The organism is Arthrobacter sp. HS15c (genome assembly GCF_040812005.1).
Lineage (GTDB): Bacteria > Actinomycetota > Actinomycetes > Actinomycetales > Micrococcaceae > Arthrobacter.
This window is the reverse complement of the sequence record NZ_JBFOHM010000011.1, coordinates 56037-171379: the sequence shown is the minus strand read 5'-3', so window position 1 is coordinate 171379 and position 115343 is coordinate 56037. Positions and strand designations below refer to the sequence as shown.

Below are 115343 nucleotides of genomic sequence, written 5' to 3'. Positions count from 1 at the left end.
GGATTCGGCTGGCTCGACAACAACGGCGCCGTGTTCACCGACAAGCCGACCCACCTCTGGATAACCGCGCGGATGGTCCACAGTTTCGCCGTCGCTGCCCTGATGGGCCGGCCAGGCGCTGCGACACTCGTCGACCACGGCATCGCTGCGCTCAACGGAGTCTTCCACGATGATGAGTTCGGCGGTTGGTATTCCGAGGTGGACGGGAACGGACCGGTCAACGACACCAAGTCCGGCTACCAGCACTCGTTCGTGCTCCTCGCTGCTGCCAGCGCTGTTGCGGCCAAACGCCCGGGCGCCAGGGAATTGCTCGACGAGGCGCTGCGAATCGCTGACACGAGGTTCTGGGACCACGACGCCGGCATGTGCTTCGACTCGTGGAACCGGGAATTCACGGAAACCGAAGCCTACCGTGGCGGGAACGCGAGCATGCACTCCGTCGAGGCGTACCTCATCGTCGCCGATGTGACCGGGGAGAACCGCTGGCTTGAACGGGCCCTCCATATCGCCGAGGTGCTCATCCACGACTTTGCGCGCAACAACAACTACCGGGTATTCGAGCACTTCGACCCCGAGTGGAACCCCATGCCGGAGTACAACACCGATGACCGGGCCAGCCAGTTCCGCGCGTACGGCGGAACCCCGGGCCACTGGGTTGAGTGGGCACGCCTGCTCCTGCACGTCCGCGCCGGGCTCGAAGCCCGCGGCATGGAGGTCCCGGCGTGGCTGCTGGAGGACTCGCGGGGCCTGTTCGACGCCGCCATCCGCGACGCCTGGGAGCCGGACGGTCATCCGGGATTTGTCTACACCGTCGACTGGGAAGGCAAGCCAGTAGTCACCACCCGCATCCGCTGGGTTCCCGCCGAGGCAATCGGCGGCGCGGCGGCCCTCTACATCGCCACCGGCGAGCAGAAGTACGCGGACTGGTACGAGCGGATCTGGGACCACGCCCGCGACTGGTTCATCGACTACGAGCACGGGTCCTGGAAGCAGGAACTCGACGAAAACGGCAATGTCACCTCGACCGTATGGTCCGGCAAGGCAGACATCTACCACCTCTGGCACTGCCTGGTGGTCCCGCGCCTTCCGCTGGCACCCGGGCTTGCTCCGGCAGTCGCGGCGGGCCTGCTGGACGCACGGCTTGCTGCGGCCAGGTAGACGGGAACCTGCGGTCCGCTTGGGTACTGCTCAAAGCCGCTAATTTAACACCCTGCAACCCTTGATAGGTGACCATATGGTCACCTATTCTGGGTTGTATGGACGCCGTCTTCAAGGCACTCTCCGACCCCACCCGCAGGGACCTGCTCGATGAGCTCTTCCGCGAGGACGGGCAATCGCTGGGTGCCCTTGAGTCCCGCTTTGAGATGTCCCGTTTCGGGATCGCCAAGCACCTCAGGCTGCTGGAAGAAGCCGGATTGGTGGTGACCCGCCGTCGGGGCCGCCAGAAACTGCACTTCCTGAATCCGGTGCCCATCCGTCTCATCCACGACCGCTGGGTGAGCAAATATGCCGAACCATGGGCCGCTGCGCTCAGCGACCTCAAATCCAGATTGGAAAGTCCCATGGAAAAAATCTTCGAAATCTACATCAAGACCACCCCGGAACGGCTCTGGGAAGCCATCACCACCAGCGAGATCCGGAGCAAATACCAGTTCGGGAACACCATCGAGTCGGACTGGACCCCGGGCGGCCGCTTCGAAATGCGCAACGTCAAGGCCGACGAGCCGCTGGGCGAAGGCGAGAACAAGGAGGTGGACCCGCCCCGGAAGCTCGTCCAGACCATGCGTGCCCTCTGGGGCGAGGACGTCAAGGCCGAGGGCTGGTCCACCATCACCTGGGAAATCGAACCGGTGGGCGATTCCTGCCACCTCACCGTCACGCACAGCGACCTCCGCGAAGGCGCCAACGACCAGCTGTACGGCGGCTGGCCGATGATCCTCTCCGGCCTCAAGACCTGGCTCGAGACCGGCGAGAAACTCACCACACCGGGTTCGCTGATGTACACCTGACGCCCACCCCTGATGCTGGGATATTTCCCCGCCGAGGCATAGCCTGAAAGCACCCGGCAACTCCGCGCGACACCTTCGCGGGCAGGACCACCACCGGGCGTCAGGAGGCGGAGGCGATGGCTTCCATGGAGGGAACCGTGGCGCTGGTGACAGGCGCGGCGGGCGGCCTGGGAAACGCCGTCGCGGCCGGCCTCGCCCGCGAAGGGGCGCTGGTTGTGGTGGTGGGGCGGTCCGAAGCCCGGGCGGAACAGGCGATGCAGGGCATCCGCGCACTTGTTCCGGGCGCTCAACTTGAGCCGCTGGCCTGTGACCTCTCAGTCCAGGCATCGGTCCGTTCTACGGCCGCTGACTTCCTGGCCCGACATGACCGGCTCGACGTCCTCGTCAACGCGGCGGGCGTGTTCCGCAAGGACCGCCACGTCACCGCCGACGGCCTCGAACTGACCTTCGCCACCAACGTGGTGGCCTACTTCCTGCTGACCAACCTGCTGCTTGATGCGCTCAGGCGCGGCGCCGTAGCTGGACGGGGCAGCACCGGAACTGCGAACGGGCCGGCCGCTGGGCTGCAGACGTCCCGCATCGTGAACATCGCGTCCAGATACGGCAACACCAAGCTCAACTTCGACGATCTCCAGACGGCGAACGGCAGTTACAGCTACCTTCGCTCAACGCCGCCCACCATGCTGGCCCGGGTCCTGCTCACCCAGGAGTTCGCGGAGCGACTGCGCGGCTCCGGCGTGGTGGCGAACGCCGTCCACCCCGGGCTCGTCAAGGACACCGCGCTGCTGACGGACGTGGGCGGTCCATTCCGCTGGGTCACAAACACGTTCGGCGCCCCGGCCGAGAAGGCGGCCGACACACCGCTCTGGCTCGCCACCGCGGACGAAACAGCGGACGTCTCCGGAAAGCTCTGGACGAAGCGCAAGGAACTTCCGACGCCGGGCATGGGCTCGGACCCGGAAGCGCGCCAGAGGCTCTGGGACGCGTGCGCGCGCCTGGCCGGACTGCCAAAGTGACAGGAACCCTCGGGCACTGTGTCAGCCCGGGGTGAGGACGCAGAACTCGTTGCCTTCCGGGTCGGCGAGGCACACCCATGGCACTTCGCCCTGGCCGACGTCGGCGTCAGTGGCGCCCAGAGTCCGCAACCGGGCCACCTCGGCCTCTTGGTCGTCACCGGGATACGGCATCAGGTCCAGATGGACACGGTTCCACACGGTCTCCGGGCCGGTGGTACGAAGCAGCTCCAGATACGGCCCCACGCCCTTGGCCGAACGCAGCCTCGCATGGTCGTCGTTCACCTCGTGCAGGGTCCAGTCCGTAGCCTCGCCCCAGAACCGGGCCATGGCCCGCGGATCCGCGCAGTTGACCACCACCGTGGCGATCGGCCCGGTGTCGCGGTAGATCTCCCGGGGCTCAAGGACGCAGAACACGTTGCCTTCCGGGTCGGCCAGGACCGTCCAGGGCACATCGCCCTGGCCCACATCTGCGGGCGTCGCGCCGAGCTCCAACAGGCGCGCGACCAGCTCCGCATGATGGGCCGCAGACGTGGTGGCGAGATCGAGGTGCGCGCGGTACTTAACCGTCTCGGGATCCGGTACGGTGACGACATCGACGCAGACGGCGGCAGGGTCCGGCCAGGTGAAGCCGATGGGCTCAACGTTGGTCACACCGGGCCCCTCGCTGGAAACACCCCAGCCAAGCGTCTCCGCCCAGAACCGGCCGAGGGCTGAGTCATCCCTAGCCTTGAAATTCACCTGAACAAGTCGCAGCGCCATAACGCACGACCCTATCCCAGGTCGTATGCGATCCGGGAGCACACCCCAAGGATTGGTCTGCCCGGCCGCTGACGGCGCCAGCACGGCGATCAAGCCTGGCCGCGCTGCGCGCCCGACCGGTCCGCCGTCGGGGTCGCCGTGCCAGACTGTGCGCATGACTTTCGCGAATGTGGGAACCCTTGAAGTGAAGCCGGGGCGCCGGGATGACGTTGTTGCGGTCCTGGTGAAAGCCAACCCGGAACTCCGGGACGCGGGCTGCCTGCTGTATGAGGTCGGTGTCAACGACGAGTCGCCGGACACGGTCTATGTGTGCGAACTCTGGGAGTCGCAGGAGGCCCACCGCGGATCCCTGCAACTGGCCAGCGTCCGTGCCGCCATCCAGGAAGCCATGCCCCTGCTCACAGGAGTCATGGGCGGGAACCGGTTCATGGTGGCCGGATCACCGTTGCGCGGCTGACTCAGGCAGCAAAGCGGCGATGCCCGAGTTGGGGCATCGCCGCTTGGTGCCGAATTATTCTGACCCGGCCTGGTTGACCCTAGCCGAGCAGGGTGGTGATCAGCCTGAATGACGACGCGACGATGGCGACGAGCCCGACGGCGGCAAACAGGTTATGCCACCAGCGGTTGCGGAGGTCCCCCATGACGGAACGCTTGTTGGCCATCATGACGATCAGGATGCCGAGCAGCGGTGCGATAAGGACCGTGAGGGACTGGGCGATGACGATCAAGCCTACTGGCGAGGACTGGAACGAAAGGGTGATGACCAGGCCGAAGGCAAGAATCAGGCCGGTGACGATCCGGGCCGCGATGGACCCCGCCTTGGCGCCGCGGCCGAGGGCGTCGGAGAGCATGGTGCCCCCGGCGGTGGCGTTGGCGATCATGGAGGAGAACGCCGCCCCGGAGAGGCCAAGGGCAAAGAGCATGGACCCGACAGGACCTGCCAGGGGCGTGAAGACGGAGGCGAGGGCATTGATGGTTCCTGCCTCGGCTCCCGTCTTGCCCAGGACCGAAGCGGCCACCATGATGACCAGGGCTGTCATGATGCCGGGGGCAACGATGCCGGGGATGGTGTCAACCAGCGTGATGTCCCGGTAGTCGGCGCGCGTACGGCCGTTTTCCTTGATGCCGTAGGAGGTGTAGAAAGCGGCGTTGATGGAGAAGTTGGTACCCACCAGTGCCACGATCAGTATCTCGCTCCCCGGAGGCAGCTGCGGGACCATCCCTTCCATCGCCTGGTACCAGTCAGGCTTGGCTACGACGGTGCTGGCAATGAACGCGATTCCCATCAGGACGACGATGGCCAGGAGTGCCTTCTCCACGATCCCGTATACGTTTTTGAAAGCCAGGACAATGGCCACCGCCGCCGTGCAGACAACAGTCCAGAGCACCGGCGAACCGCCGAATACCAGGGAAAGTCCCAGTCCGGAGCCCACGGCATTGCCCACCGAGAACATCAGGGTGATGCCGAAGACGCCGAAGCCGGCGAGGATGCCAACCCATTTGCCGAGGTGTTCCTTGATTGAGGTGATCAGCGACGTTGGGGTGGCGATGCCGAGCCGGACACTCATGTCCGTGAAGAAGATCATGAGGACGGTGGACACGGCGATGACCCAGACCAGTGTGTAGTCGAACCGGCTGCCGGCCTGAACGGCGGTGGTGAGGTTGCCTGGCCCAAACTGCCAGGCGCCCACCACGAACGCCGGCCCCATCAGTGCCAGGTATCCAAGGAAAGACCGGCGTTTGGCAGGTGGGTTGGAAAGTGAAGTGCTTTCGGGGCTGACCATCTGACCTCGTTGTTCGTCCAGGGTGTGGATGGTCCTATTCTGCTCTCGCATGGCGAGTCCTCCTTCTCCAGCTCCGATGCTGGGGGTCGTCGTTGACCAGGTTGGAGATCAAAGTTGGGGGCCGGGATGGCGGGCCAGTGCCCGCCATCCCGGGGGATCCTGGGATCGGGTCAGCCAGATCGGCCGGCCGGATCAGGCAGAAACGGTGACGCTGCCGAGGTTGGCGGACTGGAGGGCCAGGGCGATTTCCGCGCCGGCGCCCTCTGCGAGCGGCAGCAGCGGCGGCCGGACGGTGGCGTGGTCCAGGATGCCGCGGGCCACGAGGCCTTCCTTGAGGGCGACTGTGCCTTCCATGTGCGATCCGCGGTGGTAGACGTTTTTGGTGACCGGCAGCAGGCGGTCGTGGATCGCGCGGGCGGCCGCGTAGTCCTTCGCCTTGCCGGCGGCGATCAGTTCCACCAGGGGCTCGGGTGCGAGTCCGCCGTAGCCAACCAGTGCGCCGTCAACGTCGAACATGGTGTGCAGCAGGTACTCATCGTGGCAGGTCAGGATCTGCAGGTCGGGGTAGGTTGCCCGCAGGACGGGGATTTCAGTGTCCCAGCGCTTCATGTTGCGGACGCCGTTCTTGGTGGCGAAGACGCCCTCCTGGCCGGCGATTTCCAGCTGGGTCTCCAGGTCGTAGGTTGCCTTGGTGGCGTCCGGGTACTGGAACAGGATCAGCGGCAGGCCGGACGTTTCGTAGATTTCCTTGTAGCGCGTCTGGGGTGCGCCTTTCTGGTAGCCGAAGCGGAGCCAGCCGTGGGACGGGTAGACCAGGCCGGCCTCGGCGCCGGCCTCGACTGCACGCTTGGCTTCGAGGGCAGCGACAGTGTTGCCCTCGCCGGTGATGCCGGCGATGATCGGGATCTCGCCGTTGACGGCGTTCTTGAATTCGCGGATAACCAGGGCCTGCTCGTCCTGCGTCAGGAAGGTGCCTTCGCCGGCGTGGCCCAGGACAACCAGGCCCTTGACGCCTTCAACGCTGGCGAGCCAGCCGCCCAAGCGGTGGATCGCGTCGACGTCGACGCTTCCGTCGCGGTTGAACGGCGTTACGGGAGCGGGAACCAGCCCGCGGAGATCGATGGTCATGAGAGCTTCCTCTGTCTTGTTGGTCGTCTGTTCCGTCAGTGTTTCTTCTCGTGGTGAGAACGTTTGCGGGAACGTTTTCATTGTGCGGCGTGTTCCAGCTACCGTCAAGGGCCAGTTGTGAAAGACGGAGGAAATAGAGTGTCTCCTAGGACAATCGCGAAGAGGAGACCCCACATGGAACCGGTCGCACCAGGCACCACCGTTACGCTGCGGGATGTTGCCGCTGCCAGCGGGGTGAGCCTGTCCACCGCCAGCCGGGCCCTGGACGAACGGGGCACGGCTTCTCGCTCCGCAGCGGCGGAGCACGTGCGGAAGGTGGCAGAGGAACTTGGCTACCGCCGCAACTCCTTCGCGTCGAGCCTGCGCCGTGGCGAGACCCGGACCCTCGGCGTGCTGGTCCCGCGCCTCAGCGACACCGTGATGGCGCTGATGTTTGAAGAACTGGAGCGCGCGGCCTCGGACCGCGGCTACTTCGCCATGGTTGCCACCAGCGGTGACGACCCACACGACGAGCGCCGCGCCGCGGAGACGCTGCTGGACCGCAACGTTGACGGACTGATCCTTGCCACGGCCCGGCTCGACGACGAGCTGCCCAAATTGCTGCGGCAGCGGAAGGTGGCACACGCGCTGGTGCTGCGTACCGACGGCGTGAGCCCGTCAGCGCTCGGCGACGACGAAGTGGGCGGCTACTTGGCCACGCGCCACCTCATCGATCTTGGGCACCGCGATATCGCGGTGGTCACCGGTCCGTCCTTCACCTCCACCGGAACGGCCCGCCTCGCCGGCGCGCGGCGGGCGATGGCGGAGGCCGGCATCACGCCGCGGCAAGAGTGGCTGCTGGCGGCCGGCTACGGAATAGAAAACGGGTTCGCGGCCGGGGAAACCCTGCTGGGCGGCGACGGCCCGCGCCCCACCGCCATTTTCGCCGCCAACGACAACCTCGCCATGGGCGTCATCGCGGCCGCGCACCGGTGCCAGGCCATCGTGGGACGGGACCTCGCACTGGTGGGTTACAACGACATTCCCCTCTCGTCCCGGCTCGCCACTCCCCTGTCCTCCGTGCGGGTGCCGCTGGACCAGGTTGCCGGCAACGCGATCGACCTCATCGTGAATCCCGGCAAGGAACCACAGATCCGCAAGTCCATGCCCACGCTGATTCCACGCGAATCGAGCGGGTCCCCGCAGCACCGCAAGGATTAGACCGCCCGCTGCCGCCACAGCAGGGTCACGCCGAATGCCACGGCGCTCAGCACCAGCATGGCAAGCACCATGAGTCCCCAGCTGGCCTGGTCCACCCCGCCGCCGGCGAATACGCCGATGAGAACTGTGGCGGTAATGGCGCCCACGTAGCGGCAGGTCTGGTAGATCCCGGCTGCCACACCGCGCTCCTGCGGCCTGACGGAGAGAAACATGCCCTGGTTGGACGCGATCCCCACCGTCCCGTACGGGATGCCCATCAGGGTGGTGAGCGCCAGGACCAGCGGAATGGCCAGGGATCCGGTCAGCAGCCACATCAGCGCGGCCACCAGGGTGAGAAGCACGACGCCGGCAATCAGCACGCGCCGGACGCCGAATTTGCCCATGGCCCGGACAGCCCACGGCGTGGCCAGCACGGACGTCGCGGCCAGCGGCAGCATCAGCAGCCCCACCAGTGCGGGGTCATAGCCGCCGGCTTCCTGCAGCAGCTGCGGCAGGCCGAAAAACACAAAGTAGTACACGCTGCTGAACACGGCGAACCCCAGGTAGATCAGCATCAGCGGCCGGTTCCGGCCGAGCAGCCGCAGGTCCAGGAACGGCGGGTTGAAGCGGAGTTCACGCCACACAAACAGCGCCGCGATGGCCGTACCGGCGCCGAGCATCCACCAGCGGTACCCCGGGGCTACGTCCAGCAGCGCCATCATGACCAGCAGGAGCGAACCGACGAAGCCGGTAATACCGGGAATGTCCGAATCCTTGACGAGCTGGGCCAGGCTCCCGCGCTCGCGGACGCCGTCCGCCGGGGCCACCTTCCGCACGATGAAGAGGGCGGCGAGCGCAAGCGGGACGTTGACCAGGAACAATGCCTCCCAGCCCACCTGGCCCACCAGCAGGCCGCCGGCTACGGGCCCCACCGCCGCGGCGGAGGTGTTTGCCATCTGGATCCGGCCGAGCGGCCGCGAGGATTCCGTGCCGGCCCGCTGGGAGATTGCCCCGATCATCACCACCGCGCTGGGGTAAGCCGTGGCGGTACCCAGTGCCATCACGGCACGGGCAACGCAGAGCAGCGCAAAATTGGGCGAGAACGGAGCGAGCGCGCACGTGACAGCCACGGTGCCCATGCCCAGCATGAACATCCGCCGTGGCCCGAACCGGTCCGCCAGCCTGCCCATCAAGGGCTGCCCGGCGGCGGAGGCGAGGTAGAAGGATGTGATCACCCAAGTGACCGTGGCGACGTCGAGCCCGAAGTCCGCGCGCAGGACCACCAGTGCGACGGCGATCATGGAGGAGTTCAGCGGGTTCAGCGCGGTGCCGAGGCTAAGGCCTGCCACCGCCAGACCGGTCCGGGGTTTGTTGCTCACGGAAACAGTCTGGCGTAAAGGTCTTTCAATCTGCGATTTTTGTGACCGGGGCCGCGGCGAGGACTAGTATGTGCTCAACTGAGACTCCTGGGGGCAGCAGTGGAACCGATCACGGTCGATGGCGGCAAAGGCACGGTAGACCTTGAGGATGACAGGTACATCCACCTGGTCTGGAACCGCAGTGTCCGGATCGAGGAAGTGGACGCGCACGCGGCGATGTCAGCCGTAAACGTTGTCGCCGACGGCAGTGAGTATCCGATGCTGGTCGATATGGCCACCACCGAGTCTGTGAGCCGCCAGGCCCGGGCCGTTTTCTCCATTCCGTGCGCCGCGTCACGGATCGCCCTGCTGGGCTCAAGCCCGGTTGACCGCGTCCTCGCCAACTTCTTCCTCAGCCTGCACGTCCCGCCCTGCCCCACCCGCTTCTTCACGTCCCGGGACGACGCCATGACCTGGCTGCTGGAAACGCAAGCTACATAGGCTGGGACGTACTGACTTGGCTGCGGACCCTACGCCCGGGCGCGCGGCGCCAGTGCGTCGTTCAGGAAGTCCAGGTGCGCCGGAGCAATGGAGGCGGTATCGCCGGCATACTCAGGGTTTTTGGTGATGTATTTCTTGATGAACGGGCACACCGGCACAATCCGGAAGCCAGCGTCGACGGTCTCGTCAAGCGCTACGGCAGCGAGCTTGCCCGCAAGGCCCTGCCCGCCGTATTCCTCATTGATCACCGTGTGGTAGAAAATCCGCTGCGGCGACGTGCCGCCGTCGTAATCCTTGTACACCGCCTTGCCGATCACATTGCCGGCCACCAGCACTTCAAAACGCTCGCGGTCAGGGTTGTGGCGGATGGTGACGTCATTCATCGAAGATCTCCTCGGTTCGGCTTCTGGTACAGCCTAACCTCGGAACCCCTGGTCTTGTTTCGTCGACGGCTAGCAGGCCAGGTTCAGCGCCTCCACGGCCGCCTGGGCCATTTCGAGCGATTGCGGATCCCCGAAACCAACCAGATCCGGCCTGGGCGCACGGGCCACCGCCATGGCGATCTGCCGGGATCCGTCGGCGCTGATCAACGCAAGCGCAGCGTAGCCCCGCACTACGCCGACATTGCCGAAGTAGTCGTTGTTTGAGCACGAGTCGTACTGCCTGACAACACCGAGGCCGTATTGTTCAAACTTCGGGTGGTGCATCTCTTCCACGCTTTGGCGGGTCAGCAGGCCGCCCTTCTGCAGGACAGCGAAAAAGGCGTTGAGTTCGGGGACGGTGGAAACCATCCCCGTGTCGGGTGACTCCATGTGGAAAGGACTGAGCGTGTTGTCCTCCAAAACCCTCGTTTCAGACTGGGTGTAGCCGTGGACCATCCGCTGCGGGCCCGGCTCATCCCCCGTCATCAGGGTGTCCTGCAGCGCCAGGGGCATCACCGTGTCGTCGTGAATGACCGCACCCAGGTCCTTCCCCCGCAGCTTCTCCACGAGCAGGGCCAGCGCCGAATAATTGGTGGCGGAGTAGCTGAACAGGCTGCCCGAACCACCGGTCCATCGGACCGTGGCAGCTGCAGCCAGCCGCTCTTCATGGCTCATTCGTTGGTCCCCTGCCTTGCCCATCGTCTGAAGGGCGTCCCAGTAGTCGGGCATCCCGGACCGGTGACTGAGGAGGCTGCGAATGGTGATGGGCCCGGGCGGCTTGATGATGCTTTCGAAGTCCGGCAGGTACTTCTGGATGGGGTCATCCAGCCGGACTTTGCCTTCCTCCACCAGCTTCATGACCGACACCGCCACCATTGACATGGTGATGTCTCCAACATGTGTCTGGTCGGTCAGCTGCACCGTTTCATTGGTGTCGAGGTTCCGGACCCCCTCGGCCGAGGCCCAGTCCCCCACCCGGGACTTGATCTGGATGATGACGGCGGTCGCTCCCCCGGCGCGCAGGTCCGCGCTGTACTTTTCCAGCACGGCGGCGAAGGCCGGTACCGCCCGTTCCGAAGTGGTGGCCGTGGGCGCCTGGGCCGTCTGCGATTGCTGGTCGGGCGGGTCCGGGGCGCTGGTGCAGCCAGCGAGCGAGGCCACCAGCACAGCAGCAGCGAGAGCGGCCGCGAGGCGGAAGGCGCTGAAACCATCAACGGCTGCCTGCATCCCATGTCCCTTCAAGGGGGCCGGTCAGCAACTGGACTCCCGAGAGACCGCCAGCCGCACCGGCACCTCCGATATTCCTCAAGGCCGGAGGGGGTGTCAAGGACCAGCGGCAGCCCGGTGACTTAGGCCGCCGGCCCTTGTAGTGTCGTGGGCACGGGGCAACGAGTCCCTGCCGCCTGACACCAGCGGACCAGCAACCAAGGAGAGAAGATGGCCGTCAACGACGACGAAGCACAGATCCTGGACCAGTGGACCCAGCGGCTGACACAGGCGCTGCAGATCCTGGACCTGGAGGTGGACCAGGATCTGCTCCTTGACCTGGCACGGAAGTCCGCCGGCTCGGTAATCCATGCCGCGGCCCCGGTGACCACGTTCCTCGTGGGCTACGCAGCGGGGCTTGCGGCCGGCAACGGCAGTGCCGGGTCCAAGGACGCGTCCGCTGCAGCAGTTGCCCAGGCGGCCGACGTCGCGTCCCGGCTGTGCGATGACGGGCACGACGGCGGCCCGGCAGCTACGGGGTGGGCCGACACCGCGCAATAGGGACGCCGGGGTCTCCACCAGCGGTTCTGGCCGGCAGCAGGCGGGCTACCCCGCAGCCGTCGGCTCCTCGACGAACGCCAAAACCGGCTCCAGCCGAACGATCACGGCCTTGGACACGGGCGTCTGGCTGCCCTCGGCCACGCTGTCCAGAGGCACCAGAACGTTGGCTTCGGGATAGTAAGCCGCCGCACAGCCGCGGGCCGTGGGGTAGGACACCAGCCGGAAGTTCCGCAGCACCCGTTCCACGTTGTCCGCGTACACGCCGTGGACATCAACGTGCTGCCCGTCGGCCAGGCCCAGTTCCGCCAGGTCCTCGGGGCTGACGAACACCACGTCGCGGCCCTTCCTGATGCCCCGGTAGCGGTCGTTGTGCCCGTAGATGGTGGTGTTGAACTGGTCGTGCGAGCGCATGCTCTGCAGGATCAGCGTCCCGGCGGGCCGCTCCACGTGCTCCAGCTCGTTGACCGTCAGTATCGCTTTGCCAGTGGGCGTGCTGAAGGTCCGCGAATCCCGCGGGCCGTTCGGCAGCACAAAGCCGCCGTCCTGCCGGATCTTCCGGTTGTAGTCCTCGCAACCCGCCACAACGTGGGAGATGTGCTCACGGACCAGGTCGTAGTCCTTTTCGAAACCCGCCCAGTCGGCGTGGACCGAGTCCCCCAGCACGTGCTGCGCCAGCCTGCTGACGATGGCCACTTCGGAGAGCAGCCCGGGCGCTACCGGATCCACCGTCCCGTGTGAAGCGTGCACGGCGCAGACGGTGTCCTCCACCGAAACGAACTGCGGTCCGGTTTCCTGGACGTCGATCTCGGTGCGGCCCAGGGTGGGCAGGATCAGCGCTTCGGCGCCGGTTACTGTGTGCGAGCGGTTGAGCTTGGTGGAAATCTGCACCGAAAGCGCCGTGTTCTCCATCGCCGCGAAGGCCGCGTGGGTGTCTGAAATGGCTCCCACGAAGTTGCCGCCGAGGCCCACAAAAACCGAGATGCCGCCGTCGCGCATTTGCCGGACGGTTTCCACCGCATCCACGCCGTGCTCACGGGGCGGATCGAAGCTGAATTCCTTGCCCAGCGAGTCCAGGAAGGCCGGCGGCATCTGCTCCCAGATGCCCATGGTCCGGTCGCCCTGGACGTTGCTGTGGCCGCGGATGGGCGAGGCGCCGGCGCCGGGCTTGCCGATGTTGCCGCGAAGCAGCAACAGGTTGATGATCTCCTTGATGGTGGCCACGCCCTTTTTGTGCTGGGTGATGCCCATGGCCCAGGTGATGATCACCTTCTCGGCCCGCAGGTACCGGTCGGCGAGCTCGTCGATCTCCTCGACCCGCAGACCGGTGGCCTCCAGGACGGCGGCTTCATCCAGGCCCGCCAGATGCGCTTTCAGTTCCTCCAGCCCCTCGCAGTGCTCCTCGAGGAAGGCGCGGTCCAGGACAGTTCCCGGCGCCGCAGCCTCGGCGTCAAGCACCCGCTTGGAAACAGCCTGCAGGAGGGCCATGTCGCCGCCGATCCGTACCTGCATAAACTGGTCCGCCAGGTCGGTGCCGCGGCCGATGATCCCCTTGACCGTCTGCGGGTTCTTGTAGCGCATCAGCCCGGCCTCCGGCAGCGGATTCACCGCCACAATACTGGCGCCCGCCTCCTTGGCCTCCTCCAGCGCGGTCAGCATCCGGGGGTGGTTGGTGCCCGGGTTCTGGCCCATGATGATGATCAGGTCCGCCTTGGCGAAGTCATCGTAGGAGATGGTGGCCTTGCCGATCCCGATGGTCTGCCCCATCGCCCAGCCCGAGGATTCGTGGCACATGTTGGAACAGTCCGGCAGGTTGTTGGTCCCATACGCGCGGACGAACAGCTGGTAGAGGAACGCGGCCTCGTTGGAGGTCCGGCCGCTGGTGTAGAACGTGGCCTGGTCCGGGCTCGCGAGTCCCTTGAGCTTGTCCGCGGCGATGGTGAAGGCCTGCTCCCAGCTCACGGGGCGGTAGTGGTCCTCCCCCGCCGGCTTGTACACGGGTTCGGTGAGGCGCCCCTGCATCCCCAGCCAGTATTCGGAACGTTCGCGCAGCTCGCTGACCGGGTGTTCGGCCCAGAACCCGGAACCGATCACCACCGGCGTGGCTTCCCACGTGACCGCCTTGGCACCGTTTTCGCAGAACTCGAAGGTCTTGCGGTGGCCGGGGTCCGGCCACGCGCAGCTCATGCAGTCGAAGCCGTCTTTCTGGTTCAGCGCCAGCAGCGTTTTCCCCGCCCTGCCGACGCCCATGTGCTTCAGGGCCGGCTGCATGGAGTGGTAAACACCGGGGACGCCCGCCGCCCATGTCTTGGGATGGCCGCTGACCTCGATCCCGGACTCGTCGGCCTCTTCCACTTTCGGGTTCTTGCGCGTCACGATGCATTCTCCTTGTTCCTGCGGAGACCGGCAACGCGCCGACTTCATCGGCGGACCGGTCACTTTCCACAGTTGTTCAGGGGGCGGGGTAAGTCAAGGAGCCCACCTGCCCCGCGGTGCGGTTCACCGCGTACGACGGCGGCACGTCCGGTCGCGCGGCCGTCGCACCTGCCGCGGCAGCCGGTTTAGGTAGGCTGGAGGAGACTCCGACGAAAGGCCCCCAACGTGGAAGTTTCCTCCATTGTCTGGACCCTGACCATCGCGGGAATTGTTGGCTTGCTGGCCTTCGATTTCTTCTTCCATGTACGGAAAGCCCACACGCCGTCGCTGAAGGAGTCGGCCATCTGGTCCTCCATCTACGTGGGAATCGCGCTCCTCTTTGGACTTGGCGTGCTGATGCTCGGCGGCAGCACCATGGGCACCGAATACTTCGCGGGATACGTCACCGAGAAGGCACTGTCCGTGGACAACCTCTTCGTCTTCCTCATCATCATGGCCAGCTTCCGGGTGCCCCGGGCAGACCAGCAGAAGGTGCTGCTGTTCGGCATCGTCTTCTCGCTCATTGCCCGCACGGCCTTCATCTTCCTCGGCGCTGCCCTGATCAACAGCTTCGCCTGGGTGTTCTACATCTTCGGCCTGATCCTGCTGATCACCGCGGGCAACCTGCTCAAGCCAGACAACCACGACGAAGAATCCGAAGGCCTGGTGGTCCGGCTCGCCAAGAAGTTCCTGCCGGCGTCGGAACACTACGACGGCGACAAACTCTTCACCATGGAGAACGGCAAACGCGTCCTCACCCCGATGCTCCTGGTCATGGTGGCCATCGGCGGCACGGACATCCTCTTCGCGCTGGACTCCATCCCCGCAATCTTTGGCCTGACCCAGAACGTGTACATCGTGTTCACGGCCACGGCGTTCTCCCTGATGGGCCTGCGCCAGCTGTTCTTCCTCATCGACGGCCTGCTGGACCGCCTGATCTTCCTCTCTTACGGGCTCGCAGCGATCCTGGGCTTCATCGGTGTGAAGCTCATCCTGCACGCCCTGCACGAGAACAACCTGCCGTTCGTCAACGACGGCCAGCATGTCAACGTGGTGGAAGTCAGCACCGGGGTATCCCTCACCGTCATCCTGGGTGTCCTGGTTGTCACCGTCCTGGCGTCCATCTTCAGCCCCAAGGGCAAGGCGAAGAACGCGGTGTCCGGCGCCAAGCGCCACGCCACCGACTACCTGGACCTCAACTACGAGACGGACATGGCGGAACGGGACAAGATCTTCGCCCGGATGGTCCGGGAGGAGGACCAGATCCGCAAGCTTCCCGAGAAGTACAAGCGGCTCATCCGCAACGAGACCGAGTTCCTGCAGCTGCTCCGCAGCGCCCATGCCGAGCACGACAAGGCCCAGGTGCGGGCGGCGGAGGGATAACGCCGGGGCTATTGTCAGCCCCTCTTGCTAGATTCAAACCAAGGCCAGGGGAACCGTCCTCCGGCCAAGGCCAGTCAATGGGGAGGCCCCCGTGTTCCTGCTCGATCCTGCCAGCGATGGTCCCGGCCGTGGTGCGGCGCCGGACCTGGTGTTCTCTGCCAGCGACCTCGTGGCCGCCAGCGAGTGTGAGTACCGCACGCTCCGGATCCTGGATGAGAAGCTGGGCCGCTCGCCCAAGGCCGAGTTCCCCGACGACGAGATGCAGCGCCGCGCCGGCGCCCTGGGCGACAAGCACGAGGCCAAGGTCCTGGCTGGCCTGATCGCACAGTACGGCGGGTGGGACGCCAGCCGCGGCGCCGGCGTGTTCACGATCGAGCGGGGCCAGAACGTCCGGGCAGACCTGGTGGCCAAGCAGGCCGAAACGGAACTCGCGCTCCGGGCCGGGGCGGACGTGGTGTTCCAGGCAACCTTCTTCGACGGCGAGTTCCTGGGCTACGCCGACTTCATCGTCAACGAGGCCGCCGGCACCGGCAACCCGGGACGCTACGAAGTATGGGACACCAAGCTCGCCCGGCACGCGAAGGTGGGCGCCCTCCTGCAGCTTGCCGCCTACGGCGACCAGCTCATCGGCATGGGCCTGGAACCTTCGCCCCGGGTCACGCTGGTGCTGGGCGCAGTGGTCGACGGCGACTACGTCCGCAGCCACCACTCCCTGCCGGACCTGCTGCCGGTTTTCCGCGAACGCCGCGACCACTTCCGCGCCCTGACCGCGGCGCACCGGGAGGGCGGTTCCGCGGTGCAGTGGCTGCAGCCCGGCATCAGCTGCTGCGGGCGGTGCAATTATTGTGCCGAACAGGTCCAGTCCCACCGCGACCTCCTGATGGTCGGCGGGATGTCCACCCTCCGCCGGAAGAAACTCATTGCCGACGGCGTCACCACCATCGACGCCCTGGCCGACCTTCCACCGGACCAGGCCACCGGTTCGCTGGCCAGGCTCCGCGACCAGGCCCGGATGCAGCTGGGCCGCGACACTCCGGACGGATCACGGACCTTCACCAAGGACGGCGAAGACCACACCGTCACGTTCAAGGTGCTGCCCCAGAACGCACTCCGCAGCATCCCCGCGCCCAGTCCCGGCGACATCTTCTTCGACTTCGAAGGCGACCCGCTCTGGCAGGACCCGGCCACCAGCCAGTGGGGACTGGAATACCTGTTCGGCGTGATCGAGGCTCCGGATGCTGCCGCCCTGGCGGCCGGCAAGCCGGTGTTCCGTCCGTTCTGGGCGCATTCCCGTTCCGGGGAACGGCAGGCCTTCCTGGACTTCCTCGCCTATGTCGAAGAACGCCGCTCCCGGTACCCCGACATGCACGTCTACCACTACGCTGCCTACGAAAAGTCGGCGCTCCGGAACCTGTCGGTGACGCACCTGGCGGGCGAGGACACCGTGGACAACTGGCTCCGCGAAGGGGTGCTCGTGGACCTCTACGCCACGGCCCGCCACTCGCTGCGGATCTCCGAACCGTCCTACTCCATCAAGAAGCTCGAGCCGCTCTACATGGGTGACAACCTCCGCTCCGGCGATGTGAAGGACGCCGGGGCCTCGGTGGTGGCCTATGCCGCCTATTGCGCAGCCCGCGACGACGGAGACGGCGCGAAGGCCGCAGAGGTCCTGGCCTCAATTTCCGACTACAACGAGTACGACTGCCTTTCCACCCTCCGCCTCCGCGACTGGCTGTTAGGGCTCCGTGGTGCCGGTAGCGGCTCACTGAGCCAGGACGGCGGCCGTGACGAAGGAGCGCACGACGCCAGCGCCCAGGTGCCGCTGTGGCCTGGCGTCCCGTCCAACACGCCGGAGGCGGAACCAACGCCGGAGGAGCTCAAGCTGCGCGAGTACCTGGCGGGCCTGCCGGACACCCGGCCGTGGACCGCCGACGAGCGTGCCATCGCCATGGTGGCCGCCGCCACCGGCTACCACCGCCGTGAACGGAAGCAGTTCTGGTGGGAGCACTTCGACCGCACCGAGTCCGAGATCGACCACTGGTCGGACCACCGCAATGTGTTTGTGGTGGACTCCGCCGAGGTGGTCACGGACTGGGTGCTGGCCAAACCCACGGTCCGGATGCGCACCCGGGTCCTGCGGCTCAGCGGAACCATGAGTGAAGGCTCTGACTTCAAGCCCGGGAGCACCTGGTGCCGGCTCTACGATTCGCCCGTGCCCGACGGCCTGGAGGATGCGCAGGGAAACCTGCTGGCGCGCGGCTTTAGCTTCGGCACCCTGGTCACCGCCGTTGAGGACCACCCGGACACTCCGGGCAAGACCATCATCACCATTGAGGAAAAGGAGACCGGAAAGGTCCCCGCGTACCCGCACTTCCCGGTGGCGCTGACTGAGGACCAGCCGGTCCGCACGGCCAGCATCGAGGCCGCCCTTGCCGAACTGGCCCAGTCCGTGGGGGCATCCGTGCCCCGCTTGCCCGAGCACCCGGGCGTGGACATCCTCCGCAAGGCTCCGCCGCGGTTCCGTTCACTGTCCGGTCCTGCCGCCGTCGGAAAGGACAGCTCCGGCGCGGCCGACTACGTCACGGCCATCACCACGTCCCTGCTGGACCTTGACCGTTCCTACCTCGCTGTCCAGGGACCTCCGGGCACCGGCAAGACCTACGTCGGCTCCCATGTGATTGCCCGGCTGATCGCGGAGGGCTGGAAGATCGGCGTCGTGGGCCAGTCCCACGCCGTGGTGGAGAACATGCTGTGCACCGCCATTGAAACCGCTGGGGTTGATCCGGACCGGGTGGCCAAGAAGCTGTCCACCCCGCACCAGGTTCTGTGGCAGCGCACCTCCGACGACGACGTCGCCGCGTTGCTGGGCTCCCGCGGCGGCTGCCTCGTGGGCGGCACGGCCTGGACCATGACCGGCAAGTCGGTTCCTGCCGGGTCCCTGGACCTGCTGGTCATCGACGAGGCCGGGCAGTTCTCGCTGGCCAACACCCTGGCCGTGGCACGTTCAGCCAAACGCCTCCTGCTCCTGGGCGACCCGCAGCAGCTGCCGCAGGTCACCCAGGGCGCCCACCCGGAACCCGTGGACGAGTCAGCCCTGGGCTGGCTCGCCGCCGGGCACGCCACGTTGCCCGCGGAGCTGGGCTATTTCCTGGCGGACAGCTGGCGGATGCACCCGGAACTGTGCCGTGCGGTGTCCGTCCTGAGTTACGACGGCAAGCTCGAATCGGCGCCGGCGGCCTCCCTTCGTAGCCTGGCCGAGCTGCCTCCGGGAGTGGAAACGGTGTTCGTTGACCACACCGGCAACACCACGGCCTCCGCAGAAGAAGCGGCCGAAGTGGTCAGGCAGGCCCGGCGGCACATCGGGCTGAAGTGGATTGCCGGCGGCGACAAGCCCGCGCGGCCCCTGACGGCCGAGGACGTCCTGGTGGTAGCCGCCTATAACGCCCAGGTCCAGCTGATCCGCCACGCCCTCGCCCAGGCAGGGCTTGACGGCGTGCGCGTGGGGACCGTGGACAAGTTCCAAGGCCAGGAGGCACCCGTGGTGGTGGTGTCCATGGCCTGTTCGGCTGTTGCCGAGGCTCCGCGCGGCGCGGAATTCCTGCTGAATCGGAACAGAATCAACGTCGCGGTGTCCCGCGGCCAATGGCGGGCAGTGATTGTCCGCTCCCCCGAACTCACCAGCTACATGCCGCGGAAACCCGAAGTGCTGGAGCAACTCGGCGCGTTCATCGGCCTCAGCCCGCGGAACTGATCATCTGCCCCGCGGGCATTCCGAAGGCCACTGTCAGCGGGCCCTGAAGCCGCGGAAGGCACCCTCGGCCGCGGAGAGGGTGTCTTCAACCCGTTCCACCCGGCCGGGGGTGTTGTCCGATTTCAGCCAGTCCAGCAGCTCCTGGATCCGGTGTTGCGGCCCTTCGGCAATCACTGACACGGAACCGTCGTCGAGGTTTTTCACCAGCCCCGTCAGGCCCAGTTCCTCGGCCTTGCCCATCGTCCAGAACCGGAACCCGACGCCCTGCACCACGCCGAAGACCCGCGCGGAAAGCCGGATGTCGCCCTCGTCCTGCCCTGCTGAGCCCGGTCCGGCTGAGCCTTGCCCTGACGGGTCCGGTCCTGCGGTGTGCCGTCCTGCCGGAGGTGCCATGACGTCAGGACTGCTTGACCAGCGCAGCTTCGATGTTGATCTTGACCTTGTCGCTGACCAGCAGTCCGCCGGCTTCCAGCGCCGCGTTCCAGGTCAGGCCGAACTCCTTGCGGCTGATCTCGGCTTCCGCGGAGAAGCCCGCGCGGGTGGCCCCGAACGGGTCAACGGCAACCCCCGTGAATTCAACTTCGAGTTCGATGGGTTTGGTAATGCCGCGGATGGTGAGGTCGCCGGTGAGGGTGTAGTCCTCGCCGTCGCCTTCAATTGAGGTGGCGCGAAAGGTCATCTCGGGGAAGGTTTCCACGTCGAAGAAATCCGGGCCCTTGACGTGCCCGTCCCGGTTGGCGTCGCCGGAATCGAAGCTGGCTGTCTTCACGGTGGCGTGCAGCGAGGCCTCGGCCAGCGATTCGCCGATCCGGGCCTCGGCACTGGCATCCGTGAAGCGGCCGCGTACCTTGCTGATGCCCGCGTGGCGGACCGTGAAGCCGATCTCGCTGTGGGACATGTCCAGCGTCCAGACGCCCGGCGTGATTCCTGAGGGAAGAGTCATTTTCCGCATCTCCTAAATGGGTGGAAACCGGTCACAGCGACCAAACCCCACAGTGCGTCACTCTGCAGTTTTTGTCCAGATAGAGGCGGCCAACCCGTCCCGGCGCGGCCCCTATCTGGACAAAAACTCCTCTGGCGGAATCAGTTGATGGTGATGTCCCGCGTGCGGTGGTCGTAGCGGATGGTGACAGCGCCGCCGTCGTGGTGCAGTTCGTGGTTGGGGCCATCGAAGGTGCCAAACGCACCGTAGTTCTCTTCCCAGGAACGGTTCAGCGCGATCTTGAACGTGTAGTAGCCGGCAGGCAGTTCCGCGCTGATCTTCCACTGCTGGGCGACAAAATCAAACGCCATCTGGGCTTCGTCGTACTGCGGAGCCCAGTTCTCGGGGGCGCCCAGGAGCGTGTTGAAGTCGCCTGCAACTGCCACTGCTTCGGGCTGGGGGAAGGTCTCCACGTCCGGTCCCTCAAGCGACGCCGCGACGGAGGCCTCAGACTTCGTCTTCGGGGCAGCCTTACGCGAGCGGACGGCCTTTACAACCGGTTCCACGGCCTCTTCGATGATCTTGGCGGCCTTGCCAACGGCCTCGGCGGCCTTCTTGGCAGGTGCCTTCTTCGCGGGAGCCTTCTTGGCGGGGGCCTTCGCCACGACTTCGTCCGCAGCCTCGGCGTTCTTGACCACTGCGGACTTCCGCGTGGTCCTGGCAGCGGCGACCTTGGCGGGAGCGGCAACCGGTGCAACCGGAACCGGGGTGTCGGCCGGCACGGGGGTTCCGGCGTCGAGCGCGGCGGCAAAAGCGTCGGCATCGGCGAAGGCAACCGTGGCGCGCATCCCGTCCTCGGTGATGGTCCACCCGGAACGGCCCTTGACCAGCCAGCCGGCCTTGACCAGCTTGGCCGTGGCGGAGGTGAGGGTCTTGTGGCCGCGCGGAATCCCGCCGCTGAGCAGCTCGGCCTCGTGCGGGCTGAACGGCACGCGGACGGTGGCCTCAGCGAGCACGCCTCCTGCGTTCAACGCATTACCGGTCCACGTGCCTTCCGTCAGGACATCCAGCACGGATTTGAGTCGAAGGTTGGTGTTGTCTGCGGTGGACTTGGCCATAATTCCCCTTTATAAAGCGATCGGTCTCTAGGCATCTTGCCAACAGCCTGTTAAATCGCACGACTTGAATTGGTTAACTCTGCGTGTCGTGACCGACTATGACGCGAGTTACACCGGAAGTGAGGCGGCAGTCTCGGGTTTGGGGCTGTTTACTCAACCCCGGGGCGCTGAAACGGGCTCCGCCGGTCCCTGCCCGCACACGCTAGCGGCACAAGTGTAGCCGCAGGCTGCGCCGTTGCCTCACAGTGCTACGGGACTAGCCGCGGTTCAGCTCGTCCACCAGCTCGGCTTTCCGCTCTTCGGACGCGAACGACGAGTGGATGGAGTTGGCCGCGAGCCGGGCCCGGTCAAACTCGGAAAGCCCAAAGGCGGCCTCCAGCTGGGCGAAGTTGTCGTCAACGTAGCCGCCGAAGTACGCCGGATCGTCAGAGTTCACTGAGACGTTGAGCCCGGCGGCGAGCATGGCCGGCAGCGGGTGGTCCGCCAGGGTGTCCACGGCGCGGAGCCGGACGTTGGACAGCGGGCAGATGGTCAGCGGAATACGGTCTGCCACGAGCCGCTCCACCAGGTCGGGGTCCTCCATGCAGCGGATGCCGTGGTCGATCCGCTCCACGCCCAGGACGTCCAGCGCCTCGATGATGTACGACGCCGGTCCCTCCTCGCCCGCGTGGGCGGTCAGCCGCAGGCCGGCTTCGCGGGCCTTGGCAAACAGGCGTTCAAACTTCGATGGCGGGTTGCCCACCTCGGCCGAGTCCAGGCCGATAGCACCGATCGGGGCGTTCATGGCCAGCAGTCCGTCCAGGACCTCCAGCGCAGACTCCTCCGACAGATCCCGCAGGAACGCGGCAATAAGCATGGTGGAGATGCCGAAGTCCTTCACGGACGTCGCCAAGGCAGATGCCACTCCGTTGACGCAGGTTTCCAGGCTGATGCCGCGGGACAGGTGCGCCTGCGGGTCCATCATGATCTCCGCATGCCGGACACCGGCGGCGGCGGCCCGGGCAAGGTACGCCCGGGTCATGTCCGCGAAGTCCTGTTCGGTCTGGAGCACGGCCATGTTGGCGTAGTACAGGTCCAGGAAGGACTGCAGGTCGGTGAACTCGTACAGTCCGCGGAGCTCGTCAAGGCCCGAGTAAGGGAGGGTGATGCCGTTGCGTTCGGCCAGTTCGAAGATCAGCTCCGGCTGCAGGGTCCCCTCGATGTGCAGGTGCAGTTCGGCGACGGGGAGGATCCTGACCGCCGTTTCGGCCTCGGGAGCTTCTGCTTCTGAAGGTTCCGTCCCGGGAAGATCCGTCTGGGGAAGATCCGCCTCGGGAAGTTCCGTCTCGGGAAGTTCCGTCTCGGGAAGCGGATCGGCGGCAGTGTCCCGGTAATTGTCCATCGGGTCAGGATATCGCCCGCCGGCCGGTTCACGGCTAGAGTCGGATCAATGCGGAACCCTAAGCAGGCTGACGATCATTCCCTTCCCACTCCCGGCCACCTGGCGGACGGCTTTGTCCGCGTCCGGGGTGCGCGGGAGAACAACCTGCGGAACGTGGACGTGGATGTGCCGCGCGACTCGATCGTGGCGTTCACTGGCGTCTCTGGCTCGGGCAAATCCTCGCTCGCCTTCGGCACCATCTACGCCGAAGCCCAGCGCCGCTACTTTGAATCCGTCGCCCCGTACGCGCGCCGCCTCATCCAGCAGGGCCACAATCCCAAGGTGGAGATGATCTCCGGGCTGCCGCCCGCCGTCGCGCTTCAACAGCGCCGCGGCGCACCCAGCAGCCGTTCCACGGTTGGCACGGTGACCACGCTGTCCAACTCGCTCCGGATGCTGTTTTCCCGGGCGGGCACCTACCCGGCCGGTGCCGAGCAACTGGACTCGGACGCGTTTTCGCCGAACACCGCGGCCGGCGCCTGCCCCGAATGCCACGGCCTGGGCGTCGCGCACACCGTCAGCGAGGAATCCCTGGTCCCGGACCCCACCCTCACCATCCGGGAAGGTGCCATCGCGGCGTGGCCGGGTGCCTGGCAGGGCAAGAACCTCCGCGACATCCTCAGCCACCTGGGCTACGACGTCGACGTACCTTGGCGGAAGCTGCCCCGGAAGCAGCGGGACTGGATCCTGTTCACGGAGGAGCAGCCCGTCGTCGAAGTCACGCCCGAACGCGACCGTGTGGCCAAGCCGTACAAGGGCCGCTTCTGGAGCGCCAAAAGCTACGTCCTGCACACCCTGGCGGACTCCCAGAGTGCGGCCATGCGCGAGCGTGTCCTGGCGTTTATGGAGTCCGGTCCGTGTCCACGCTGCGGCGGCACGGGGCTCCGGCCCGAAGCCCTCGACGTGACCTTCGCCGGCCGGACCATCGCCGACCTCAACGCCGCGCCGATGGTGAAGCTGGCCGAGATCATCCGCCCCACCGCCGGGCTGAAGGAAGCCGGCACCGCGTCACGCCGGCAGTCCTCCGGCGAGGACAACGAGGTGGCTGTGGCCATCACCGCGGACCTCCTGCACCGCATCACCGTGCTGCTGGATCTGGGGCTGGGATACCTGGCGCTGGGCCGCGCCACGCCTACGCTCTCCCCCGGCGAGATGCAGCGGCTGAGGATCGCCACCCAGCTCCGCTCCGGGCTGTTCGGCGTGATCTATGTGCTGGACGAGCCGTCCGCGGGCCTCCATCCGGCCGACGCCGAGCCGCTCCTGGCGGTACTGGACCAGCTCAAGGCCTCCGGCAACTCGGTGTTTGTGGTGGAGCACAACATGGACGTGGTCCGCCGAGCCGACTGGCTGGTGGACGTGGGTCCGCGCGCCGGGGAGGGCGGCGGCGAGGTGCTCTACAGCGGCCCGGTTGCCGGGCTCGCGGCCATTGAGGAGTCGGTGACCCGCCCGTTCCTGTTCGACGGCGGCTCCGGCAGTGGGTCCGACGGCCCTTCCGGAGGCAGCACGTCCGACGGCGGCAACGCGCCACAGCCGGGCACCTCACCGCGTGCGGGCGGTGCCCGTGAGCCCGATGGCTGGCTGAAGCTAGCCGGCATCAGCCGGCACAACCTCAAGGACCTTGACGCCCAGTTCCCGCTTGGCGTTTTGACGGCAGTCACCGGAGTCTCCGGCTCGGGCAAGTCCACCCTGGTCAGCCATGTCCTTGGCGAAGTCGTGGGCTCCGGCCTGAAGACCCACCAGGCACCGCAGCCGGCGGACCCTGACGAGGCGGGCCCGGCTACGCCCCTCTCCGTGGGACCGGTCAACGGCGCAGACCGGATCGACAGGCTGGTCACGGTGGACCAAAAGCCCATCGGCCGCACACCGCGCTCCAACCTGGCCACCTATACGGGGCTCTTCGATGCCGTCCGCAAGGAATTCGCCGCCACGGAGCAGGCCCGGGCTCGCGGTTTCGGCGCCGGGAGGTTCTCCTTCAACGTCGCCGGCGGCCGCTGTGAAACCTGCCAGGGCGAGGGCTTCGTGGCCGTGGAACTGCTCTTCCTCCCGGGCAGCTACGGCCCGTGCCCTGAGTGCGGCGGTTCCCGGTACAACCCCGAAACCCTGGAGGTCACCTATCGCGGCAAGAACGTGGCCGAGGTGCTGCGCCTGACGGTGGACGCGGCCGCCGGGTTCCTGGCCGATATTCCCGCCGCTGCCCGCAGCCTGAAGAGCCTCCGGGACGTGGGCCTGGGCTACCTTCGGCTCGGCCAGCCCGCCACGGAGCTTTCCGGCGGCGAGGCCCAGCGCATCAAGCTGGCCACCGAGCTGCAGCGTGCCCAGCGCGGCCACACCCTCTACCTGCTGGACGAGCCCACCACCGGGCTCCACCCCGCCGACGTCCAACTGCTCATGGCCCAGCTCCATGGCCTGGTGGACAGCGGCAACACCGTGGTGGTGGTGGAACACGAGATGGCCGTGGTGGCCGCCGCGGACTGGGTGATTGACCTGGGGCCCTCAGGCGGGGACGCGGGCGGCCGGATCGTCGCCACCGGAACCGCGGCCGACGTCGCGCGTTCACCGCACAGCCGCACCGCGCCTTACCTGGCGGCGGCACTTCCCCAGCCGGCCACCAGCCAACGCCCAGAAATCATCTCGGTTTGATAACGGACCCGTGATGTCCTAGCGTGAAATACAAGCCCGTAATTCGGGCGACATGAATGCCCGGTGCTGCCTCCACCAGAACTGCCCGGCCGGCAGACACCGAACATGACCTCTAATCGTCAGGGGCGGGCAGTGGCGCGACGACCTCCGGGGACGGATCGAGCGCAGGTGGCCTTCAGGAGCATCACCACATGAAAAACACCACCTTCCGTACTGCCGCACGCCGCGGAGCCACCATCGCCGCCGTCTCAGCGGCAGGGCTTGCGCTATCCGCAACCGCCGCCAGCGCAGCCACCAGCACCTCAACCTGGGACGCCCTGGCGCAGTGTGAGAGCGGCGGCAACTGGTCCACCAACACCGGCAACGGCTACACGGGCGGCCTGCAGTTCAGCGACAGCACATGGGCTGCCTACGGCGGCACCGGCTCCGCAGCCAACGCCACCCGCGAACAGCAGATCGCCGTGGCGGAACAGGTCCAGGCCGCCCAGGGCTGGGGTGCCTGGCCATCCTGCGCGTCCCAGCTTGGCCTGAGCGGCGGGGGCGGCGCGACGGCGGTTGCTCCCCAAAGCGTCCCGGTCGAGAGTGTGCCGGTCCAGAGCGCGCCGACCGTCCAGGCTCCAGCCGTCCAGGCCCCGACGGATGCTGCGGCCGCTTCACAGCATGCCGCGCCCGTTGCCCTGAGTGGCGAGACCTACACGCTTGAGGCGGGCGACACCCTCAGCACGGCCGCCGAAAAACTTGGCCTCGCTGGCGGCTGGCAGAGCCTGGCCGACGCCAACCTGGACACCATCGCCGATCCCGACCTGGTGTTCGAGGGGCAGGTCCTGCAGCTTCCGGCCTAACTGCCCGGACTGAGCATTAACAACGACGCCGGAGCGTCCCCCCAGCAGGGAGCTCCGGCGTCGTTGTTATGTCTTGAAGTTGTGGCTGGCTGCCGAGGTCAGGCGGCGGCCGGGATTTCGCGGACGATGCGCACCTTCCAGGCGGCGTCATCGCTGGTGTCCAGGAGGGCCACGGTGCCGTGGGCGACGTTCAGGGCCACGCGCTTGGCTGCCAGCAGCTCGAGGTAAAGGTGCTCGTTCATGCGGCTTGGTGTATCGATCATGTACTTCACGGCGTCGCGGACCTTGCGGTAGTTGGCGCTGCGTTCACGGTGCAGGTGCAGTTCGAGGGACTGGCGCTGGCGGACTTTTGGTTCGTGCTTGTTAAGCCACGACACGGCCGCGTGCACGCCGACAACGAGGGCGAGGGAGACCGCGTAGATCCACCAGCCGCTGGTCAGGAGGAAAAGTGGGAGGTTTGCAATGGCCACAATCGCAATGATGACGCGCAGGGCGGCGATCTTGCGCAGGGTCAGGGCCACGGAGGCCAGGGCGGCGCGGAAGCCGTGCTGGTCATGGCGGGCCGTGGCGGGGTCGATCGTAAATTCGTCAAGGACCAGGATGCCCTTGGCCTCCGGGCTCAGCATCTGCCCGAACTTGGGCGTGAAAGGCTGGGCAGTACCGGCGGTCATTTCAGGTGTAGTTGTCATGTAGGGGCTTCCGGGACGCTGGGGTGTTTCGGTGATCTTAGTGGTTGGGCCCATCCGCTGTATGCATCGGTCCACTATGTGAACATTCCCGGCGCCGCTCCTGTGGCGGCCGGCACTGCAATTGGCACTTGGGCCGCATGCCGTCAGACTGAAGGGATGCAAACCTTCCTCCCGTACCCCGATTTCCGGCAGAGCGCCGCCGCACTGGACACTGCCAGGCTTGGCAAGCAGCGCGTCGAGGCGCTGCAGACCCTTCGGGCGCTTGTCATTCCTGAGTACGGCTGGCAGAACCACCCCGCGGTCCGCATGTGGATGGGCTACGTTCCGGCCCTGACCATGTACGGACTGGCCATGGTGGACGAGTGGACCGAGCGCGGCCACCCGGACAACACCCGCGCAAACATCGCGGAGTTCGCACCCCAGGCAGCCCACCCGGACTACGCGGCCAAGATCCCCATGCCGCCGTGGCTGGGTAATGCGGATTTCCACCTAAGCCACCGTTCCAAGCTCCTGCGCAAGGAACCGAAGTTCTACAAAACGGTCTTCCCGGACGCCGTACCGGACATCGACTACATCTGGCCCGAGCCCAAGCATGAGTTCCTGCCCGCGGACCCCGAGGATGACATCCTGTGGATCCTGCGCACCCCGCACGAAGAATTCAGTCCGGAGACGCTGAACACCGTCGCCCTGCCGCCGGTCCGCCGCGCCCTCGCAGCCGACCAGGACGACTACTCCCCCGTTTACGCTGACGACGGATCCCGCCGCCCCTCCAAGCAGCCCCGCAAGCTGGCGCCCAAACCGAAAATCAAGAAGCCCACGCGGAAGCGCCAGGCCCAGGAGGAAGCTTTTGCCACCCTCCCGGGCAAGACCGCTGTGGCTGTGTCGTTCGAGGACGGCGCCAAATTCGCCGTAGGCCAGGTGCTGGGCCGGCCCATCACGCTCGAGGACGGCCGTTTCGGCCGCAACTTCAGCGTCACCGAGGTGATCGACCGGTCTGCGTTCGACTACCCGGCGCTCCTGCAGGACCCCCGCGTGTTTTTCCCGGTCCCTGCCCCCTAATCGGATGACCATTCTCCTTGCCGGCTGCGGCGACCTGGGCACGGAAGCGGGCCTGCGATTCGCCGCGGCCGGGGACAGAGTGGTGGGCTGGCGCCGCTCGCCGGAAAAGCTGCCTCCGGTGATCACGGGCATCGCGGCTGACCTGACCGCCGCCGACCTGCCGGCCATCCCGGCGGACACCACCGCCGTCGTCGTAGCCGTCGCGGCTGATTCGCCCACTGAGGCGGCCTACCGGGCCGCCTATGTGGACGGGCTGGCACACGTCCTGGACGCCTTGGAACGCGACGGCGTGACGCCTCGGCGGGTGCTCTTCGTTTCGTCCACAGCGGTATACGGGGACGCCGGCGGCGGCTGGGTGGATGAGAGTACGACGCCGGCGCCTGGCGGTTTCTCCGGCCGCATCATCCGCGAGGCGGAGGAGCTCCTGGTTTCGCGGCTGCGCGGCCCCGGTTCTTCGCCGGTTGTGCTGCGGCTGGGCGGGATCTACGGGCCCGGGCGAACCCGGCTCATGGACCAGGTTCGCAGCGGACAGGCGGTCATCCCTGACGAGCCGCGCTACACGAACCGGATTCACCGTGACGATGCTGCGGCGGCCATCGTCCGCCTCGTGTGCTCGCCTTCCATGCCCGCTCCGGTATATGTCGGTGTGGACAATTCTCCCGCCGAGCTTGGAGACGTCATGCGTTTCCTGGCCACCGAGATGGGGTTTCCGGAACCACCTGTTGGCCCGGCCGGAGAAGCCAGGGGCGGCAACAAACGCTGCAGCAACGCCCTGCTCAGGAGCACGGGATTCGAGTTCGCCTACCCGTCTTTCCGTGAGGGCTACCGCGACATCCTGGCCGGCACAGGCGTCCGCCACCCGTAAGCCACCCTCCCAGGCTTGGCGCGAACGTACACTTGATGCCCCGCCCACCCGCGCGAACGTACACTTGGGGCCGGACCGTCGACGCGGGCCTGACCGGCGTCGACGTGTAGTTGAACGCGTCGTCATCGAGGAGCATTGTGGACTTCCAGCACATCATTGAGGCCGTCGGCAGGTTCATGGACTTCGCCGGGGTGGCAGTGATGGTCATCGGCGCTGTGGTGTCGATTCCGATGGCCCTCCGCGGCTACCAGCCCCGGAAGCTCCCCGCAGGATCCGAAAAGCTGACCGTATACCGGTCATATCGGCAGCTGTTGGGGCGGTCCATCCTGCTGGGCCTTGAACTGCTGGTGGCTGCCGACATCATCCGCACGGTGGCCGTGACACCGACTTTCGAGAGCGTGGGTGTGCTGGCGATCATCGTGCTCATCAGGACCTTCCTGAGCTTCTCGCTGGAGCTGGAAATTACCGGACGCTGGCCGTGGCAGAAGGAACCGTCGAAGTCCGCCGAGCCGGCGCCAGCGGAGGCCTAAAGTCCCGATCCTCTATCCCCGCAGAACCAGGTCGGCCTCCCCGCGGAGTTATCCACATAGGTCTTCTGCTTCGCCGTTTTTGTCGGACCCTCGCGGGATGATTTGGGTATGGAAAGCAGGGCAGTTGAGGAGGCGGTGGAGGCCTTTTTGGCGTCGGCTGCGGAGTTGGCTGACTGTGTGCGCCGTGGGGTTGGCAGTCGGGGTTCGGGCGGTGCGGGTTACGGCGGTGCGGATCCTTTGCGGGAGCAGGCGGATGCGTGTCTGGACGGGCTGGCCGTTTCGGCGCGGGTTGATGCCATGGTGGCTGGCTTGAGGGTGCGTCTGGTTTCCGGGTTCGCCGGGACGTCCGAGGCCATGGCGGCACCGGCCAGGAGTCCGGGCCAGCACACAGCCCAGGAGATGGGCGTCGTCTCGGAGGTCGCGTGTGCCTTGACGGTCAGTGAACGCTCGGCCTCGGCCCTGCTGGCCCAGTCCCGTGAACTTACCACCACGCTGCCGCTGACGTTCGGCGCGTTGCAGGCCGGGGATCTGTCGTGGCAGCACGCCCGGGTCATGGTGGACGAGGCTGCAAGTCTGGATCCAGCCGGGGCGGCGGCGTTGGAGGCGCATTTCCTGGACCCGGACGCACCCAACCCCGCCACGTGCCCGGCCGGGGAGATGGTTCCGTCCCGGTTCCGGCACAAGGCGCGGACGTGGCGGGAACGGCACCACCCGGTCAGCATCGAAAAACGCCACGCCAGGAGTGTCCTGGACCGGCGGCTGGAGTACGCGCCGGACCGGGACGGGATGGCCTGGCTCTCCGCCTACCTGCCCGCCGATCAGGCGGCCGGGATCTGGAACGGCGTCACCGCCACAGCCCGCGGCCTGCAGGGTCCCGCCGAGGACCGGACACTGACCCAGCTCCGCGCCGACGTCACCGCCAAACTGCTCCTCAGCGCCGGCTTCACCACCAGCAACCCAACGGGCGGCAACACAGACACAGCCGCCGGCAGCAAGACAGATGTAGCGACCACCAGCACCAGCAATGATGGCGTGGCTGGCGGTGTTCCGGTCGCTGACGGGGTCGACGATGTCGTGGCTGGCCGCCTTCCGGTCACAGACGGCGTCGCTGCGGGCGTCGTTGCAGATGGGGCCGTGGCCGCTGCTGGCCGGGTGCCGTCCCCGGCGGCGCAGGTCCTGGTGACCGTGCCGGTCTTTGCCCTGATGGGCCTCACCGAGGAACCGGCCGACCTCGACGGCTACGGGCCCATCCCGGCCTCAATGGCCCGCGAACTCGTAGCCGACGGGGCATCGTCGTTCCGCCGGGTCCTCATTGATCCTCGGGATGGGGCACCCCTGGAAATCGGGAGGGAAAGCTACCGGATCCCACCGGCCATGCGGCGATGGCTCAGACTCCGGGACGGTAAATGTTCGTTCCCCGGCTGCAACAACCAGTCCTTGGACAACGAAGCCGACCACATCCTCGCCTGGGCCGACGGCGGCGGCACCGGCATCACCAATCTCGGGTCACTGTGCCGCAAACACCACCGGCTGAAACACACCACAGCCTGGACACCCACCGAAGCCACCAAAGACGAACCGCCCGGCTGGATTTCACCCACCGGCCGCCGGTACCAAAGCGAACACCAGGACTGGGAACCACCCCAGTGGCCACCCCAAGTTCTGGACCAGCTAAGAGACCGGGAACGTGGCCCAGTCGTGTCCGAAGACATCCAGTCCGATTATCTATTGCCTGCAGACCCGCCGTCCGAATATCGTTTAGCGGCAGACCCGCTGCCTGAAGAGACCGAACCCGAAGACACCCTGCCCGAAGATCCCCTGCCCGAGTGGGTCCGGCTGCAGCGGCCGTTCGACGAACCGGATCCCGATCCGGATGCTTACGAATGCCCGCCGCATGACCGGCCTCTGCAAGACCAACTAGCAGGCTGGCGCCTGCCCGAGGACTCTCTCCCTGACTGGGCCCTAGTGCTGAGCCACGCGGAACGCCTAGGCACCTAAACCGGGCTTATTAGTCCTGCCAGCCAGGCCTCAATGTGCCACGAAACCGGCTACTTACCGAGGCCTGCCTTGCGAAGCGCCTCCGCCATTGCCGTGTTCACCGGTGCAGGCTTCGGCGCGGACTTTGGCGTGGCAGGCCTGCCAGTGGCCGGCTGCTGGGTCTTCCCGCGATCCTGGCGGTTGACTTCCGGCCGACCGCCGGCGTTACGGCCACTTTCCTGCCGCCCACGATCCTGACGGCCAGCTTCCGGACGTCCACCTCCACCGCGGCCGCCCTCCGAACGAACCCCAGGACCGCCACCGCGACCACTTTCCTGCCGTCCACCGCCGCCACCGCCCCCAGACGGTGACGGCTCGTCGTCGAGCCTCAGGGTCAGGGAAATCCGTTTCCGCTCGGGATCAGCCTCGAGGACCTTCACCCGCACCACCTGGCCGGACTTGACCACCTCGCGAGGATCGGAGACAAAGTGGTTGGCCAGGGCCGACACGTGGACCAGCCCGTCCTGGTGCACACCGACGTCCACAAAAGCACCAAAAGCGGCGACGTTGGTGACCGTTCCTTCGAGCACCATGCCGGGCTTGAGGTCTGAGATCTTCTCGATGCCTTCCGCGAACGTCGCCGCGGCAAACGCGGGGCGGGGGTCCCGGCCGGGCTTGTCCAGTTCGGCCAGGATGTCCTGCACGGTGGGCAAACCGAAGGTCCCGTCCACGAACGTCCGGGGGTCCAGGGACGACGCCGGCGCCGAACCGGCTGCCACCAGGATCTTCCGCGCCACCGAGTAGGCCTCCGGGTGCACGCTGGACGCATCCAGGGGTTCCGCTCCCCCGGTGATCCGGAGGAAGCCAGCGCACTGCTCAAACGCCTTCGCGCCGAGCCGCGGGACCTTCTTCAGATCAGTGCGCTTGGCGAACGGGCCGTGTTCGTTCCGGTATGCCACGATGTTTTCGCTCAGCAACGGCCCCACGCCGGCTACGCGGCTCAGCAGCGCGGGCGACGCCGTGTTCACGTCCACACCCACCGCGTTTACGCAGTCCTCCACTACCGCGTCCAGGCTGCGGTCCAGCTTCGCTGCCGTGACATCGTGCTGGTACTGACCCACGCCGATGGACTTCGGATCGATCTTCACCAGTTCGGCCAGGGGATCCTGCAACCGGCGGGCGATGGAGACGGCCCCGCGCAGGGACACGTCCATGCCCGGCAACTCCGCGGCTGCCAGCGCGGACGCCGAATACACGGATGCCCCCGCTTCGGAGACCACCAGCTTCTGCGGCTTCTTTTCCGCGGCCGGCAGCAGCTTAATCAGTTCGGCGGCCAGCTTGTCAGTTTCGCGGGACGCCGTGCCGTTGCCGATGGCCACGAGCTCAACGTTGTGTTTCTGTGCCAGCCGGACCAGGGTGGCCAGGGCCTCGTCCCACTTCCGCGCAGGCGCGTGCGGGTACACGGTATCGGTGGCAACCACCTTGCCCGTACCGTCCACCACGGCAACTTTTACGCCGGTCCGCAGCCCCGGATCCAGGCCCAGGGTGGCGCGGTTGCCGGCGGGTGCGGCCAGCAGGACGTCGCGCAGGTTGGCTGCAAACACGCGGACGGCCTCGTCCTCGGCGGCGGTGAACATCCGGCCGCGAAGGTCGGCCGTCAGCCGGGCGAGCACCCGCGTGCGCCACGCCAGCTGGGCGGTCTGCATGAGCCATGCGTCGGCGGGACGGCCACGTTCGGCCACGCCGAGGCACCTGGCCACCGCACCCTCGTAGCGGGCACGGGCGGCGGCAAGGGCGTCGTCGTTAGTCGGATCCGCCTCGGCGAGATCCAGTTCCAGCACGCCGTCCTTCTCGCCACGCAGCAGGGCGAGCACGCGGTGCGAGGGCATCCCGGACGGAGCTTGGGCAAACTCGAAGTAGTCGGCGAACTTCTGCCCCTCGGTCTCCTTGCCCTTCTTCACGCGCGACACCATCCGGCCCTGCGTCCACAGCCTGTCCCGCAGGGTCAAGGCAAGGTCCGGGTCCTGGGCCACGCGCTCCACCAGGATGGAACGCGCGCCGGCGAGCGCCGCGGCCGGGTCATCAATGGAATGCTCAGCGTTCAAGTACTTGGCGGCCTCGCGCTCCGGATCCAGCTCCGGCCGCTTCAGCAGGGCGTCGGCGAGCGGCTCCAGCCCCGCTTCGCGGGCGATCTGGGCCTTGGTGCGGCGCTTGGACTTGAACGGAAGGTAGATGTCCTCCAGCCGGGACTTTGTGTCCGCGGCCAGGATCGCGGCCTGCAGGTCGGGCGTCAGCTGGCCCTGCGCGGCAATCGCCTCGAGGACAGTACGACGGCGGTCCTCCAGGTCGCGGAGGTAACGCAGCCGTTCGTCGAGGTCGCGGAGCTGTGTGTCATCCAGCGTCCCGGTGGCTTCCTTGCGGTACCGGGCGATGAACGGGACGGTGGCCCCGCCGTCGAGCAGTTCCACGGCGGCCTTGACCTGCCAGGTCTTCACACCGAGCTCGGCGGCGATCTGGGCGTGGATGGCGCTGTCCGGTGTCTGGGGGGATGCGGGGGCGGATGCGGGAGCGGACGGGGCGTGCGGGAGATGGGTCACCAGAACATTTTGCCCTACGGGTCTGACCGTCTCCAGCGAAAAGCCAGCGGATGCTGCCGGGTCGGGTATTCCGCTACGGGCCGCGAAGTGCTGTAGTGGAGGTGCCGTCACCGGTATTCATTCTCGAGGAAGAGGCCACCATGCGGGAACTGCTCATCGTCTTCCAGGAAGGATTCGACGAGGCCAACATCACCGTCATGGTCAACGGCAAGGAGGTACGCCGCGACGTCGGAGTTTCCACCAACCCCCTCCTGGGGGAAGCCTTCGAAGCATCCGTGGAGTTGCCCGCTAAGGGTGCGCAAGTAGGCGTCGAAGTCACCAACAGGGGCTTGAAAGCCATCCTCAAAGTCAGCGGAAGGCCCAAGAGCGTGCTGGTTTCGATCGAGGACGGCAAGCTGGTGATGCGCGAGGGAACGGGTCGCGAGGCCTTCCTCTAACGGCTATTCGGCGATGTCCTCGGCCCACAGTTCGGCGTTGTCGCGCTGGAAGGCCTGCATCATGTCAACGCAGCGCTGGTCATCCAGGACCACGACCTCTACGCCGCGGGACCTCAGAAGATCGAATTCGCCCGGGAAGGTCTGCGCCTCACCCACCACAACTTTGGGGATCTTGAACTGGATGATGGTCCCGGTGCACATGGCGCACGGCGCCAGCGTTGTGTAGAGGACCGTGTTCCGGTAGCTGCGCTGACGTCCGGCGGTCCTCAGGGCGGACATCTCGCCGTGGGCAATGGGATCGCCGTGCTGGACACGCTGGTTGTGGCCGGCGGCGATGACTTCCCCACCGCGCGCCAGCGCGGCCCCGATCGGGATGCCACCTTCGCCGAGACTCTTTTGTGCGGCCTGGAATGCTGCTTCGAAAGCGGGGTCGGTCATGCGGCCCAGCCTATCGTCCGCACCGCAGGCCGTCTGATGTTGTCGCGGAACAACAAATCCTAGCAATACTCCATTCGGTGGAGTATTCTGGTTTTACCGCCCGGCACCTCTAGGATCCAGGCGGACCACTCTTTACAAAATGAGCCAAAAAGGCCGTCGGATGGCTATTTGGCGCGCGCTGCCGGGACAGCACACCGAGCAGCCAGCGACGGCGGCACCCACGCGGGTGCCGCCGTCGTCGTTAAGCGCTGCTTAGCCCTGGTACGCGGGGTAGTCGGTGTACCCCTTGGCACCCTCACCGTAGAACGTGGACGCGTCCGGCTCATTGAGCGGCAGGCTTTCCTTCCAGCGGCGGGCCAGGTCAGGGTTGGCGATGGCCGGACGGCCAACCACCACTGCGTCGGCGTGGCCGTCGGCCACGAGTGCCACTGCCTCGTCGCGGGTGGTGACCACACCGAAGCCGGTGTTCACCAGGAACGTCCCGTCGAAGCGCGCGCGGAGATCCTGGACCAGCTCGCCGGTGGGCTCGTGGTGGAGGATGCTCAGGTAGGCGAGGTTCAGCGGTGCGATGCTGTCCACGAGCACTTCGTAGGTGGCGCGGACGTCGGCCAGGTCGGTTTCGGCGATGCCCTGGACATTGTGCTCGGGCGAGATGCGGATGCCCACCCGATTGGCACCCAGGGCTGCGACGACGGCGTTGACCGTCTCGATGACAAAGCGTGCCCGGTTTTCCGGGGCACCGCCGTAGCTGTCATCGCGGACGTTGGCGTTGGGCGCCAGGAATTCGTGCAGCAGGTAACCGTTGGCCGAGTGCAGCTCCACGCCGTCGAAGCCAGCCTCGACCGCGTTCCGTGAAGCGGTGACGATCTCGCCCAGGACGACGGGAAGCTCGTCTGAGGTGAGCGCGTGCGGCACGGGGTACGGCTTCTTGCCTGCGGGAGTCCGGACTTCGCCGTCAATGGCGACGGCGCTCGGGCCCACGATGCGGTGGCCGCCCGTAATGTCCTCGTGGGACACGCGTCCGCCGTGCATGATTTGCGCAAAAATGCGGCCGCCTTCAGCGTGAACGGCGTCGGTAACCTTTTTCCAGGCGGCGATCTGCTGCTCGGTGACCAGCCCGGGCTGTCCCGGATAGGAACGGCCGGCGGGGCTCGGGTACGTGCCCTCGCTGACGATGAGGCCCAAGGAGGCGCGCTGCCGATAGTGCTCGACGACGAGCGGGCCGGGAACACCCTCCTCGCCGGAGCGGAGGCGGGTGAGCGGCGCCATCACCAGGCGGTTGGGAAGCTCAAGCTCGCCGAGGGTCAACGGGGAAAACAGCATGCGCAGTTCCTTTCAGAAATGAAGTGGTACTGCCCTACCCAACTGACTGGCGTCTGCAACTATTCCGGATGTGAGGGGGAACACGCAGGCGGCCCGTGCGAAGGCACGGGCCGCCTGCGGCACAAAAGCGTCAAAGGCTACGTCTGCGCCGGCAGCACCAGTTGCCCCGTCTTGTCGGTGGAAAGGGCGAGGGACGACACATACTGCGGCTCGCCGTCGGGCCCGTCCTGGGCCGAGCGGATCATGTCCGGGCGTTCAAACTCCAACCCGGTGACATGGCAGAGCAGCTTGTGGTCGCTCGGGTTGCCGTCGGCGTCGAACATCGGCAGGTCAATGCCGTCGTCCGTCCGCCGCAGGTAGTACTTTCCGCCGGTCGCCAGCGCGAGGACCGGAGGCAGGATGAGTGCCAGCCCCACGGCGAAGATCGGCGAGAACGGCTGGATGGCGGCACCGAACGCACCGAAGAACACGGCGATGGAGATCCCGGCAGAGACCAGCATGGACACAAATCCCACGGGGTTCACCGCGTACAGCATGCCGCGGCGGAACTCCGCCGTCTTGGGTGAGATCTTGAGCAGGTACTTGTTGATGGCGATGTCAGACGCCACGGTCACCACCCAGGCCATGGCGCAGTTGGCGTAGAAGCCCAGGATGGTGTTGAGGAAGTCGAACATGTTGGCTTCCATCAGGATCAGCGCGATCACCAGGTTGACCACCACAAACACCATGCGGCCCGGGTAGGTCTTGGTGATGCGCGTGAAGCTGTTGGTCCACGCCAGCGACCCCGAGTAGGCATTGGTGACGTTGATCTTGATCTGCGAAATAACCACCAGCACCACGGCCAGGGTCATGGCCAACCAGGCCGGCATCATCTCCTGGTACACACCCAGAAACTGGTGGACCGGCTCATTGGCGTGTACCGACGCCGCGGGATCGAGGGTGGCAATCAGGTAGATCGCGATGAACATGCCCACAACCTGCTTGATCGCACCGAAGATCACCCAGCCCGGTCCGGCCAGGATCACGGCCCGCCACCACGCGCCCTTGTTGGCTTCGGTACGCGGCGGCATAAACCGCAGGTAGTCGATCTGTTCGGCGATTTGCGCCATCAGCGACAGGCAGACGCCCGCGGCCAGCATCACCGATGCCAGATTGGGTCCTTCCGCACCGGATTCGCCGGCGTAGGCGAAAAAGCTGTCGATACTCTCCGGGTGGGAGATCACCAGGTATCCCACCGGAACCACCATCAGCAGCAGCCAGAGCGGGGTGGTCCACACCTGCAGCTTGGCCAGCGTGTTCATGCCGTAGATGACCAACGGAATGATGATCACCGTGGACGCGGCGTATCCGAGCCACTGAGGGACCCCCAGACCCAGCTCCAGCCCCTGCGCCATGATGGAACCCTCCAGCGCAAAAAAGATGAACGTGAACGTGGCAAAGATGACGTTGGTGACCACGGATCCGTAGTAGCCAAAGCCGGATCCGCGGGTGATCAGGTCCAGGTCGATGTTGTACCGCGCCGCGTAGTAGGCAAGCGGAAAGCCGGTGGCAAAGATGATGACCGCAGCCACCAGGATGCCGAAGATCGCGTTGGTGGTGCCGTAGGCGATGCCGATGTTCGCACCGATCGAGAAGTCAGCCAGGTAGGCGATGCCGCCCAGTGCGCTGGTGGCCACCACGCCCGCGCTCCACTTCCGGTACGAACGCGGCGCGAACCGGAGGGTGTAATCCTCCAGGCTCTCCTTGGTGGCGCTGAGTGCGGCAGCGTTGCCCGCCGTCGTGGTTTGTCCTGTACCGCTGACGACGGCGGCACTGCCCGCCGCTGTCGGCTCCAGTACCCGGGTACTCTCCAGGTCGTTGCTCATGAGTGCGTCGCTTTCCGTGCGGGAACCATTTGTCTCCTGCGACCGTAGCCATCAGGAACGACGGATCGGTCACAGGTTTGTTTCCGGTGCGTTAAGCGTTGACAGGAGATGTCAATAGGCTCGTGGTGTATTCGGGTACAGAAAACTCTGGTCATTTTCTACAGAACGTAGAAGAATGGGTTCATGATGTTTAATCACGCCGACGGCAACCCCGTCCTGGAACTCGACGAAGAGCAGTCCTGGAAGCTCCTCGACGCCACAAAACACGGCCGGCTGGTGGTTTCGGTGGCAGGTGAGCCCGACATTTTCCCGGTCAATTACCTGACCTCGGACCGCAAGATCTACCTTCGGACGGCACCCGGAAACAAGCTTGCCCAGCTCACCATCAATTCCAGGGTCCTCTTCGAAACGGACGGCATCCTGTCCGACGAAGCGTGGTCCGTGGTGCTGAGGGGAACTGCCCGGGTCCTGACCAACTCGGCGGACCTCGCCGCTGTGGAGGGCCTGGGGCTCAAGACGTGGGTCCCCACGCTCAAGGATTTCTACGTGGAGATCGTTCCCACATCCGTCAGCGGCCGCCATTTCCAGCTAGGAGAGCAGCCGGAACGCGACATCTAGGACCTGCCTAGACTGGAATCATGGCGGACAGGCTGACTCCCGAGCAGCGTAGCTGGAACATGTCACGGATCAGGGGCAAGAACACCAAGCCCGAGCTCGTGGTCCGCCGCCTGCTCCATGCCAAAGGCTACCGATACCGCCTGCATGGCGGGGCGGGCAAGAGCCGCCTGCCGGGCAACCCGGACCTGGTCTTCGCGGGACGCCGGAAAGTCATCTTCGTCAACGGCTGCTTCTGGCATTTCCACGACTGCCGGGTGGGCCAGCACGCGCCAAAAGCCAACGCCACCTTCTGGGAAGCCAAGCGCACCCGCACCAGGAACCGCGACGCCGATCAGTGCAGGCAGCTTGAAGAGGCAGGCTGGGAAGTCCTGACCGTGTGGGAGTGCGAGCTGAAGGACGGCTCAGCCTTGGAGAACCAGCTGGTGCAGTTCCTCGGCGACGTGGCCACTCCCCGGCCGGGCAACAGCCTCCATCCCCAACACGGCTCCCACGGAACTTGAGCCGATCTTGATCCTTTGCCGCCGTCCTTATTGAGTAGCGGCGGCAAGGATGGAATCCGTAGGCCCCGATCTCGGGGCGTATGGATCAGCTACCGGGGAGGAACGCATGCCCCTCCCGCCCCGGCTAACTTCGAAGACCAGCCCGGCTGCGAAGACCCGGCTAACTTCGCCTGGCCAGCAATGCGGAGCTGAGGGCGGATGCGGAGGAAGCGCTGCTGTTGATGCGCCAGTCAGTTTCCTTCTGGAAGTGGAACCACACAAAGCCCATCACATCCGGCTGGGCTGCCAGGTAGGACACCAGGTCCGTGTTCCACCCCGCCTTCGAACCGCCGGCTTCGCTGGAGGCGGTTTCGGCGATAAGGATCGTCTTTCCCGGGGCGAGGGCGCGAAGCTGGGCGATGCCGGGAGCAAACAGGGCCTGCGGCGAGACCCAGCTGCTCCACGCGGCGGACGTTCCCCAGTTGTAGCCATCCAAGGCCACAATATCCACATAGCCGGCGCCGGGATACAGGCCGGCCAGGTCGGTGGAACCCCAGTAGGGGGCGTTGGGCGACCACACCCACTGGACGTTTCCGGCCCCCGTAGAGGCCACCACATCATGGACGTGGCGCCAGGCCTGCACGTAGTCGCCCGCCTGGTTTCCGTTGACCCCTTCGGCCCAGGGGTACCAGTTGCCGTTCATTTCGTGGGCGAAGCGCAGCATAACGGGCTGGCCCCAGGCGGTAAGGGCCTGCCCCCATTCGAGGATCCGCGCGTCGAAATCTCCGGCGGTGATGCGGTCCAGCGAGTAGGCGGGCTGTTCCAGCCCACCGCCGCCCCATGCCCATGGTTCCCAGGTGAGGAGCGGGACAGCGCCGCGGGCGCGGACTGCGTTCAGCTCTGCAATGGGCGGAGCCTGGAGGAAGTCCTCGTAGAAGAGCACCATCGAGGGGCTCTCACCGGCGAGCCGGGAAACGTCGTCCAGTTCTGCGGCGGCCAGCGGCCCGCCGGGGGTAGCCGCGCCGAAGCGGAACGGGTCCGTGCTGACTACTGGCGGTTGAGGCGCTGGGGTAGCCGCAACTGCGAACGTGGCCGAAGCCTTGACGGAAGAGGTTTTGGCCGTGATCGTCAGGTTTCCGGGGGCGACGGCAGGAATGGTGATGCCGGCGCTGAAGGCCCCGGACGCCGTCGTCTGGAAGGAAAAGGTGGTGGACCCTGCGATGACGGTGCCGGTGGTGGAGGCCTTAAGGCCGGTCCCGGAAACCGTCACCGCAGTGCCCGCAGGACCTTGTGCGGGACTCAGGGTGATCTGAGCTGCTGCAGCCGGGGCCGCGTGGGCCGGTTGGATCCCTGCCATGGCCAAAGCGGCGCCCACACCAAGCGCGAGGACCACGGTTTTTAACGTACGGAACAACGCGATCAATCCCCCAATCGGGACGTGGCCTGGGCCACCTTCAAGCAGTGCCGGCCGCACTGGCTCTGATCCTAGATGCAAAACCCGCAGTCTCATCAAGAAAGCCACAATTCTTTTCCAAAACCCTTACGGGGCAGGGGAACAGACCTAACCTGAAGGAAGAAAAATGCCTCGAGTCACCGCCGCATTTCCGGAGCGGGAGGCCCCAGCGGAAAGGACCGTCATGACGCAATCTGATGATGCCGGACGGCCGCTGGTGGACCAATCCGTCCTGGATAGGTTGCGTGAGGAACTGGACGAGGATGAGGGCTACTGCACGGTCTTTGTGGGGAACTTCATCGACTACCTTCCGCGCCGGATCGGCCGGCTCCGACTGGCCCTGACCACGGGCGACCTCGACGGCGCAGTGGACGCCATCCTCAGCCTCAAGACCTCCAGCCAGATGGTGGGGGCGGAACGGCTTGCCGGCCTGGCCCTCGACTTGGAGAGCGCGATTCGCAGCGATTCAGCCCACGGCGACGTGGCAGTGGAGCTGCCTCGGCTCGCGGCCGCGTACCTCAAACCGATAAACCAGTGCAGCCGGCAGACCCTGCACCGCCTCCAGGCTCAGCGCTCGACCGGTGCCAACCGGTAGCCAACGCCCCGCACCGTCTGGAGCCAGCGCGGCCGCTGCGGCGAATCGCCCAGCTTCTTCCGCAGGTTTCCCATGTGGACTTCCACGGAACGTTCGTCGGCCTCGCTGATGTAACCGCCGACGTCGTAATCCTCGTCGCGCAGCCGCCGCACCAGATCCGATTTGGTCCGGACAGTCCGGCCCGCCTCCAGGAGGGCGTACAGGAGCTCAAACTCGGTGCGCGTCAGGTTCAGTTCCGCACCATCCACGGTCACGGAACGGGACGCATAGCTCAGGTCCAGCCCGTTGTGGGTGTAGTTGCCGCGGCCATTTGCCGCCGGCTCGGCACCGTTCACCGCCTCCGTGGCGCCTGCCGCATCCGCAGGCTCCGCCGCGGCACGCGGTCGCCGCATCATCGCGGCCACACGGGCCCGCAGCTCGCGGGGACGGAACGGTTTGGTGAGGTAATCGTCGGCACCGGATTCCAGGCCGATCAGGGTGTCCAGCTCATCAGTCCGGGCCGTAAGCATCACAATGTACGCGTCGGAGAATTCGCGGATCTGCCGTGAGACTTCAAACCCGTCGATGTCCGGCAGCCCCAAGTCCAGCGTGATGACGTCAGGATTCAACGTCTTGGCCGCCAGAACACCTTCGGCTCCGCTGCCGGCCACAGTCACGTCAAAGCCTGCCTGCGTCAACACTGTGCGCACCAGTTCCCGGATATCCTGGTCGTCTTCAATAACCAGGCCCACACGTGGATCACTCATTACAGCCCCCTCAGCATGCTTGACACCGTCTGAAGTATATAGCTGGCTGCCGATATCCTGCTGTCATGCGTCTTGACTTAACAGAACTTTCGGCACCTGACCATGAGTGAGCCTGTTGCGTGGGCCAGTGGCCGGCTGAAATTCTTCCGCCGGCCCTTCCACGAGTACCGTCTGACGGACAGGGTTGCCCTGAGCCAGACGCCTCTGTTCATCACCACGCTGTTCACGGCGTTCCTGATGTGGGCGTTTTTCCCGGGAACCATGGACAATCCGCTCTTTGTGGCGTTCCTGGTCTCGCAGCTGGTCCTGATGGCCCTGTGCTACCTGGTGCCGTGGGACCGGCTTCCGTACACCAGCTTCCTGCTGATCCCCCTCCTGGATTTTGTCTCCATCGCCGTCGGCCGGGAGGGCGGGCAGGAAAGCCTCACCGGCATCAGCCTGTTGGCGGTCTTCCCGGTCATCTGGCTGTGCGCCTCAGGTTATTACCCGCGGGCAGCGCTGTGGTTGTCGTTCTTCGCTCCCCTGGCCATCATCTGGGTTCCGCTGCTCATCCGGGGCGATGTGTCCGGTCCCAACCTGGCACGGTCGCTGCTGCTGCCCATCATGATGCTGGGCATCGGCGTGTCTGTCAGTGTCCTGACCCTGAGCATGATGCGGCAGCAGCGCACCCTGGAAGAAAAGGACGAACAGCTCCAGGCCAACCTGAAAAGTACCAAACACCAGGAGGCGCTGCTCAACACCGTCCTCGAAACCGTGCACATGGGTGTCCTGGCCGTCGACGCCGGCGGCCACGACATCCTGATGAACCGCAAACAGCGGGGCAACCACGAACTGGCCCGGCCGAAAGACATCGACGATCCCAACGAGTCGCAGCTGCTGGTGTTCGCGGCGGACCGCACCACCCCCGTTCCCGTGGAGGACCGGCCCGTGCGCCGCGCAGTCCTCGGCGAGACGTTCACTGACTACATGGTCTGGCTGGGCTCCGGCAAGGAGCAGCGGGCCATCAGCACCAGCGCCCGGGCCATGAAGGATGCCGACGGAGCGTTCGCGGGTTCGGTGATCGTCTTCAGCGACGTGACCGACCTGGTGAATGCCCTGGCCGCCAAGGACGAATTCGTCTCCAGCGTGTCCCATGAATTCAGGACACCCCTGACCTCCATCCTGGGGTACGTGGAGATCCTGCTGGAGGATGACCCCGCGGATGACCAGCTGGAACCGCTGGAGATCATCAGGCGCAATTCTGAACGGCTGCTCACCCTGGTATCGGACCTCCTCGTCAGCAGGCACGGGCAGCTGATCGTGACGCCGCACACCATTGACGTCGCGGAACTGGTCCGCGCCAGCGTGTCTGCGGCCCAGCCCAGGGCAGCCGACTCACGGGTGGTGTTGAAAGCCGACACCCCTGCGCGGCTGGATGCCCATGTTGACGGTCCCCGGATCTCCCAGGTGCTGGACAACCTGGTGTCGAACGCCATCAAGTACTCGCCGGACGGCGGCAACGTGGTGGTGTCCCTGGAGCAGGAGGACGGCCAGCTCTCCTGCCGGGTCAGCGACACCGGGATGGGTATGAGCGCTGACGACCAGGCGGAGGTCTTCGCCAAGTTCTTCCGCACCAGCAACGTGCGCCGGACCGCCATCCCCGGCGTGGGCCTGGGGCTTCCCATCAGCAAGGCCATTGTGGAAGCCCACGGCGGAACCATTGACGTTGAATCCGTGCTGGGACGGGGCACAACCTTCACGGTCCGCCTGCCGGTCTAGCCTCCGGTGCGGGAAGTCCGGATAACTTCTCCCCAGGACTGCTGTGCCAGATCTGCCACCGCTGCCAGGATCTCCGACGGCGGCCGGGAAAGGTCCAGCGGGAACTCCACCACATCGATGTCCGTGTTGAGGATCCGCCGGAGTTTCACTTCGCCCGACCCGGCGTACACGAGCCAGGCAGTGGGCACCCTCAAGGCCGTGCAGTAGGCGAGCATCTGGTAATGGTCCGAGGACAGGGACGCACCCGCGTCCGTGGCAGCCTTGTACTTTGCGTCGTAGACCACCACCGGACGGCCGCCCAGCAGGTGCACCGCGTCCGGGCGCACGGAGAGCCGGTCGGCGTCGTCCACTGCCTCGCTGAGCAGCGCGTTGTACCGCAGCCGCAGCTCCCCCGGGTACGCCGCCATGGCCTGGCGGAGGGCTGCCCCCACGAAGTCCCCAAACACCTGCGCCATGTCCACCACAAAGGACGCCGTCTGCTGCTTTCCCTCCCCCGCCTCCGCGGACGCGTTCCGCAGGATCAGCTCAGCGAGCCTCAGCACCGCGTGGTAGCGGACGTTCATCCGGCTGGGCGACCACGGCGGCGGCGGCGCGCCGGACGGAAGGCGGGTAACGGCGTCGAGCTTTCCCTTGAGCTGCCGCAGCCGGCTCAGGACCTCGGGACGGACCCCGGGGACCTTGCCCATGCGGTCCAGCGCAGCCCGGAGGATACGGTTTTCGGCGATGTCCTCGGTGAACTCGTCGTACGAGACCTCAAGCGGAACCAGCATGCCGGGACGCCGGGAGATCTGGTCCGAAATCCGGATCCTGCCCTTCACCGTCCGGAGGGACTCGTCCACCGTGAGGTAGCCCTGCAGCACTCCGCGCCCCAGGGCCCGTTCGGTGAGCTGGGCCAGCGACTCGGCCAGCGCGCTCCACAGGTCCCGGTCCTCCGCGGCGGCGACGGAGTCGTTCCGGAAGCCCTGGTTGCCCGCGTAGCTGAGCAGGAACAGGAGCCGGCTCAGGCCCAGCCGGTCCTTGGGCCGGATGTCCAGCTGCACGGTGGAGGTCCGGACTGAACCCACCTTCCCCACGGGTTCGATCCGGTAGAGGCCCATGCCCATCGGCGAGGCCTTCGCCAGGCCGCTCGCGTTCAGGAACGCCGCGCTGGCAGCATCCAGCCGGTCAACGATGCCGCCGGAAAGTTCGTCCAGGACCAGGTGCCGGGGCGGTTGGCCGGGGCCGCGCGGTGCCGCTCCGGACGCGGGGGCCTGGGCCGGCCTAGCTGGCAGCAAGGCGTCCCAGCAGCTGGTCCAGCCCGAAGCGCTCCTCGAGCTGCGCCCGGGTCAGCTGGCCGTGGTAGTGCTCCTCCAGGAGCGGCATGAGCTCGTACTTCCAGATCCGGCGCAGCCCGGCGGGGGTCTGGGCGGCGGGCTTCATAAAGTACGACGGCCCGATCATCAGGTCCCGGTCCCATTCGTCAATGGCGGCGTTCAGCGCGTCCAGCAGCAGCGCCGGCGTGGCGTCCAGCTGCCGGGCCTGCAGGAAACGCAGCAGCGAGCCCTTCACCGGCTCGGTCTGCGGGTGCAGTTCGATAAAAGCGAAGCGGCGGCGGATGGCGGCATCCATCATCGCGATGGACCGGTCCGCAGTGTTCATGGTGCCGATGATGTAGAGGTTGTCCGGCAGCGTGAACGGCTCGTTGGGGCTGTACTGCAGGTAGATCCGGTCATCGCGGTACTCCAGCAGGAAGTACAGCTCGCCGAACACCTTGGCCAGGTTGGCCCGGTTCATCTCGTCGATGATCAGGAAGTAGGGCTTCTTTTCATTTCCGGGCTTGGCGGCTTCCTCGGCCAGCCTGCGCAGCGGCCCGGCGACGAGCTTGAAGGACACCTGGCCTTCGTCGGTCTTGTCCGGCCGGTAGCCCTCGAAAAAGTCCTCGTACGCGTACGACGGGTGGAACTGCACCAGCTTCACCCGCTCGTCCGTGCTGTCATCAGCCAGTTCCGCGGCGAGGTGCTTGGCCAGGTACGTCTTGCCCGTGCCGGGCGGCCCGTACAGCACCAGCTGGCGGTTTTCCTCCAGCAGCTCCGCGATCTCCTGCAGCGGTTCCAGGTCCATGTGCAGCGAATCGGCGAACTCGCGGGTGAGCGGGCGGAAGCCTTCCTGGAGGGGTTCGACGGCGGCAGCACCGGCGTCGTCGTCTTCCGGTTCGGCCTCTGCGGGCAGCAGCGCCTGCAGGGCCTGCACCACGCGGGTGACGTCCACAATGATCCCCGGTGTGGCGAGTTGGCGCTGCACGTGCCGGGGCAGGTCGGTGGTGGTGTGGGCTTCGTCGAACCAGCGGACCTTGCGGCGGATCCGACGGTTGTCTTCGTTGTGCTCGGGCTCCCCCAGCACAACGCCAACCCGCACCGTTCCGGCGTTCTGGTACAGGACAAGGTCGCCCGGCTTCATCACGCTGAGGATCGCAAACACGGCTGTCTTGGTGTCTTCGCGTTCCACGTAGCCCAGGTGCTTGTAGTCCTCGTCCACGGCGTGCTGCACCAGCCCGGCGGTCACGCCGGCGTCCAGGAGACGGAGGTGTTCGACGTCGAGCGTCACCTTCTCCTCGGCCTGCCAGGCACTGAGCAGCTCGGCGTTGTCGCTGTGGGTGCGCAGCAGCCAGGCCCGGCGGCCGGGGTCGCCGACTTTGCGCCACTGGCTTACGAGCTGGCGGGCGTACCAGTCGATGCGCTGGCCGGCCTGCTCGTCCAGGTGCAGCCGGATGCGTTGGATGTCCGCGGTGATGTCCTCGTCCGTGTCGCCCTTCGCGCCGCCGACGAGGGAGGCGAAGGCGTCCCGGATTTCCTGGCGCTCCACGTCCGCCACCACGGGCTCGAAGTAGCTGGGCCAGGCAAGGTATTCGATGCTGCGGCGGATCGCGGGCTGGTCCCCGGGCGTTCCGGCGGCGAGATCGTGGAACTTCAGCGGATCCTTCAGGGCCTTGCTGATGGCGGCCGGAATCTGCTGGTCCACGTGCTGCACAAAGCGGCAGAGCCACTTGAGGTGGTCCCAGATGGTCCAGTTGAATTCTGCGGTGCGGTCCCTGATCACGCCGTGGTCAGTCATGCCCTTGTAAAGCTCCTCGGGCAGCTCCAGCGGCGGTTCCAGCCAGGAGGCTGCCTCGGCCACGCGGGCGCGCTTGACCTTGAGCGACTTGACCTCGTGTGCCAGCGGCAGGGACTGCAGGAACAGCAGTTCCACTGCCAGCTGCTTGGCCGCGCGGGAGGCGTCCTGCAGGTTCTGGCGCAGGTTGGTCATCATGGGCGCCTTGGGGTCCGGGACACCCCGCTCCAGGCGGTCGTGCAGCTCGGCCGCTGCCTCCGACGTCCAGGTCAAGGTGCTGCCGTCCAGGGCGGACGGCCTCCCCTGCAGGCCGGGCCCGAGTACAAACCAGGCCGCGTCTTCGATCTCCTGGGAGATACCAAGGGCGCGGGGCATGGCAGTTTTGGGGGTCGGGGTCATGCGTTCAAATTTACAGGCTTAAGCTGGGCGTCCGCTCCAAGGCCCCTGACAGGGGATGACGGGTGGGCGCCTACTTTCCCGTCACAGACCGCTTCCGGCCGAAAATGAAATACCCCATGGGACCGATGAAGTTGATCAGGGCGGCCATCCGCCAGGCTGCCTTGGGCCCGTTGATCAGCTCAGCCGGACGCTTCGAGATATCCCGCTGTGCAGCGACCATCAGCGCCATCTGGGCGATCCCGATCAGCACGGTTCCTACCCGCGCAGCCGGGGGCATTTCTTTCCAGGTCTTCTTTTTCATCTTGGCCATGGTCAAAGCTCCTTAGTCAGGGCGTTCAGTTGCCCAGGTCTTCAGTGTCCGGTGTGGACACGGCCAACGCAACGGCCTAAACGGCGAACGGGGCCATCCGGTCCTTTTGCTCCTGCGTCAGCCGGACCACCCGCCCGGTGGCCTCGTCAACAAAAGCCAGATGGCTGCTGGCCCGGACACAGTCCTCCCCGGTCACGGGGTCCTGGACCAGGTAGTGGACGTCGAAGCTGGCACCCTTCACGGCTCCGATCCACACCTGGACCACGGCCGGGATGTTGCGGTACTCCAATGTCCTGACGTAGCGGATCCTGTGATCCACCACCAGCGCCAGGATGCCCTCGGGGACGTCGTTGAAGAGGGACACCTCAGGCTCGATCCCCGGCATCCCGGCTCCACGCGGCGGCCCGAAGGCACCGATCCGTGCCTCCTCCAGCATCCTGACGATCTGGACGTTGTTGATGTGCCCGTACGCGTCCATGTCGCCCCAGCGCATGGGCACCAGCACCTGTATGCGCCGGGGCCCTGCCGTCTCTGCTGCGTCCTCGGTTGTCACGTCCTCGGTTGTCACTCCTTCGCCGGCCTGCTGCACTGTCTGCTGTGCGGCCTCCTGCGCGGTCAGCTGTGCACCGCCGTCGAGTCATCCACCGTGATTTCCTCCACGTCGGATCCCGCGAACTGGGACATGTAGAGCCGGTAGTATGCGCCCTCGGCCGCCAGCAGCGTCTTGTGGTTGCCCTGTTCCACGATCTGGCCGTTCTCCATCACCAGGATGGTGTCCGCGTCGCGGATGGTGGAAAGCCGGTGCGCGATCACAAAGCTGGTGCGGTCCGTCCGCAGCGCCGCCATGGCCTTCTGCACCAGCAGTTCGGTGCGGGTGTCCACGGAGCTGGTGGCTTCGTCCAGGATGAGCAGCGACGGATTGGCCACAAACGCGCGGGCGATGGTGATCAGCTGCTTTTCGCCGGCGCTGACGTTGTTGCCTTCCTCATCGATCACCGTGTTGTAGCCTTCCGGCAGGGCACGCACGAAGCGGTCCACAAAGGTGGCCTTCGCTGCGGCCATGACCTGCTCCTCGGTGGCGTCGAGGTTGCCGTACCGGATGTTGTCGTAGATGGAGCCGCCGAACAGCCAGGCATCCTGGAGCACCATGCCCACCTTGGACCGAAGTTCGGAGCGGCTCAGTTTGGTGACGTCCACGCCGTCCAGCGTGATGGACCCGGCGTTGAGCTCGTAGAAGCGCATCACCAGGTTCACCAGGGTGGTTTTGCCGGCGCCTGTGGGCCCGACGATGGCCACCGTGTGTCCGGGTTCTGCGGTGAAGGACAGGTTTTCGATCAGCGGTTTGTCCTCGGTGTAGCTGAAGGTGACGTCCTGGAACTCCACATGCCCGTCGGTCTTGGCCGGCAGGTGGTCGGTGGCTGTTTCGGCGTCCTGTTCGTCGGCATCGAGGAATTCGAACACCCGCTCCGAGGAGGCGACGCCGGACTGCAGCATGTTGGCCATGCCGGCCATCTGTCCCAGCGGCTGGGTGAACTCGCGCGAGTACTGGATGAAGGCCGTGGCGTCGCCCAGAGACATGGAGCCGGAGGCGACGCGCAGGCCGCCCACCACGGCGATGCCGACGTAGCTGAGGTAGGAGACGAACTGCATCACCGGGAAGATGATGCCGGAGACGAACTGGGCGCCGAAGCTGGCCTTGTACAGGGCTTCGTTGCGTTCCTCGAAGCGCTCCAGCATGTCGGCGTCGCGACCAAAGACCCGCACCAGGTCGTGGCCGGAGAAGGACTCCTCGATCTGGCCGTTCAGCGAACCGGTGTTCTTCCACTGGGCAGCGAAGAGCTTCTGGCTGCGCGAGCCGATGATGCCGGCGGCAACGCCGGACAGCGGAAGGGCGATCAGGGCGATCAGCGCCAGCTGCCACGAGACGATGAACATCATGACCACAATGCCGATGACTGTCAGCAGCGAGTTGATCAGCTGGGCGAACGCCTGCTGGAGTGCCTGCTGGATGTTGTCGACGTCGTTCGTCACCCGGGAGAGGACGTCGCCGCGCTGGCGGGTGTCGAAGTAGTTCAGCGGCAGCCGGTTCAGCTTCTTTTCGGTGTCGTCGCGGAGCTGCCGGATGACCTTCATGACGATGCGGTTCAGAACATAGCCCTGCAGCCACAGGAAGATGTTGGCCACAAAGTACATCAGCAGCACGATGGCGATGAGGACGGACAGCTTCTGGAAGTCGATGCCGCTTCCGGGCACCAGTTCCATCTTGGAGATCATGTCCGCGAAGTTGTCCTCCCCCTGCTGGCGCAGTCCTTCCACGAATTCTTCCTTGCTGGCGCCGGCGGGGAGCTGCTTGCCCACGACTCCGCCGAAGATCACGTCCATGGCCTGGCCCAGGATCTTGGGGGCGATGACGTTCAGGACCACCGCGACCACCACCAGGCCAACTACGGCCCAGATGCCGGCGGCTTCGGGCTTCAGCAGCCCCATCAGCCGCTTGGCGGACGGCCAGAAGTGTTCGGCTTTTTTGGCTGGCATGCCGCCGAACATGTCGCCGTCGGCCTCGGAGGGCTTGTACTCCTCCTCGAAGAAGTCGTCGTCTTCCAGGACCTCGGGTGTTACCGCCGGGCCTGTTTCGGTGGTCGAGCCTGTTGAGTCCTTTTTGGGGCCGCTCATGCCATTTCCTCCACGCTCAGCTGGGATTCAACAATTTCCTGGTACGTGGGCGAGGTTTCCAGGAGTTCCTCATGCGTGCCCCGGTCCACGATCCGTCCGTTGTCCAAGACCAGGATCTGGTCTGCCTCGGTGATGGTGGAGATGCGCTGGGCCACGATGATCACGGTGGCGTCCGCGGTGGTCCGCTTCAGCGCCGCGCGGAGCCTGGCGTCGGTGGCCACGTCCAGGGCCGAGAAGGAGTCGTCAAAGAGGTAGACCTTGGGCTTGGTGACCAGGGCACGGGCAATGCAGAGCCGTTGCCGCTGGCCGCCTGAGACGTTAGTGCCGCCCTGGGCGATGCGGGCGTTCAGCCCGTTCTTCTTCTCGCGGACAAAGTCCTCGCCCTGGGCCACATGCAGGGCGTCCCAGAGTTCCTGGTCGGTGGCTTCGGTCTTGCCGAAGCGCAGGTTGTGCTCGATGGTCCCGGAAAAGAGGTAGGGCCGCTGCGGGACCAGGGCCACGCGCTTGGTGATCTCTGCCCGGTCCAGGTTGCTGACGGACACACCGTCCAGCAGGACCTCGCCCTCGGCGATGTCGTACAGGCGCGGCAGCAGGGACAGCAGCGACGTTTTGCCGGCGCCGGTGGAGCCGATAATGGCCACGGTCTCGCCGGGCTTCGCCGTGAAGCTGATGTTGCTGAGCACCGGCGACTCGGCGCCCGGGTAGGCGAAGGTGACGTTCCGGTACTCCACTACGCCGGCGAGGGCGGCCGGCGTTTCGGGCCGTTCGGGATCGTGGATGGAGGGTTCGACGTCGAGCACCTCACCGATGCGGTCCGCACACACCGAGGCGCGCGGAATCATCATGGCCATAAAGGTGCCCATCATGACGGCCATCAGGATTTGCAGCAGGTACTGCAGGAATGCCGTCAGGGCGCCCACCTCCATCTCACCCGAATCAACCCGCTGGCCTCCGAACCACAGCACCGCGGCCGTGGACAGGTGCAGGATCATGCCGATGGCCGGGAACATCAGGACAAACAATGCCCCGATCTTCAGCGAAACATCGGTGAGGTCCTTGTTGGCAACGCCGAACCGATCCGTCTCAAATGGTTCGCGGACAAACGCCCGGACCACGCGGATGCCGATGATCTGCTCGCGGAGTACAGCGTTGATGCGGTCGATTTTCTTCTGCATGGTCCGGAACAGCGGCATCAGGCGGGCCACCAGGTACCCCACCACCACGAGCAGCACAGGCACCGAGACCCACACCAGCCAGGACAGGCTGAGGTCCTCGCGCAGCGCCATGATGATGCCGCCGATGCACATGATGGGGGTGGCCACCATGAAGTTCAGCCCCATCAGCACCAGCATCTGGACCTGCTGGACGTCGTTGGTGCCGCGGGTGATGAGGGTGGGGGCGCCGAAGGTGTTCACGTCCTTGGCGGAGAAACTGGTGACCTTCCGGAACACGCCACGGCGCAGGTCGCGCCCCACAGCCATGGCCGTCTTGGAGCCGTAATACACACCGGCGATCGCGGTTCCGACCTGGACAAACGCGACGAGGAGCATCACTCCGCCGGTGCGCCAGATGAAGTCCGTGTCCCCGTGGGAAACGCCTTCGTCGATGATCTGGGCGTTGAGGCTGGGAAGGTAGAGCGCCGCAATAGTGGACGCCAACTGGAAGAGGATGACGGCAACGATGTATGGCATATACGGCTTGGAATAGCGCCGTATGAGGGTGAGAAGCATGCCCACGGATCCTTAGGAAGAGAGCGCGAAATGGTGTGAATAAGTTCTAGCAGCGGGGGCTGACATTCTTAGCCTTCCCACTCTACGAAATCCGTTGCCCGTGCGAAACATTTGCACGCAAAGATCATCCGATCGGCGTACCGCAGATGGCGATCCCCGCCACAATGGGGCGCGAACGTACAGTTGCGGCCCTCCAGAACTGTACGTTCGCGCTGTTGTGGTGCGGGTTTGCTGTGGTTCAGGTTCCTAGGAGCCGGTCTCCGGGCCCGGCTGTTTCCCGCCGGCGGCGAGGTAGTACGCGGCCGCCTTCTGCAGTTTCCGTTCCTTGCCGAGCTCCTTCGCGACCGCCTTCAGCATGGACGCGGCCTTCGCCTGCTCGGCCGCAATTTCCTGCTGGACCGCTGCCTGCCGGTGCACGGCCGACATCGCCTCGGCGAGCTGCACCTGCTGTTTGGCGAGCAGCCGCTGGGTCTCCAGGATCAGCGGGACCACCTCCACCGAAGTGGCCTCCGGACCGCGGTCTATGCCGCTGTCACTGCTGCGCTGCAGCCGCAGTACCTCAACGAACTCACGGTCTATATCGTCGACGTCGGCACTCGGCCCGGGTGCCGGCGTCGTGCGTTCCGGCGTCCTGCGTTCCGCCGCCGCGGGTACCGTCACCGGTGCCGTCACAGCCGGTGCCGCGCCCGCTTCCCCGTTTTCCGCTTCCGGCCGGATATCCACCGTACGGCGCAGCGGCTTCTCCTTGATGAACAGTACGGACACCAGGGCGACCACGCCGATGATGGCGGAGATCAGGAAGATCTGGGCCGTGGCGTCGCCATAGGCGGCCCGCATGATTTCGCGGATGGGTTCGGGTAGGTCCACCAGGTCCATGCTGGCTCCAGCGCCGTCGCCCTGCACGGGAATGTTGGCGGCGGCGAGCCCTTCGTTGGCGAGTTGCGTGACCCGGGAGCCCAGCACGGCGCCGAGGACCGACACACCGATGGCGCCGCCGACGGACCGGAAGAACGCAACCGAGGCGCTGGCGGTGCCGATGTCCGTGGCTTTGACCGTGTTCTGGACGGCGAGGACCAGGTTCTGCATCACCATGCCCAGGCCGAGGCCGAGGATCGCCGTGTAGACGCCGGTCAGCCACAGCTCGGTGGTGTGGTCCACGGTGCCGGCGAGGCCGAGGCCGGCGATGAGCAGGGTGGAGCCGGCGACGAGGTAGCGCTTCCATTTGCCGGTGCGGCTGATCAGCTGGCCTGAAACCACCGAACCGATGAGGTTGCCGGCGATCATGGGCAGGGTCAGCAGGCCGGCCTCCGTGGGCGTGGCGCCGCGGGCCACCTGGAAGTACTGGCCCAGGAAGGTCGACGAGCCGAACATGGCGACGCCCACTGCGACCGATGCCAGGATGGCCAGCGCGGTGGTCCGCTCGGAGATAATTTTGAGCGGAATGATGGGCTGCTCCACCTTGGACTCCACCAGCACCAGGAGTGCGAGCAGCAGGACGCCGCCGCCCACCATCAGGGCTGACTGCCAGGACCACCAGTCGTAGTAATCCGGGTTGCCGGCGAAGGACACCCAGATCAGGAGCAGGCTGACGCCGGAGGTCAGGAGGATGGAGCCTAGCCAGTCGATCTTGGCGGGGCGCTTGACGTGCGGGATCTTGAGCGTGATCTGGAGCAGGATGAGGGCGACGACGGCGAGCGGCACGCAGACGAAGAACGTCCAGCGCCAGCCGAGCGGGCTGTCCACGATGAAGCCGCCCAGCAGCGGTCCGCCGGCGGTGCCAACGGCCATCACGCCGCCCATGTAGCCGGAGTACTTGCCGCGGTCACGGGGCGGAATCATGGAGCCGATGATGGCCTGCGCCAGCGCGGTCAGGCCGCCCATCGCCACACCTTGGATGACCCGGGCGGTCAGCAGCAGCGGGATGGTCTCGGACAGGCCGGCCATCACGGAGCCGGCCACGAACACCACGATGCTGAGCTGGACCAGCAGCTTTTTGTCGAACAGGTCAGCGAGCTTGCCCCAAAGGGGGGTGGTGGCGGCGTTGGCCAGCAGGGCCGCCGTGATGACCCAGGCGAAGTCCGTCTGGGTGCCTTTGAGCTCGGACATGATGGTGGGAAGCGCGTTCGCCACGATGGTGCTGCTCAGGATGGCGGTGAAGAAGGCGGCCAGGAGTCCGGTCAGCGCTTCCATGATCTGGCGGTGCGACATCGAGGGCTGCGGTTCCGGGGTTGATCCGGAATTTGGCAGGACTGGTGGGTTAGGCGGCTGTTCCGGTCGGCTGGATAGTGATGCGGGGGCGGCGGCGTGGCTGGCCATAGATCTGCTCCTAATGTTTCGTTGTGGTGGGTCCGGCCGCCTTTGCCCGGGCTGAATGTTTGAGGGATTCGGTGAGTTTCTTCAGGGTTCTTGCTGTGTCCTCGGCATCCTGCTGGCTCCATTCACGGAGGTAGTCCTGCAGTGCCGCCGTGCGCTGCTCCTCGATGTGGCGGAGCTTCTCCGCGCCTTCGGCCGTCAGCGCAACCAACTGGGCGCGGCCGTCGTCGGGATCCTGCCGGCGGATGACGTACCCCTGCTCCTCCAGCTCCGCAATGTGGCGGCTGAGGACCGGGGCGCTGACGCCGAGCCGTTCAGCGAGCCGCGTGGCGCGGGTCTCCCCCTCCCCCACGAACCTGAGTACGCCCTGCAGCGCCACTCCTGTTTCCTGTCCGCGCAGGCTGGCTGACGCGACGCATCGGACCGCACGCTGGAGGTCGAAGATCTGGTAGACGAGGTCTGCCGCAGTATCCGGCGCAACTGACATGACTCTGGACGCTCCCTGGTTGTTTGCCTAAGGCAACTATATACCTAAAAGGTTGCTTTGGGAAACTAATATCGTGGAGGGGCCCTTAAACCACAAAGCGCGAACTGGCAGCTAATCCCCTCAAAATCGCTTTGAGAGGGTATTAGCTGCCAGTTCGCGCTGGTGTGGGGCGGGTGGTTTAGGCGGGCAGGTGTGTGGGGCCGAACATCTTGAGCAGGGTTTCGACGACGACGACGTTGGGTCCATCGGCGGCGAAGCCCGCCTTGAGCGCGTCCCCGACATCCTCGGGGGCAACCCGGGTGGCCGGCACACCGAAGGCCTCGGCGAGCTTGACGAAGTCCGGGCGCGCGAGCTCGGTGGCGGTGGCCTTGCCGAAGGCGCCCACCATGTATTCGCGCAGGATGCCGTAGCCGCCGTCGTCCACGATCAGCCAGGTGACCGGGATGTTGTGCTGCTTGGCGGTGGCGAGCTCGGAGATGGAGTACATAGACGAACCGTCACCGGACACGGCGAGCACGCGGCCAGGTTTGCCCACTGTTTCCAGCCCGACGGCGCCGCCGATTGCCGCAGGGAAGCCGTAGCCCAGGCCGCCGGCGCCCTGGGCGGAGTGGAACTGTCCCTGCCGGGCGTCCCAGCAGCTCCAGCCCCAGTACGCGGAGATGGTCATATCCCAGAAGGTCTGCATGTCCGCCGGGACGGCTTCGCGGATGTCGGCCATGAACTTCAGTTCCTTGGCCAGGTCCTGGGATTCGAGCCGGGCCCTGACCTTGGCCAGGGCCTCCTTCACGACGGCTTCGGGGGTGACACCATGCCAGCTGGTTTCGCCAGGCTCAACCACCAAGGCTTCGTCGAGGGCGGCGAGGGCCTGGCCGGCGTCGGCGCGGATGCCCAGGCCGGGGCGGTTGGATTCGAGCACGCGCGGTTCGGCGTCGATCTGGATGATCCGGCCGCGGGGTTCGAACGTGAAGTAGTTGGACGTGACTTCGCCCAGGGACGAGCCGATCACGATCAGGACGTCCGCATCCTCCAGGACGTCGGTCATGTGCCGGTCCTCGATCCATGACTGCAGCGACAGCTCATGGTTCCAGGGGAAGGCGCCGTTGCCGCCGGGAGTGCAGATCACCGGTGCCCGCAGCTTTTCCGCGATCGAGAGCAGGGACTTCTCGGCCCTGCCCCGGCGGGTTCCGCCGCCAGCGATGATGGCGGGACGTTCCGCCGTCGACAGCCATTTCACGGCTTCCCGGACCAGCTCCACGCGGGGCGGGTTGTCCGCCGCCTCGGCGAGCGCGTCTTCCACCGGGGGGACCATGATGGGATCCAACAGGACGTTTTGCGGGATTTCGAGCCAGACCGGTCCCTGCGGGGAGGAGATGGCCTCGGTCCAGGCGTCCTGGATGGCCGACGGGATGCCCGAGGCGTGCTGGATCAGTCGCTGGCTCTTGGTGACGTTCGCGGCCGAGGCCTTCTGGTCATCGAGCTGGTGCAGCATGCCCTTGCGGCGGGCACCCAGTCCTTCCAGCGGGATCTGGCTGGCCACCACCACCATGGGCACACCCGTGGCGTAAGCCTCCTGCAGACCGGCGAGTGAGGTCAGCGCGCCCGGCCCGGTGGACAGGAACAGCACGCCGACTTCGCCGGTGGCGCGGGAATACCCGTCGGCGGCGAAGGCGCTGTTGTTCTCCACGCGGGAGGAAACGAAGTGTAGGTTGCCTCGGCCCATGGCGTCGAAGAGTCCCAGCGCGTGCTGGCCGGGAATGCCAAAGACCGTTTTGGCGCCCAACGCTTCGAGGGTCTCGACAACGAGGTCCCCGCCATTGCGCACGTCGGTGCCCTTCGTCGGGGCTGCTGTGCCGGGATCGAAATCGATCACTGTGATTACTCCTTGATTCCGGCTGCGAAACCGGCGGGCTGGCGGACTTCCTGGCCGAGGGCCTGGGCGGCGTAACCGTTAGCTGCCCCGAAGCGGTCACCTTCAACAGCATTGTCCGCCATCAGTGTGACCAGTTCATAGGCCACGTGGCTCGCGGCCACGCCGGTGATTTCGGCGTGGTCGTAGGCGGGGGCAACCTCGACGACGTCGGCTCCCACGAGGTTCATGCCGCGGAAGCCGCGGATGATCTCCAGGAGTTCGCGGCTGGTGATGCCGCCGGCTTCGGGGGTTCCGGTGCCCGGGGCGTGGGCGGGGTCCAGGACGTCGATGTCGACGGAGATGTACAGCGGGCGGTTGCCGATCCGGTCGCGGACCTTGGCCACCGTTTCGAGGACGCCCTGGTAGTAGACGTCGGCGGAGGTGACGATGCCAAACCCGAAACGGTGGTCGTCGTCGAGGTCCTTCTTGCCGTAGAGCGGGCCGCGGGTGCCAATGTGGCTGATGGCCTCGGTGTCCAGGATGCCTTCTTCGACAGCCCGGCGGAACGGGGTGCCGTGGGTGTATTCGGCGCCGAAGTAGGTGTCCCAGGTGTCCAGGTGGGCGTCGAAGTGCAGCATGGCGATGGGGCCGCCGGCACGTTCGGCCGCGGCGCGAAGCAGGGGAAGGGCGATGGTGTGGTCGCCGCCGAGGGTCACCAGCTTGCTGCCGGCCGAGGTCAGGTCCAGGGCGTTTTGCTGGATAGTTTCGATGGCTTCGTTGATATTGAACGGGTTGACCGCCATGTCGCCGGCGTCAGCAACCTGGATGTTTTCAAACGGGCTGACGTCCCAGGCGGGGTTGTACGGGCGGAGCAGGCGGCTGGCTTCGCGGATGTGGTTGGAGCCGAAGCGGGCACCCGGGCGGTAGGACACGCCGGAGTCGAAGGGCACGCCCACCACGGTCACGTCAGCCTTGGCCACCTGGTCCAGGCGCGGCAGGCGGGCATAGGTGGCAGCGCCCGCGTAACGCGGGATGCGGGATGAATCGATGGGGCCAAGGTTGCCGTTGGCTTCGATGCGCAGCTCTTTCACAGTGAGCCTCTCCTTCGAGGATTGATCGGCGGGTGTGACAGTCATCATACCCCGAAGTTTCCTAATGCGCATCAAGTGTTTACAAGCACCTCGGGGCACCTGCACTCCCGAACGCTCCTTCCCAGTTGCTTTCCGGGCTCCCGGCCGCCGCCTGGCTCCTCCCCCGGAATCACGGGGCAGCTTCTGGCCGGCCGCGGATGCCAGACGGAGCAACCGGGCAGGAACGCACAAAATAGGCACCGAGGACGCCATGCCTGCAGGAACGCGAAGCCCGCCTGCCGCCGGTTGCCCACATAGGACCTGTTTCCCTTTCCGAATCCGCGACGGTCCGCCTGCAATGGGCTCCATGGACATCTTCGAACACCTCGTACAGGCCGGCGGGGTTGCCCGCACCGCCCAACTCCTCAGCGCCGGATACTCCAGGAGGGACATTGGGCGCCTTACCGCGCTCGGTGCCACGCAACCGCGGCGGGGAGTCTTCCTGGCGGCCGGCTGCGACGGAGACCTCGCCGCCGCCATTCACCACAACGGCCGGCTGACCTGCGCCAGCGCCGCCGCCCGATACGGTTTGTGGCTCCGGGACCCGCCCGCCCGGCTGCACCTGGCCTGCAACCATGGTCACGGCAAGGGCTTCGTCCGGCACCGGACCGTGCGCTTCGACGGTCACCCGGAACTGCCTCTGGCCGCGGTTGAAGACGTGGCCCCTCACGCACTCGGGTGCCTGGCGCCGCCGTCGTCTACGGCCATCGCCACCTCGGCCATCCGGCTGCACGGCGTCCCACTGGAACTGCTTCGGGCAGAGTTGCACGGGGACCGGTCCGGCCCCATCAGGTGCGCGCTGCAGGAGCTCGACCTGCGGGCGGAGTCCATTGTGGAAGTCGACGCACAGCATCTCTTCCGTGGCAACGGCATCGAATTCACCTCGGCAGTCAACGGCTACGCCGCCCCTCGCTATATGCCCGAGCACATCTGGTTCAACCCGGAGCAGGTGCTGGCCGAAATCAGGGCCGTACTTGCCACCAGGGTGGCCTCGGCCGGGTAATGAGTGCGTTCCCGCCCAGTTACTGCGGCCCAATCCTCCCCGAATCGGCGGCAGCCCGCGTCAGAACAGGAACCCCGCGAAGCAAGTGGGCCACCAACCGGGCAGGAACGCACACGCAACAAACACGGAAGGAAAGGCCTACCGGCTGGCGGCGGGGACCAGCACCCAAAGGACTTCGACGGACTTGTCGGTGGGGTTGACCCAGGTGTGGGGTTCGCGGCCGGGGAACGTGACGGTGTCCCCTGTGTTGAGCTCATATTCCTCGTTGGTGAGGATCAGCTTGATACTGCCCTTGATAACGTGCAGCACATCGACGTCGCAGTCCACGGCGTAGAGCTCGGATTCGCCGCGGCCGTGGGGCTCGATGACGGCCTGGATGATCTGGATCCGGCGTTCCGAGCGGGCCGTCAGCAGCCGCTCCACAATTCCTTCGCCCCCAAGCGAAATCCGCGGCCCGTCATTGCGCTTGGTCAGGTGGGTTTCCGGGGCCGCGAACAGGTCCCCGATGGAGATGGACAGGACCTGGCACAGGGTCACCAGCGAGGCAACGGATGGCGAGGTCAGGTCGCGTTCGACCCGGCTGAGGAAGCCCTTGGTCAGCCCGGTGGCGTCGGCAACCTGCTCGATGGTGAGCCGCTGGGACTGCCGGGCGGCACGGATTCGGGACCCGATGGCAACGGGAACGTTGCTCGGCTCTACTGGCAGTGCCTTCATTGTGCAGACCTTTCATGGCCGGCAACCCGGCCCCATCTCTGGAGCAATCCTAATGGCCGCTCCCCCATGTGACGCCGCTACGCAACAGCCGGAGGACGTGGCGGCGGGCCCTTGACTGTTACCACGGTCACAGCATACGCTTTTAGGCAACAAGTGTTGCCTCCCATGCAATATCCGGGAAGGCAGTATCCGAGGATTCTCCTCATCCCCACCTCGTAAGAGCAGCGGAACACCGGCTCCCCAGCAACCTCCGGGTTCCAGCAACGCTGCACCTCAGCTCCAAGGAGCCCCAACATGGACGCTAACTTCGTCAACATCGCCATTGTGGTGGTTTACCTCATCGCAATGCTTGCTTTCGGCTGGTGGGGCAAGTCCCGCACCAAGAACAACAGCGATTTCCTCGTGGCCGGCCGCCGCCTGGGCCCGTTCCTCTACACAGGCACCATGGCCGCCGTTGTCCTGGGCGGTGCCTCCACCGTCGGCGGCGTTGGCCTCGGCTACAAGTTCGGCATCTCCGGCATGTGGCTGGTGGTGGCCATCGGCGCCGGCGTGCTGCTGCTGAGCCTCCTCTTCGCAGGCACCATCCAGAAGCTGAAGATCTACACGGTCTCCCAGATGCTCACCCTTCGCTACGGCAGCAAGGCAACGCAGACCTCGGGCATCGTGATGCTGGCGTACACACTGATGCTGTGCGCCACGTCAACCAGCGCCTACGCCACCATCTTTGTGGTCCTGTTTGGCTGGGACCGCTGGCTCGCCATCGCCATCGGCGGGGCCATCGTCCTGGTCTACTCCACCATCGGCGGCATGTGGTCCATCACCCTCGCGGACCAGGTGCAGTTCGTCATCAAGACCGTGGGCATTTTCGCCCTGATGCTTCCCTTCACGCTCAACGCGGCAGGCGGCCTCGACGGCATCCGCAGCAGGGTTGATGAAAGCTTCTTCCAGATGGATGGCATCGGCGTGCAGACCATCATCACCTACTTCGTGGTCTACACCCTGGGCCTGCTCATCGGCCAGGACATCTGGCAGCGCGTGTTCACCGCCAAAACCCCGGGCGTAGCACGCTGGGGCGGCGCCACTGCAGGCGTCTACTGCATCCTGTACGGCGTGGCCGGCGCACTGATCGGCATGGCCGCCAGCGTGGCACTGTCGGGCATCGACATCGCGGCAAAAGACGACGTCTACGCCGAAGTGGCCCAGACGATCCTTCCGGTGGGCATCGGCGGCCTGGTACTCGCCGCAGCCGTCGCCGCCATGATGTCCACCGCCTCCGGCGCCCTGATCGCCGCAGCCACCGTGGCACGCGCCGACGTCCTGCCGTTTGTTGCCAGCTGGTTCGGCAAGGACGTCAACACCGACGACACCGACAACCCCGAGCACGACGTCAAGGCCAACCGCATGTGGGTCCTGGCCCTCGGCATCGTGGCCATCCTGATCGCGATCATCACCAAGGATGTGGTGGCCGCCCTGACCATCGCGTACGACATCCTGGTGGGCGGGCTCCTGGTCGCCATCCTCGGCGGCCTGGTGTGGAAGCGCGGCACCGGCATCGCGGCCGCAGCCTCCATGGCCGTGGGCTCGGTGGTCACGCTCGGCACCATGATCGTGCTGGAAATCAACGCCAAGGCCCCGCTGGACGGCGTCTTCGCCAACGAGCCGATCTACTTCGGCCTCATCAGCTCAGCCGTGGTTTACGTGGTCGTCTCGCTGCTCACCAAGCCCACTGACCCGCAGGTCATGCGCAACTGGGTGCGGCGCGTAGCCGGACAGGACAACGAGGAAGCTCCGGTGGGCGCCACCGCGCCGTAGATCTCGACAGGCTCGATCACCGAAGAGCCAAGCTCGGTCACCGCAAAGCACGACGGCGGCGCCTCCTTTCGCCCATCAGCGAACCGGAGGTGCCGCCGTCGTCCGTCCTACTCCGTTTCGCGGAACTCGTCGGGATCCAGCGGCACCACGCGCTCCTCGGCGTCGACCACTGCGCGCACCGGCGGGACGACTGCCTCTTCAGCGTCCAGGAATTCGTCCTCGGTATCCCAGTCGCTCTCGTCAACAGGCGCATTCTCGGCGTAGTCATAGGCGGGATCGGCTTCTACGGCATCAAGGTGCGGCATGTCCGGGTGCTGTCCGGTGGTGTTCATTGTGCAACCTCCGTTTGTTCGCCACTGACGTGCTCTTTCGGCCGGGCGCTGGCGGACGCCACAGTTTCATCACAGCACCGCCGGGAGCCCCGGTCAAGGGTCCGCTGGCCGGCCCGCAGGGGGTGCGCGGAACCGGCGATATTAAGGGAACCCGAAACTCCGGGGTGAGGTTTGCCAGCCGAAAATCCGCGGGATTCCGCGGTAAGCTGGTCGTTGCAATGGGGCCGAACCATGCCCTATCAAGCTCAGGAGCCTCTGTGTCTCAGCACGCCAGTCCCGGCCAGCACCGCGCCCGGTCAGATTCCGCCCGGTCAGAATCGAACCCCGCACTCCAGCCGCCCAAACCCGACCCCACTTCCGCGGATATCCGCCGCTGGCGCCAGTACCTGGCCGACGAACGGGCCGAGGCAGCCGTCTACCGGGACCTCGCACAGAACCGGCAGGGCGAAGAACGCGAAATCCTGCTGGCCCTGGCTGAAGCAGAAGGACGGCACGAGGCCCACTGGCTCCGGCTCCTGGGTGAGCACGCCGAGAAATCCCGCCAGGCGTCGCTGCGCAGCCAGCTGCTGGGCTTCCTGGCCCGCCATTTCGGCTCGGTCTTTGTCCTGGCACTCGCCCAACGCGCCGAGGGCCGCTCCCCCTACGCCAAGGATCCTTCCGCCACGCCGGCGATGGCAGCCGATGAACAGATCCATGAGGAAGTGGTCCGCGGCCTGGCAACCCGGGGCCGGAACAGGCTGGCCGGGACATTCCGCGCCGCCGTGTTCGGGGCCAACGACGGCCTGGTCAGCAACCTGTCGCTGGTCATGGGCATGGCAGCGTCCGGCGTGGCCAGCAGCGTGGTGCTCCTGAGCGGGATCGCGGGCCTGCTGGCCGGTGCGCTGTCGATGGGTGCCGGCGAGTTCGTCTCGGTGCGCTCCCAGCGTGAGCTCCTCGCGGCCACCAGGCCCACCCAGATCACCCTTGCAGCCGCGCCCAAGCTGGATATCGAACACAATGAGCTGCTGCTCGTGTACCTGGCGCGTGGCATGTCCCACGAAGCCGCCGAGCACCGGGTGGCAGAACGCATGGGCCTGCTCTCCTGCGACTGCGATCCCAGCCTTTCCCTGCAGCCCGAACTCCCCGAGCCGGAGGACCAGCACGAAGCCGTGGGGACCGCCTGGGGCGCTTCACTGTCCAGCTTCTGCTTCTTTGCCTCCGGCGCGATCGTTCCCATTCTTCCCTTCCTGTTCGGCATGACCGGCGTGGCCGCACTGGTGGTGGCCGGCGTCCTGGTGGGCCTGGCCCTGCTGGTCACAGGCGGCGTCGTTGGCCTGCTGTCCGGTACGTCGCCGCTGACACGGGGCCTGCGCCAGCTGGCCATCGGGCTGGGCGCCGCGGCCGTGACGTACGTGCTGGGCCTGGCCTTCGGCACCGTGGTGGGTTAGTGGAAAACCTTCCCCAGGACCGCCCGCCAGGCAGCGGACGGCGCTCTGCGGGGCGTTCCCTGCGGAACATCCTGCTGGGGATCACCGCCGGTACCACTGTCCTCGTGGTCGGTGGTGTGCTTTACGGCGGTTCGCGCTTTGGGGAACTGCTCGATATCCGCCTCGGTCCCGGGGCGGTCCAACCCGGGGAAACGGGAGGCGTCCGGCCTGCCGCCGAGGGCCGGCCCGAGGCTCCGCCGCCCGGGCTCGAAGAGGCAGACGAGCCCCTGGGGACGCCGGAACCGCCCCTATACGCCAGCGATTCCTACCAGTTCCTGGCGACAAACGACGACGGCACGCCTGTTGGGTATTCCCCCTGCCGCCCGCTGCACTACGTCGTGAATGCGGACCTGGTCCCCGCCGGCGCCCAGGACCTCATCCCCGAGGCGATCGACACCATCTCCCAGGCCACCGGGATCCGTTTCATTTACGACGGCGCCACCGCCGAACAGCCCTCCGCGCAGCGCGCTCCCTACCAGCCGGATTCGTACGGCGACCGCTGGGTGCCGCTGCTGGTCTCCTGGACCACTCCGGAGGTGGCCCCGCAGCTCAAGGGCAAAGTGATCGGCACCGGCGGAAGCACGCACTTCAGCTACGACGACGGACCCAAGACTTTCGTGACCGGCAGCCTGGAGCTGGACTCGCCGCAGATCGCCGAAGAACTGGAGCAGCCCGACGGCAAGCTGTACGCCACGGCCGTCATCCTGCACGAGCTTGGCCACGTGATGGGGCTCGAACATGTGGATGACCACCGGCAGCTGATGTATCCGGAGATCGGCACCCCGGAAGGCCTCGCGGCCGGCGACCTCAACGGCCTCTACGAACTGGCCGACGCCCTGTGCCGGAAGGACCTGTAGGCCACCGCAACAGCAGACAGGCCTTTGGCTAGCCTCCGATCACGGCGAGCGCCTCCTCCACGGTGTCCACGAGGAAGATCCGGTCCTCCATCGGCCGTCCCGCCGCGAGCCGCCGGAGCATGGGCCAGGCCGGATACTCCTGCTGCCAGTACCGGCTGCCGACCAGGACCATCGGAGTGACGGCTTCGCGAGCGCTGTAATAGTTTTCGCACGCGTCCTGGAACATCTCCTGAACGGTCCCGGCCGCCCCGGGCAGGAAGACAATGCCGCCGTTGCAGACTTCCAGCAGGATCGCCTCGCGTACAGCGTTGGCAAAGTATTTGGCGATGTGCGTGGCAAAGTAGTTCGGCGGCTCATGCCCGTAGAACCAGGTGGGAATTCCCAGCGACGGCGTCCCGTCGGGAAAACGGTCGACGACGGCGGCTGCCGCCCGCGCCCACGCGGACACGGAGGGGCGGAAGCCGGGGACGGTCCCCAGCGAAGCCAGCACCGCCTGGAAGTCCTGCTCGGGAACGCGGCTGAGGTAGGCACCGAGGTTGGCGGCTTCCATGGCACCGGGACCTCCGCCGGTGGCCACCAGCCGCCCGCTGCCGGCCAGCACCCGGCCCAACGCAGCGGCCTGGGCAAACTCCGGCGTGCCGCGCTGGGCGTTGTGCCCTCCCATCACGCCCACCACAATGAGTGCCGCACCGGCATCGGAGCGGACGAGCTCGTCAAGGGCGTCGCCGATGGCGTGGTCGTGCAGGGCCGAGGCAAGCGTGGCGTCCAGCCGGCGCCGTTGCCCGGGGCGGATGCTCCACTGGTAGACGAGGGCATCAGGCAGTTCCTCGTACGGGGCATGGTCCAGGCCGGCGTACAGCTCCTGCGGCGTGTACAGCCTTGCCCGGTAGGGATCGAAAGGAACACCTTCAAGCCGGGGGAAGATCAGGGCGCCGCGGCGCCGCAGGCCGTCCTCAACCCCTGGGTCGAAGGTGCAGCCGAGGAAGATGGCGCCTTCAACGTCGAGGCTCTCCAGCGCTGCGGTCCGGCCGCGCAGATCCAGTGACTGGGCGTGCCATCCGTGCATGGCCACGGCGCCGGCCGCCACCAGCCTGTCGAAGTTGGCCAGGCTCTCGACTTCAAGGGTCCGGGGGCTGGGGCGCACACTGCCGGTGGGGTTCACGCCGTGCCCCTAGTTTGCGACTCCGGCTGCGCCCGTAACGTACTGGTCCAGCCTGGTGAGTGTCTTGTCGATGCTGGTCGGGTGGCGGCGCAGGTACCCGGCCAGCCGCAGGAAGACTTTGCCGCGGACGGCTCGGGCGTCCCATTGTTCGGTGACGCGGGTCCCGGTGGTACCGTCGGAACCGGTGGCCGGTTCCAGGAGGTAGCGCCAGATGTGGCCGTAGAAGTGGCGCCATGCAATGCGCCGGCCTTCCTCGAACTCGCAGACCGTGTTGAGGATCCTGTAGTCCACGGCCATGTTCATTTCCATGCCGAACCTGGCCCCATCTGAGAGCCGCTCCGGGCCGCGCGGCTGGGCACCCTTGACCGTGCCGGAGCCATCAATGACACTGTGCATGGCCGGAGTAGCCAGAAGCTCGAAGATCCGTTCCGGTGTTGCGGGAATGAAGCGCTCACGGGACACCAGGTATCGGTTGTTCATCGGCCCAGCCTACTGCCGCAGGCCGTACCCTGGCCGGACCGCTGGTCCTTGGCGGCCCGAAAACGGCCTGCTATTATCGTCACAAAGGCAGTATGTCCTATCAAGCGAACATAGGCTGACATTCGTGGTTTCCGGCAGAACCGGTATCCGCGGACCACAAGGGAGCGCTCCATGGCGAATCAACTAAACCTCAGCATCGACCGTTCTTCGCCGGTGCCCCTCTACCACCAGGTGGTGCAGGGCATTGAGTCGGCCATCCACACCGGACTCCTCCCTCCCGGCAGCCGGCTGGACAACGAGATCGACCTGGCCGCCCAGCTCAACCTGTCCCGGCCCACGATGCGCAAGGCGATGGATGAGCTGGTGCGCTCCGGCCTGCTGGTGCGCAAGCGCGGCGTGGGAACACAGGTGGTTTCCAGCCAGGTGCGCAGGCCGCTGGAACTCTCCAGCCTCTTCGACGACCTCAGCAACAACGGCAGTAAGCCCACCACCGATGTCCTCAGCTTCTCCCACATCGAAGCCGACGAGGCGACGCGCGAAGCCCTCCAGCTGCCCGCAGGCGCCAAGGTGTACCACTTCACCCGGCTGCGCAAGGTGGGCGGCAAGCCGCTGGCCCTGATGGAGAACTGGGTGCGCGATGACATCACCTCCATCGATGAGGCCCAGCTCGGCGCGCAGGGCCTCTACGGCATCCTGCGCAACGGCGGCGTGAACTTCAGGCTTGCCTCGCAGCGCATCGGGGCCATGGTGGCCAACGACTACCAGGCTCCGCTGCTGGAGACCGAACCGGGTTCGGCGCTGGTGACCATGGAACGCACCGCCGTGGACGACACCGGCCGCAACGTGGAAACCGGGCACCACGTCTACCGAGCCGACTCCTACAGTTTCGAAATGACCCTCGTCCAGCGATAACGCCGGACCTCAGCGCGCTGCGCGCGCTACCACCAAGCCAGCGCCGGCTGGTGCAATCACGCTACTGCTGTGCCCTCAACGAAAGAGCAAAATCTATGGCCAACTGGGTATATCCGCTAGGTTCCGCCGCCGACGGCAGCTGGGACGTGTCCCTGGGAACGTCCGACTCGGCACTGACTGTGGACGGCTGGGCCCACACGGGGCTGAAGGTCGCGACGCTCGCGGCGGGTGCCGCCGTCGAACTTCCCGCCTCGGCTGAGGAGCGCATTGTCGTTCCGCTGAGCGGATCCTTCACGGCCGCCGTCGACGGTGAGGACTTCCGGCTAGCCGGCAGGGCCAGCGTCTTCAACGGCCCCAGCGACGTGCTCTACACCGGCACACAGAAAGCTCTCACCATCAGCTCGGCCGACGGCGGCAGGGTCGCCATTGCGACCGCCCCCGCCAAGACGTCCTACCCCACCCGGCTGGTGACCGCCGCGGAAACCCCGGTGGAGCTCCGCGGCGCCGGGAACTGCTCCCGCCAGGTGCATAACTTCGGCACCCCGGCTGCCCTGGAGGCAGACCGCTTCATCGTCTGCGAGGTCATCACACCGGCCGGCAACTGGTCCTCCTACCCGCCGCACAAGCACGATGAGGAGAAGGACGGCGAGACCAGCCTCGAGGAGATCTACTATTTCGAGACCCGGGTTGCGCCCGAGGGCCCGGCTGCAGCCGGCGCCGGCGTCCAGGGCGACGCCATCGGCTACCAGCGGGTCTACGCCTCGGACGAGCGGCCCATCGACGTCTCGGCCGAGGTCCGCACGGGCGACGTTGTCCTGGTCCCGTACGGCTGGCACGGGCCCGCGATGGCCGCCCCGGGCTATGACCTCTACTACCTGAACGTGATGGCCGGACCCGGACCGGTCCGCGACTGGCTCATCAGCGATGACCCGCACCACGGCTGGATCCGCCAGACCTGGGAGGGCCAGGACGTGGACCCGCGGCTGCCCTTCGGAGCCTAGGCAGCAAGCAGAAGCCCCTCACCGCACGCGGTGAGGGGCTTCTGCTGTGTCCGTGGCAGTACGGAAAAGCCTGGCTAACGCGCCACTTTCAGGGCCACGCGGACGGGAACACCGGTCGCGAGGGACTCCTGGGCGGCATCCGCCACCCGGGACGCCGCTACCGCGTCCTCCGGTGTGCAGGGATTCTCCCGGCGGCCGAGGATCAGTTCCACAAACGCCGCCATCTCGGAGCGGTAGGCAGCATCGAACCTTTCGGCGAAGGTCAGATGCGGCTCCCCCGCGGGGAACCCGATGCCGGCTTCGGCCGAGGCCACTGCGGTTTTGTCATCCAGCCCCACCATCAGCGACCGGCGGGACCCCTGGATTTCCAGCCTGACGTCGTGGCCTGCCCCGTTGTAGCGGGTGGCGGAGACGGTACCCACAGTCCCGTCGTCGAACGTCACCAGCGCCAGGGCGGTGTCCACGTCCCCGGCCGCGCCGATGGCCGGGTCCCCGTTGTTGGAGCCCTTCGCGTAAACCTCGACGATCTCCCGGCCGGTCAGCCAGCGGAGGATGTCGAAGTCGTGGACGGAGCAGTCCCTGAACAGGCCGCCGGAGCTGGCCAGGAACTCCACCGGTGGCGGTGCCATGTCGCACGTGACCGCCCGCAGTGAATGGATCCAGCCCAGTTCCCCGGCCTGGTAAGCCCGCCGGGCCTCCAGGTAGCCGGCGTCGAAGCGGCGCTGGTGGCCGATCTGCACCACGCCCTGCCGGTCCCGGATGTACTCCAGCACCGGCAGCGCGTCCGCCACGTCCAAAGCCACCGGCTTTTCGCAGAAGACCGGGATTCCGGCGTCGACCCCCGCCTTGATCAGCTCAGGGTGCGTGCCCGTGCCAGTCGCAATCACCAGCCCGTCCAGCCCGGAGGCCAGCAGGGCTTCCACCGACGGGAGGAACGCTGCCCCCAGGCCGGCCGCGACGTTCCTGGCGTGCTCTTCGGCAACATCGGTCAGCCGGAGCCGGACGTTGATGCCTTCCGCGTTGAGTACCCCGTTGAGGGCGGCGATGTTGTTGGCGTGCATCACGCCGATCCGCCCCACCCCCACGAGTCCCAGGATGACGTCCTTCATCGCTTCTCCTCTGCATAGACGGTGAAGGCCGCGCGGAAGGCGTCCAGGGCCGCGTCGCTGTCGTCCCTGGCCCAGGCTTCCATGCCAACGGTTCCCTCATAGCCGGCCTCCGCGAGCGCCTTGGCGACGGCCGCGTAGTTGATTTCCCCGGTCCCGGGTTCGCACCGGCCCGGGACGTCGGCCACCTGGATCTCTCCGATGTAGGGCAGGGCTGCCCGCACCAGTTCGATGAGGTTCCCCTCCCCCAGCTGTGCGTGATACAGGTCCAGCATTAGCTTGGCGTGGGGATGCCCCGCGGCCTCCACCAGGGCCAGGGTGTCCTTGGCGCGTGCCAGCGGGATGCCGGGGTGGTCAACGACGGTGTTGAGGTTCTCCAGGCAGAACGTGACGCCGTGTTTTTCGCCCAGCTTGCCGAGCCGTTCCAGGGTCCGCGCCCCGGTGCTCCACATCGTGCCGGTGGAACGGTATACGGGGCGTGCTGCGTGGCCGTCGATCAGTTCGGCCGGGTGCACCACCATGCGGCTGACCCCCAGTTCCAGTGCCGTGGGGATCAGCGATTCGGCGGTCCGCACCACATCATCGGCGGTTTCGGGGTCCACCAGGCTGCCCGAGGTGTAGCCCGTCATGGAGGAAAACACCGCCCCGGTGGCCTTGAGCGCACCGATGTCCTTGGTCCGCGAATCCCAGAGCTCGACGTCGAAGCCGGACTCGTGGATCCGGCGCACCCGTTCCACAAACGGAAGGTCCGTGAAGACCATCTCCGCGCAGACTGCCAGGCGCATCAGACGGCTGCCGTCTCGTTGACCGCGACCGGGGCGCCGCGCTGGACAGATTCGATGCACGCCAGTGCCATGGCCAACGCGCGGCGGGCATCGACGGCACCGGGGGTGATGGTGAAGCCGGACGACGACGGCGGCATGCCATCGCGCCGCGCACGCACCGCGCCGGCGAAGTCGGCGAGTTCGTCCGTGTAGGCCTGGCGGAACAGTTCCACGTTGAGCCGCGGGGTGTCGGCGGACAGGCCATCCGCCGTGTAGCGGCGGGCGGCCGTTTCTGTGGCGCGGCCGGCCTGGACCATGCCTTTGGAGCCGAAGACTTCGCCGCGGATGTCATACCCGTACAGGGCGCTGAAGTTTGCCTCCGCCACGGCCACTGCGCCGTTGCTGTAGCGGATGGTCACCACTGCGGTGTCCAGGAACCCCGCTTCACGCAGGGAGGGCTCCACCAGCGCGTCCGCCACGGCGTATACCTCCACGGGCTCGGCGCCTTCGTTGAACCAGTTGAGGGTGTCGAAGTCGTGGATCAGGGTCTCCAGGAAGATGGTCCACGCCGGGACCCTGGCCGCGTTCGGGATGCTCCCGGTCCCGGGGTCACGGGTCAGGGAGCGAAGGAGCTGCGGTGTCCCGGCGATACCTGCGGCGAGGTCCTTCTTTGCGGCCTGGAAGTCGTCGGCGTACCGCCGGTTGAAGCCGACCTGGAAATGCACGCCGGCCTCTTCCACCGCTGCGAGGGCGGCGTCGAGTTCGTCGAGCCCCTGGCCGGCGGGTTTCTCGCAGAAGACGTGCTTTCCGGCGGCGGCGGCTTGGGCGATCAGCGACGAATGGAACCGTACCGGGCTGGCGATGATGACGGCGTCGATCTCCGGATCCGCCAGGATGTCTTCGGCGTTGGCCGTCACTTGGGCGGTGCCGAGTGTTGTGGCGAGGCTCTGGGCCGATTCCACGTTGGGGTCGGCGATGGCCGCCAGGACGGCGCCCGGGACGCGCCGGGCGATGCTGTCTGCGTGGAACGCGCCCATCCACCCGGAGCCGATGAGCCCGATCCGGACGGGTGCCGGTCCTGCGGCGGGGTTCTGGTTGATGTAAGCCAATGGCTGGTCCTTTCGGGAGTTAGTTGTAGGCCTTGCCGGTGGTCTGCGCCACGTCTGCCACTTCGTTCTGAACTTCCTTGACCACGTCGCCGTGGCCGCCGAGCTGTTCGAGTTCGTGGGCGAGTTCGGCCAGTTCCGCGCCGCCGGCCATCTGCGCGGTGAGCTCTTCGAGCGTGATGTCCTTCTTCTCGTAGTAACCGATCGATTTGCCGCGCTTGAGCAGCAGGAACCGGTCGCCCACGGGGAAGGCGTGGTGCGGGTTGTGGGTGATGAAGATGACGCCCAGGCCGCGGTCGCGGGCCTGCAGGATGTAGCGCAGGACCACGCCTGACTGCTTCACGCCGAGGGCCGCCGTCGGCTCGTCCAGGATCAGGACCTTCGCGCCGAAGTAGACGGCGCGGGCGATCGCGACACACTGGCGTTCACCGCCGGAGAGCTGCCCGATGGGCTGCTCCACGTCCCGCAGGTCGATGCCCATCTCGGCGAGTTCCTTCTTGGTGATGTCCTTCATCTTCTGGACATCCAGGCTCTTGAACGGGCCGAAGCCGGACGTCAGTTCAGAGCCGAGGAAGAAGTTCCGCCAGATCGGCATCAGCGGCACCACGGCGAGGTCCTGGTAGACGGTGGCGATGCCGGCGTCGAGGGCGTCGCGCGGGGAGCCGAACTTCCGCTCCTCCCCCATGATCTTCAGGACGCCGTCGTCGTGCTGGTGCAGGCCGGCGATGATCTTGATCAGGGTGGATTTGCCCGCGCCGTTGTCGCCCAGGACGCAGGTGACCCGGCCGTTGTCCACGGCCATGGTCACGTCGCTCAGCGCCAGGATGTTGCCGTAGTTCTTGCCCACCTTGTCCAGCGAGAGCAGGTGCACCGGCGTGTGCGTCAGTGGATCGGTTTCATTCTGAAGCAGGGTTGCTTGGTCGATCTGCTTGGCATTCATTTTCTCCGGGCCCCTTTACTTGAGCTCTGCTCGGCGCTTGACGATCAGGTTGACGATGGTGGCCAGCAGCAGCATCAGGCCCAGGAAGAACTTGAACCAGTCAGGGTTCCACTGGGCGTAGACGATGCCCTTGTTGGCCATGCCGAAGATGAAGGCGCCAATGGCCCCGCCAACAGCCGAGCCGTAGCCGCCGGTGAGGAGGCAGCCGCCGATCACCGCGGCGATGATGTAGAGGAACTCGTTGCCGACGCCTTCACCGGACTGCACGGTGTCGAAGGCGAAGAGGTTGTGCATGCCGAGGATCCAGCCGCAGAAGCCAACGCCCATGAACAGCCCGATCTTGGTGGCCTTGACCGGCACACCCACGGCGCGGGCCGCGTTCTCGTCCCCGCCGACGGCGAAGATCCAGTTCCCCACGCGGGTCCGCATCAGCACCCAGGTGGCGACTGCGACCAGCGCGATCCAGATGAACACCGTGATCTTGACGTCGATGCCGGCGATGTTCACCGAAGATGCGAAGACGCTGCGGGCGGTGTCGAAGCCGTCCATGTTGGAGATCGACGGCGATGAGACGGAGCCACCGATCAGGCGCGTGAGGCCCAGGTTGAGGCCGGTCAGCATCAGGAATGAGGCCAGGGTGACGATAAAGCTCGGGAGCTTGGTCTTCATCAGGATCCAGCCGTTGATGAAACCGATGGCCAGGGACACCAGCAAAGCCAGGATGACCCCCACCCAGACGTTCGTGCTGAAGTACCAGCTGAACATTGATGCCGTGAGCGCCGAGGAGATCACGGCGACGCCGGTGGAAAGGTCGAATTCCCCGCCGATCATCAGCAGCGAAACCCCTACTGCCATGATCCCGATCGTGGAGCTGCCGTACAGGATGGTGGCCAGGGCATTGGGCTGGGTAAACGTCGAGGACACCACAGCGAAAAAGACGAAGAGGACGATGGCGCCCACGAGGGCCCCAACCTCGGGCCGGCCGAGGAGCTGCTGCAAGGGACTGCGTTTGGCCACGCGTTCATCGGTGGCAGGTGATTTGGTTCTGGTCTGGGTGATGGTCATGATGATTCTCCTTGCTGCCGGGCCGGCGTTGGCCGGCCCGGCCAGCGGGCTGTTAGCGGATACCCTGTTCGGCGAACTTCAGGACTTCGGCGGCGTTGGACTGGTCGACGATGGCCGGACCGGTCAGGACCGACTGGCCGCCGCCGAGCTTGAACCCGCCGCGCTTGTTCTGCCACAGCGCATCCACGGCGCCGTAGCCCTGCAGCCATGGCTGCTGGTCCACGGTGAACAGCACGCTGCCGTCGGAAACCTTTTGGGCGAGTTCCTTGTTCAGGTCGAAGCTGGCAACCTTGGCCGTACTTCCGGCGGTGGCCACTGACTTCAGGAGCGTGAGGGTAATGGGAGCGCCCAGGCCGATGATGACATCAGCGTCCTTGGATGCCTGCAGCTTCGCGGTGGCCGTCGATTCGACCGACGTCATGTCCGCTCCGTTGACATACAGAATTTCCGTGCCGGGTACCTTGGACTTCACACCGGCACAGCGGGCCTCGAGGCCCACATGGCCCTGCGCCTGGATCACGCAGACCGGGTGCTTGTAGCCACCTGCCGCGAGCTTTGTTCCCACGGCCTGGCCGGCGAGCTGCTCGTTGGACCCGAAGTGCGTGAATGCCCCGAGCTGCGCGGAGACCGATTCGCCGGCATTGAAGCTGACGATGGGGATTCCCGCATCAGAGGCTTTCTTCAGCGCATCCTTCAAAGCATCGGGCGTGGCCAGGGTAACGGCGATGCCGTCCACCTTCTGGTCGATCGCCTGCTCGATCAGCTGCGCCTGCCGGCCGGCCTCCGGATCGGAGGTGTACAGCAGTTCAACGTTGTCTTTCGCTGCCGCTTCTTCTGCGCCCTTGCGAACGGTGTCCCAGAACGTGTCGCCGGCGGGGGCGTGGGCGATCAGGGCAATCTTCATCCGCTCCGTGGTGGCCACTTGGCCACCGCCGGCGCCTGTTCCGGTATCAGGGGCCCGGCCCCCGGTGCTTGAGCATGCGCTGAGCGCCAGCATGGGTACTACAGCCGCGGTCAGGGCCGCTTTACGCCAGGAAAAATGTGCCACCTATATCTCCTTTGATCGCAGGGTCCGGGCTGCCACTCTGCAGCCTCCGGAGCACTGTCTACCTCGATCATGGTGATTCAGTTCACTAATGTCAATAGTTTGTCCTGACATTAGGATGTTTTAACTTGAGCGGCCTCCTTGTGATACAAAAACACCGGGAGCAATGGCGGTGCCATCACTCCCGGTGCGGGGCCCGGAATCCTGCCGGGAGAGGTGCTTAGCTGTGGAAACTCGCGGCAACCGCGGCGGGTTCGGCACTCACGTGCTCGACGGCGGCGGGAGCCGGCGCTTCCGACGTCACCTCGCCTGCCCGGTGCCGCTCGTCAGCGGCCGCAGCGAAGGCCATCACCCCGAGGCCAAGCAGGGTGATGCCGGCGCCGGCCCAGATGGGTGAGGTATAGCCAAGGCCGGCGGTGATGGTCACGCCGCCAAGCCAGGCGCCGAGGGCATTGCCGACGTTGAAGGCGCCGATATTGGCGCCGGAGGCCAGGGTGGGTGCGCTGCTGGCATATTTCATAACGCGCATCTGCATGCCCGGGACGGCAGCGAAGCCGAAGCCGCCCATCAGGATGATGGCGGCGATCGTGAGCGGCTGGTTGCCGGCGGTCAGGGCGAAGGCCACCAGGACCACCGCCAGGACGGCGAGGACCACCAGGAGGGTGCGGTCAACATTGCGGTCCGCGGCCTTGCCGCCCACGGTGTTGCCAATGAAGAGTCCAATGCCGAAGAGGATCAGGATCCAGGGCACGGTGGCGGCCGCAAAGCCTGTCACTTCGGTGAGGGTGAAGGCGATGTAGGTGAAGGCGCCGAACATGCCGCCGTAGCCGAGGATGGTGACGAGGATGGAAAGCCAGACCTGGCCGGAGCGGAAGGCGCCCAGCTCCCTCCGCAGGCCGCCTGAAGCAGCGTCGCCACGGCCGGTCCTGGGCACCAGGGTCAGGATGCCGGCCAGTGCCAGAACGCCGATGCCGGTGATAGCCCAGAAGGTCGAGCGCCACCCGGCCGCCTGGCCCAGCATGGTGCCGAACGGGACGCCGAGGACGTTGGCGGCGGTCAGCCCGGTGAACATGATCGCGATGGCGCCGGCCTTTTTGGTGGGAGCCACCATGTCCGCGGCCACTACGGCGCCGATGCCAAAGAATGCACCGTGGGCCAGTGCGGCAACGATCCGGCCGATCATCATCACCGCGTAGTCCGGGGCGGCGGCCGAGATCAGGTTACCCGCCACAAAGAGCACCAGCAGGACGGCGAGCACGGGCTTGCGTTCGAAGCGCGTCACCGCCGCAGTGAGCAGCAGGGCGCCGACGACGACGGCGAGGGCGTAGCCGGAGATCAGCCAACCGGCCGTGGCCTCGCTGACATTGAAGTCGGCGGCCACTTCGGGCAGCAGGCCCATGATCACGAACTCGGTGAGTCCGATCCCAAACCCGCCAAGGGCGAGGGCTAGGAGGCCAAGAGGCATGGGAGTGCTCCTTCAGAAGCTGTACGGAAAGGAATAGGGCGCGTAAGCTAGTAGTTGCAGACGCGTTATTAATTGTTGCACAAGCAGATACTACGCGCAAGCAACTATTATTTGATGTGCCCTGATTCACGTTCCGGGGACAAAACTTTGAAGGGAATTGCAGATGGGCATCAAGGATGACGCCGTCGAAGTCCGGGCTCAGGGCTGGCGGACGCTGGCAGCCTTGCACGGCCTGATCGAATCGGAGCTCGAACGCTCGTTGCAGGCCGAAGCGAAGCTGTCAGTTGTTGAGTACACGGTGCTCGATGCCCTCGGCCGGCAGGACGGCTGGCATATGCGCATGCAGCAGCTGGCCCGCGCCACAGCGCTCAGCGCCAGTGCCACCACCCGTCTGGTCAACAGGCTGGAGGACCGCGGGCTGCTGACCCGCGTCCTGTGCGCCGACGACCGGCGCGGAATCTATACCGAGCTCACGGCCGGCGGGATCAAGCTGCTGGAGGAGGCACGCCCCGCCCACGATGCCACCCTGGAGCGGGCCCTCGCCCAGGCCCAGGAAGTGCCCGAGCTAGCCCCGCTGGTCGACGCGCTCCCCCGGCTCCACTCGCACGCCTGAGCAGTCAACGCACAAGCCCCGCCGGGGGCGCGGAAGCGCGCCCGGCGGGGCTTTTCTTTGGGTGACCTAGGCTACGGCCGCGTTCTTGAAGTAGTGCTCAAGGTCTTCGAGGCTCTTGTCCTTGGTTTCCGGCACCACGCGCTTTACCCAGACGATGGCTGCCAGCTGGATGGCCACGAAGATGAAGAACGTGGCTGACACCCCGATCCAGGCCACCATCTGCGGGAAGAAGAAGCCGATCAGGAAGTTGATCATCCACAGCACGAACACGCAGATGCCCATCCCGATGCCGCGCACGTGCATCGGGAAGATTTCTGACAGGGTCAGCCAGGTGACGGTGCCGATGCAGGACTGCATGGATGCCAGGAAGGTGACCATAAAGAGCAGCACCAGGTAGCCGCGGAGGGTGCCCTCGGGGACCGCCATCGATATCAGGCCGATGGCGAGCAGCGAGGACGAGGTTCCCGCCAGGCCGACGATCAGCATGGGCTTGCGGCGGACGCGGGTCATCAGGGACATGCCCACGATGACCGCCACCACCGACGTGACACCGTTGACGACGTTCGCAAGGAGGGCGCCCTGGTCCCCGAAGCCGGAACTGGAGAGTATCGATGTGCCGTAATACATGATGGCGTTGACGCCGCTGATCTGGTTGATAATGGCCATCCCGAGGCCCACCACGAAGATCCGGCGGATCCAGGGAACTGCGAGGTCCTTGAACGTGCCCATTTTGGATTGGTAGTCTTCGCGGGCTGCCTGCCGGACGTCATCGAATTCCGAGGAGATCTCGGCCGACGCCCGGGTCTTGCGCAGCACCTCCAGCACTTCGCCGAAGCGGCCTGCCGACGCGAGCCAGCGCGGGCTTTCGGGCAGCACAAGCATGCCGAACCACAGCACCACCGCGGGCAGTGTTGCGATGACCAGCATCCACCGCCACACACCGGACGCCTCCGGGAAGGCGTTGCCCAGGACAGCGTTGAACGTGAACGCCAGGAATTGGCCTGTAACGATCATGAGCTCGTTCTGCGTGACGATCCGCCCGCGTTGGGCGGCCGGCGACATTTCCGCCAGGTACACGGGCACGATCACCGACGCCCCACCCACGGCAAGGCCGAGGACGGTCCTGGCCACGACGAGCAGTTCCGTTGTTGGTGCGAAGGAGCAGGCGATCGTGGAGAGTGCGAAGATCAGGGCGAGCGCCATGATGGTCCGTCGCCTGCCGAAACGGTCCGAGAGCCGGCCGGCCGTGATGGCTCCGAACGCCGCGCCGAAAAGCAAGGTGGAGGTGACCAGGCCTTCAGTCAGCGGCGTCAGCCCGAGGTCGCGCTGCATAAAGGGCAGGGCGCCGTTGATCACGCCGGTGTCGTAGCCGAACAGCAGTCCGCCAAAAGTGGAGAACAGGGCCACCCGGCGCATGAACTTCTTGGGATTGCCGGCTGGGGCGGCAGGGCCTGCCAGGGACTGGGTTGAAGAACTCGAAAGCGTATTTTCTGTGTGCTTCATAGGGCGGCCCGCTACCGTGCTTTGGCGATGTAGTTGTTCATCGTGTCCAGCTGGTAGCGGGAGATTTCTTCGGCATTGTCGTCTTCTGCAAACACGCTGGAGACCATCACGGTGTCGTCGCGGTCCAGGAAGCCGATTTCCTGCAGTCCGCCGAAGAATTCCTCCCAGTTGACGTCGCCGTCGCCGATTTTCAGGTGCTGGTGCACGCGCACGGGGTTGCCCGGCGGGTTGGTGATGTACCGCAGGCCGTGGGAGGCGTGGTGGTCCATGGTGTCGGCGACGTGGACCAGGCGGAGCTTGTCCCCCGCAGCGCGCATGATGTCCAGCGGCGCGTTCTTCATGTGGAAGCTGTGCGACGCGACGTAGACCAGGCCCACGTTCTTCGAGTTCAGGCCCCGGATCACCCGGATGGCGGCAAGCCCTTCTTCGACGAAGTCGTCCGGGTGCGGGTCGATCAGCAGGTCGATGCCTTCACGTTCGATGATGGGCAGCAGTTCTTCCATGGAGCGGTAGAAGGCCCGCTCGGATTCTTCTGCTTTTTCCGGACGGCCGCTGAATTCGGTGTTCATGGTGCTGACGCCGAGGTCGACGGTGATCTGGATGGCGCGCTTCCAGTAGCGGACGGCGGCTTCCCGGGCGTCCTCGTCCGGCCCGGACCAGCGCAGGACCGGCAGGACGGAGGCGATCTCAATCCCGGCGTCCGTGCAGGCCTTCTTCAGCTGGCCCACAAGCTCGTCGTCGGCTTTGGGGTGGTTGTAGAACGGGATGAAGTCGGCGTGCGGGGTCATCTGCATGTACTTGTAGCCGAGGTCCGCCACCACCCGGGGGAATTCGAGCAGGCTGTGTGAGTGGTGGAACGGGGTGGGATCAAGTGCGATTTTCACGTGGAACACTCCATTGTGGATCAGTCCGAAAAGGGCGGGCGGGCTAGCTGTAGAGGGCAGGCTTGGAGTTCAGCTTCACGGCGACCTTTTCGCCGTTCTTCTGGGCCTCGACGCCGGCTTCGCAGCACGCCGCGGTGGCGTACCCGTCCCAGGCGGTGGGGCCGCCGATCTCGCCACGGACCGCAGCGTCCACCCACGACTGGATTTCGACGTCGTACGCGGCGCCGAAACGCTCCTCGAAGCCGGCGGTGACGTTGCCACCCCAGCGGCCGGCAGTGCGGGTGTAGGGACCCTTGTCGCCGCCGATGCTGACGACGCCTTCCTCGAAGGACGCCTGGGTGCCTACCTCGTAGCCGTAGTTCGCGTTGACGAAGATCTCGACGTCGGCGAGGACACCGGACTCGGTTTCCAGCAGCACGTGCTGGGGGTCGTGCTGGCCGGCGGGCGCGTTCTTCGTCGCCTTGCCCAGGCGCACCTGGACGGACGTGATTTCCTCACCGGTGAAGAACCGGATGGCGTCGAATTCGTGCACCACGGAGTCGTTGATCAGCATCTCGTTGGTGAAGCCGGGAGGGGTGGTGGGGTTGCGGTGCTGGTGGTGCAGCATCAGCAGCTCGCCGAGCTCCCCGTTGCGGATGATGTCGCCCAAGGCAGCGTATTCGGCGTCGAACCGGCGCATAAAACCAACCTGGATGCGCTTGCGGCCCAGCTTCTCTTCAGCCTGGACAATCTTCCACGAGGACTCGGCGTCCGGGGTCAGCGGCTTCTCGCAGAGGATGGGGATGTCCTTGGCGATCGCCTTGAGCAGGATGTCCTCGTGCAGGAAGCCCGGCGTGGCGATCAGCACGGCGTTGACATCACCGTTGTTCAGCGCCTCCTCGGCGTCGGACAGGGCCACGGCACCGGGGATGCCTTCGATGGCGGCCTGGGCGCGGACCAGGTCAACGTCGACGACGGCGGCCACTTCGGCGCCGTTGATGCGCTTGTGGAGGCGCTGGATGTGGTCCGCGCCCATGCGGCCGGCGCCGATGACGGCGACGCGAAGGGTTTCAGTCATTGATTCTTTCCTTACGTTTCGGTGCCCTGGGCGGACGCTAGTTGACGGCCGTGCGGGAGCCGCAGGACAGCAGGTAGTTGCGGGTGCGCTTGGCGATGGGCATGGGGATGTCGAAGGCCACTGGGTACATGTCCTGCTCTACTATGCCGAAGATGGGCCGGTTCAGAGCCTCCACTGCTTCGATGACGGCCCGCAGGTCCGGCAGCCCGTTCGGCGGCTCGGTCATCACGCCGGCAAGGTTTGCGGCGGCCCAGGTCATGTTTTCCTCGTTGACCTTCTTGAGGATGTCCGGGTTGATCTGCTTCAGGTGCAGGTAGCCGATGCGGTCCGGGTAGTTCTTGATCAGCTCAAGGCTGGAGGCTCCGCAGTATTCGGCGTGGCCGGTGTCCAGGCACAGGTTCAGGTACTTGCTGTCGGTGGCGGCCAGCAGGGTTTCGATGTCTTCCTGTGCTCCGACGTGGGAGTCTGCGTGCGAGTGGAACTGCTGCTGCAGGCCAAAGTCTTCCAGCAGGGTCTTGCCCAGGCGGTTGTGGCCTGCGAAGAGGTCGCCCCAGGCTTTTTCGGTGAGTTCGCCGCTTTCCACGGCTTCGCCGGTGACATCGTCACGCCACATGGCGGGGATGACCACGATGTGCTCGCCGCCCATGGCTGCGGTAAGCTCGGCGACCTTGCGGGCCGGCTCCCAGGCGGTCTCCCACTGGTCCAATCCGCGGTGGAACGCAGTGAAAACCGTTCCTGCGGTGACCTTCAAGTCGCGGGCCTTGAGTTCCTCCGCCAGCCTGGTGGGGTCGTTCGGCAGGTAACCGTACGGGCCCAGTTCGATCCACTTGTAGCCGGACTCGGCCACTTCGTCGAGGAACCGCTCCCACGGGGTCTGCTTGGGGTCATCCGCGAACCAGACGCCCCAGGAATCCGGTGCGGTGCCGATGATCAGCTTGTTCTCAGTCATATCTCAATCCTTTGCATCACCTGGTTTCGACAAGCTCAACCACCGGTGGTTGAGCTTGTCGAAACCAGGTGGGCCTCGTTAGTTGGAGGGGAAGTTGTAGCTTGCGCCGGAGGCGTGGGTGGGTTCGGGCCAGCGGGACGTCACTACTTTGCCGCGGGTGTAGAAGGAGACGCCTTCGGGGCCGTAGATGTGCTTGTCACCGAACAGGGAAGCCTTCCAGCCGCCGAAGGAGTGGTAGGCCACCGGGACCGGCAGGGGGACGTTGATGCCGATCATGCCCACGCTCACGGAGCGCTGGAACTTCCGGGCGTTCGCGCCGGAGGAGGTGAAGATCGCGGTGCCGTTGCCGTACGGGTTGGCGTTGATCAGGGCGATGCCGGCGTCGAGGTCCTCCACGCGGACGACGACGAGCACGGGTCCGAAGATTTCCTCCGTGTAGGCGGTCATTCCGGTCTTCACGTGGTCGATTACCGTGGGTCCGACCCAGAAGCCGTCCTCGTGGCCGGGGACGACGAGGTCGCGGCCGTCCACGACCATGGCCGCGCCTGCGGTTTCGGCCTCGGTGACGATCTTCACGATGCGTTCCTTGGACGCCGGGGTGATGACCGGGCCCATTTCGGCGCCGGGTGCGGTGCCGTTGTTGACCTTCACGGCCAGGGCGCGCTCTTCGACCTTTTTGACGATCAGGTCCGCGGCGTCCCCGACGGCGACGGCGACGGAGATCGCCATGCAGCGCTCCCCGGCGGAGCCGAACGCGGCGGCGGCGAGGTGGTCCGCGGCGTTGTCCAGGTCCGCGTCCGGCATGATGATGGCGTGGTTCTTCGCCCCGCCCAGCGCCTGGACCCGCTTGCCGTGCCTGGTCGCGGTCTCGTGGACGTACTGGGCGATCGGAGTGGACCCAACAAAACTAATGCCGTCCACGTCCGGGTGGGTCAGGAGCCCCTCGACGGTTTCCTTGTCACCGTGCAGGACCTGGAACACCCCGTCGGGCAGGCCGGCCTGCTTGAACAGCTTCGCGAGCAGCATCGACGCGGAAGGGTCACGTTCGGAGGGCTTGAGGATGAACGCATTGCCGGTGGCGATCGCCATCGGGGCCATCCACAACGGCACCATGACGGGGAAGTTGAACGGGGTGATGCCCGCGACGACGCCGAGCGGCTCACGGAAGGAGAAGACGTCGATGCCGGTGGAGACCTGGTCCGAGTAGTCGCCCTTGAGCAGGGTCGGGATGCCGCAGGCGAACTCGATGACCTCCAGGCCGCGGCCGATCTCGCCCTTGGCGTCGGAGAGGACCTTGCCGTGCTCGGCAGTGATCAGTTCAGCGAGCTCGTCCACGTGCGCGGCAACGAGTTCGCGGAACTTGAACAGCACGTTGGTGCGCTTGGCCAGGGAAATATCACCCCAGGAATCGGCGGCGGCACGGGCAGCGGCGACAGTGGCGTCCAGGTCGGCCCGGTTGGCCAGCCGCAGCTGGGCGGACACGGCACCGGTGGCCGGGTTGTAGACGGGCTGGGTGCGGGTGCCTTCACCGGCGGTTTCGGCGCCGTTGATGAAATGGTTGATGGTGGTGGTCTCAGTGGTGGTGGCAGTCATGGGACTCTTCCTTGAGTAGTCGAAGGGGCTGAAGAGAAGGATTTAGCCGAGCAGTTTGCGCTGGCGGGCCTTGTGGTCGGTGTAGGTCTGGAAGGCCTGCTGGGTGGAGTCGAGCTCGGAGACCTGGGAGACAGGAACGTCCCACCACGACTCGGAGCTCGGCGCGTCAAGCAGCGGATCGGATTCAACGTGGATCAGGATGGGCCCACCGCGCTCCGGGGCGGCTTTGGCGTCCCGGATGGCCTGCTCGAGCTCGGCGATGACCTTCTCCCCCGGTTCGATCCGGACCACCTTCACGCCGAGGCTTTCGGCGTTCAGGGCCAGGTCCACGGGGAGGGTGTCGCCCTCGTCGAAGCTGTGCTGCTCCTCGTCCAGGGCACGGTACTGGGTGCCGAACCGCTGCGAGCCGAGCGATTCGGAAAGCGAACCGATGGAGGCGTAGCCGTGGTTCTGGATCAGGACCACAATCAGCTTGATCCGTTCGGCGACGGCGGTGACCAGTTCGGTGTGCATCATCAGGTAGGAGCCGTCCCCCACCATCACAACGACGTCCCGCTGCGTTCCGCCGCGGGCGGCCTCAGCAAGGGCGGCGCGCTTAACGCCGAGGCCGCCGGGGATTTCGTAGCCCATGCAGGAGTACGCGTATTCCACGTGGTAGCCGAACGGGTCCCGGACCCGCCACATCTTGTGCAGGTCCCCGGGCAGCGAGCCCGCAGCGCAAATGACGACGTCGGGCGCGTCCATGGCCCGGGAGGTGGCGCCGATGATCTCGTTCTGCGCCGGCAGCGGCGTGAACCGGGTATCGAACGCCTCATCCACGGTGGCGTCCCAACGCTGCTTCTCCGCAACAACCTGGGCTTCGAGGTCCGCGCCGACGCGGTACCCGCCCAAGGCTGCGTTGAGCTTGACCAGGGCCTTGCGGGCGTCGGCCACGATCGGGAGGGTAGTGCCGTGCTTGTACGCGTCGATGGCGGCGACGTTGATGTTGATGAAGCGCACGTCCGGGTTCTGGAACGCGGTCCGCGACGCGGTGGTGAAGTCCTCATACCGGGTGCCGATCCCGATGATCAGGTCCGCCTCCGCGGCGATGGCGTTCGCCGCCGTCGTACCCGTCGAACCGATCGCCCCGAGGGAGAACGGGTGGTCCCAGGGAAGGACACCGACGCCGGCCTGGGTGTTCCCCACCGTGATCCCCGTCAGCTCGGCGAACGTGGCCAGTTCATCGTTGGCGTAGGCGTAGAGGACGCCGCCGCCGGCGATGATCAGGGGCCGCTTCGCGGCACGGATGGCCTCGGCGGCGCGGCGGATGTCCTCGTCGTCGGCGTCGGGGCGGCGGATCCGCCACTCGCGCTCGGCCAGGAACTCCTCGGGCACGTCGAAGGCCTCGGCCTGGACATCCTGCGGGAGGGAGATGGTGACCGCCCCGGTTTCGGCCGGATCGGTCAGGACCCGCAGGCCGTGGTGGAACGCCGAGAACAGCTGCTCCGGCCGGGAAACCCGGTCAAAAAACTTGGACAGCGGCCGGAAGGCGTCATTGACGGTGATGTCGTAGGCGTAGGGCTGCTCCAGCTGCTGCAGGACCGGGTCCGCGGCGCGCGTGGCAAAGGTGTCACTCGGCAGCAGCAGAACCGGCAGCCGGTTGGTGGTGGCCAGCGCAGCCCCGGTCAGCAGGTTCGAGGAACCCGGCCCGATCGAGGTGCTGATCGCGAATGTCTGGCGGCGGCGGGTGTGCCGGGCATAACCCACGGCCTGGTGCGCCTGGGCCTGTTCGTTGCGGCCCTGGTAATACGGCATGATCTTCGGGTCAAGCTGCTGGTACTGCTTCAAAGCCTGCCCGACGCCGGCGACGTTGCCGTGCCCGAAAATGCCGAACGTGCCCGGGATCAGTCGTTCCCGGTAGTCCTCGCTGCCGATGCGGTCAACGGTGTACTGCTTGGACAGGTATTCCACCACGGCCTGTGCGACCGTCATTCGGCGGGTCCCGGTTGCTGTTCTCGTCCCCATGGGAAGTTACTCCGATACTTCTGCGGTGTGGGCTGGTGCGGTGTGGTGAAGGAGGGAGGCGGCGGTTGCCACGGCGCCGGCAACATCGCCGTCGGCCGGATAGAGCAGTGTCCGTCCGACGGTGAGGCCCTGCACGCCCGGGAGGGCCAGGGCGGCCTGCCAGCTGGCGAACACCTCGTCCTGGGTGCCGTCCGGGTCCCCGCCCAGGAGCACGGTGGGCATGGTGGTGGCCGCCATGACCCGTTCCATCTCGGCCACTACGGGCAGCTTCATCCACGTGTAGGCGCTGGTGGAACCCAGGCCTTCGGCAATCGCGATGGACTTGATCACGGCGTTGGTGGAGAGGTCGTTGCGGACCTTGCCGTTTTCCCGGAGGGAGAGGAACGGTTCCACCATGGCGATCAGCCTGCGCTCAGCAAGGGAGTCGATGGCCTTGGCCGTAGCCTCAAGCATGGACACTGTGTCCGGGTCGCCCAGGCAGATGCGTGTCAGCATCTTCCCGCCGTCGGCACCGAGGGCTTCCAGCGCTGCCGCCGTGTGTCCGGTGAAACGATCATCGAATTCGTTGATCAGGCCGGACAGCCCGCCGCGGTTCATTGACCCGAAAACCAGTTTGCCGTCCAGGGCGCCCAGCAGGAGCAGGTCATCCATGATGTCCGGCGAGGCCAGCACGCCGTCCACCTCCGGGTTGGCCAGCGCAATCTGCAGCCGGTCCAGCAGCTGCCGGCGGTCCGCCATGGCCACCGGATCATTCCCGACGGCGAGGGCTCCCCGCGCGGGGTGGTCCGCCGCGACGATGAAGTTCTGCCGGCCGTACTTCAGGCCGGGGTGGCGTCGCCGCGCCGCGGCGGCCCGGGCAACGGCGTCCGGATCCTCGAGCCGGATGGTGCTCAGGTGGGCGTAGCGGCGTGGATCGTCGTCCAGGGCATTGTTCGAGGCGAGGGGTGTGAGTGTCACAGTGCTGCTCCTTGCGGGACTGACGTGACGGGAACCGGGCGGCCGCGTTCGGCCAGCAGCGAGGTGACCTCGTCCGGTGTCGGCATCGCATCGGCGCAGGACAAACGGGAGGCAACAATCGCGCCGGCGGCGTTGGCGTAGTCCAGGACCTGGGCCAGCGGCCAGCCGCAGAGCAGTCCGTGGCAGAAGGCTCCGCCGAAGGAATCTCCGGCGCCGAGGCCGTTGACGGTCTCCACAGGCACAGGGGCGGACACCACACGCTCGGTGCGTGTCTTCGCCATGACGCCCTCCGGGCCGAGTTTGACGACGGCGATCTCAACTCCGGCGGCGAGCAGGCGGTCGGCCTGCTCGTCAGGGGTTCCCTCCCCCACCGCGACGGCGCATTCCTTGTCGTTGCCGATGGCAACCGTGACGTGCGGCAGGATCTTGGCGACCTGGGCCCGCGCTTCCTCTTCCGATGCCCAGAACATCGGGCGGTAGTCCAGGTCCAGGATGGTGAATTGGCCGTCTTTCAGGCCGGCCTGCGGGCGAGCCTCATGCGCTTTGATGTGGGCTTCGCGGCTGGGCTCCTGGCACAGGCCCGTGACGGTGGACCAGAAGATCCGCGCGTCCCGGATGGCGTCCAGGTCGAGCTCTTCGGCCTTGATCTGGAGGTCGGGTGCTGTGGGGAAACGTCCGTAGAAGTACAGCGGGAAGTCCTCGGGCGGCTTGATCGCGCAGAAGGTCACCGCGGTGGGCCACTCCTTCACGGGCGTGACAAAGGAATCATCAACATTGAACTTCTTCAGTTCCCGGTGAAGATACGTTCCGAACGCGTCATCGCCGGTGCGGGTGATCACGCCGGTCCGGCGGCCGTGCCGGGCAGCCGCCACGGCGACGTTCGACGGCGATCCGCCAAGGTACTTTCCAAAGGAGGTCACGTCCTCCAGATCCACCCCGATGTCATTCGGGTAGATATCAACGCTGATGCGCCCGATCGTGAGCAGTTCGTGGGTCACGGTAATCGCGGACCTTTCTTGTTTGAACTCTGTACCTCAAAACAGCTAGAGCCCGGTGCCTGGCTGACCCCTCCATGAGCGGGGTCACATCCACTACTCTGCCCTAGAATCAATGTCCTGTCAAAGGTTTGTACTGACATGTTTACAACTTGCCATAGGAGGCCACGGAGCCCACAATCGGAGCCCTTAGCCTGCCGGAAATGGCGCTATTTACGGGGTACGGCCAGTTCGCCGGTGACGTACTGGGCCCTGCCAAAGCCGAACGACCAGTCGCCCGCCGCGTTCTCCACGTAGCCGATGAAGACGTCCTCGCCGGCCACGCCCACGCTTTCCAGCCTCGCGGCGATGGCGGCAAAAAGTGACTGTTTGGCCTCCTGGCTGCGGCCGGCCTGAGTGAAGATCTGAATCATCACCACATCCAGGGTGCGCTCGAAGCCCAGTCCGGCATCCTGCGCCACAATCTGCCCCTCCGGATGTTCGGTCAGGACGTGGAAGTAGTCCCGCTCCGGAATCCCATACTCCGACAGGATCGCATCGTGGATCCCCCGGCTCAGTCGGCGCAGATCCTCGGGGCTGCGCCCCTGATTAACATCTATTCGTACCAGCGGCACAGTAGCTCCCTCAACTAGTTTGTCCTGACATACTAACAAACTACTCAAGCTGCGAACAAAGTTTCGTCCACAACCCCTTGCCGTCCGGCGGTTCCAGGAGTAGCCTTAAACAACCAAGAGGTTGATAAAGCAATTGATTGATTACGTTGGCAGGCACGTGGCGGGAGGTGGCGGGGATGGACAGCAACGATGCGCTCCTCGATGCAGCATTCACGGCCTTGGCCGACCCCGTCCGCCGCCGCATCATCGCCCGGCTCAGCCGGGGCCCCGCCACCGTTAACGAACTTGCGGAACCATTCGCGATCACCAAACAGGCGGTCTCGAAGCACATCCAGGTCCTCGAACAGGCGCAGTTGGTCACACGTACGCGTGACGCGCAGCGCCGGCCCGTCCACCTGAACCCCGCACGACTGGAGGCGCTCACCGCCTGGATTGACCAGTACCGGTTGGTCCGCGAGGGGCAGTTCCGCAGCCTCGATGCCGTGCTCCACTCCAGCGCCGCCGCAAGCGGCACACAGGCAAAGGACCCATCATGAGCAATGAACTGAAACTCAGCATCCCCGAAGGACTCCCTTTTATCGACTACGAGCGTGAGTTCGATTTCCCGGTCGCGGACGTGTTCCGCGCGCACAAGGAGCCGGACCTGATCGTCCAGTGGCTCGGCCCGCGGGGACTGAAGATGGACATCGACCACTACGACTTCCGCACCGGCGGCACCTACAGCTACCTGCACACGGGGCCCGACGGCGTCGCCTATCAGTTCAGCGGGGTCTTCCACACGGTCCGGGAAAACGAATTCGCCATCCAGACCTTCGAGTTCGGCGGCTACCCGGATGTTGTCAGCCTCGAATTCATGACGTTTGAGGATCTCGGCAACGGACGCACCCGCCTGCGCGGCCACTCCGTCTACCCCACCCAGGAGGCCCGGGACGGCATGGCGCAGTCCGGCATGGAGGGCGGCCTGACTGAGGGCTACGAGCGGCTGGATGAGCTGCTCAGCGGCGCAAAGGTCTAGGACCGAAAAGTACGACGACGGACGGTCACTTTCCCGGGGAAGGTGACCGTCCGTCGTCGTACTTTAACCAAAAAACGCGGGGCCACCTTGCCGTCCAAGGACGGCAGGTGGCCCCGCGCTCTGTGCTGTGAACTTAGAGCGCTGCGTAGACTTCCCGCAGCAGCTTGGCGGTCTCGGACGGCGTCTTGCCGACCTTCACGCCTGCAGCCTCGAGTGCTTCCTTCTTGGCCTGGGCGGTTCCTGCGGAACCGGAGACGATGGCGCCGGCGTGGCCCATGGTCTTGCCTTCGGGAGCGGTGAAGCCGGCCACGTAGCCAACAACGGGCTTGGTGACGTTGGCCTTGATGAAGTCAGCCGCACGCTCTTCAGCGTCGCCGCCGATTTCGCCGATCATGACGATCGCCTTGGTCTCGGGGTCAGCCTCGAACGCAGCCAGGGCGTCGATGTGGGTGGTTCCGATGACGGGGTCGCCGCCGATGCCGATGGCGGTGGAGAAGCCGAGGTCACGCAGCTCGTACATCATCTGGTAGGTCAGGGTTCCGGACTTGGAAACCAGGCCGATGGGGCCCTTGCCCGTAATGTTGTTCGGCGTGATGCCGACCAGCGCTTCGCCGGGGGTGATGATGCCGGGGCAGTTCGGTCCGATGATGCGGGTGACCTGCTTGCCGTCGGCGTCAACCGTGGCCTGGGCCAGTGCCCAGAATTCGGCGGAGTCCTGGACCGGCACGCCTTCGGTGATGACTACAACGAGGCCGATGCCGGCTTCGATGGCTTCAACAACGGCGTTCTTGGTGAATGCCGGCGGGACAAAGACGATGGAGACGTCAGCGCCGGTTTCGGCCATGGCTTCCTTGACGGTGCCAAAGACGTTGATTTCGTTGTCGCCGTGCAGGACCGTGGTGCCGGCCTTGCGGGCGTTGACGCCACCAACAATGTTGGTGCCGGCCTTCAGCATCAGGGCGGTGTGCTTGGTGCCTTCGCCGCCGGTGATGCCCTGGACGATGACCTTGGAGTCCTTGTTCAGATAGATAGACATGGTGCGTCCCTTTACTTAGCTGCGTTGGCGAGCTCGGCGGCCTTGTCGGCGCCCTCGTCCATGGTGGCGGCCAGGGTAACCAGCGGGTGGTTGGCCTCGGCCAGGATGCGGCGGCCTTCCTCAACGTTGTTGCCGTCGAGGCGGACTACCAGCGGCTTGTTCGCGGAGGAGCCCAGCTCAGCCAGGGCGCCAACGATGCCCTTGGCCACGGCGTCACACGCGGTGATGCCACCGAAGACGTTCACGAACACGGACTTGACCTGCTCGTCACCGAGGATGACGTCGAGGCCGGCCGCCATGACCTCGGCGGATGCTCCACCGCCGATGTCCAGGAAGTTGGCGGGCTTGACGTTGCCGTGGTTTTCGCCGGCATAGGCAACGACGTCCAGCGTGGACATAACCAGGCCTGCACCGTTGCCGATGATGCCAACGGAGCCGTCCAGCTTGACGTAGTTCAGGTCCTGCGCCTTGGCCTTGGCCTCGAGCGGGTCCGCAGCGTCCTTGTCCTCGAGGAGGGCGTGCTTGGCGTGGCGGAACTCCGCGTTCTCGTCGAGGGAGACCTTGCCGTCCAGTGCCACGATGTCGCCGGCACCGGTCTTGACCAGCGGGTTGACCTCAACGAGGGTGGCGTCTTCCTTCTTGAAGACGTCCCACAGCTTGAGGATCACGGCGGCGACCTTGCCGCGCAGTTCCTCAGCGAAGCCGGCGGCTGCAACGATTTCGTCAGCCTTGGCCTGGTCGATGCCGACGGCGGGATCGATGGCGATCTTGGCCAGCGCTTCCGGACGTTCGACGGCGAGCTGCTCGATCTCCATGCCGCCCTCTACCGAGCACATGGCCAGGTAGTTGCGGTTTGCCCGGTCCAGCAGGACGGAGAAGTAGTACTCCTCGGCAATGTCAGCACCCTGGGCGATCATCACCTTGTTGACCGTGTGGCCCTTGATATCCATGCCCAGGATGTTGGTGGAGTGCTCAAGTGCCTCGTCGGCGGTCTTGGCAACCTTGACGCCGCCGGCCTTACCGCGGCCACCGGCCTTAACCTGGGCCTTAACGACAGTTACGCCGCCGATCTTCTCGGCAGCTGCCTTTGCTTCTTCTGGGGTGTACGCCACGATGCCAGCAAGCACGGGTACACCGTGCGCCTCGAACATATCGCGCGCCTGGTATTCAAACAGGTCCACGGTTTAGTGTCCTTCTACGTCGAAGTAGTTTCTGTACAGTCGGGCACCATCGAAGACGGTGACCGGGCTGCGGAATTGCAAGCACCTGCGACTGGTTGGAAACGAGCCACGCGGCGCAATGCTCCTTTCGGAACTCTAGTCCTTTCTGGGGACCGGCCCGTCCCAGACTACCGCTTATGTGAGTAAGGACACTATTCTATGGGGCGTAGAAAAAGCCCTAGATTACGGGGTTTTTGGGGCCTCTGACGGGGCCGTTGAAGCCGGTTCGGATGCCTTGGAAATAAGTTCGTAGCGGTCCCGCGCAACAAAGAATCCGACGCCGGCGGACACGTTTCCGCACGCCACGCCGCCGTTGTAGGCGGAACAACGCAGTCCGTTCCGTTCGAGGTTCTGCCCTTCCGGAAGGACCGGAAGCTGGGTGATCGGGCCTGCTTTGTTCCCCTCCGGTCCGTAGGCCGACTCCATTTGTGTGACGCCGGAACGGCACCCGCCGTAGGTTGCTGATTCAGGAGTCAGCAGGGCCGTTCCGCCGAGATAGCCCAGGCCGGTTCCGGCGCAGTCGTCCTTCACGTCGGCGGTTGCCGGCTTGGGATACTTCGCGAGCTCGCAGTGTGCCACGGGAACGGTAGCCAGTTTGGTGTTCCCGCTGTCGCTGAAGTTGTTCTGCTCGTAGGGAAGCTTGATGTGCTCGCCCTTGGCCGAGGTCAGTGAACACACGATGGAGCGGTCCCCGGTCACGAAGGAGAGGATGTCTTCGCCGGCCGCGAAGGGGGCTGGATCAGCCAGGGCTGCCTGTTCCAGTTGTTCCAGTGCGGGCAGCGGCGGCGGAGCCACGTAGCCGGGGTCCTCGGTGGTGATGGAACACGCCGTGGCCGCCAGCAGGAAGAAGGCGGCCAGGATCCCCAATACAGTCCGTCGCATGGGCTCCATTATGCCCGGATGCCGGCTTCACCCCGCGGACGGCTTCGCGACGCCCTCCACGACGGCGGCAGCGGCCTCGGCCGGATCTGCCGAGTCCAGCTGTTCACGCATGTTCCGTGCGCGCTCTTTCCAGCCGGGATCTGCCAGGACTTTCTCCACGGCGCCCGCGATGTCGGCGGGCTTGGGCGCATCCGACCGCAGGTTGATGCCGACGCGGGCATGTTCCACCCGGGCGTTGACGTCGCTCTTGCCCTCGTTGATGCCCGACACCACCAGCGGGACACCCTTGGAAAGGCTGAGCTGCACGCCACCGAACCCGCCGTTGGTGATGAACACGTCGGTGAAGTCAAAGACTGTGGCGAAATCCACGTAGTCCCGCACCACCACATTGGCCTGTTTGTAGCGGGCCTGGAGGGCTTCGGTGCCCCGTCCACCGGTAGCAACGATCACCAACGCGTCCATGTCCTTCAGCGCCTCAAGCGCGGGAACAATCAGTTTGTTGTGGTCCGCGTTGTCCACCGTCCCCTGTGTCACCACGAACGTTGCCGGGTAGTTTCGCGGCAGCTCATCGTCGATGCCGGTTCCTGCCGCGGACTGGTCGGCTGCACGGTATGGCAGCAGCGCCCCGACGTAGTGGACCTTGGGGTTGACGTGCCGCCGCGGGAAATCGAGGGACTCCGGCCCGGTCTGGATGATGGCGTCCGAGCACCGGTAGGGTTCGTCCGTCAACCGGCCGTGGCTGGGGACCACCTGGCCGTAGGTCCCGTGCTGGCGCCGGTAGCTCTTGTTCGCCGGCCTGAAGATGACCTTGTCCGAAAGCAGACCTGCTGAGGCCTGCACCAGCCTTTCCGCAGCATTGCGGGGCGGGTTGAACCCGAAGAACAGCGGTGGGACCAGCGGATCGCTCTCCATGTTCGGAACCACAACGAAGGTCACCAGTGGCTTTCCCAAAAGATGCGAAAGCAGCCGCTGGATGAACATGGTGCTGTCCACGACCGCGACGTCGAAGGGAAAATCTGTGTTCAGTTCGCGAATGTCCTCAATGAAATTGCTGATGTTGCTGGCAAAGATCTTTTCCCCGTCGAAGCCGATGGCCAGGGGCCCTTTGAGTTTGGCCCGCTCCGGATACAGCTCGTTCAGGTTGTCCGCACGGTGCTCGATCGCCCGGCGGAAAGGGAAGTGCTCAATGCCCAGGCCCTGGAGCTTCCCGGCGAATACCTGGCCGGTGTACCAGCCGACGTCATGGCCGCGGTCCTTCAGGCGCATCGCGACGCCTGTCATGGGGTTGAAATGGCCGTCAATGGCCTGGCTGGCGAACAGGATTTTCACGGTAGTGCCCCGAATCTGCCGTACTCAATTTTCCTGAACTGTATGCCAGCCCGGGTCCCCCGACAAGGGCAGCCGCCCCTAGGCGTCGAGCTTGGTCAGCGGCGCGTAGCGCAGCAGGAGCCGCTTCTCCCCCACATCGAATTTGACCTTTGCCACGGTCTTGTCACCGGCGCCTTCAAGCGCCAGCACCGTGCCGTTGCCGAAGCTGGTGTGGTTGACCTTGTCCCCCACGCTGACAGCCACGATCTCCTTCTGCGGCTGCACCCGGTTCTTGGCGATGATGGCGGGAACGTCCGAGTTGAAACCGGCCGAGGAATCAGCCGCCGCGCCACGGGCCGTGCCGGCGCCCCAGAAGGATCCGTTGTACCGGTTCGAGGCAATGGATCCGCTGCCCCAGCCGCCGGTCTGCCGGCTGGTGCCTTCGCGTTTCCACTCCAGAAGCTCGGCCGGGATCTCCTCGAGGAACTGGCTGGCGGGGTTGTACTGGCTCTGGCCCCACATGCTGCGGACCTCTGAACGCGTGACGTAGAGGCGCTTGCGGGCGCGCGTCAGGCCCACGTAGGCGAGCCGGCGCTCCTCGGCGAGTTCCTTGGGGTCGGTGGCGGACCGCTGGTGCGGGAACAGCCCGTGCTCCATGCCCGTCAGGAACACCACCGGGAATTCGAGGCCCTTTGCCGTGTGCAGTGTCATCAGCGTGACCACGCCCAGCCGTTTGGCCTCCGCCACGGCGGCGTCGATATCGGCCCCCGGCGCGTCCGGGATCTGGTCGGCGTCCGCGACAAGCGAGACCTGCTCCAGGAAGGCGCCCAGCGACCCTTCCGGGTTTTCCTGTTCGTATTCACGGACGACGGCGACCAGTTCCGCCAGGTTTTCCACGCGGGACTCGTCCTGCGGATCGGTGCTCGAACGCAGGCCGGCCAGGTAGCCCGTCTGCTCCAGGACCGCCTCAAGGGCAGCCGCCGCGCCTGAACCGGCCGCCACTTCGGCGAGATCGTCCAGGAGTTTCACGAACCCCAGCACCGCGTTAACGGAGCGGGTGGCCATGCCGGGGGCTTCCTCGGCGCGGCGGGCGGCGGCCATGAAGGACATCCGCTCCCGCTGTGCCAGTGCAGCCACGGCGCCCTCGGCGCGGTCGCCGATGCCGCGCTTGGGTTCGTTCAGCACGCGGCGCAGGTTGACGTCGTCGTCGGGGTTGACCAGCACCCGGAGGTACGCGAGCGCGTCCTTGATTTCCTTGCGTTCGTAGAAGCGGGTGCCGCCAACAACCTTGTACGGAAGCCCTACCCGTACCAGCACGTCCTCGATGGAGCGGGACTGCGCGTTGGTGCGATAGAAAATGGCGACATCGCCGGGGCGCAGGTTGTCCTCGTCCTGGAGGCGGTCAATTTCCTTGGCGATGAACTGGGCTTCATCGTGTTCGTTTTCGCCCACATAGCCGATGATCTTGTGGCCTTCGCCCTCGGCCGTCCACAGCCGTTTGTCCGGGCGGTTGGGGTTGCGCGAGATGACGGAGTTGGCGGCGCTGAGGATGTTCTGCGTGGAGCGGTAGTTCTGTTCCAGCTTGATGGTGCGCGCGTCCGGGTAGTCCTTTTCGAACTCCACGATGTTGCGGATGTCGGCGCCACGGAACGCGTAGATGGACTGGTCGGAGTCGCCCACCACGGTGAGCTCGGAGGCGCCGGGTCCCTCGCCCACGATTTCGCGTACCAGCGCGTACTGGGCGTGGTTGGTGTCCTGGTATTCGTCCACGAGGACGTGCCGGAAGCGCCGCCGGTAGGAGTCAGCGAGCGCCGGGAAGGCCCGGAACATGTAGACCGTCTCGGCGATCAGGTCGTCAAAGTCCATGGCGTTGGCCTGCCGCAGCCGTTGGGTGTAGCCCTTGAAGACGTCGGCCACGGCGGACTCGAACGGATCGTTGTGGTTCGCGGAGGACGTGTAGGAGTCGGCGTCGATGAGCTCGTTCTTGAGAGCCGAGATCTTGTGCTGGATGGCCTTGGGCGCGAACTTCTTGGGGTCCAGGTCCAGGCTCTTGGACACCTGCGTGACCAGCCGGAGCGAGTCCGCGGAGTCATAGATGGAGAAGTTGGACTTCAGGCCGATGTTGGCCGCTTCCTGCCGGAGGATGCGTACGCAGGAGGAGTGGAAGGTGGAGATCCACATGATTTTGGCGCGGCCGCCTACGAGGACCTCGATGCGCTCCCGCATTTCGGCGGCAGCCTTGTTCGTGAACGTGATGGCCAGGATCTCGCCGTGGTGCGCACGGCGTGTGGCGATCAGGTAGGCGATCCTGTTGCTGAGTACGCGGGTTTTGCCCGAACCGGCGCCGGCCACGATCAGCAGGGCGCTGCCGGCGTGCTTGACGGCCTCTTCCTGCTGCGGGTTGAGTCCCTGCAGCAGCTCCGCCGCGTCCGGCCGGTGGTGCGCAGCCGGGTGGTTTTCCGTGCTCCGGCCTCCCCCGCCGCCCCCGATTTCGGAGGCCTGGGCGAGGCCTTCGGGGCGCGACTTGGTGCGGGCGGCGGCCGCCGGGGCGGCCTTGAACGGTCCGTCAGAGTACGGGTCAAACAACATATCCATGGTGCCTACAAGTCTAGGCGGTGGGGCCGACACTCACTTCCGGCCTGTGGATTACTCCAGGTCCGCCCGGCGTTTCCCTGCTCCGGAGGCGGGACTCAGGCCACCGAGCCGGACTCCAGAGCCGCACGCAGCTCGCGCACCGCCGTCGTGCCTCCGGCCATGAACCAGTCCAGGCCGTTGATCCGGACCGTGTCCGTGGCGCCGCCGGCGGCACGGACGATTGCCTTGCCCGGCAGCCAGTCCCACTCGGGGCAGCTGTGCTGGAACCAGCACCCCAGCTGGCCGTCGGCCACCCGTCCCAGGTCGCAGGATCCCGAGCCGAGCATCCGCAGGGCAGCGGCGGACGTGGCCGCAGCGTGCCAGGGCATGGCGCACAGCGGATCCATCAGCCAGGTGGGGTGGATGTAGGTGGCCGCGCCGAGTTCTGCCACGGGGGTGCCGTTGCGGGATCCGTGGTTGTCGCGGAAGACGCCCAGGCTCTCGCCGTTCAGGGTGGCGTGCCGGGTGCTGCCGCCAAGCCAGAGTTTGTCCTCCTCAGGCTGGAAGATCGCCCCGAGCAGCACGTCTGAGGAGTCTTTGAGCGCGATCGCGGAGCACCAGTAGGTGGAGCCATGCAGGAAGTTGTAGGTGCCGTCCACGGGGTCGATGACCCACGTCCGGCCGCTGGTCCCCTGGACTGATGCGCCTTCCTCACCGAGGATGCCGTCCTCGGGCCGGCAGCGCCGGAGCTGTTCCAGGACGTAGGCCTCGGCCGCGTGGTCCGCGGCGGTCACAACGTCGGAGACGGAGGTTTTCTGCTGCGACTGCAGGCCGGCCATCCGCATGAGCAGGGCCAGCTGGCCCGCCTCCCGGACCAGCGCCGCCGCGAGCTGGTAGTCGTCCAGTGAGGGGTCAAGTTCAACAGCGCTGTGCCGGCCTATGGTCATGACCCCAGTTTATGGGGCGGGATAATGGTGCCATGGCCAAAACTCCTGCGCAGCGGATCAAGAAGCACGGCTCCAAGGCAGCTGTTCCGCAGCACCACCTCCCGCCGGTCATCAACCCCACCACTGACCGGTCGCCGCAGAAGGCCCGGAACAACAGCAACCTGATTGTCATCGCGGGCGTGGTGGTCAGTCTTTTCCTGTTCTGGTACGTCCACCTGCTGACCCTTGACCAACTGCGGGACGTCTCCGGCGAGCCGGCCATGCCCGACTCCCTGCTGGGCGGCTTCGACACGGCCTACGTCGGCGAGCTGCACACCGCGATGAACGACGACGCCCGCGGCCAGCTCAACTACGTCCACAAGACCGCCGGGACCCTTTTCCCGCTCATCTTTGGCTTCACGTGGCTGTTGCTGATCGGGACCAATGTGGCCAGGAAGGCCGTCCGCTGGGTCCTCTGGGCCGTACCGCTGCTGTTCGTGGTGGTCCGGCTGTGGGGCAACGTCGCCATCGACGCGGCGCTGGCAGCGGAAATGCCCGACGCCGGCCAGGTCGCCTTGGCGTCCGGCCTCACCGTTGCGGGGTGGGTGCTGCTGGTCCTCAGCCTGCTGGCCGGGGCCGCGGCGGTGTTCCTGGGCAAGAAGCCGGCCGCCGGACCCGCTAGGCCCGCCCCGCCGCAGTAGCGCGGGCGCGCAGCTCTTTCCGGTGCCGGTGGACCCGCTGCGCGATGACCAGGCCCGAGGCCGCCACGCCCAGCGTGACGGGGTAGCCCATCAGCCTCTCAAGCGTGCCCGGCTCCGGCACGTCCATGCCCGTCAGCCCGCCCGTTGCGAGCGCGGCGAGGGACACCACGCCGCATGCCAGGATGAACCACCCCAGCGGAGTCTGCCGCAGCCACAGGACGCCCAGCACCAGGAGGGCACCCGCGCCGGCAAGGAAATACGTCACCGCGCCGATGAAGTGGAAGGCCGATCCGGCGTCCTCCGGAACCAGGCCCACCACGATGGTCCCGGCACCGGCAGCGCCGGTCAGGATCCGTACCCAGGCAGCCGCCAGCCAGTGCTTCCCGCGTCCTGGCTGGACCCGCGCTCCGGCCCTGGCCGCGACGCACAACAGCCCGGAACCCAGCAGCAGCGCCCCGAGGAGCATGCCCAGCCCCTGGATGATAAACGAGGCATTCATCAGCCAATGCAGCGGCGAACACACGTCCCTGCCGTCGTAGATCCCGCAGTTAACCGCGCCCAGGTCGCTGATGTACCCGGTCCGCCGGTCGTAGGGCTGGTGACCGGCCCACGCCCCGATCACCCCGGTTTCCGCGGCGAAGTACTGCAGCACGCTCAGGACGGACCAGGCCCCGATGTACTGCCGGGTGGAGGCCGTGTCCGGGATGAAAGCGGTGGCTGGAGCGGACGTCGGGCCTGATCTCATGCCAAGAGCGTAGTACGGCCTCCCACCTTGTATGCTTATATCCGTGTCCGGACGGACCGGCCCTGCCGGAACAGCGGATACGCGCCCTCGTAGCTCAGTGGATAGAGCACGGCTCTCCTAAAGCCGGTGTCGTTGGTTCGATTCCAATCGAGGGCACTTGAACCTTCCCGAACCCCAGGCTGCCAGGCAGACGGGGCCTGACTTCGACCTCCGCGCCTACCTGCTTGGTCCCTCGCAGGCCGGACACTGGGCCGTTGAACGGCAACTGCTGGACCGGGCAGCAGGCACCCGCGGAACCTTTTCCGGCGTCGTACATTTTTCCCCCACGGACGACGGCGGCCTGGCCTTCCGCGAGGAAGGCACCATGCGCTGGCCCACCTTCACAGGCCCCGCCACCCGCGAGTACCTCCTCAAACCCGCCGAACATCCCGATGCCCTGGACGTGTTTTTTGCCGACGGGCGGCCGTTCCACCGGATGAGCTTCACGCCGGAAGCCAACCTGGACAACCACTGGTGCGACCCCGATACATACCGCGTCGCGTATGCGTTGGAGGGTCCGGACCGGTTCAGCTACACCTGGGACGTCAGCGGGCCGCGCAAGGACCTGCTGCTGGCCTCGGCCCTGCGGCGGGTGGTCTGAAGCGGCTAGGCTCGGAGCCGTGAAAGCCCGCATTGTTGTCTCCGCCGTCTGTGTTTTCGATGCCGCCGGCCGGCTCCTGACCGTCCGCAAACGCGGCACCGGCATGTTTATGCACCCGGGCGGCAAGCCCGAACCGGGCGAAAGCGCCGTCCACGCCGCGGCCCGGGAGCTCCAGGAGGAGGTCGGCATAGTCGTCGATCCGGCCGATCTGCAGCTGATGGGCGTGTGGATCGCCGACGCCGCCAACGAGGCCGCCACGGACATTGAAGCCACGGTGTTCACAGCGCCCGGGACCTGGACGGCGCACCCTTCAGCCGAGATCGCCGAGATCCGCTGGCTGGACCTGGCCGCGCTGGATCAGGGCGCCCCGCTGCCGCGGGACCTCGCGCCGCTCCTGACGGACCACATCCTGCCGGAACTGGCCGCGCTCCGCCCCGGCCCCAAGTAGGTGGCAGCAGATGTCGTTTTGAGGGCTCAAAACGACATCTGCTGCTACTCAGTTGGGGAAGGTGGGCCGCTAGTACTCCGGAACGGTTTCCTCAGCCACGGCCGTGGCCTCGGCGAACTGCGTCCGGTACAGCTCCGCGTAGCGCCCCTCGGCCGCGAGCAGCTCCGTGTGCGTCCCGCGCTCCACGATCTGCCCGTCCTCCACCACCAGGATCACGTCGGCGGCACGGATGGTGGACAGCCGGTGGGCAATCACGACGGCGGTGCGCCCCTCGAGCGCGGCGCCCAGGGCCGCCTGCACGGCGGCTTCGTTGGTGGAGTCGAGTGCGGCAGTCGCCTCGTCCAGGATGACCACCCTGGGCTGGGAGATCAGCAGCCGGGCGATGGTGAGGCGCTGGCGTTCACCGCCGGAAAGCCGGTATCCCCGCTCCCCCACCACGGTGTCCAGGCCGTCGGGCAGTGACCGGATCATGGTCTCAAGCCGGGCCTGCCGGATGGCCTCCCACATGTCGTCGTCGGTGGCGTCCGGCTTGGCGAGCCGGAGGTTGGAGGCGATGCTCTCGTGGAAAAGGTGACCGTCCTGGGTCACCATGCCCAGGGTGTCGCGCACCGAGTCGAACGTGGCGTCCCGGACGTCCAGCCCGGAGCCCGGCAGGGTGCCGCCGAGCCGGACAGCGCCGGAGTCGACGTCGTACAGCCGCGAAAGCAGCTGCGCGATGGTGGACTTTCCCGCGCCGGAAGAGCCCACCAGGGCCACGGTCTGCCCCGGTTCCACCCGGAAGCTGATGCCGTGCAGTACTTCCTCGCCGCCGCGGGTGTCCAGGGTGGAAACCTCCTCCAGCGAGGCCAGCGACACCTTGTCCGCCGCGGGGTAGGCGAAGCGGACGTCATCGAACTCCACGGAGACCGGTCCGGCCGGCACCTCCACGGCGTCGGGCTTCTGCTGGATCAGCGGCTTGAGGTCCAGGATTTCGAAGACCCGCTCAAAGCTGACCAGGGCACTCATGATTTCCACGCGGGCGTTGGACAGGGCCGTGAGCGGCGCGTACAGGCGGGTCAGCAGAAGCGCCAGCACCACCACGTCGCCGGCGGCGAGCTGGCCGCCAATAGCCAGCCAGCCGCCCAGGCCGTAGACAAGTGCCAGGGCGAGTGCCGATACCAGCGTCAGTGCGGTGACGAAGGTGAACTGCAGCATGGCTGTGCGGACACCGATGTCGCGGACCCGGCCGGCCCGGACGGCAAACTCGCGGGATTCCTCGTCCGGCCGGCCGAAAAGCTTGACCAGCGTGGCGCCGGGGGCGGAGAACCGCTCTGTCATCTGGGTGCCCATGGCGGCGTTGTGTTCGGCGGCCTCACGCCGAAGGTCCGCGAGGCGGGATCCCATCCGGCGGGCGGGGATCAGGAAGATCGGCAGCAGGACCATGGCCAGGACGGTGACCTGCCAGGACGTCCCGAGCATCACGATCAGCGTCAGGACCAGCGCCACGACGTTGCTGACCACGCCTGAGAGGGTGCCGGCGAAGGCGGACTGTGCCCCGATGACGTCGTTGTTCAGGCGGCTGACCAGTGCGCCGGTGCGTGTGCGGGTGAAGAACGCGATGGGCATCTTCTGCACGTGGTCAAAGACCCTGGTGCGAAGGTCCACGATCACGCCTTCGCCGATCGTGGAGGAAAGCCAGCGGCTCACCAGTCCCAGGCCCGCTTCGGCCACCGCAACGACGGCGATCAGCACGGCAAGCCGGATGACCTCCCCGGTGCCGGCCTTGGCCACGATGGCGTCCACCACCTGGCCCGCCAGGACCGGGGTTGCCACGGCGAGGAACGCCATCACGATGGAGAGGGCCACAAACGCGATCAGTTTTGTCCGGTGCGGCCGGGCGAAGCCCAGGACCCGTTTCAGGGTTTCCTTGGAGAACGGTTTGGAGCCGCTCTTGGCCCGGGTGATGTTGTAGAGGGATCCCCAGGCCACGCGTTCCATGCTCATCGCTGTTGCTCCGTTGCGCCGGTCATGATCTCAGTTACTGTCCCGTTGTCCACATTCCACCGTACATCCAGCCGCACGTTCTCCAGCAGCCTCCGGTCATGGGTGACCAGCAGCAGGGCGCCCTCGTAGCTTTCCAGGGCCTCCTCGAGCTGTTCGATGGCTGGCAGGTCCAGGTGGTTGGTGGGCTCGTCGAGGACCAGCAGGTTTACCCCGCGGGCCTGCAGCAGGGCCAGGGCGGCCCTGGTGCGTTCGCCGGGTGAGAGGGAATCGACGGCGCGTGCCGTGTGGTCCGCCTTCAGCCCGAATTTGGCCAGCAGGGTGCGGACTTCCGCCGGTGTGAGGTTCGTGAGTACGGCTTCGACGGCGTCACCCAGCTTCAGGTGCCCCGCGAGCAGACCGCGGGCCTGGTCGATTTCGCCGACGGCCACGGAGGCGCCCATGGCGGCGTTGCCGGCGTCCGGGGCCTGGACTCCCAGGAGGAGGCGAAGCAGCGTTGACTTGCCCGCTCCGTTGGGGCCGGTGATGCCGATCCGCTCCCCCGCGTTGAGCTGAAGGTTGACCGGCCCCAGGGTGAAGTCGCCCTGGTTCACGACGGCGTCCCGCAAGGTTGCCACCACAGCGCTGGACCGGGGCGCCTGGCCGATGGTGAACTGCAGCTGCCATTCCTTCCGCGGCTCCTCCACCACGTCCAGCCGGGCGATCCGGGATTCCATCTGCCGCACTTTCTGCGCCTGCTTCTCCGAGGACTCGGTGCTTGCCGCGCGGCGGATCTTGTCGTTGTCCGGGCTTTTCTTCATAGCGTTCCGCACGCCCTGGGAGCTCCACTCACGCTGGGTGCGGGCCCGGGAGACGAGGTCCGCTTTGGTGGAGGCGAACTCCTCGAACCGTTCCCGGGCGTGGCGGCGTGCCACGGCGCGTTCCTCCAGGAACGCCTCGTAGCCGCCGTCGTAGACGGCAACCGAGTTCTGGGCCAGGTCCAGCTCCACGATGGTGGTGACGCAGCGGGCGAGGAACTCACGGTCATGGGACACCAGCACCGCACCGCCGCGCAGGCCCTGCACAAACGCCTCGAGTTTGGCCAGGCCGGCGAGGTCCAGATCGTTGGTGGGCTCGTCCAGCAGCACGATGTCGAACCGGCTGAGCAGCAGGGCTGCAAGGGCCACCCGGGCGGCCTGGCCGCCGGAGAGCCCGGTCATGGGAGCGTCAGGGCCGGTTTCCAGGCCCAGGTCCGCGAGCACCGGCGGGATGCGTTCATCGAGGTCCGCCGCGCCTGAGGCCATCCAGCGGTCAAAGGCCAGGGAATAGGCATCGTCTGCCCCGGCGGCACCTGATCCGAGCGCTTCGGCGGTGGATTCCATTTCCACGGTCGCCTGGGCGCAGCCGGTCCGGCGCGCGATGTAGGCGGCGACGGTCTCGCCAGCCACCCGTTCGTGCTCCTGCGGCAGCCACCCCACGAAGGCATCAGCCGGGGCTAGGCTGACCGAACCGCCCTGCGGCTGGTCCACTCCGGCGAGAAGGCGCAGAAGGGTGGACTTGCCGGCACCGTTGGCTCCCACCACGCCAACGACGTCACCCGGGGAGACGGTCAGCGAAAGCTTGGAGAAGAGCGTCCGGTGGTCATGGCCTCCGGAAAGGTCTTTGGCAACAAGGGTTGCAGTCATGGGGTCCATCCTCTCGATGCTGCCGGACCGCGGGGAATCCCGCTGGGGCGGCGGCCCGGGTTGTTCTTCCGGGAAAGCCGCAGAAAACCGCGGTAATTCGCGGTAAACCCGGGTGATTCCGCCCCGCGCGCGGCAGGGCATAAAAGAACCCGCTGGTCCGGACTTGGGGGGTGTACGGACCAACGGGCTCGACCATCAAGCATAGTCGAATCGGTAGTCGGCGTAAAATCCCCACACGCCCGGCAGGCTAAAATTGTGGTATCCATCCGTTCTGAAGAGAGCACTCCATGCCCCTCCCCGCCAAGGCGTTCCAGCGCTGGTTGCACGGCATTGCGCCCGACGCCAGCACAGCCGACGTCTGCCGGGTTTCCGGGATCAAACGGACCACCCTTGCCCAGCAGCTGGTCCGCGGGAAAGTCGCGGAGACCACCGTGGTCAGCATCAGCCGCGCCTACGGCGTCAATCCCGTGTCCGCCCTCGCCGGCTTCGAGGCCTACAGCCAGCTGGCGGTCCCGGCCCCGCCCACCCGCTGTGAACTGGTCAGCCAGATCTCCACCCCGGACCTCCTGCGGGCCGTGCTGTCACGCTCGGCGGTGGATCCGGCCGGCAGGTCCGCGGAGCGGCCGCCGCTGAGCCTTGCGCCGCACGCCACCTCGGTCAAGAACTGGGTTGAGGCGATCGACGACGGCGAGCTGCGGCACCGCGTCTCGGCCGCCACCGGCGTGGCGCCGCAAAACTATTCGGCACAGCTGACGGCGAACCGTTTGTCCCCCGAACTGGCCATTGCCACTTCCCTGGCCGCCGGCGTCGGACCGGCCGGCGGGCTGGTGGCCACGGGGCTGATCACCGAGGCCGAGGCCGGCTGGCCTCCTGATGCCCGGCAGGCGGCCCTGGACGGCCTGCCCGACGGCGAGTTGACCACATTGGCCGGAGACCGGCTGCAGGCCCTGGGCAAGACCCTGAAACGCCAGGAACACGACCAAGAACAAACCAACAAAATCTGGGAGAACCTGGGATGATCGAGATCCTTCAGTGGTCCACCCTTGCCATTTGCGGCCTGATTGCCGTTGCCCGGGTTCCCAGCGCAGTGCGGGGAGAGAACCGGACCCTGTTCTGGATCTTCGCGCTGATGACCTTGGCCATCCTCCTCAGCATCGAAGCGCCCTACGTCGCCATTGACCAGGCCCTGGGGGGCTTCAACCTGGCAAACCTCATCCTGCGCTTCGTCATCTTCGCCGCCATCCTTTGCGTTGGCATCCGTGTCACCCGGGGGTTCGGCGCCACCGATGGATACCGGCTGCTGACCGGCCGTACGGGGATGGCGGTCCTTGCCCTGGTCTCACTGGCCGTGGTGGGTGTGTTCCTGCTGATGGATTCAAAAGGATCGTCGTCGGGGTTGGCACAAATCTCGACGCGGGGCGGCATCGATGCCGCGCTGGTGGAATACTACGGTGCGGCCGGCAGGGCGTATCCCGCGTATGTCTCCCTGGTGCTGCTGCCGGCCATGGTGCGGGCCCTCCGCAGTTCGCTCCCAGTGGCAATCCGTAGCGCAGCCTTCCTGCTGGCCGTCGGAGCAGTGGCCATCGCCCTGACACTGCTCTTCCCGGTAATGCCTTCCGGCTGGGGCCCTGCGAAATTCGTGGTCAACTACACCGCGGTGCTTTGCTTCGTTGTGGGACTGGCGCTCATCTGGGCGGCCAGGGTCCGCTACGGCCGCAGCGCGGCGAGGCCAGGGACTTTTACTGAAAAGTAACCTCGGCAAATTCACAAAATCATTAGAATGTGAAACAATCATGAATGTGTGAAGGCGAGGCGCGGGGCGTTTACGAACGGGGATAAATTCTGAGACGTTGCGCCTCAGGGTCCTTTGCACACATTGGGGGGATGAGTGGTGGCGGCCGTTGGGGACCGCCCCCACTCAGCCTGTTTAAGGCGCGTTTTGGCTCACGGTCCGGGCTTCCATTCCAGCACCGGGCCCCAGCTCCCGCTGGACCAGAGGAAGCACCTCGGTGCCCAGCAATTCGATGGCTTCGAGCACCGTTTCCTGCGGCACCGAGGACAGGTCCAGCTGGAAAATCTGCCGGTCGTGCTGCATATGCTCGTGCATCCTGACGATTTTTTCGGCCACCTCCTCCGGGTTGCCCACGAACAGCGCCCCGCCGGGCGCCGCCTCCATGTTGTACGTGACACCGCTGGGGGTTGGGAATCCGCGCTCTGCCGAGATCCGGCGCATGGTGTCCATCCAGTACGGCCGGAAGGCTTCCTTCGCCCGGCCCGCGCCTGACGCAGCGTCCCGCAGGACCAGCCCCGGAGCGCTGACGCCCACTTTCAGCCCGGCCGCACCGAATCCATGTTCGACGGCGGTCTGCCGGTACAGCGCGGCATGGCGCTCGAAGTTCCGCAGGGATCCGCCCAGCAGCGCGTACATCACGTTCTTGCCCAGGGCCGCGGCGCGCACGGTCGACTGGGGTGTGCCGCCGGTGGCGATCCAGATATCCAGTTCGCGGCTGCCGTCCGCCGCGGGGAACGGGCGCGGCAGGATCAGGGCATCATCCAGGCCGGAACGGAACTCGCCGCTCCAGGTAATCCGCTCCTGTGCGTTGAGCCGGAGCAGCAGCTCGAGCTTCTCCTCGTAGAGGGCGTCATAGTCCTCCAGGCGGGCGCCGAACAACGGATAGGACTCAATGAAGCTCCCCCGCCCGGCCGTCAGCTCCGCGCGGCCCTGGCTGATGAGGTCAATAGTGGCGAACTGCTGGAAGACGCGCACCGGATCCTCGGTGCTGAGGACGGTGACCGCGCTGCCCACTTTGATCTGCCGCGTCTGCGCCGCCGCAGCCGCCAACACGGTGGCAGGCGACGTGACAGAGTAGTCAGTACGGTGGTGCTCGCCCACCCCGAAGTAGTGGAGTCCCACCTGGTCCGCGAGGCGGGCCCGCTCAAGGAGATCCTGGGTGTTCTGTTCTGGGGACACCGCGGTGCCGCGCACGGGATCCCGGTGGATGTCCCCGAAGCTGAAGATTCCTAGTTCCATGCCTTATTCAAGCAATAGATGCATATGCATATTCCCGGGGGTGGCAGGAATCTCAGCGGGCCCGTGCGCGGCAGGCCCAGGCGTCAGCGGGCGAACCTCAGCGTGACCAGCTGGAACGGGCGCAGCGACAGCGCCACCCTGCCCTGCCCGTCCGGAGTGACTCCGGGCGCTTCCGCGGACCGTTCCAGCAGGTCCGTGGCGTAGGCCTCCCGGACCGGGAAGTTGGCCGTCAGCAACCCGGCCGAGCGCTGGCCCAGGGATTCGTAGAGCCGGACAATAACGTCTCCCGAGCCGTCCTCGGCAAGCTTCACGGCCTCAATGACCAGCGCCGTGCTGCCCACTGTGAACAGAGGTTCCGCCGGGTTGGCCCCACGCACGATCCGCGGCGCCAGGTTGGTGCGGTACCCCTCCTCCACGGCGTCGGCGATGCCGGCGCCGGGGCGGACGGTGACCGTCAGCTCATGGTGCCCTCGGTCGGCAGTGGGATCAGGGAACTTGGGGGCCCGAAGGAGCGAGAGCCGGACGGTGGTGGTGGTCCCGCCGTCGTCCTCCCGGATGTTCCTGGTGACGTCGTGCCCGTACGTGGACGAGTTGGACACGGCCACGCCGTAGCCCGGTTCGGCGACATGGATCCAGCGGTGGGCGCAGATTTCAAACTTGGCGGCTTCCCACGAGGTATTGACGTGGGTGGGGCGGAAGACGTGGCCGAACTGCGTCTCGGCGGCTGACCGGTCCGCCCGGACGTCCAGCGCGAAGCCCAGCTTGAGGAGCTTTTCGCTCTCCTGCCAGTCAACGGACGTGGTGATGGCCAGCGAGTCACTGCCCGGAGCCAGCGTGATCCGCTGCGCCACCGGGGATGAACCTGCCAGGCGCTCCACAACCACGACGGCGGACCGGCCGTCAGTCTCCAGGCGCACCGCCTGCGCCTGGCTCAGTGCGGAGACGTTGCGGCGGTAGAACTCGTCGATGTCCCACGCGTCCCATTCGTTGGGTGTGTCCCGGTGGAGCTCCAGCAGGTTGCCGCGCTGACCGGGCGCTATGGCTTCGCGTCCGCTGGCGTAATCCGAGAGGGACACGATGAGTCCGTCAGCATCCAGGACGGCGCGGATTCTGCCGTTGTCCAGCACGTATCCGCCGTCCTGCTCCGAGACGTTGACGGGCGGGCCGGCGGGCTGCCGGATGGCGGCACCAAGCGCGGGGACACCCTCGCGGGAGTGCGGCGCTGCGTTGAGCAGGAACTCCTGCGTGCCCTCACCAAGCAGAGCCGCCGCGGCCTGCGCAATGAGGGTTTCAAGGCCCGCGCTGATGGCGGCGTAATTCCGTTCGGCGTCCTGGTGGACCCACGCGATGGAGCTGCCCGGCAGGATGTCGTGGAACTGCTGGAGCAGCACCAGGCGCCAGAGCCGCTTGAGCTCTGCCGCCGGGTAGGCGAAGGACCCGCCGGTGCGGACGGTTGCGGTGGCACACCAGAGTTCGGCCTCGCGGAGCATGTGCTCGCTGCGGCGGTTGCCGCGTTTGGTCTGGGCCTGGCTGGTGTAGGTCCCGCGGTGGAGTTCCAGGTACATTTCGCCCACCCACACAGGCAGGGCGGTGTACTCTTCCTCAGCCTGGGTGAAAAAGCTTTCGGCGGATCCCACACGGACCTTGGGCGATCCTTCCAGGTCCGCGGTGCGGTGCGCGGCAGCCAGCATCTCGCGGGTAGGTCCGCCGCCGCCGTCGCCATAACCGAACGGAACCAGCGAGGTGGAGCCGCGCCCGTGGTCGCGGTAATTGCGTTCGGCGTGCGCCAGCTCCCGGCCGCTGAGTTCGGAGTTGTACGTGTCCACCGGCGGGAAATGCGTGAAGAGCCGGGTGCCGTCGATCCCTTCCCAGTTGAAGGTGTGGTGCGGCATCCGGTTGACCTGGTTCCAGGAGATTTTCTGCGTGAGGAACCAGCGGCTGCCGGCCGACTTCACGATCTGCGGCAGGGCGGCGGAATAGCCGAAGGAGTCCGGCAGCCAGGCCTCGCGGCACTCGACACCAAACTCGTCAAGGAAAAAGCTCTTGCCCTCGACGAACTGGCGGGCCATGGCTTCGCCGCCGGGCATATTGGTGTCCGATTCCACCCACATGCCGCCCACCGGCACAAACTGGCCGGCTTTGACCTTCTCCCGGATGCGGCCGAACAGCTCCGGATAGAACTCCTTCATCCAGGCCAGCTGCTGGGCCGAGGAGCAGGAGAACACAAAGTCCGGGTCCTCATCCATCAGGGCCACCACGTTGGAGAAGGTCCTGGCGCACTTGCGGATGGTTTCGCGCACCGGCCAGAGCCAGGCGGAGTCGATGTGGGCGTGGCCGGTGGCCATAAGGTGGTGCGCGGAGGCGTAGGCCGGCCTGGACAGTACCTCCGCCAGCACCTGGCGCCCGGCGGCGGCGGTGCCGGCGATGTTGTCCGGGTCCATGGCGTCCATCATCCGCTCAAGCGCGCGGAGGATTTCGTGGCGCCGGGGCTGCTCCATGGGGAGCTCATGCATCAGCCCGGCAAGGGTCCAGATATCCTGCTGGAGCTCCCATACGGTCTGGTTGAGTTCCGCGATGGCGATGCTGCCCAGCCGGTACTGCGGTGCCGTGCCGGCCGTGGCCTTGTCACCATACGGGGTGGCAGCGAAGGTCCAGCCCTGCGCGACGTCAGGGTTGGCTGCTGCCTCGACGTAGAAGTCCACGGCCATGCCGCTGCCCAGCAGCTTCAGCGGGATGTACTGGTTCCGCGGCGAGATGGCCTTGATGATGGTGCCGTCAGGGCGCCACGCGATCCCCTCGCACTGGAAGCCCGGGGTCTCGTTGGTGAAGCCAAGGTCCACCACGATTTCCACCGTGGTGTCGGGGTCGGTGCCCCAGGATTCCGGGACGTCACCCTGCAGCCTCAGCCATTTGGTTCCCCAGGGCTTGCCCCAGGCGGCACCCGGCTCCTGGGGCACAAAGTCGTGCCGAAGCGCCTCCATCACGGTCACCGGTTCGTCCAGCACATCCCAGCTGCTCAGGGTCAGTGGAACGCTGCGTGTGTAGACAGCGGGGATGATCCGTTCGCGTACGAAACGGTCCAGGCGGACTTCCGTGATCCGTCGGTCGTCATGCAATGTAAGCCCTCTTTAACGCTTGAAACTGGATCAAAGTGTCCATTCGATGGATAAAATCTACTGCTTAGTAGCGTAATAACCAAGCCTCCGCGGGCCCGGTTCCATACCAGTTTTTTATCCCCGGACCCGCACCGGATTCTCAGCCGGAGCTGGCACAGTAATCCTGTGCTGCCCGGCATAAACGTTCAGGCTTGTCCCCCGGCTGAACCCGGCCAGGGTCAGTCCGCTCGCCTCCGCGAGCTCCACGGCCAGACTGGAGGGCGCACTGACGGCGGCCAGCACGGGGATGCCGGCCAGCGCCGCCTTCTGCACCAACTCGAAGGACGCCCGTCCGGAGACCTGGAGCACCAGGCCGGACAGCGGAAGCATCCGCTCCCGCAGGGCCCAACCCACCACCTTGTCCACGGCGTTGTGCCGGCCCACATCCTCGCGGAGGCACAAAAGCTCCACCCCGCCGTCGTCCCCTATCCTGAACAGTCCGGCAGCGTGCACTCCCCCGGTGACGTCAAAGACCGCCTGGGCCTCGCGAAGGCGGTCAGGCAGCGAAGCAAGAATGGCTGCCGGCACCGAGACTGGGTCAGCTGCGGGGCTGTAGTGCGACGACTTCCGGACGGCCTCGATCGAATCCGTGCCGCAGATTCCGCACGAGCTGGAGGTATAGACATTCCGGCCGATCGTAGGGACCTCGACGTCGGGGCGCAGCTGGGCCTCCACGACGTTGAACGTCTGCACGCCGTTTTCGTCCTCCCCGGCACAGAACCGCAGCGACACCAGCTGCTCGGGGGTCCAGATGATCCCTTCGGACACGAGGAATCCGGCCACGAGGTCGAAGTCGTCGCCGGGAGTGCGCATCGTGACCGAAAAGGAGAGGGAGCCCAGCCGGATTTCCAGGGGTTCCTCCACGGCCAGGGTGTCCTCCCGATGCCGCACGGGGAACTCGAGGGCCTGGGGCGACCCGTCCAGCACGTAGCGGTGGACCTTGCGGCGCTGCGTTACGCGGCCCATGGCTGTTCCTTGGACCGGGAGCGGAAGCCCTGCAGTGTGTCCCGTACTTGCCGGCAATGGGCAGGGTGCCTGTTCATGACTCCATCATTGCAAGGGCAACGGCACTAAGCCAGCCACGCCACGGTCAGCCCAGGAGTGCACTCCAGTCCACAGGGCCTGCCGGTGCCGCCGGCTTGGAGCCTGCCTTACGGGCAGCCCGTGCAGGGGTCTTGGCCTTGGCTCCGGGTGGTGCGGGGGTGTCGAGCGGCGGACCCCAGGGCAGGGCGAACGCCGGGACTGTTTCACCGAGCTGCACTCCGTGCGGAGGCACTACCATCACGCCGTCGGCCGATGCCAGCCCCCGCATCATGCCGGGGCCGGTGTGCTGGGCCGGCGATGCCATGCCGTAGAGCAGCCGGAACGGCATCAGCCGGGTCCGTCCGGGATCCGGCTCGACGGTGGTTCCGGAGGGCACTTCCTGGACAGCCGGCATGGACCCGTGCCCGAGGGCCGCGAGCAACGGAGCACCCACGGTAGACAGCGCCATCATGGCGGCCAGCGGGTTGCCGGGTAGCCCGAGGACAAACCTGCCGTCCGGCAGTTCCGCGAGGACGGCCGGGTGGCCTGGACGCATGGCGATGCCGTCAATGACCAGCCGGCCGCCCAGTTCGGCGACGGCCCGGCGAAGGTGGTCGGTTGCCGAGCGGCCGGTGCCGCCGGTGGTGATGACGACGTCGGCAGGCGGGAAGGCGGCAACCTCACCGCCGGGCTCGGCCACGTCCTCCAGGGCTGCGAGCCATTCCCCGTAGGAGTCGCCGATCTTTTCCTGCCCGGCGGGGATGCCGCCCAGCATGTCGACGACGGCGGCCAGCTGGGGGCCGAACGTGTCACGGACCTGCCCGGGCGCCGGCATCCCGTGGGTCACCACCTCGGATCCGGTCAGCAGCAGTTTGACCACCGGTTTGCCCTGCACCAGCAGGTCGTCGTGGCCGGCCAGGGCCGCCACTGCCAGGTGGGCCGGGTTGAGGGTGGCTCCTGCCTTGACCAGCACGTCACCCATGGATGCTTCCTCGCCGGCTTTCCTGACGTGCTGGCCGTTCTTCGGTTCGCCGGGACGTGCGCCGCCGCCGACCATCAGGACGGGCAGCCCGTCGTCGTCTTTGCCCAGGACCGCGCTCTCGCTGCGGAGTACGGCTTTGGCGCCGGCCGGTATCAGGCCGCCGGTGACGATGGGGCTGGCCTCGTGCGGCGCCAGCCGCTGGCCGGCCTCGGCCAGGATCCAGGGGCCGGTGCCGTTAACCGCCCAGCCATCCATGGCGGACGAGGCGTAGTGCGGCATGTCCTGGAGCGCGGTGATGTCCCCGGCAAGGGTCCGGCCAAGGGCCTGCTGCAACGGGACCCGCCCGGCCGGTATCGGCGCGGCACAGCCGAAGGCAGCCTGGCGGGCTTCCTCCCAGGTATGGGCGAGGTGCCTGGCGGGTTCGTCCTGTGCGTCCTGCTTGGGTGCTTCGTCGTTGTCGCCGGGGCCAGCCGTCATTCGCCGGGGGTCCCGGCGGAGGCAGAATCGTAGCCCGCGGCCAGGGTGCGGGCCACGTCCATGGCCACCGACATGGAGGCCGCGTCCGTTGCCTGGCCCGAGCCGGTGGCAAGTCCTGCGGCAAAGCCCGCAATAAAGGTGGTCAGCGGCGCGGCCGGCCGCACCACGGAATGCGCAGCCACTCCGGCAAGCGAAAGGATGGCGTTAACGTCTATCTGGACGTCTTCGAGCTCGTAGGCCTGAAGGAGCGCCCTGCACCATTCTTCCAGCGTCTCATCCTGGCTCTTCACTGATTGCCTCCCAATTCAACTGCGGCCACGCAGGTCCGGAACCTGGTCATGGTTCCCGGCCGGCCACTCCAAGCGCGGCGGCATCATCCCAGGTATCCACGTCATCCGTGGAGCCCGCCGGGACGGTGACAAGCTGCACGTCCAGCCTAGCAAGGAGAGCGGACACAGAGCCGTTCATTAAGGCACCGCGGGAGACGAGGTCCTGCACGGAACGCTGCAGTGCCGCGGTGCTGTAAAAACCTGCGAGGGGCTGGCGGTGTCCGTCCGGCGAGACGGCCATGGCGCCGTCGCCGGGCCGAAGGGCCAAACGAAGGGCTTCAACCGCAACGCCCACGTTTGGCATATCGCAGGCCAGCAGAAGGGTGAAGGGCGGACGCGGCCCGGCCGTTCCACCGAGCGCGGCCAAGCCCGCGGCAATTGCCGACGCCGGCCCGGCAAACGGCGGTTCCTCCCGGCAGGTGACCACCCCCCCGGGCAATGGGCCCGGGTCCGGGCCTACCACCACTACCGACCGCGCGCCTGCCGCCGCGGCCAGGGAGCGCTGCAGGAGGGTGGCGCCGTCGTACGTCAGCGCCTGCTTGGGCACGCCGCCCAGCCGCGACGAGCGGCCGCCCGCCAGGACGACGGCGTCGAATTCGAAGGCATCAAAAAGCACGATCCCAGCCTAGCGGGGCCGGGAGGAATTGGTTCAGGCAGCTTTTTCGGGCAGGAGGAAGGGGTCCCACGCCGGCGTGGGCTTTTCCAGTTCCTTGATCTGCCAGATGGTGCCGTGCGGTGGTTCCGGAATGAAACGGAGCTTCCAGCCCATCTCCCCCGGCGTGTGGTCACCTTTCACGTTGTTGCAGCGCAGGCATGCGGCCACCAGGTTTTCCCAGGAATCGGCGCCACCGCGGGACTTGGGCTGGACATGATCGATGGTGTGCGCCGCTTTGCCACAGTATGCACATCTGTGCCCGTCCCGGCGCAGCACTCCCCGGCGGCTCACGGCAGTGGACTGGTTGTATCGGGGGCGGATGTAGCGGTTCAGGAGGATCACGGACGGGCGGCCCAGAATCTCCTGTGGCCCCACTACAGGGTCCTCGCCTTCCGCTACAACGCTTGCCTTCCCTGTGAGCACAAGGACCAGCGCCCGGCGGAAGGTGATTACCGCCAGCGGTTCATATCCAGCATTCAGAACGAGAGTGCGCATGCACGTACCTCTTCACGGCCGCACCCGTCAGGGGCGCGAGGGCCGGCTGCCCTCGGCATGTCCGGGCTATGGATCGACACCACAAGAGTAAACAAAGAAAGCCGGGATCAACTAATCCGCAGTTTTGGGGTGTGCCCGTGTCGACGGTCGGCTGCCGGGCCCGTGACCCTGAGGGGGCCGTTAAAGCAGAGGACCCCCGCCGTAGGGCGGGGGTCCTTGCGAAGCGTTGCCGTGGAGATTAGCGGACGCGGATGAAAACCGGGCCGGAGCCGACGTTGGCGCTGAAAACAACGGTCTGGTTGCCGTTGTAGCCGCCGTGCACCGCCTGGCCGTTGCCGGCGTAGACAGCTACGTGCGCAACGCCCGCGCCGCCGTCGGCGTAGTAGATCAGGTCGCCGGGCTGGGCCTCGGCGGCGCTCACGGTCTGTCCCAGGGACAGGTAGCCGGCGGGCCAGTCGTGGAAGTTGATGCCCACGGCGGCCAGTGCGTTGGTGACCAGCATGGTGCAGTCCTGGTTGACGCCCAGCTGGGCGTAGGCTGCGGACAGGATGGCCTGGCCCTTGCTGCTGGCGGCGACCGGTGCCTTGGGGGCTGCGGCTGCGGCTACCTTGACAGTGGCAACGGCCTGGGCAGCGGGAGCCGGGGCCTCAGCTACGGGCTCGGGTGCTTCAACGACGGGAGCCGGCGTGGTGGTCACGGCGGGCTTCTCGTAGGAGATGGCAATGGTGGAAGCAGCCGAGATGATGGCCGGAGCGGAAACCTCAACCTCAAGGTTGGACGCGGAAGCGGATTCACGCTGGACGTTGGTGTCTGCAGCGTTGGCCGCGATACCACTGGTCAGGACCAGGCCGGAGGCAGCAGCGATAACCGCGGCCTGGCGACCCATGCCACCGGCGTTGTCGCCGACGGCCTTGGCAATGACAGCCAGCGAGTTGGTCTTGGTGACCTCCGCGCGGTGCCGTGCAACAGTTGCACGTGTAGTCATTATTTCTCTCTTTCGTTTTCCTTAGGACCGCACAGGCAGGCCAAGGGCTTTGGGTGCGCCGGCATCTTGGGGGTACGCCGGCACACCCCGAACGGGGATTTAGCGAAAAGTGTTCTAGCGGGGGGCGGTTCTTCTACTTCATGGTGTAGAAGGATCCGCCGCCGGTGGAGGCCACGGAGTGCAGCAGCGTTCCCTGTGACGGGTTCAGGGCGCTGATCATCATGCCGTTGCCGACGTAGATGCCTACGTGCGCGCCGCCATTCTGCATAACAAGGTCACCGGGAGACGGTGTTGAGGTTGGCGTCATGGCCGTCCACGCGTTCACACGCGGAATGCTGATACCGGCCTGGGCGTAGACCCACTGGGTGAAGCCGGAGCAGTCCCAGCCGCTGGGAGAGGTGCCGCCCCAGACGTAGGGGTGGCCGATGCCGGTGTAGGCGATTGCTGCCAGACCGGATGCGGCCGCGGAGGATGCCGCGTCCTTCAGCTTGCTGGCTGTGGTGGCCGTTGCCTCGGAATTGCGTTCCGTGTCAGTGGACTGCGCACGGACCGTCTCGACCTTCGGGGCCGGGGTGGTCTTGACCACGGGGCGTTCGAAGGAGACGGTGGCCGTGGGGGCAGCGGTGACGGCAAGGGCAGTCTGCGAGCCGGACTCGGTGGATGCTGATACGCCAGCGGTGGTGTCCGCTGCGTTGGCCGGAAGCCCCATGCTCAGGATCAGACCTGATGCAGCTGCGATGACAGCAGCCTGGCGACCTACGGTCCCGGCATTCGCACTGACAGCCTTGGACACGGAGTCCAAAGGGTTGGTGCGAACCGTTTGCGCGCGGTGACGCGCAGAATTATGGCGTGAAGACACGAAGGTAGCCTCTCCCAATGCCTACGAGGTGAGCTGTCGGATTCGGATGGGAGTTCACCCGGCCACGCCGCTTCCTAAGAAGCTTTGCGACTTAACCCCAAGGCCTTCAGACTTCGAAGACCAAAATTGGTTCCCCCGCCCCTGCCAGACGATGTCATGCGAACGGACCTTGAGCGGTGGCAGAGCTAGGCAATCCACTCAAGAACGTCAACTTCGGAAAAGTTGACGCAAGTTAGACGGTACAGGAGTTCGGAGCGAATGTCACATTCAGGTCACGGCATGTCATGCGAATGTGAGAGTTTGCCATCATTTTGGCTAGAGCCAGCCGGTGGGGTCAACGACTTCACCGTTGACCTGGACCTCGAAGTGGAGGTGGCAGCCGGTGGAGGCGCCCGTGGTGCCGCTGAGGGCCACGACGTCGCCGCGGCTGACTGTCTGGCCTACCTTGACGTTGAACGACGAGAGGTGGTTGTACGTGGTTTCCAGGCCGTTACCGTGATCCACCACCACGCGGTTGCCGCCGCCGTACTGGTGCCATCCGGCGAAGGTCACGGTGCCGCTGGCCGCCGCCAGGACCGAGGTGCCGCACTGGGCCACGTAGTCCTGGCCGCGGTGGAAGTCGCCCGTACCGCCAGTGATGGGGCTGACACGGTAGCCGAACGGGGAGGCCGTGACCAGGCTTGCCAGCGGGGCGCCCAGGCTGCCTGCGGATGCGGCCCTGGTGATCGAGCCCGCCGACTGGGCGCTCAGGAGCTGCTTGAGCTTGCCGTCGGGATCACCCTGGGTGACTACGGAGGAGCGGCTGAAGTCGATTCTTGCGGCTGCCTCGGCAGAGATTTCAGGCTGTGGAGCTGCGGAAACAGCCGAAGCCTGCTGGCCGGCGTCGGGCGTGGCCAGCACGGGGCTGGTGGCCGGCACCGTGACGGTGAGGACCAGGCCGGTGGCCGCTAGGGCGATGCCGGCCTTTTGGCCTACGCCGCTGGCGGCTGCGAAATCGGTGATCTGCCGGAAAGGGCCCCGGCGGCGGCGCGCATCGCGCTGTGGATCCCGGGGCCTGTCCGCGGCCACTGCTGCGGCAACGCGGGGCGCTGCTGCGGGGCCTGCCGCACGGCGGCGGCCCCTGGAATTCTGCATGGTCAAGAACGGTTCCTCTCTGGAAAGCCTGCGAAGTTAGCTGTCGGATTCGGGTCAGAGAGTTCAAAGACCCGGTCCGCCGTAAGCAAGCTTCGGCGCAGAGAGATATCCCGTAGGATCCTTCGCTGGAAGAGGCTTGCTGCTGACGGACTTCACCCCAAGGCGGCCTTGCGACCGCCGGTTGTGGTTCCCCCGCCTCTGCCAGTTGGTGACTCGTACCCCGATCTGCTGGCAGAGCTCGGCTCCAGATCAGGTAACGCTTTTGTATCGACGCTTGGCGTTAACTATAGGCGATTAAGCCGGACAGTAACAATTCCGTTATCTTTGCGTAAACCCCAACGAATGGGGTAAACACCCCGGTTCGGCGCCTCTTTTGGACAGGCGTCAGGCGACGGATACAAATACGTGCGCGGCGACTTCCGGCGGGAGCTCCAGCGCCCCTTCGATCCCGGCAACCCGGACCGAAATGTAGTCGCCAACGCGCTCCAGTGATACCGCAGCGCCGGGCCGGATCCCGCCCTCGTCGAGCTGGATGAGCAACTCCGGCTCCACCTGGATCGGTTCCGCCAGCCGGCTGACAACCACGTTGGAGCCCGGGCCGTAGCCCTTCATCGCTTCGAGGAGATTAATCACGCCGTCCGTAAAGGGCGACGACGCCTGGCCGCCCAGGGCCGCGAGGCCGGGGATGGGATTGCCATAGGGGGATTCCGTGGGGTGGTTCAGCAGTTCGTAGATGCGCCGCTCGACGCGTTCACTCATCACGTGCTCCCAGCGGCACGCCTCGTCATGCACGTAAGCCCAGTCCAAGCCGATGACATCCGCAAGGAGGCGCTCGGCCAGCCGGTGCTTGCGCATGACTTCC

The 115343-nt window shown here is 66.2% G+C and carries 102 protein-coding genes, 1 tRNA gene and 2 riboswitches (2 of these 105 cut by a window edge); of the genes, 35 read left to right on the top strand and 68 right to left on the bottom strand.

Annotated features, from left to right (window positions below; genetic code table 11):
- From ABV518_RS18720 to ABV518_RS18710, 3 genes are all read left to right on the top strand, one after another.
- Positions 1-1158, top strand: the 3' portion of a protein-coding gene (locus ABV518_RS18720; protein ID WP_367770001.1) for an AGE family epimerase/isomerase. 93 nt of this gene lie to the left of the window's left edge; the window shows 1158 of its 1251 coding nt (coding positions 94-1251); its start codon lies off the left edge, out of view; the stop codon is at positions 1156-1158.
- Between the two features lie 98 nt (positions 1159-1256).
- Positions 1257-2009 (top strand): ArsR/SmtB family transcription factor, encoded by a 753-nt coding sequence (locus ABV518_RS18715; protein ID WP_367769998.1) that lies wholly within the window; start codon positions 1257-1259, stop codon positions 2007-2009.
- 116 nt (positions 2010-2125) lie between these two features.
- Positions 2126-3025: an SDR family NAD(P)-dependent oxidoreductase gene (locus ABV518_RS18710; RefSeq protein WP_367769994.1), complete on the top strand. Its 900-nt coding sequence runs from the start codon at positions 2126-2128 to the stop codon at positions 3023-3025.
- A gap of 21 nt (positions 3026-3046) precedes the next feature.
- Here ABV518_RS18710 and ABV518_RS18705 read toward each other — a convergent pair whose 3' ends face one another.
- Positions 3047-3784 carry a VOC family protein gene (locus tag ABV518_RS18705; RefSeq protein WP_367769991.1) on the bottom strand — a complete coding sequence of 246 codons (738 nt, stop codon included), beginning with the start codon at positions 3782-3784 and terminating at the stop codon, positions 3047-3049.
- Between the two features lie 154 nt (positions 3785-3938).
- On the opposite strand from ABV518_RS18705, the gene ABV518_RS18700 reads away from it, so the two are divergent.
- Entirely contained in the window at positions 3939-4241 is a 303-nt protein-coding gene (locus tag ABV518_RS18700) for a putative quinol monooxygenase (protein WP_367769989.1), read from the top strand.
- A gap of 79 nt (positions 4242-4320) precedes the next feature.
- Here ABV518_RS18700 and ABV518_RS18695 read toward each other — a convergent pair whose 3' ends face one another.
- Both ABV518_RS18695 and ABV518_RS18690 read right to left on the bottom strand, forming a co-directional pair.
- On the bottom strand, positions 4321-5619 hold the full coding sequence (locus ABV518_RS18695; RefSeq protein WP_367769987.1) for an Nramp family divalent metal transporter: 1299 nt from the start codon (positions 5617-5619) through the stop codon (positions 4321-4323).
- 141 nt (positions 5620-5760) lie between these two features.
- The gene (locus tag ABV518_RS18690) at positions 5761-6696 is read right to left on the bottom strand and encodes a dihydrodipicolinate synthase family protein (protein ID WP_367769984.1); all 936 of its coding nucleotides are present in this window, start codon (positions 6694-6696) and stop codon (positions 5761-5763) included.
- Between the two features lie 174 nt (positions 6697-6870).
- Here ABV518_RS18690 and ABV518_RS18685 point away from each other — a divergent pair, with 174 nt between their 5' ends.
- Complete coding sequence (locus tag ABV518_RS18685; protein ID WP_367769981.1) at positions 6871-7896, top strand: LacI family DNA-binding transcriptional regulator; 1026 nt, start codon at positions 6871-6873, stop codon at positions 7894-7896.
- Here ABV518_RS18685 and ABV518_RS18680 read toward each other — a convergent pair.
- Positions 7893-9254 (bottom strand): MFS transporter, encoded by a 1362-nt coding sequence (locus tag ABV518_RS18680; protein WP_367769979.1) that lies wholly within the window; start codon positions 9252-9254, stop codon positions 7893-7895. The two genes, ABV518_RS18685 and ABV518_RS18680, sit on opposite strands and share 4 nt — an antisense overlap.
- 99 nt (positions 9255-9353) lie before the next feature.
- On the opposite strand from ABV518_RS18680, the gene ABV518_RS18675 reads away from it, so the two are divergent.
- Entirely contained in the window at positions 9354-9734 is a 381-nt protein-coding gene (locus ABV518_RS18675) for an STAS/SEC14 domain-containing protein (protein WP_367769976.1), read from the top strand.
- Positions 9735-9763: 29 nt separating this feature from the next.
- Here ABV518_RS18675 and ABV518_RS18670 read toward each other — a convergent pair whose 3' ends face one another.
- Positions 9764-10117: a GNAT family N-acetyltransferase gene (locus ABV518_RS18670; protein WP_367769973.1), complete on the bottom strand. Its 354-nt coding sequence runs from the start codon at positions 10115-10117 to the stop codon at positions 9764-9766.
- Between the two features lie 69 nt (positions 10118-10186).
- Positions 10187-11383 (bottom strand): serine hydrolase domain-containing protein, encoded by a 1197-nt coding sequence (locus ABV518_RS18665; RefSeq protein ID WP_367769971.1) that lies wholly within the window; start codon positions 11381-11383, stop codon positions 10187-10189.
- Between the two features lie 210 nt (positions 11384-11593).
- Here ABV518_RS18665 and ABV518_RS18660 point away from each other — a divergent pair, with 210 nt between their 5' ends.
- Positions 11594-11923 carry a DUF6457 domain-containing protein gene (locus tag ABV518_RS18660; protein WP_367769968.1) on the top strand — a complete coding sequence of 110 codons (330 nt, stop codon included), beginning with the start codon at positions 11594-11596 and terminating at the stop codon, positions 11921-11923.
- Between the two features lie 45 nt (positions 11924-11968).
- Here ABV518_RS18660 and ABV518_RS18655 read toward each other — a convergent pair whose 3' ends face one another.
- Positions 11969-14296: an FdhF/YdeP family oxidoreductase gene (locus tag ABV518_RS18655; RefSeq protein ID WP_367769965.1), complete on the bottom strand. Its 2328-nt coding sequence runs from the start codon at positions 14294-14296 to the stop codon at positions 11969-11971.
- Between the two features lie 225 nt (positions 14297-14521).
- Here ABV518_RS18655 and ABV518_RS18650 point away from each other — a divergent pair, with 225 nt between their 5' ends.
- Both ABV518_RS18650 and ABV518_RS18645 read left to right on the top strand, forming a co-directional pair.
- Positions 14522-15718, top strand: coding sequence for a TerC family protein (locus ABV518_RS18650; protein ID WP_367769963.1), 1197 nt, complete (start codon positions 14522-14524; stop codon positions 15716-15718).
- A 91-nt stretch (positions 15719-15809) separates the two neighbouring features.
- Positions 15810-19469 carry a TM0106 family RecB-like putative nuclease gene (locus tag ABV518_RS18645; protein WP_367769961.1) on the top strand — a complete coding sequence of 1220 codons (3660 nt, stop codon included), beginning with the start codon at positions 15810-15812 and terminating at the stop codon, positions 19467-19469.
- 33 nt (positions 19470-19502) lie between these two features.
- Here the strand turns inward: ABV518_RS18645 and ABV518_RS18640 are convergent, their stop codons facing one another.
- The 4 genes from ABV518_RS18640 to ABV518_RS18625 form a co-directional block, all read right to left on the bottom strand.
- Positions 19503-19862, bottom strand: coding sequence for an acylphosphatase (locus ABV518_RS18640; protein ID WP_367769958.1), 360 nt, complete (start codon positions 19860-19862; stop codon positions 19503-19505).
- A 4-nt stretch (positions 19863-19866) separates the two neighbouring features.
- Positions 19867-20412, bottom strand: a complete 546-nt coding sequence (locus ABV518_RS18635) for a YceI family protein (protein ID WP_367769956.1) — start codon at positions 20410-20412, stop codon at positions 19867-19869.
- 140 nt (positions 20413-20552) lie between these two features.
- On the bottom strand, positions 20553-21509 hold the full coding sequence (locus ABV518_RS18630) for a glycosidase (protein WP_367769953.1): 957 nt from the start codon (positions 21507-21509) through the stop codon (positions 20553-20555).
- Between the two features lie 256 nt (positions 21510-21765).
- Complete coding sequence (locus tag ABV518_RS18625) at positions 21766-22890, bottom strand: adenosine deaminase (protein WP_367769950.1); 1125 nt, start codon at positions 22888-22890, stop codon at positions 21766-21768.
- A 48-nt stretch (positions 22891-22938) separates the two neighbouring features.
- Between ABV518_RS18625 and ABV518_RS18620 the strand changes: the two genes are divergently transcribed.
- Both ABV518_RS18620 and ABV518_RS18615 read left to right on the top strand, forming a co-directional pair.
- A complete protein-coding gene (locus tag ABV518_RS18620; RefSeq protein ID WP_367769947.1) occupies positions 22939-25569 on the top strand; it encodes an ABC transporter in 2631 nt (876 codons plus the stop codon).
- A 191-nt stretch (positions 25570-25760) separates the two neighbouring features.
- Positions 25761-26411 carry a transglycosylase family protein gene (locus ABV518_RS18615; RefSeq protein ID WP_367769944.1) on the top strand — a complete coding sequence of 217 codons (651 nt, stop codon included), beginning with the start codon at positions 25761-25763 and terminating at the stop codon, positions 26409-26411.
- 98 nt (positions 26412-26509) lie between these two features.
- Here the strand turns inward: ABV518_RS18615 and ABV518_RS18610 are convergent, their stop codons facing one another.
- Positions 26510-27100, bottom strand: a complete 591-nt coding sequence (locus ABV518_RS18610) for a hypothetical protein (RefSeq protein ID WP_367769941.1) — start codon at positions 27098-27100, stop codon at positions 26510-26512.
- A 156-nt stretch (positions 27101-27256) separates the two neighbouring features.
- Between ABV518_RS18610 and ABV518_RS18605 the strand changes: the two genes are divergently transcribed.
- The 4 genes from ABV518_RS18605 to ABV518_RS18590 all read left to right on the top strand — a co-directional run bounded on the left by ABV518_RS18605 (position 27257) and on the right by ABV518_RS18590 (position 31552).
- Entirely contained in the window at positions 27257-28159 is a 903-nt protein-coding gene (locus tag ABV518_RS18605; RefSeq protein ID WP_367769938.1) for an MSMEG_6728 family protein, read from the top strand.
- A 4-nt stretch (positions 28160-28163) separates the two neighbouring features.
- The gene (locus ABV518_RS18600; protein WP_367769935.1) at positions 28164-29024 is read left to right on the top strand and encodes an NAD-dependent epimerase/dehydratase family protein; all 861 of its coding nucleotides are present in this window, start codon (positions 28164-28166) and stop codon (positions 29022-29024) included.
- Positions 29025-29161: 137 nt separating this feature from the next.
- Entirely contained in the window at positions 29162-29554 is a 393-nt protein-coding gene (locus ABV518_RS18595; protein WP_367769932.1) for a DUF1622 domain-containing protein, read from the top strand.
- A gap of 108 nt (positions 29555-29662) precedes the next feature.
- Complete coding sequence (locus tag ABV518_RS18590; RefSeq protein WP_367769929.1) at positions 29663-31552, top strand: DUF222 domain-containing protein; 1890 nt, start codon at positions 29663-29665, stop codon at positions 31550-31552.
- Between the two features lie 50 nt (positions 31553-31602).
- Here the strand turns inward: ABV518_RS18590 and ABV518_RS18585 are convergent, their stop codons facing one another.
- Positions 31603-34128: a Tex family protein gene (locus ABV518_RS18585; protein WP_367769926.1), complete on the bottom strand. Its 2526-nt coding sequence runs from the start codon at positions 34126-34128 to the stop codon at positions 31603-31605.
- 119 nt (positions 34129-34247) lie between these two features.
- On the opposite strand from ABV518_RS18585, the gene ABV518_RS18580 reads away from it, so the two are divergent.
- The gene (locus ABV518_RS18580; protein ID WP_367770149.1) at positions 34248-34565 is read left to right on the top strand and encodes a hypothetical protein; all 318 of its coding nucleotides are present in this window, start codon (positions 34248-34250) and stop codon (positions 34563-34565) included.
- 3 nt (positions 34566-34568) lie between these two features.
- On the opposite strand, the gene ABV518_RS18575 is transcribed toward ABV518_RS18580, so the two are convergent.
- From ABV518_RS18575 to ABV518_RS18565, 3 genes are all read right to left on the bottom strand, one after another.
- On the bottom strand, positions 34569-35003 hold the full coding sequence (locus ABV518_RS18575) for a nucleoside deaminase (RefSeq protein ID WP_367769923.1): 435 nt from the start codon (positions 35001-35003) through the stop codon (positions 34569-34571).
- A gap of 252 nt (positions 35004-35255) precedes the next feature.
- Entirely contained in the window at positions 35256-36326 is a 1071-nt protein-coding gene (locus tag ABV518_RS18570; RefSeq protein WP_367769920.1) for an alkene reductase, read from the bottom strand.
- 137 nt (positions 36327-36463) lie between these two features.
- On the bottom strand, positions 36464-38191 hold the full coding sequence (locus ABV518_RS18565) for a cytosine permease (RefSeq protein WP_367769917.1): 1728 nt from the start codon (positions 38189-38191) through the stop codon (positions 36464-36466).
- Positions 38192-38374: 183 nt separating this feature from the next.
- On the opposite strand from ABV518_RS18565, the gene ABV518_RS18560 reads away from it, so the two are divergent.
- Together ABV518_RS18560 and ABV518_RS18555 are read left to right on the top strand one after the other, a co-directional pair.
- On the top strand, positions 38375-38809 hold the full coding sequence (locus ABV518_RS18560; RefSeq protein WP_367769914.1) for a pyridoxamine 5'-phosphate oxidase family protein: 435 nt from the start codon (positions 38375-38377) through the stop codon (positions 38807-38809).
- A 20-nt stretch (positions 38810-38829) separates the two neighbouring features.
- On the top strand, positions 38830-39309 hold the full coding sequence (locus ABV518_RS18555; RefSeq protein ID WP_367769911.1) for a very short patch repair endonuclease: 480 nt from the start codon (positions 38830-38832) through the stop codon (positions 39307-39309).
- Between the two features lie 160 nt (positions 39310-39469).
- Here ABV518_RS18555 and ABV518_RS18550 read toward each other — a convergent pair whose 3' ends face one another.
- Positions 39470-40645: a glycoside hydrolase family 26 protein gene (locus ABV518_RS18550; RefSeq protein WP_367770146.1), complete on the bottom strand. Its 1176-nt coding sequence runs from the start codon at positions 40643-40645 to the stop codon at positions 39470-39472.
- Between the two features lie 280 nt (positions 40646-40925).
- On the opposite strand from ABV518_RS18550, the gene ABV518_RS18545 reads away from it, so the two are divergent.
- Positions 40926-41336, top strand: a complete 411-nt coding sequence (locus tag ABV518_RS18545; protein ID WP_131134083.1) for an Hpt domain-containing protein — start codon at positions 40926-40928, stop codon at positions 41334-41336.
- On the opposite strand, the gene ABV518_RS18540 is transcribed toward ABV518_RS18545, so the two are convergent.
- On the bottom strand, positions 41309-42082 hold the full coding sequence (locus ABV518_RS18540; protein WP_367769907.1) for a response regulator transcription factor: 774 nt from the start codon (positions 42080-42082) through the stop codon (positions 41309-41311). The genes ABV518_RS18545 and ABV518_RS18540 overlap by 28 nt on opposite strands.
- 102 nt (positions 42083-42184) lie before the next feature.
- Here ABV518_RS18540 and ABV518_RS18535 point away from each other — a divergent pair, with 102 nt between their 5' ends.
- On the top strand, positions 42185-43840 hold the full coding sequence (locus ABV518_RS18535) for a sensor histidine kinase (protein ID WP_367769904.1): 1656 nt from the start codon (positions 42185-42187) through the stop codon (positions 43838-43840).
- On the opposite strand, the gene ABV518_RS18530 is transcribed toward ABV518_RS18535, so the two are convergent.
- The 10 genes from ABV518_RS18530 to speB form a co-directional block, all read right to left on the bottom strand.
- Complete coding sequence (locus ABV518_RS18530; protein WP_367770143.1) at positions 43837-45033, bottom strand: restriction endonuclease; 1197 nt, start codon at positions 45031-45033, stop codon at positions 43837-43839. The two genes, ABV518_RS18535 and ABV518_RS18530, sit on opposite strands and share 4 nt — an antisense overlap.
- Positions 45034-45100: 67 nt before the next feature.
- Positions 45101-47326, bottom strand: coding sequence for an McrB family protein (locus ABV518_RS18525; protein WP_367769901.1), 2226 nt, complete (start codon positions 47324-47326; stop codon positions 45101-45103).
- 70 nt (positions 47327-47396) lie between these two features.
- On the bottom strand, positions 47397-47636 hold the full coding sequence (locus ABV518_RS18520; protein ID WP_367769898.1) for a PLD nuclease N-terminal domain-containing protein: 240 nt from the start codon (positions 47634-47636) through the stop codon (positions 47397-47399).
- A 76-nt stretch (positions 47637-47712) separates the two neighbouring features.
- Positions 47713-48129 (bottom strand): acyl-CoA thioesterase, encoded by a 417-nt coding sequence (locus tag ABV518_RS18515; RefSeq protein ID WP_367770140.1) that lies wholly within the window; start codon positions 48127-48129, stop codon positions 47713-47715.
- Between the two features lie 122 nt (positions 48130-48251).
- The gene (locus tag ABV518_RS18510) at positions 48252-50309 is read right to left on the bottom strand and encodes an ABC transporter ATP-binding protein (RefSeq protein ID WP_367769896.1); all 2058 of its coding nucleotides are present in this window, start codon (positions 50307-50309) and stop codon (positions 48252-48254) included.
- Positions 50306-52039 (bottom strand): ABC transporter ATP-binding protein, encoded by a 1734-nt coding sequence (locus ABV518_RS18505; RefSeq protein ID WP_367769894.1) that lies wholly within the window; start codon positions 52037-52039, stop codon positions 50306-50308. The genes ABV518_RS18510 and ABV518_RS18505 overlap by 4 nt, the downstream gene beginning before the upstream one ends.
- 246 nt (positions 52040-52285) lie before the next feature.
- Complete coding sequence (locus ABV518_RS18500) at positions 52286-54247, bottom strand: MDR family MFS transporter (RefSeq protein WP_367770137.1); 1962 nt, start codon at positions 54245-54247, stop codon at positions 52286-52288.
- Between the two features lie 118 nt (positions 54248-54365).
- Complete coding sequence (locus tag ABV518_RS18495; protein WP_367769891.1) at positions 54366-54839, bottom strand: MarR family winged helix-turn-helix transcriptional regulator; 474 nt, start codon at positions 54837-54839, stop codon at positions 54366-54368.
- Between the two features lie 178 nt (positions 54840-55017).
- The gene (locus ABV518_RS18490) at positions 55018-56709 is read right to left on the bottom strand and encodes a thiamine pyrophosphate-binding protein (protein WP_367769888.1); all 1692 of its coding nucleotides are present in this window, start codon (positions 56707-56709) and stop codon (positions 55018-55020) included.
- A gap of 5 nt (positions 56710-56714) precedes the next feature.
- Complete coding sequence (gene speB / locus ABV518_RS18485) at positions 56715-57779, bottom strand: agmatinase (RefSeq protein WP_367770134.1); 1065 nt, start codon at positions 57777-57779, stop codon at positions 56715-56717.
- A 346-nt stretch (positions 57780-58125) separates the two neighbouring features.
- Here speB and ABV518_RS18480 point away from each other — a divergent pair, with 346 nt between their 5' ends.
- Entirely contained in the window at positions 58126-58821 is a 696-nt protein-coding gene (locus ABV518_RS18480) for a hypothetical protein (protein WP_367769885.1), read from the top strand.
- A gap of 138 nt (positions 58822-58959) precedes the next feature.
- On the opposite strand, the gene ABV518_RS18475 is transcribed toward ABV518_RS18480, so the two are convergent.
- Entirely contained in the window at positions 58960-59535 is a 576-nt protein-coding gene (locus ABV518_RS18475) for a helix-turn-helix domain-containing protein (protein WP_131134093.1), read from the bottom strand.
- A 294-nt stretch (positions 59536-59829) separates the two neighbouring features.
- Between ABV518_RS18475 and ABV518_RS18470 the strand changes: the two genes are divergently transcribed.
- The gene (locus ABV518_RS18470) at positions 59830-61347 is read left to right on the top strand and encodes a sodium:solute symporter (protein WP_367769881.1); all 1518 of its coding nucleotides are present in this window, start codon (positions 59830-59832) and stop codon (positions 61345-61347) included.
- 107 nt (positions 61348-61454) lie between these two features.
- Here ABV518_RS18470 and ABV518_RS18465 read toward each other — a convergent pair whose 3' ends face one another.
- Complete coding sequence (locus ABV518_RS18465; protein ID WP_367769878.1) at positions 61455-61679, bottom strand: hypothetical protein; 225 nt, start codon at positions 61677-61679, stop codon at positions 61455-61457.
- 257 nt (positions 61680-61936) lie between these two features.
- Between ABV518_RS18465 and ABV518_RS18460 the strand changes: the two genes are divergently transcribed.
- Both ABV518_RS18460 and ABV518_RS18455 read left to right on the top strand, forming a co-directional pair.
- On the top strand, positions 61937-63106 hold the full coding sequence (locus ABV518_RS18460) for a VIT1/CCC1 transporter family protein (protein ID WP_367769875.1): 1170 nt from the start codon (positions 61937-61939) through the stop codon (positions 63104-63106).
- Positions 63106-64002 carry a matrixin family metalloprotease gene (locus tag ABV518_RS18455; protein WP_367769873.1) on the top strand — a complete coding sequence of 299 codons (897 nt, stop codon included), beginning with the start codon at positions 63106-63108 and terminating at the stop codon, positions 64000-64002. The genes ABV518_RS18460 and ABV518_RS18455 overlap by 1 nt, the downstream gene beginning before the upstream one ends.
- A 28-nt stretch (positions 64003-64030) precedes the next feature.
- Here the strand turns inward: ABV518_RS18455 and ABV518_RS18450 are convergent, their stop codons facing one another.
- Complete coding sequence (locus ABV518_RS18450; protein ID WP_367769871.1) at positions 64031-65164, bottom strand: LOG family protein; 1134 nt, start codon at positions 65162-65164, stop codon at positions 64031-64033.
- 9 nt (positions 65165-65173) lie between these two features.
- Positions 65174-65644, bottom strand: coding sequence for an SRPBCC family protein (locus ABV518_RS18445; RefSeq protein WP_367769868.1), 471 nt, complete (start codon positions 65642-65644; stop codon positions 65174-65176).
- Between the two features lie 171 nt (positions 65645-65815).
- On the opposite strand from ABV518_RS18445, the gene ABV518_RS18440 reads away from it, so the two are divergent.
- Positions 65816-66556, top strand: coding sequence for a GntR family transcriptional regulator (locus ABV518_RS18440; protein ID WP_367769865.1), 741 nt, complete (start codon positions 65816-65818; stop codon positions 66554-66556).
- Between the two features lie 95 nt (positions 66557-66651).
- Positions 66652-67557, top strand: a complete 906-nt coding sequence (iolB, locus tag ABV518_RS18435; RefSeq protein WP_367769862.1) for a 5-deoxy-glucuronate isomerase — start codon at positions 66652-66654, stop codon at positions 67555-67557.
- Positions 67558-67631: 74 nt separating this feature from the next.
- On the opposite strand, the gene ABV518_RS18430 is transcribed toward iolB, so the two are convergent.
- The 7 genes from ABV518_RS18430 to ABV518_RS18400 form a co-directional block, all read right to left on the bottom strand.
- Positions 67632-68666 (bottom strand): Gfo/Idh/MocA family oxidoreductase, encoded by a 1035-nt coding sequence (locus tag ABV518_RS18430; protein ID WP_367769859.1) that lies wholly within the window; start codon positions 68664-68666, stop codon positions 67632-67634.
- Complete coding sequence (locus tag ABV518_RS18425) at positions 68663-69448, bottom strand: TIM barrel protein (RefSeq protein ID WP_367769856.1); 786 nt, start codon at positions 69446-69448, stop codon at positions 68663-68665. The genes ABV518_RS18430 and ABV518_RS18425 overlap by 4 nt, the downstream gene beginning before the upstream one ends.
- A complete protein-coding gene (locus tag ABV518_RS18420; protein ID WP_367769853.1) occupies positions 69448-70536 on the bottom strand; it encodes a Gfo/Idh/MocA family oxidoreductase in 1089 nt (362 codons plus the stop codon). The genes ABV518_RS18425 and ABV518_RS18420 overlap by 1 nt, the downstream gene beginning before the upstream one ends.
- 19 nt (positions 70537-70555) lie before the next feature.
- Positions 70556-71473, bottom strand: coding sequence for an ATP-binding cassette domain-containing protein (locus ABV518_RS18415; RefSeq protein WP_131134103.1), 918 nt, complete (start codon positions 71471-71473; stop codon positions 70556-70558).
- Between the two features lie 15 nt (positions 71474-71488).
- Entirely contained in the window at positions 71489-72538 is a 1050-nt protein-coding gene (locus ABV518_RS18410; RefSeq protein WP_367769849.1) for an ABC transporter permease, read from the bottom strand.
- A gap of 52 nt (positions 72539-72590) precedes the next feature.
- Positions 72591-73586, bottom strand: a complete 996-nt coding sequence (locus ABV518_RS18405; RefSeq protein ID WP_367769846.1) for a substrate-binding domain-containing protein — start codon at positions 73584-73586, stop codon at positions 72591-72593.
- Between the two features lie 217 nt (positions 73587-73803).
- Positions 73804-75048, bottom strand: a complete 1245-nt coding sequence (locus ABV518_RS18400; protein WP_367769843.1) for an MFS transporter — start codon at positions 75046-75048, stop codon at positions 73804-73806.
- 163 nt (positions 75049-75211) lie between these two features.
- Between ABV518_RS18400 and ABV518_RS18395 the strand changes: the two genes are divergently transcribed.
- Positions 75212-75661, top strand: a complete 450-nt coding sequence (locus ABV518_RS18395; RefSeq protein ID WP_367769840.1) for a MarR family winged helix-turn-helix transcriptional regulator — start codon at positions 75212-75214, stop codon at positions 75659-75661.
- 66 nt (positions 75662-75727) lie between these two features.
- Here ABV518_RS18395 and ABV518_RS18390 read toward each other — a convergent pair whose 3' ends face one another.
- The 9 genes from ABV518_RS18390 to ABV518_RS18350 all read right to left on the bottom strand — a co-directional run bounded on the left by ABV518_RS18390 (position 75728) and on the right by ABV518_RS18350 (position 86217).
- On the bottom strand, positions 75728-77164 hold the full coding sequence (locus ABV518_RS18390; RefSeq protein ID WP_367769837.1) for a sugar porter family MFS transporter: 1437 nt from the start codon (positions 77162-77164) through the stop codon (positions 75728-75730).
- Positions 77165-77175: 11 nt separating this feature from the next.
- Complete coding sequence (locus tag ABV518_RS18385; protein ID WP_367769835.1) at positions 77176-78048, bottom strand: sugar phosphate isomerase/epimerase family protein; 873 nt, start codon at positions 78046-78048, stop codon at positions 77176-77178.
- Between the two features lie 43 nt (positions 78049-78091).
- Positions 78092-79105, bottom strand: coding sequence for a Gfo/Idh/MocA family protein (locus ABV518_RS18380; RefSeq protein ID WP_367769832.1), 1014 nt, complete (start codon positions 79103-79105; stop codon positions 78092-78094).
- 37 nt (positions 79106-79142) lie between these two features.
- Entirely contained in the window at positions 79143-80054 is a 912-nt protein-coding gene (locus ABV518_RS18375) for a sugar phosphate isomerase/epimerase family protein (protein WP_367769829.1), read from the bottom strand.
- 78 nt (positions 80055-80132) lie between these two features.
- Positions 80133-81647 carry a CoA-acylating methylmalonate-semialdehyde dehydrogenase gene (locus ABV518_RS18370; protein ID WP_367769827.1) on the bottom strand — a complete coding sequence of 505 codons (1515 nt, stop codon included), beginning with the start codon at positions 81645-81647 and terminating at the stop codon, positions 80133-80135.
- A gap of 42 nt (positions 81648-81689) precedes the next feature.
- A complete protein-coding gene (gene iolD, locus ABV518_RS18365; protein WP_367769824.1) occupies positions 81690-83618 on the bottom strand; it encodes a 3D-(3,5/4)-trihydroxycyclohexane-1,2-dione acylhydrolase (decyclizing) in 1929 nt (642 codons plus the stop codon).
- A gap of 39 nt (positions 83619-83657) precedes the next feature.
- Positions 83658-84608, bottom strand: coding sequence for a deoxyribose-phosphate aldolase (locus ABV518_RS18360; protein WP_367769821.1), 951 nt, complete (start codon positions 84606-84608; stop codon positions 83658-83660).
- A complete protein-coding gene (iolC, locus tag ABV518_RS18355; RefSeq protein ID WP_367769817.1) occupies positions 84605-85606 on the bottom strand; it encodes a 5-dehydro-2-deoxygluconokinase in 1002 nt (333 codons plus the stop codon). The genes ABV518_RS18360 and iolC overlap by 4 nt, the downstream gene beginning before the upstream one ends.
- 206 nt (positions 85607-85812) lie before the next feature.
- Positions 85813-86217, bottom strand: coding sequence for a tautomerase family protein (locus tag ABV518_RS18350; protein ID WP_367769814.1), 405 nt, complete (start codon positions 86215-86217; stop codon positions 85813-85815).
- Between the two features lie 176 nt (positions 86218-86393).
- Between ABV518_RS18350 and ABV518_RS18345 the strand changes: the two genes are divergently transcribed.
- Both ABV518_RS18345 and ABV518_RS18340 read left to right on the top strand, forming a co-directional pair.
- Entirely contained in the window at positions 86394-86753 is a 360-nt protein-coding gene (locus ABV518_RS18345) for an ArsR/SmtB family transcription factor (protein ID WP_367769811.1), read from the top strand.
- Positions 86750-87232 (top strand): SRPBCC family protein, encoded by a 483-nt coding sequence (locus tag ABV518_RS18340; RefSeq protein ID WP_367769808.1) that lies wholly within the window; start codon positions 86750-86752, stop codon positions 87230-87232. Before ABV518_RS18345 ends, ABV518_RS18340 begins: the two co-directional genes overlap by 4 nt.
- A gap of 133 nt (positions 87233-87365) precedes the next feature.
- Here the strand turns inward: ABV518_RS18340 and sucD are convergent, their stop codons facing one another.
- The 6 genes from sucD to ABV518_RS18310 form a co-directional block, all read right to left on the bottom strand.
- On the bottom strand, positions 87366-88268 hold the full coding sequence (sucD, locus tag ABV518_RS18335; RefSeq protein ID WP_131134119.1) for a succinate--CoA ligase subunit alpha: 903 nt from the start codon (positions 88266-88268) through the stop codon (positions 87366-87368).
- A gap of 11 nt (positions 88269-88279) precedes the next feature.
- Positions 88280-89449 carry an ADP-forming succinate--CoA ligase subunit beta gene (sucC, locus tag ABV518_RS18330; RefSeq protein ID WP_131134120.1) on the bottom strand — a complete coding sequence of 390 codons (1170 nt, stop codon included), beginning with the start codon at positions 89447-89449 and terminating at the stop codon, positions 88280-88282.
- A gap of 222 nt (positions 89450-89671) precedes the next feature.
- Entirely contained in the window at positions 89672-90379 is a 708-nt protein-coding gene (locus ABV518_RS18325; protein WP_367769803.1) for a hypothetical protein, read from the bottom strand.
- An 18-nt stretch (positions 90380-90397) separates the two neighbouring features.
- Positions 90398-91699, bottom strand: coding sequence for a glycosyltransferase (locus tag ABV518_RS18320; protein WP_367769800.1), 1302 nt, complete (start codon positions 91697-91699; stop codon positions 90398-90400).
- A gap of 78 nt (positions 91700-91777) precedes the next feature.
- Positions 91778-94273 carry a DNA helicase PcrA gene (gene pcrA, locus ABV518_RS18315; RefSeq protein WP_367769797.1) on the bottom strand — a complete coding sequence of 832 codons (2496 nt, stop codon included), beginning with the start codon at positions 94271-94273 and terminating at the stop codon, positions 91778-91780.
- 95 nt (positions 94274-94368) lie between these two features.
- The gene (locus ABV518_RS18310) at positions 94369-95199 is read right to left on the bottom strand and encodes an inositol monophosphatase (RefSeq protein WP_367769794.1); all 831 of its coding nucleotides are present in this window, start codon (positions 95197-95199) and stop codon (positions 94369-94371) included.
- 32 nt (positions 95200-95231) lie between these two features.
- Between ABV518_RS18310 and ABV518_RS18305 the strand changes: the two genes are divergently transcribed.
- On the top strand, positions 95232-95879 hold the full coding sequence (locus ABV518_RS18305; protein ID WP_367769790.1) for a hypothetical protein: 648 nt from the start codon (positions 95232-95234) through the stop codon (positions 95877-95879).
- Here the strand turns inward: ABV518_RS18305 and ABV518_RS18300 are convergent.
- A complete protein-coding gene (locus ABV518_RS18300; protein ID WP_367769787.1) occupies positions 95857-96624 on the bottom strand; it encodes a DUF998 domain-containing protein in 768 nt (255 codons plus the stop codon). The two genes, ABV518_RS18305 and ABV518_RS18300, sit on opposite strands and share 23 nt — an antisense overlap.
- Positions 96625-96707: 83 nt before the next feature.
- Between ABV518_RS18300 and ABV518_RS18295 the strand changes: the two genes are divergently transcribed.
- The 3 genes from ABV518_RS18295 (at position 96708) to ABV518_RS18285 (ending at position 97712) form a co-directional block, all read left to right on the top strand.
- Positions 96708-96780 (top strand) — tRNA-Arg (locus ABV518_RS18295).
- A 1-nt stretch (position 96781) separates the two neighbouring features.
- The gene (locus tag ABV518_RS18290; RefSeq protein WP_367769784.1) at positions 96782-97264 is read left to right on the top strand and encodes a DUF6314 family protein; all 483 of its coding nucleotides are present in this window, start codon (positions 96782-96784) and stop codon (positions 97262-97264) included.
- 19 nt (positions 97265-97283) lie between these two features.
- A complete protein-coding gene (locus ABV518_RS18285) occupies positions 97284-97712 on the top strand; it encodes an NUDIX domain-containing protein (protein WP_367769782.1) in 429 nt (142 codons plus the stop codon).
- A gap of 69 nt (positions 97713-97781) precedes the next feature.
- Here ABV518_RS18285 and ABV518_RS18280 read toward each other — a convergent pair whose 3' ends face one another.
- Positions 97782-99695 carry an ABC transporter ATP-binding protein gene (locus ABV518_RS18280; RefSeq protein ID WP_367769780.1) on the bottom strand — a complete coding sequence of 638 codons (1914 nt, stop codon included), beginning with the start codon at positions 99693-99695 and terminating at the stop codon, positions 97782-97784.
- Positions 99692-101356: an ABC-F family ATP-binding cassette domain-containing protein gene (locus tag ABV518_RS18275; protein WP_367769778.1), complete on the bottom strand. Its 1665-nt coding sequence runs from the start codon at positions 101354-101356 to the stop codon at positions 99692-99694. The genes ABV518_RS18280 and ABV518_RS18275 overlap by 4 nt, the downstream gene beginning before the upstream one ends.
- Positions 101357-101643: 287 nt before the next feature.
- Here ABV518_RS18275 and ABV518_RS18270 point away from each other — a divergent pair, with 287 nt between their 5' ends.
- On the top strand, positions 101644-102375 hold the full coding sequence (locus ABV518_RS18270; RefSeq protein WP_367769775.1) for a hypothetical protein: 732 nt from the start codon (positions 101644-101646) through the stop codon (positions 102373-102375).
- Positions 102372-103109, top strand: a complete 738-nt coding sequence (locus ABV518_RS18265; RefSeq protein ID WP_367769772.1) for a hypothetical protein — start codon at positions 102372-102374, stop codon at positions 103107-103109. Before ABV518_RS18270 ends, ABV518_RS18265 begins: the two co-directional genes overlap by 4 nt.
- A gap of 174 nt (positions 103110-103283) precedes the next feature.
- Here the strand turns inward: ABV518_RS18265 and ABV518_RS18260 are convergent, their stop codons facing one another.
- The 11 genes from ABV518_RS18260 to ABV518_RS18210 form a co-directional block, all read right to left on the bottom strand.
- Complete coding sequence (locus ABV518_RS18260) at positions 103284-104387, bottom strand: LLM class flavin-dependent oxidoreductase (protein WP_367769769.1); 1104 nt, start codon at positions 104385-104387, stop codon at positions 103284-103286.
- An 83-nt stretch (positions 104388-104470) separates the two neighbouring features.
- The gene (locus ABV518_RS18255; RefSeq protein WP_367769766.1) at positions 104471-107503 is read right to left on the bottom strand and encodes an alpha-mannosidase; all 3033 of its coding nucleotides are present in this window, start codon (positions 107501-107503) and stop codon (positions 104471-104473) included.
- 114 nt (positions 107504-107617) lie between these two features.
- Positions 107618-108508 carry a formate dehydrogenase accessory sulfurtransferase FdhD gene (fdhD, locus tag ABV518_RS18250; RefSeq protein WP_367769763.1) on the bottom strand — a complete coding sequence of 297 codons (891 nt, stop codon included), beginning with the start codon at positions 108506-108508 and terminating at the stop codon, positions 107618-107620.
- 124 nt (positions 108509-108632) lie between these two features.
- Positions 108633-110024 carry a molybdopterin molybdotransferase MoeA gene (locus ABV518_RS18245; RefSeq protein ID WP_367769760.1) on the bottom strand — a complete coding sequence of 464 codons (1392 nt, stop codon included), beginning with the start codon at positions 110022-110024 and terminating at the stop codon, positions 108633-108635.
- Positions 110021-110314, bottom strand: a complete 294-nt coding sequence (locus ABV518_RS18240; protein WP_367769758.1) for a DUF6457 domain-containing protein — start codon at positions 110312-110314, stop codon at positions 110021-110023. The genes ABV518_RS18245 and ABV518_RS18240 overlap by 4 nt, the downstream gene beginning before the upstream one ends.
- 46 nt (positions 110315-110360) lie before the next feature.
- The gene (locus ABV518_RS18235) at positions 110361-110969 is read right to left on the bottom strand and encodes a molybdenum cofactor guanylyltransferase (RefSeq protein ID WP_367769756.1); all 609 of its coding nucleotides are present in this window, start codon (positions 110967-110969) and stop codon (positions 110361-110363) included.
- Positions 110970-111002: 33 nt separating this feature from the next.
- Positions 111003-111503 (bottom strand): HNH endonuclease, encoded by a 501-nt coding sequence (locus ABV518_RS18230; RefSeq protein WP_131134136.1) that lies wholly within the window; start codon positions 111501-111503, stop codon positions 111003-111005.
- Between the two features lie 238 nt (positions 111504-111741).
- The gene (locus ABV518_RS18225) at positions 111742-112488 is read right to left on the bottom strand and encodes an NlpC/P60 family protein (protein WP_367769752.1); all 747 of its coding nucleotides are present in this window, start codon (positions 112486-112488) and stop codon (positions 111742-111744) included.
- A 133-nt stretch (positions 112489-112621) separates the two neighbouring features.
- Positions 112622-113281 carry a C40 family peptidase gene (locus ABV518_RS18220; RefSeq protein WP_367769749.1) on the bottom strand — a complete coding sequence of 220 codons (660 nt, stop codon included), beginning with the start codon at positions 113279-113281 and terminating at the stop codon, positions 112622-112624.
- A gap of 70 nt (positions 113282-113351) precedes the next feature.
- A riboswitch (cyclic di-AMP (ydaO/yuaA leader) is annotated at positions 113352-113514 on the bottom strand.
- Positions 113515-113662: 148 nt separating this feature from the next.
- Positions 113663-114481, bottom strand: a complete 819-nt coding sequence (locus ABV518_RS18215; protein ID WP_131134220.1) for a M23 family metallopeptidase — start codon at positions 114479-114481, stop codon at positions 113663-113665.
- 10 nt (positions 114482-114491) lie between these two features.
- A riboswitch (cyclic di-AMP (ydaO/yuaA leader) is annotated at positions 114492-114735 on the bottom strand.
- A 130-nt stretch (positions 114736-114865) separates the two neighbouring features.
- Positions 114866-115343, bottom strand: the 3' portion of a protein-coding gene (locus ABV518_RS18210) for a metal-dependent transcriptional regulator (protein ID WP_367769746.1). Its footprint extends 218 nt past the window's final position; only the last 478 of its 696 coding nucleotides appear in the window; its start codon lies off the right edge, out of view; the stop codon is at positions 114866-114868.

Bases quoted from the DNA above. Each gene is read 5' to 3' on its own strand.
- ABV518_RS18715 (WP_367769998.1), top strand. From the start codon at position 1,257: ATGGACGCCGTCTTCAAGGCACTCTCCGACCCCACCCGCAGGGACCTG.
- ABV518_RS18710 (WP_367769994.1), top strand. From the start codon at position 2,126: ATGGCTTCCATGGAGGGAACCGTGGCGCTGGTGACAGGCGCGGCGGGC.
- ABV518_RS18705 (WP_367769991.1), bottom strand. From the start codon at position 3,784: ATGGCGCTGCGACTTGTTCAGGTGAATTTCAAGGCTAGGGATGACTCA.
- ABV518_RS18700 (WP_367769989.1), top strand. From the start codon at position 3,939: ATGACTTTCGCGAATGTGGGAACCCTTGAAGTGAAGCCGGGGCGCCGG.
- ABV518_RS18695 (WP_367769987.1), bottom strand. From the start codon at position 5,619: ATGCGAGAGCAGAATAGGACCATCCACACCCTGGACGAACAACGAGGT.
- ABV518_RS18690 (WP_367769984.1), bottom strand. From the start codon at position 6,696: ATGACCATCGATCTCCGCGGGCTGGTTCCCGCTCCCGTAACGCCGTTC.
- ABV518_RS18685 (WP_367769981.1), top strand. From the start codon at position 6,871: ATGGAACCGGTCGCACCAGGCACCACCGTTACGCTGCGGGATGTTGCC.
- ABV518_RS18670 (WP_367769973.1), bottom strand. From the start codon at position 10,117: ATGAATGACGTCACCATCCGCCACAACCCTGACCGCGAGCGTTTTGAA.
- ABV518_RS18665 (WP_367769971.1), bottom strand. From the start codon at position 11,383: ATGCAGGCAGCCGTTGATGGTTTCAGCGCCTTCCGCCTCGCGGCCGCT.
- ABV518_RS18660 (WP_367769968.1), top strand. From the start codon at position 11,594: ATGGCCGTCAACGACGACGAAGCACAGATCCTGGACCAGTGGACCCAG.
- ABV518_RS18640 (WP_367769958.1), bottom strand. From the start codon at position 19,862: ATGGCACCTCCGGCAGGACGGCACACCGCAGGACCGGACCCGTCAGGG.
- ABV518_RS18635 (WP_367769956.1), bottom strand. From the start codon at position 20,412: ATGACTCTTCCCTCAGGAATCACGCCGGGCGTCTGGACGCTGGACATG.
- ABV518_RS18630 (WP_367769953.1), bottom strand. From the start codon at position 21,509: ATGGCCAAGTCCACCGCAGACAACACCAACCTTCGACTCAAATCCGTG.
- ABV518_RS18625 (WP_367769950.1), bottom strand. From the start codon at position 22,890: ATGGACAATTACCGGGACACTGCCGCCGATCCGCTTCCCGAGACGGAA.
- ABV518_RS18620 (WP_367769947.1), top strand. From the start codon at position 22,939: ATGCGGAACCCTAAGCAGGCTGACGATCATTCCCTTCCCACTCCCGGC.
- ABV518_RS18615 (WP_367769944.1), top strand. From the start codon at position 25,761: ATGAAAAACACCACCTTCCGTACTGCCGCACGCCGCGGAGCCACCATC.
- ABV518_RS18610 (WP_367769941.1), bottom strand. From the start codon at position 27,100: ATGACAACTACACCTGAAATGACCGCCGGTACTGCCCAGCCTTTCACG.
- ABV518_RS18605 (WP_367769938.1), top strand. From the start codon at position 27,257: ATGCAAACCTTCCTCCCGTACCCCGATTTCCGGCAGAGCGCCGCCGCA.
- ABV518_RS18600 (WP_367769935.1), top strand. From the start codon at position 28,164: ATGACCATTCTCCTTGCCGGCTGCGGCGACCTGGGCACGGAAGCGGGC.
- ABV518_RS18590 (WP_367769929.1), top strand. From the start codon at position 29,663: ATGGAAAGCAGGGCAGTTGAGGAGGCGGTGGAGGCCTTTTTGGCGTCG.
- ABV518_RS18575 (WP_367769923.1), bottom strand. From the start codon at position 35,003: ATGACCGACCCCGCTTTCGAAGCAGCATTCCAGGCCGCACAAAAGAGT.
- ABV518_RS18570 (WP_367769920.1), bottom strand. From the start codon at position 36,326: ATGCTGTTTTCCCCGTTGACCCTCGGCGAGCTTGAGCTTCCCAACCGC.
- ABV518_RS18565 (WP_367769917.1), bottom strand. From the start codon at position 38,191: ATGAGCAACGACCTGGAGAGTACCCGGGTACTGGAGCCGACAGCGGCG.
- ABV518_RS18560 (WP_367769914.1), top strand. From the start codon at position 38,375: ATGATGTTTAATCACGCCGACGGCAACCCCGTCCTGGAACTCGACGAA.
- ABV518_RS18555 (WP_367769911.1), top strand. From the start codon at position 38,830: ATGGCGGACAGGCTGACTCCCGAGCAGCGTAGCTGGAACATGTCACGG.
- ABV518_RS18550 (WP_367770146.1), bottom strand. From the start codon at position 40,645: ATGGCAGGGATCCAACCGGCCCACGCGGCCCCGGCTGCAGCAGCTCAG.
- ABV518_RS18545 (WP_131134083.1), top strand. From the start codon at position 40,926: ATGACGCAATCTGATGATGCCGGACGGCCGCTGGTGGACCAATCCGTC.
- ABV518_RS18540 (WP_367769907.1), bottom strand. From the start codon at position 42,082: ATGAGTGATCCACGTGTGGGCCTGGTTATTGAAGACGACCAGGATATC.
- ABV518_RS18535 (WP_367769904.1), top strand. From the start codon at position 42,185: ATGAGTGAGCCTGTTGCGTGGGCCAGTGGCCGGCTGAAATTCTTCCGC.
- ABV518_RS18525 (WP_367769901.1), bottom strand. From the start codon at position 47,326: ATGACCCCGACCCCCAAAACTGCCATGCCCCGCGCCCTTGGTATCTCC.
- ABV518_RS18520 (WP_367769898.1), bottom strand. From the start codon at position 47,636: ATGGCCAAGATGAAAAAGAAGACCTGGAAAGAAATGCCCCCGGCTGCG.
- ABV518_RS18515 (WP_367770140.1), bottom strand. From the start codon at position 48,129: ATGCGCTGGGGCGACATGGACGCGTACGGGCACATCAACAACGTCCAG.
- ABV518_RS18510 (WP_367769896.1), bottom strand. From the start codon at position 50,309: ATGAGCGGCCCCAAAAAGGACTCAACAGGCTCGACCACCGAAACAGGC.
- ABV518_RS18505 (WP_367769894.1), bottom strand. From the start codon at position 52,039: ATGCTTCTCACCCTCATACGGCGCTATTCCAAGCCGTATATGCCATAC.
- ABV518_RS18500 (WP_367770137.1), bottom strand. From the start codon at position 54,247: ATGTCGCACCGCCAGATCATGGAAGCGCTGACCGGACTCCTGGCCGCC.
- ABV518_RS18495 (WP_367769891.1), bottom strand. From the start codon at position 54,839: ATGTCAGTTGCGCCGGATACTGCGGCAGACCTCGTCTACCAGATCTTC.
- ABV518_RS18480 (WP_367769885.1), top strand. From the start codon at position 58,126: ATGGACATCTTCGAACACCTCGTACAGGCCGGCGGGGTTGCCCGCACC.
- ABV518_RS18475 (WP_131134093.1), bottom strand. From the start codon at position 59,535: ATGAAGGCACTGCCAGTAGAGCCGAGCAACGTTCCCGTTGCCATCGGG.
- ABV518_RS18470 (WP_367769881.1), top strand. From the start codon at position 59,830: ATGGACGCTAACTTCGTCAACATCGCCATTGTGGTGGTTTACCTCATC.
- ABV518_RS18465 (WP_367769878.1), bottom strand. From the start codon at position 61,679: ATGAACACCACCGGACAGCACCCGGACATGCCGCACCTTGATGCCGTA.
- ABV518_RS18445 (WP_367769868.1), bottom strand. From the start codon at position 65,644: ATGAACAACCGATACCTGGTGTCCCGTGAGCGCTTCATTCCCGCAACA.
- ABV518_RS18440 (WP_367769865.1), top strand. From the start codon at position 65,816: ATGGCGAATCAACTAAACCTCAGCATCGACCGTTCTTCGCCGGTGCCC.
- iolB (WP_367769862.1), top strand. From the start codon at position 66,652: ATGGCCAACTGGGTATATCCGCTAGGTTCCGCCGCCGACGGCAGCTGG.
- ABV518_RS18430 (WP_367769859.1), bottom strand. From the start codon at position 68,666: ATGAAGGACGTCATCCTGGGACTCGTGGGGGTGGGGCGGATCGGCGTG.
- ABV518_RS18425 (WP_367769856.1), bottom strand. From the start codon at position 69,448: ATGCGCCTGGCAGTCTGCGCGGAGATGGTCTTCACGGACCTTCCGTTT.
- ABV518_RS18415 (WP_131134103.1), bottom strand. From the start codon at position 71,473: ATGAATGCCAAGCAGATCGACCAAGCAACCCTGCTTCAGAATGAAACC.
- ABV518_RS18410 (WP_367769849.1), bottom strand. From the start codon at position 72,538: ATGACCATCACCCAGACCAGAACCAAATCACCTGCCACCGATGAACGC.
- ABV518_RS18400 (WP_367769843.1), bottom strand. From the start codon at position 75,048: ATGCCTCTTGGCCTCCTAGCCCTCGCCCTTGGCGGGTTTGGGATCGGA.
- ABV518_RS18395 (WP_367769840.1), top strand. From the start codon at position 75,212: ATGGGCATCAAGGATGACGCCGTCGAAGTCCGGGCTCAGGGCTGGCGG.
- ABV518_RS18390 (WP_367769837.1), bottom strand. From the start codon at position 77,164: ATGAAGCACACAGAAAATACGCTTTCGAGTTCTTCAACCCAGTCCCTG.
- ABV518_RS18380 (WP_367769832.1), bottom strand. From the start codon at position 79,105: ATGACTGAAACCCTTCGCGTCGCCGTCATCGGCGCCGGCCGCATGGGC.
- ABV518_RS18375 (WP_367769829.1), bottom strand. From the start codon at position 80,054: ATGACTGAGAACAAGCTGATCATCGGCACCGCACCGGATTCCTGGGGC.
- ABV518_RS18370 (WP_367769827.1), bottom strand. From the start codon at position 81,647: ATGACTGCCACCACCACTGAGACCACCACCATCAACCATTTCATCAAC.
- iolD (WP_367769824.1), bottom strand. From the start codon at position 83,618: ATGACGGTCGCACAGGCCGTGGTGGAATACCTGTCCAAGCAGTACACC.
- ABV518_RS18345 (WP_367769811.1), top strand. From the start codon at position 86,394: ATGGACAGCAACGATGCGCTCCTCGATGCAGCATTCACGGCCTTGGCC.
- ABV518_RS18340 (WP_367769808.1), top strand. From the start codon at position 86,750: ATGAGCAATGAACTGAAACTCAGCATCCCCGAAGGACTCCCTTTTATC.
- sucD (WP_131134119.1), bottom strand. From the start codon at position 88,268: ATGTCTATCTATCTGAACAAGGACTCCAAGGTCATCGTCCAGGGCATC.
- ABV518_RS18325 (WP_367769803.1), bottom strand. From the start codon at position 90,379: ATGGAGCCCATGCGACGGACTGTATTGGGGATCCTGGCCGCCTTCTTC.
- pcrA (WP_367769797.1), bottom strand. From the start codon at position 94,273: ATGGATATGTTGTTTGACCCGTACTCTGACGGACCGTTCAAGGCCGCC.
- ABV518_RS18310 (WP_367769794.1), bottom strand. From the start codon at position 95,199: ATGACCATAGGCCGGCACAGCGCTGTTGAACTTGACCCCTCACTGGAC.
- ABV518_RS18305 (WP_367769790.1), top strand. From the start codon at position 95,232: ATGGCCAAAACTCCTGCGCAGCGGATCAAGAAGCACGGCTCCAAGGCA.
- ABV518_RS18300 (WP_367769787.1), bottom strand. From the start codon at position 96,624: ATGAGATCAGGCCCGACGTCCGCTCCAGCCACCGCTTTCATCCCGGAC.
- ABV518_RS18280 (WP_367769780.1), bottom strand. From the start codon at position 99,695: ATGAGCATGGAACGCGTGGCCTGGGGATCCCTCTACAACATCACCCGG.
- ABV518_RS18275 (WP_367769778.1), bottom strand. From the start codon at position 101,356: ATGACTGCAACCCTTGTTGCCAAAGACCTTTCCGGAGGCCATGACCAC.
- ABV518_RS18270 (WP_367769775.1), top strand. From the start codon at position 101,644: ATGCCCCTCCCCGCCAAGGCGTTCCAGCGCTGGTTGCACGGCATTGCG.
- ABV518_RS18265 (WP_367769772.1), top strand. From the start codon at position 102,372: ATGATCGAGATCCTTCAGTGGTCCACCCTTGCCATTTGCGGCCTGATT.
- ABV518_RS18260 (WP_367769769.1), bottom strand. From the start codon at position 104,387: ATGGAACTAGGAATCTTCAGCTTCGGGGACATCCACCGGGATCCCGTG.
- fdhD (WP_367769763.1), bottom strand. From the start codon at position 108,508: ATGGGCCGCGTAACGCAGCGCCGCAAGGTCCACCGCTACGTGCTGGAC.
- ABV518_RS18245 (WP_367769760.1), bottom strand. From the start codon at position 110,024: ATGACGGCTGGCCCCGGCGACAACGACGAAGCACCCAAGCAGGACGCA.
- ABV518_RS18230 (WP_131134136.1), bottom strand. From the start codon at position 111,503: ATGCGCACTCTCGTTCTGAATGCTGGATATGAACCGCTGGCGGTAATC.
- ABV518_RS18225 (WP_367769752.1), bottom strand. From the start codon at position 112,488: ATGACTACACGTGCAACTGTTGCACGGCACCGCGCGGAGGTCACCAAG.
- ABV518_RS18215 (WP_131134220.1), bottom strand. From the start codon at position 114,481: ATGCAGAATTCCAGGGGCCGCCGCCGTGCGGCAGGCCCCGCAGCAGCG.